A 110,842-nucleotide genomic window follows, 5' to 3' on the forward strand; every position below is an offset into this window, starting at 1 on the left:
AAATCGAGCTCGCGCAGCAGCACCGGCGGCTGGCCGCGACGCTCATCCGTCCAGCGCACCGTGCCGCCGCGGATCGCGAACTCGGTCTGGTCGAAGAACCACTCGGCGCCGCGGCCGTCGCCCGAGCCGCTGTCGGTGAAGGCCATGCCCGCGACCTCGATGCGGCCATCGGCCAGGCGTCGCACGTCGAGCACCGGCCGCTCGATGAGAATCTGCTCGAAGCCGCCGCGCCACAGCGAGGCCACCGACACCGCCCCGCGCACCACGGGCAGCTCCAGCGCGCTGCGGCCGCTGCTGTCGAGCAGGCGCACGTCGCGCAATTCGAACGAAGGCACCAGGGGCGGCAGGCCGCCATCGGGGTTGCCGACGGAGCGGATGGCGCCGATGCGGACCTCGACCCCGACCGCGTGGCTCGCCCACCTTTCCAGGTCGGGGCGCCAGTTTTCGATCCGCGGCACAATCCACGCCTGCAAAACGATCCAGGTCAGCAGGAAGATGCCCCAGGCGCCCGCCACCAGCCACAACAACAGGCGCGTGGCCATGGCCCAAAGCCGCAGCAGACGGCCGGCCGTGACGGCGCCGTCGTCGCGCGCGGTGTTGGCCTGTTGGGATCGCATCATGTCCATCGCGAATTATGACGGGGCACCCCTGCCCGGGTTCCGACATCGGTGAGCGCTTCTTGTCAACGAATGTGAACTCCGCTTCCCCGTTCGGCGCCGCCGAACGCCGTGCCGACCATTCCCGCTTCGTGCAGCGTGTGCGGCGGCGCTACGCCGACGAACTCGCCTGCCTCGCACCCGGCGCACCCGACAAGGCTTCCATGCGCGCCTGCCTCGAGCGACTGGCCGGCGAACGCGGCCTGGCCCGGCCCGCGGCGCTGCGCGTGCTGCGTCAGCTGGTGCTCGAACGCCTGGCCGTGATCGACGCCGAGCAGGGCGCGCCGCTGCAGGCCGTCACACGCGCGGTCACCGAGCTCGCCGAGCTCGCGCTCGACGAGGCCTGCCGCCTGGCCTTCGCCGAACTCGACGCGCTGCACGGCGCGCCCCTGGCCGCCAGCGGCGCGCGCGCCGAGCTCTGGGTGATCGGCATGGGCAAGCTCGGGGCGCGCGAGCTCAACGTCTCGAGCGACATCGACCTGATCTACGTCTACGACCACGACGGCGAGACCGCGGGCAACGCCGAGGGGCGCAACCGCCTGAGCAACCACGAGTACTTCGCCAAGGCGGTCAAGCACATCTACCAGACGGTGGGCGAAACCACCGAACACGGCTGCGTGTTCCGCGTCGATCTCGCGCTGCGGCCCAACGGCAACTCGGGGCCCAGCGTGGTTTCGCTCGGCGCGCTCGAGGAGTACTTCCTCGTGCAGGGGCGCGAGTGGGAACGCTTCGCCTGGCTCAAGAGCCGCGTGATCGCGCCCGACGCGGTGCTGCGGACCGCGGGCATGCAGGCGCTGCGCGCCACCGTGCTGCCCTTCGTGTTCCGCCGCTACCTCGACTACGGTGTGTTCGAGTCGCTGCGCGTGCTGCACCGCCAGATCCGCGACCACGCGGCCAAGCGCGCCGCGGGCAACCCGGGCCGCGCCAACGACGTGAAGCTCTCGCGCGGCGGCATCCGCGAGATCGAGTTCACCGTGCAGCTGCTGCAGGTGGTGCGCGGCGGCCAGTTTCCCGAGCTGCGCACCCGGCCCACGCTGGACGCGCTGCAGCGCGTGGCCAAGGCCGGCCTCATGCCGGCCGACAAGGCCGAGGCGCTGGCGCGCGCCTACGAATTCCTGCGCCAGGTCGAGCACCGCATCCAGTACCTCGACGACCAGCAGACCCACGTCATGCCCGAGCGCGACGAGGACCTGAACTGGCTCGCCGCGAGCATGGGCTTCGCCAACACCTGCGCGTTCCTGCACGCACTCGATGCGCACCGCGAGGTGGTGGCCGAGGAGTTCGACATCCTGCTCGGCGGTGGCACGCAAGGCAGCTGCAAGGGCAAGGGCTGCAACGGCGCCGCACGCAGCGCCGACGAAGATCTGGCCAGCGCGCTCGCCAGCCTGCCCCAGGCCTTCGCCGCGCGCGTGCAACAGTGGCGCGAGCACCCGCGCGTGCAGGCCCTGCGCGAAGACACACGCCAGCGCCTGGTGCGGCTGGTGCAGCGCACCGGCGCCTGGATCGACGAGGGCCGCGTGAGCGAACTCGCCGCGCTGCGCATGACCGACTGGATCGAGCCGCTGCTGCGCCGCGAGAGCTACCTCGCGCTGCTGCAGGAGCGGCCCTCGGTGCACGAGCGGCTGCTGCGCCTGCTGGGCGCGGCCAAGTGGCCCGCGCGCTACCTCATGCAGCACCCGGGCGTGATCGACGAGCTCGCGAGCCAGCAACTGCTGGCCGAACGCTTCGACGCCGAGGCCTTCGAGGCCGATTGCGAATCGCGCCGCGCCTCGCTGCGCACCACGGGCGAAGACGATGAAGAGGCCCTGCTCAACCTGCTGCGCCGCGCGCACCACGCCGAAACCTTCCGCACGCTGGCGCGCGACGTCGAGGGCACGCTCACCGTGGAGCAGGTGGCCGACGACCTCTCGGCGCTGGCCGATGCCGTGCTGCGCCTGACCGCGCGCTGGTGCTGGTCGCGGCTGAAGAACCGCCACCGTGAGACACCGGCCTTCGGCATCGTGGGCTACGGCAAGCTCGGCGGCAAGGAGCTCGGTTACGGCAGCGACCTCGACATCGTGTTCGTCTACGAGGACGAGCACGAGAACGCGGGCGAGATCTACGCCGCCTTCGTGCGCAAGATGATCAACTGGCTCACGGTGAAGACCGGCGAGGGCGACCTGTTCGAGATCGACACCGCGCTGCGGCCCAATGGCAACTCGGGCCTGCTGGTGACGCGCTTCGAGGCCTACGAGAAGTACCAGACCCAGCGCGGCAGCAACACCGCCTGGACCTGGGAGCACCAGGCCATGACGCGCGCGCGCTTCGTGCTCGGCAGCGCCAGCCTCACCGGCCGTTTCGACGCCGTGCGCGAGGCCGTGATCACCGCGCCGCGCGACCCCGCGGCGCTGGCGCAGGAGATCGTGGCCATGCGCGCCAAGGTGCGCGCGGCGCACCCGGTGCGCGGCGAGCGCTTCGACGTCAAGCACAGCGCGGGCGGCATGGTCGACGTGGAGTTCGTGGTGCAGTACCTGGTGCTGCTGCACTCGCAGGCGCACCCCGAGCTGCGCGCCAACAGCGGCAACATCACCCTGCTGCGGCGCGCGGAGGCGGCGGGCCTGCTGAGCCCGGGCCTGGGCGAGGCCAGCGGCCGCGCCTACCGCCGGCTGCGCCAGGTGCAGCACCGCGCGCGCCTGGACGAAGCACCGACGCAGGTGGACCCCGCCGAGCTGCAGGAAGAGGCCGCCACCGTGCGGCGGCTGTGGCAGGAGGTGCTGGGCCACGCGAGCGCCGCGTGACCCGGGGCGCCCGGGCTCAGGCCGCGGCGGGGGCCGGGCCGGCGCCGGTCGCCAGCGATTTGCGGAAGCGGTTGAGCTCCTGCACCGACTTGAAACTGCTGTCCATCAGCAGGCTCATGTTGTGCAGGATGCGTTCGACCACCTTGTTCTCCCACACCGCGTCGAACGCGATCTGCTTGTCCAGCCAGTGCTCGAGCCACTCGGGGTTGGGCAGGCGGCTCTGGATGGTGTCGTTGGGGAACAGCGCCTTGTTCACGTGCAGGTTGGTCGGGTGCAGCGCCTGCGCGGTGCGGCGCGCGCTGGCCATGAGCACGCCGACCTTGGCGAAGGCCGAACGCGCCTCGTCGCCGAACTTGGCGATGGCGCGCTTCATGTAGCGCAGGTAGGCGCCGCCGTGGCGGGCCTCGTCCTGGCTCAGCGTGGTGTAGATGTGCTTGATGACCGGCTCGGTATGCCACTCGGCGGCGCGGCGGTACCAGTGGTTCAGGCGGATCTCGCCGCAGAAGTGCAGCATCAGGGTTTCGAGCGCGGGCGCGGGGTCGAACTCGAAGCGGATGTCGTGCAGCTCCTGCTCGGTCGGCGCGAGGTCGGGCCGGAAACGCTTGAGGTACTCCATGAGCACCAGCGAGTGCTTCTGCTCCTCGAAGAACCAGATCGACATGAAGGCCGAGAAATCGGAGTCGTCGCGGTTGTCGCGCAGGAACATCTCCGTGGCAGGCAGCGCCGCCCACTCGGTGATGGCGTTCATCTTGATGGTCTGCGCCTGCTCGTCACTGAGTTGCGTGCCATCGAATTGCGCCCACGGGATGTCCTTCTCCATGTCCCAGCGGACGGACTCGAGTTGCTTGAAGAGTTCGGGATAGAGCATGGCGGTCTCGCGGTACGGGCGCCGGGGGGGCGCAAAAGGGACGCAAAAAACGGGCGACATTGTAGGCGTGGGGGTATCCCGCCGGGCGAGAAGCCCGACGGCCGCGTGGCCGATTAAGGATTACGCGGTGCGGGCCGCGCCGGATGCGCGCTGCGCGGCCTCGGCGCGCCAGCGCGCGACCGCCACCGCAATGTCCTGCAGCCGCGGCAAGGGCCAGTGCGCGCGCGGGGCCAGGCGCGGCCGGCGGCCCGCCACCCCCCGCCCGCCGGCCCACAGCGCCACCTCGGGCGGCAACGCTGCGCGTAGGCGCGCGAGCTGGGTCTGCACCTCGCGCGCCGACTGCATGGCCGAAAAGCCCAGGGCCACCACGTCGGCGCGCGCGGCCACCGCCGCACGCGAGATGTCGACCAGCGGCGTCTGCACCCCCAGCGGCACCGTCTCGCAGCCTTCGAGCACCAGCAGGCATTCGGCCATCAGCAGGCCCAGGCTGTGCGGCTCGCCCGGCACGGTGGTGAGCAGCACACGCGGCGGCTGCGACGGGCGCGCCGCCATGGCCTGCGCCAGCGCCGGCCGCAGCACCTGCTGCACGGCCTCGGAAAACAGGTGCTCCTCGGGCACGGCAAGGCGGCCGTCGAGCCAGGCCAGGCCCACCTGCACGGACAGCGGGGCCACGGTGTCGGTCACGGTGCGCGCCAGGCCGCGCTCGGCCAGGGAACGCTGCAGCGCGTCGCGCAGGCCGGCGGCGTCCATGCGCTGCATGAGCGCGAGCCAGTCGGCGCCCTCGGGCCAGCCGTTTTCCGCCGGCGCGTGCATCCGGCCGGCAGACGGCTGCGTATCCAGGGCCAGCAGTTGTGCCAGGGGCAAAGCCACCACGCGACCGGGCCGGTGCCCGGCGTCGAGCAGGCGGCGCACGTGGCGCAGCCGGGCCAGGTCGTCGTCGCTGTAGCGCCGTTCACCCTGGGGGTCGCGCGCCGGGCTCGGAAAGCCGTAGCGGCGCTCCCAGACGCGCAAGGTGTCTTTGGCCAGACCGGTGTCGCGCTCGACGTCGGCAATGCTGTGCCCGTGCGAGCCTGGCGGGGATGGATCGGTCATGTACTCGTGTTTCAGGAGCCTGGATTCTGCGCAAGACCGTGGCCAACGGCATACCCGAGCCGCTTGTCAGGGCAAAAATGACTTGACGGTTGCCGATTTATACCGAATAGTCACGTTTCAACCGATGAGTTCAAATCAAAGCCAACCGCTCCCATGCGCCCACCGTTTTCACCGCGATCTCCAGGGAACTTCCCCATGAAAGCCCTGCTCTCATCCTGCGGTTGCGCGAGGGAGTCGATCTGCAACCACCGTTTTTCGCTGCGAAGCCTTCCGGCCCGACAGGGTCCGGATGCAATCCCGGGGCGCTTCTCCTCCTCCTCCCTCCCTCCCTTGTTCGTTTCGGGGCGCTTCGCAGCATCTTGTCCAGCCCGCCGCCGGCCCGCGCCGGCCGGCCGCGGTTGAGGGGACCGGCATGTACCTGTCCCCCAACCCTTCCGCCGCCACCCTCCAGCGCCGCATCGCCGTGGTCGGCTCCGGCATTGCCGGCCTGGCCGCCGCCCACACGCTGCAGGGCCTGGCCGAGGTGACCCTGTTCGAAGCCGGCGAGTGGTTCGGCGGCCACACCCACACGGTGGACGTGACGCTGCCCGATGCGCGCGGCGAGCCCACCACCTTCGGCGTGGACACCGGCTTCCTGGTGCTCAACGAGCGCACCTACCCCAACCTGCTCGCGCTGTTCGCGCAGCTCGGCGTGCCGCTGGCCAAGTCCGACATGTCGTTCTCGGTGCAGGTGCCGGGCCACGGGCCGCGCGGACAGTCGCTCGAATGGAGCGGCTCGGACCTGTCCACCGTGTTCGCGCAGCGCAGCAACCTCGTGAACCCGCGCTTCTGGCGCATGCTGCGCGACATCGTGCGCTTCAATGGCGTGTGCACCGCGCTCGCCGAACGCGGCGACGACCTGCGCCCCGACAGCCCGCTGCTGCAGCCGCTGGGCGACTTCCTGCGCGAGCAGGGGTTCAGCGACGAATTCCGCGACTGGTACTTCCTGCCCATGCTGGGCTGCATCTGGAGTTGCCCGACCGACCAGATGCTGCAGTTCCCGGTGGCCACCATGGTGCGCTTCTGCCACAACCACGGCCTGCTGCAGGTGGCCAACCGGCCCCAGTGGTTCACCGTGGCCGGCGGTGCGCGCCAGTACGTGCAGAAGATCGTGGCCGGCGTACACGACGCGCGCCTGTCCACGCCGGTGCGCCACCTGGTGCGCGAGCCCGACGGCGTGCGCATCGCCACCGACCGCAGCGTGGAGCGCTTCGACGCGGTGGTGCTGGCCTGCCACTCCGACCAGGCGCTGCGCCTGCTCGGCGACGGCGCCAGCGCGCTCGAACGCGAGCTGCTCGGCGCGATCCGCTACCAGGCCAACCGCGCGGTGCTGCACACCGACACCTCGGTGCTGCCCACGGCCACGCGCGCCTGGGCCGCCTGGAACTACGAGCGCGCGCCGCAGCGCGAGCAGGAGTCGGCGCGCGTGTGCCTGCACTACCTGCTCAACCGCCTGCAGCCGCTGCCGGTGCGCCAGCCGGTGGTGGTGTCGCTCAACCCGCAGCGCAAGATCGCGCCGCAGCACGTGCTCGGCGCCTGGGACTACGACCACCCGGTGTTCGACCTCGGCGCCATCCGCGCCCAGGCGCGCGTGCCGCTGATGCAGGGCCAGCAACGCACCTGGTTCGCGGGCGCCTGGTGCGGCTACGGCTTCCACGAAGACGGCCTCAAGGCCGGCCTGCACGCGGCGCGCGGCCTCATGGACCACTTCGGCCTGGTGCCCAAGGCCGGCGCCGGCGAAGCGCGCCGCGCGGCGCTGCCCGGGGTGCTGGCATGAACGAGCAGGCCCAGCTCGGCTTCGGGCAGGTGCGGCACACGCGCACCCGCCCGCGCCGCAACGCCTTCGCCTACCCCACGGCCTTTCTCATGCTGCCGCTGCGCAGCCTGCAGCGCAGCGGCCCGGGCGCGCTGGCGCGCAACCGCGCGGCGCTGCTGAGCTTTCACGACCGCGACCACGGCGACGGCCGCGCCGACTGCCTGGCCTGGTTCGACGAGCTGCTGCGCGAGCAGGGCATCGGCGACGCCGACGGCGAGGTCTGGCTGCACACCTACCCGCGCGTCTGGGGCCATGCCTTCAAGCCCGTGAGCTTCTGGTACGGCCACCGCCGCGATGGCAGCCTGCGCGTGGTGCTGGCCGAGGTCAACAACACCTTCGGCGAGCGCCACGTGTACCTGCTCGACGCCCCACGCTACGGCGTGCCCTGCGAGGCCGACAAGGTCTTTCACGTCTCGCCCTTCTGCCCGGTGCGCGGGCGCTACCGCTTCACCTTCATGCGCACCGCCGGCGAACGCGCGCGCACCGTGGTGCGCATCGACTACTTCGACGAGGCGCAGGCCGGCGCGCTGCTGCAGACCAGCGTGAGCGGCGAGCTGCAGGCGCTGACCGGCGCGAGCGTGCGCCGCGCGCTCTGGTCGCACCCGCTGCTGGGCCTGGCCATCGTCGCGCGCATCCACTGGCAGGCGCTGCGGCTGTGGCTGTTCAAGCGCGCGCCCTTTTTCCGGCAGCCCCCGGCGCCGGCCCGATTCGTCACCCCCGCGGTCCAGCGGACCACCCCCGATGCCCACCTGATGCCCATCGAGCGATGAACAGCACCACCGCCTCCCACCCCGCCACCGGTTTCGTGTTGCCGCGCAACGCCCCTGCCGCCGCGCGCACCGTGCTGCAACTGCTGCAGCGCCTGGCGCACGGCAGCCTCACCGTGACCCTGCCCGACGGCAGCGTGCAGCGCTTCGGCCGCGTCGACGGCCCGCACGCGAGCATCCGCCTGAACAACTGGAACGTGTGCGGCGCGGTGCTCAAGTCGGGCGACATCGGCTTCGCCGAAACCTACATGGCCGGCGACTGGCACACGCCGCACCTGGTCGCGCTCATGGAGCTCATGCTGCTCAACCGCCGCGCGCTGGAAGACGTGATCCACGGCAGCTGGCTGGGCCGGCTGGCCTACCGCGTGCAGCACCTGCTCAACCACAACAGCAAGGCCAACAGCCGCAAGAACATCCACGCCCACTACGACCTGGGCAACGCCTTCTACGAGCGCTGGCTCGACCGCACGATGAACTACTCGTCGGCCTGGTTCCAGACGCCCGAGCTGTCGGAAGAAGAAGCCCAACACGCCAAGGTGCGCCGCGCGCTGCAGCTGGCCGGTGTGCGCCCGGGCGACCGCGTGCTCGAGATCGGCTGCGGCTGGGGCGCGCTGGCCGAGAAGGCCACCACCGAATTCGGCGCCTCGGTGGTGGGCGTGACGCTTTCGACCGAGCAACTCGAATTCGCGCGCGAGCGCATGCAGCGCATCGGCAGCGCCGAGCGCGCCGACCTGCGACTGCAGGACTACCGCGACATCGGCGATGCGCCCTTCGACGCGATCTGCTCGATCGAGATGGTCGAGGCCGTGGGCCGCGCCTACTGGCCGACCTACTTCCGCACCGTCTCGCGCCTGCTCAAGCCGGGCGGCAAGGCCTGCATCCAGAGCATCGTGATCGCCGACCAGCACTTCGAGCGTTACATCCGCGGCACCGACTTCATCCAGCAATACATCTTCCCGGGCGGCTGCCTGCCTTGCCCGAGCGCCTTCCGCGAGCAGGCCGCGCAAGCCGGCCTCGAGGTGGTGGACGAGTTCGCCTTCGGCCGCGACTACGCGCGCACGCTGCGCGGCTGGCGCGAGCGCTTCATGCACGAGCAGGAGGCGGTGCTGCAGCTCGGCTTCGACGAGCGCTTCATCCGCACCTGGGAGTTCTACCTCGCCTACTGCGAGGCCGCCTTCGCCGAGGGCAGCACCGACGTCGTGCAGTACACGCTGCGCAAACCCGGCTGACCCCGCCGCGCCCGCCATGCACCGCGCCACCCTGTTGCTCGCCCTCGCGCTGTGCGCCGCCCCGGCGGTGCACGCCCAGCCCGCGCCCGCGCTCGCCGACGCGCTGCAGGGCAAGAGCGTGCTGGGCCAGACGCGGCTGCGCGTGTGGGGCTTCAGCGTCTACGACGCCACGCTCTACGCGCGGCCCGGCTTCGACGCCCAGCGTTTCGGCGAGCAGCGTTTCGCGCTCGAGCTCGCCTACCTGCGCGACTTCGACGGCGCCGACATCGCCCAGCGCTCGCTCGACGAGATGCGCGGCCTGGGCCCGGTCGACGAGGCCAGCGCCCAGCGCTGGCTTGCGGCCATGAAGGCCCTGTTCCCCAACGTGAAAGCGGGCGACCGCATCACCGGCGTGCACGTGCCCGAGGCTGGCGCGCGCTTCTACCTCAACGGCCGATGGCTCGGCGCGGTGGACGACCCCGCGTTCTCGCGCCAGTTCTTCGGCATCTGGCTGTCGCCGCGCACCTCGCAGCCCGCCATGCGCGCGGCCCTGCTGCAGGCCGCGGCCGCCCGCACGCCATGAACCAGCCCGCCGCCCTGCCCGACCCCGCGGCCGCGTTCACCGCACCCGGCGGCTGGCGCCATGGCCTGGGCTATGGCCTGCTGGGCCTGCCGCTGGCCTTCGTGGCGCTGCCGCTCTACGTGCTCCTGCCCAACCACTACGCACGCGAGTTCGCCGCGCCGCTGGCCGCGCTCGGCGGCGTGCTGCTCGCGGCGCGCGCCGTCGACGCCGTGCTCGACCCCCTGATCGGCCGCTGGTGCGACCGCCTCGCCGCGCGCTCGCAGCGCCGCCTGCTGCTGGCGGCGGCGCTGGCGGCCGTGCTGCTGGCGCTGGGCCTGTGGGCCCTGCTCTTCCCGCCCGCGGCCGTGCGCGCGCAAGGCGCCACGGCGCTGCTGGCCTGGGCCGGCGTGGGCATGGCGTTCACCTGCACCGCGTTCAGCGTGGTGTCGGTGGCGCACCAGGCCTGGGGCGCTCGACTGGGCGGCAACGAGGCGCAGCGCGGGCGCGTGGTGGCCTGGCGCGAAGCGCTGTCGCTGGTGGGCGTGCTGCTGGCCTCGGTGCTGCCCACGGTGGCCGGGCTGGGCGCCACCGTTTCGGCCTTCGCTGTGCTGCTGGCCCTGGGCTGGTGGGCCTGGGCGCGCAGCCTCGCGCCGCTGAACCCGGGCATCGCCATGCCGCACGCGGGCCGCTCGCCACTGCGCCAGGGCGCGTTCCTGCGCCTGCTCGCGGTGTTCGTGGTGAACGGCACCGCCAGCGCGGTGCCCGCCACGCTGGTGCTGTTCTTCGTGCAGGACCGGCTGCAGGCCCCCGCGGCCTGGGAGCCGCTCTTTCTGCTCACCTACTTCCTGAGCGCGGCGCTGGCGATCCCGCTGTGGATGCGACTGGTGCCGCGCCTGGGCCTGGCGCGCACCTGGCTCGTGGGCATGCTGCTCGCGGTGCTGGGCTTCGTCTGGGCCGCCACGCTGGGCGCGGGCGACACCGTGCCCTTCCTGCTCGTGTGCGCGATCACCGGCATCGCGGTGGGCACCGACCTCACGCTGCCCGGCGCGCTGCTCGCGGGCCTGATCGGCCAGCTCGGCGAACGCGGCCACCGCGAAGGCGCGTACTTCGGCTGGTGGAACTTCGCCACCAAGTTCAACCTGGCGCTCGCCGCGGGCCTGGCGCTGCCGCTGCTCGGCTGGTTCGGCTACCAGCCCGGCGCGCGCGATCCGCAGGCCTTGCAGACCCTGAGCGCCGCGTATTGCCTGCTGCCCTGCGCGCTCAAGCTGATCGCGGCCGCCGCGCTGCACGGCCTGGTCATCCGCGGCCCGCAGCCCGCTGCGCTGCGCACCGCATCCCTCTGAGGTAACCCCATGCAAAGACGACTGCTGCTCACCGCCACCGTGGCCACCGGCGCCACCGCCCTCGCGGGCTGCGCCGGCCCGCAGGTCAAGGACTACGCCGGCCAGCAACCGGTGCTCGACCTGCGCGAATACTTCAACGGCGTGCTCGACGCCTACGGCGTGTTCACCGACCGCTCGGGCAAGGTGGTGCGCCGCTTCACCGTGGTGATGCGCTGCAGCTGGAACGGCGAGCAGGGCGTGCTCGACGAGGACTTCGTCTACTCCGACGGCGAGAAGCAAAAGCGCATCTGGCGCCTGCGGCACCTGGGCGACGGCGCCTACGTGGGCACGGCCGACGACGTCAAGGGCGAGGCGCGCGGCCAGACCTCGGGCAACGCCTTCCGCTGGAACTACACGCTGCTGCTGCCCGTGGACGGCAAGACCTACGAGGTGCAGTTCGACGACTGGATGTACCTGATGGACCGCCACGTGATGCTCAACAAGGCCACCATGAGCAAGTTCGGTATCCGGCTCGGCGAGGTCACGCTGAGCTTCGTGAGGCGCGCAGCATGAGCACACCGCCCCTCACGCTCCGCGACGGCGGCGCCGCGCTCGAACCGGTGCGCCGCCCCGGCCTGTTCGGCCCCATGAACCCGCCCATGACGGACTGGCGCGGCCGCCGCGTGTGGCTGGTGGGCGCGTCCAGCGGCATCGGCGCGGCCGTAGCCCACGCGCTGCACGCGCAGGGCGCGCAGGTGCTGGTGTCGGCGCGCAGCGCCGAGGCGCTGGAACGCTTCGTGCTCGACCACCCAGGCGCCCAGGCCTGGCCGCTCGACGTGACCGACGAGGCCGCCGTGGCGCGCAGCGCGCGCGCCCTGCTGGGCCAGGGGCCGATCGATCTGGTGGTGTACTGCGCGGGCCACTACCACGGCATGCGCGCCACCGCGCTGGACCTGCCCGACCTCAAGCGCCACCTCGACATCAACTACCTGGGCGCCTTGCACGTGGTGCATGCGCTCCTGCCCGCGCTGCTCGCGCGCGGCAGCGGCCACATCAGCCTGATCAGCAGCGTGGCGGGCTTTCGCGGCCTGCCCAAGAGCCTGGCCTACGGCCCGACCAAGGCCGCGCTCACGCACCTGGCCGAAACGCTCTACCTCGACCTCGCGCCGCGCGGCCTGGGCGTGAGCGTGGTACACCCGGGCTTCGTGCAGACCCCGCTGACCGCGCAGAACGACTTCACCATGCCCGCCCTCATCACGCCCGAGCGGGCCGCCGCCGACATGCTCGACGGCTGGGCGCGGGGCCGCTTCGACATCCACTTCCCCAAGCGCTTCACGCGCGCCATGAAGCTGCTGCGCCTGCTGCCCTACCGGCCCTTCTTCGCGCTGGTCCGCCGCGCCACCGGCCTGTGAGCGCGCCGGCCGATCCGCGCGCGGCGGTGCAGCGCATCGCCGATTTCTACGAAGCGCTCTCGCCCGCGTCGCTGGCGGACCTGGGCGCGTTCTACACCGACGACGCGCGCTTCAAGGACCCGTTCAACGAGGTGCAGGGCGTGCCCGCGATCCGCGGCATCTTCGAGCACATGTACGCGAACCTGCACGCGCCGCGCTTCGTGGTCACGCAGCGCATGGTCGACGGCGACCAGTGCTTTCTGGTGTGGGAGTTCCGTTTCCGCTTCCGCCGTTTCGACACCGCCACCGAGCAGGTGGCGCGCGGCGGCTCGCACCTGCGGCTGGCGGCCGATGGCCGCATCAGCGAGCACCGCGACTACTGGGACGCGGCCGAGGAGCTGTACGAAAAGCTGCCGCTGGTGGGCGCCCTGATGCGCTGGCTCAAGCGCCGCGCGAACGGCTGAGACCCGGGCGCAGCGCGCCGGTCAGGCCGGCTTCGAATCGATGAAGCTCTGGCGCTGCGAGAGCTTGTCGCTCAGGCGGGCGAGGTTGGGGTAGTCGTCGCGCCAGTTGATCACCGGGAAGCGGAAATCGAGGTAACCGAGCGCGCAGCCCACGGCCACGTCGGACAGGCTGAAGTGGATGCCCGAGCAGAAGGCCTTGTCGCCCAGGCCCTGGCTCATGGACTTGAGCGCGCCGTGGATCTTGCCCATCTGGCGGTCGATCCAGGCCTGGCTGCGCTGCTCGGCGCTGCGGTGCGGCCAGGTGGCTTCGAGGCGCGCGAGGATGGCGGCGTCGAGCAGGCCGTCGGCCAGCGCCTCCCAGGTCTTCACCTCGGCGCGTTCGCGCCCGCTCGGGGGAATGAGCTTGCCCACGGGCGACAGGCCGTCGAGGTATTCGACGATCACGCGCGAGTCGAACACCGCCTCGCCGCCTTCCATCACCAGGCAGGGCACCTTGCCCAGCGGGTTGGAAGAGCCGATGGTGGTGTCGGCCGACCAGACGTCTTCCAGAATGAACTGGTAATCCAGTTTCTTCTCGGCCATGACGATGCGCACTTTGCGAACGTAGGGGCTGGTGATGGCACCGATGAGTTTCATGGTCTGTGGGCTTGGCGGATCGGCCGGCGATTTTAGCCAGCGCCCCCGGGTCTTCGCCGGGCGCGCCCGCGATGGGGCGGGCCCGGCGCGGGCCACTCCTACAATCGCGGGATGCGCCCGACCCCTGCCTCCCCCGCGCCCGCCGGCGCCGACCTCTCCCCCATCTCCGCCCTGTCGCCGCTCGACGGCCGCTACGCGGGCCGCCTCGCACCGCTGCGCCCCTACATGAGCGAACTGGGCTACATGCACCGCCGCGTGCAGGTCGAGATCGCCTGGTTCATCGCGCTGTCCGACGCCGGCTTCGAAGAGTTCAAGCCGCTGTCGCCCGGCGCGCGCACCTACCTGCTGGGCCTGGTGAAGAACTTCAGCGAGGCCGATGGCGAAGCCATCAAGGCGATCGAGAAGACCACCAACCACGACGTGAAGGCGGTCGAGTACTGGATCAAGTCGAAGTTCGAGGCCCGCCCCGAGCTCGAGCGCGCGGCCGAGTTCGTGCACTTCGCCTGTACCAGCGAAGACATCAACAACACCAGCCACGCGCTGCAGCTCAAGGGCGCACGCGAGCAGGTGCTGCTGCCCGCGCTCGACGCCGTGATCACCAAGCTGCGCGACATGGCGCACGCCATGGCCGAGGTGCCCATGCTCAGCCGCACCCATGGCCAGACCGCCAGCCCCACCACCGTGGGCAAGGAGATCGCCAACGTGGTGGTGCGCCTGGTGGCCGCGCGCGAACGCATCGCGGCCGTGAAGCTCATGGGCAAGATGAACGGCGCCGTGGGCAACTACAACGCGCACCTCGCGGCCTGGCCCGACTTCGACTGGGAAGGCTTCAGCCGCAAGGTGGTGGAAACCGCCGAACCGCTGGGCCTGGGCCTGAGCTTCCAGCCCTACAGCATCCAGATCGAGCCGCACGACTACATGGCCGAGCTGTTCGACGCGGTGGCGCGCACCAACACCATCCTGATCGACCTCGCGCGCGACATCTGGGGCTACGTGAGCCTGGGCTACTTCAAGCAAAAGCTCAAGGCCGGCGAGATCGGCTCGTCGACCATGCCGCACAAGGTCAACCCGATCGACTTCGAGAACGCCGAAGGCAACCTGGGCCTGGCCAACGCGCTGCTGCGCCACCTGAGCGAGAAGCTGCCCGTGAGCCGCTGGCAGCGCGACCTCACCGACTCCACCGTGCTGCGCAACATGGGCGTGGCCCTGGGCTACGCGGTGCTGGCCTACCACGCGCTGGGCGTGGGCCTGAACAAGCTCGAGCTCAACGAGGAAGCCACCGCGGCCGACCTCGACGCCTCGTGGGAAGTGCTGGCCGAGCCGATCCAGACCGTGATGCGCCGCTACGGCGTGCAGGGCGCCTACGAGAAGCTCAAGGAGGTCACGCGCGGCAAGACGGTGCGCGCCGAAGACCTGCACGGCCTGGTGCGCTCGCTCGACATTCCCGAGGCGGAGAAACAGCGCCTGCTGGCCATGACGCCGGCCAGCTACACCGGCAAGGCCGCCGAACTCGCGCGCCGGTCCTGAGGCAGACCGGCCCGGGCGCTAGAGGGCGCGTTCCTTGTAGCGGTTGAAGCGCCAGGCGTCGCCTTCGAGCGTGATGCGGCGCCAGCTGGCGCGCTTTTCGCCGGGCGACATCTCGGTCCAGCGCTGCACTTCGTCGAAGGTGCGGCCGCAGCCCTTGCACAGGGGGTCGCCCTGGCTGGTGGAGCAGATCGCGATGCAGGGCGTGTCGGGCGTGGTCGCGTACCAGGCCAGCCAGGCCTCGCGCGCCTGGTCGGGCAGGCTGTTCTCGTCGGCCTCGGTCTCGTGGAAATAGACCATCAGCGCGTACACCTCGGCCAGCGCGCGCGTGGCCGCGGGCAGCGAAACGCCGTCGGGCGAGGGCGATCGATCGCGCCACCAGTTGATGGCCGCCTCGATGTCGGTGATGTGGATGCCAGCCATGGGGAGGGCGATGATAAGCGCCCCCTCCAGGCCCCGCAGGCGGGGCCGGCCCATGCCCCGCCGGGGCGCCGGGTCGCTCAGTCGGCGCTGGCCGGCGCGTTGCGGCGCTGCAGGTATTTGCCGGTGAGCACCACCAGCACGGCGCCCAGGGCGGCCGCGGCGTAGAAGCCCACCGAGTGGTGCGGCACCAGGGGCTCGATCATCTTGTCGGACACGATGGTTTCCGCGCCCACCCAGCCGATCAGGGCCGCGCCGAGCGTGACGATGGCCGGGAAGCGGCCCATGAGCTTGATCATCAGCGTGCTGCCGAAGACCACGATGGGGATGGCGATCAGCAGACCGATCACCAGCAGCGTGAGATTGCCGTTGGCCGCGGCGGCCACGCCGATCACGTTGTCCAGGCTCATCACGAGGTCGGCCACGAGGATGGTGCGGATCGCGGCGAGCAGGCCGCCCTTGGCCTCGCCCTTGTCGCTCTCGTCGTCGTCGCCGCCGTTGAGCAGCTGCACGCCGATCCACAACAGCAGCAAGCCACCGATGAGCTGCAGCCAGGGCAGCTGCATGAGCTTGACCGCCACGACGGTGAGCACCACGCGCAGCACCACGGCGGCCGCCGTGCCCCAGAAGATCGCCTGCTTCTGGCGCTTGGGATCGAGGCCGCGCGCGGCCAGCGCGATCACGACCGCGTTGTCGCCCGAGAGGATGATGTTGATCCAGATGATCTGGCCCAGGCCCAGCCAGAACTGGGGACTCGAGAGCATTTCCATGGTGGTGCGGTGTGGGTGGGAGGGGGCGGATGGCCGAGCCGCGCAGTGTAGGCAGGGGCCGTCGCCGGGTCGTGCGTGGTAGTGCGTAGAAGGCCCGGCCGCGCGTCGCCTCGGCGACTTGCGGGAACCACGCATGTGGAACTTTTGTCCGCGCGCATACAATCCCGGCCTTCGCGGAAGGGGAGTAGCTCCCAGGCGCGGCGGCTGCTCCTTCCCCCCGGAGGGCCTGCTGCGCCCGTCAATGTGTCGTCAGGACGGCGTCGCCCAGCGGCGCCCGGCATGTTGGACCACGGCAACGTGGGGCCGGGCAAGACCTTCGGAGAACCATTCCCTTCTTTGGAGCCATTTCATGGAATTCATGTCCGCGGCGTGGTGGTCGGCCCTGCTCGCCATCATCCTCATCGACCTCGTGCTCGCCGGCGACAACGCGATCGTGATCGCGCTGGCCGCGCGCAACCTGCCCAAGGAGCACCAGAAAAAGGCGATCGTCTGGGGCACGGTCGGCGCCATCATCGTGCGCTCGGCCATGACGCTGGTCGTGGTGTGGCTGCTGAAGATCCCCGGCCTCATGGCCATCGGCGGCATTGCGCTGATGTGGATCGCCTACAAGCTGATCGCCGAAGACGAGGGTGACGGCGACGAGCACGGCCCGGCCGCCACCACCTTCTGGGGCGCGATGAAGACCATCATCATCGCGGACGCGGTGATGGGCATCGACAACGTGCTCGGCGTGGCCGGCGCGGCCCAGGGCTCGTTCGACCTCGTGGTCATCGGCCTGCTGATCAGCATCCCCATCGTGGTGTTCGGCAGCACGCTGATCCTCAAGCTGGTCGAGAAGTACCCCGCGATCATGTACATCGGCGCGGGTGTGCTGGCCTTCACCGCCGGCAAGATGGTCGTCAACGAGAAGCTGCTCGCGCCCTGGTTCAAGGGCCCCGAGTTCGCCCAGCAGGCCGCCTACTGGGGCTTCGTGGGCCTGACCATCGTCGCCATCCTGACGCTGGGCTACCTGCACAACCGCCGCGTGGCCCAGCGCACGGGCGGCGCCGGCAAGGCCTGAGGACCGCCCCATGAAGCTGCTCCTGCGCTGGTTGCTCGCGGCCTGTGCGCTGCTGCTGGTGGCCTACCTGTACGACGGGGTGCAGGTGCGCAGCTTCCCGTCCGCGCTCATCGCCGCCGCGGTGATCGGCCTGTTCTACCTGATCCTGCGGCCGGTGCTGGTGCTGCTCACGCTGCCGGTCACGCTGGTCACGCTCGGGCTGTTCCTGTTCGTGATCAACGCGCTGCTGTTCTGGGCCGCGGCCTCGGTGCTCGACGGCTTTCACGTGCGCGGCTTCGGGGCGGCCCTGCTGGGCTCGCTCATCTACTCGGCCCTCATGATCGTGGTCGATGCGGCGCTGAGCCGCGTGCGCTGAACGACCGCGGCGTTCAGCGCTCCTTCTCTTCGCGCATCAGGTCCTTCAGGCGCTGCTCCACGTCGCGCCGGCGGCTGTCCACGATGGCCAGCTCGATCGGATCGGCGTTGCGCTGCGCCGGCGGCAGGGCCTGCGCGGCCTTGAAGCGCTCGAGCGCGCCGTCCCAGTCGTACTGCGCGGCACGCGCCTCGGCATCGGCGCGCACCGCGCGCAGCGTCTGGCCCTGGGCCTGCTGCACCCGCGACAGCAGCTGCCAGGCCAGGGCGTCGCGCGGGTGATCCACCACCCAGGTCTGCAGCCGGGAAGCCGCGCGCGGCGCCTGGCCGGTGGCCAGGGCCGCCTGCGCGCCGAGCAGGACCATGGCACGCGCGTCCGCGGCCAGCGCGGCGTCGCGCAGCTCGGCGAGCAGCGCGGGATTGGGTGTGGCGCCGGGTGACAGCAGGATCTCCAGCGCCAGCGCGTCGGCAAAGCCGCGCGCATCGCTGCCCGCCGTGGCCTGGCGCAGCCGACCCACGAGTTCGGCGGCGCGCGCCGACTGGCCCAGGCGCTGCGCCGCCAAGGCCCCGGCGTACAGCGCGGGGGCGCTGGCGATGGCGGGCTGGGCCTGCTCGACCCAGGCGTTCCAGCGCGTGCTGTTGCGCTCGGCGAGCACGCGTGCGCGCGCGGCGGCCAGGGCGTGCAGGGCCGCCGACGGCAGCCCCGCGGCGGCGCGCTGCGGGGCGTCCGCACGCGGGCCCATGGCCGCCGGCCCGGCACTGGGCAGCCGGGCCTGCATGTCCGCGATGCGCTCGCTCGTGAGCGGGTGGCTGCGCAGGTAGGGAAACGCGCCGTCGTCGTTGAGGCGCGAGGCCTGCTGGAGCTTGTCGAACATGCCGACGAAACCCTGCCCGTCGAAGCCCGCGCCCGTGAGCACGCCGAAGCCGATGCGGTCGGCCTCGCGCTCCATGTCGCGCGAGAAATTGAGCGACTGCTGGGCGGCCGCGGCCGTGCTGCCCGCGATCGCGGCGCCGGCCGCATTGGGGTTGGAGCCCATGGCCAGCGCGCCCAGGATCATGCCGGCGATCATCCACGGCGCCATGCGCTGCTCGTTGGACATCATGCGGGCGATGTGGCGCTGCGAGACGTGGCTCAGTTCATGGGCGAGCACCGACGCGAGCTCTTCGGGCCGCTCGGTCACGGCCAGCAGGCCCAGGTTCACGCCCAGGTAACCGCCGGGCAGGGCAAAGGCGTTCACGCGCCGGTCGCGCGAGATCATCAGCTCCCAGGCCAGGCGCTCGAACAGCTCGGCGGGCACCTCGCCGCGCTGGCGCGCCGCGCCCAGCAGCGGCTGCCAGATCTGCTGCAGGTAGTCGCCCAGGGCCGGATCGTCGAGGTAGTCGGGGTCGCGGTAGATGCTGCGCGCGATGCGGTCGCCGAGCCGGCGCTCGGCCGAGACCGTGAGGCTTTCGCCATCGCCGAGGCTGGGCAGGTTGTGCGCATGGCCTGCGGCGTGTGGCGCGTTGTTTTGCGCCCGGGCCGCATCGGGCGCGGGCGCCCAGAGCGCCAGGGCGAGCGCCCCGACGGCCAGCCAGACCGCCCGCGGCGGCGAGGGAGGGAGGAAATCCATGCCCGTATGATGCCGCCAACCCCCACCAGTTCAGCCCACCGGCGCGTCAACCGCCGGTGAACCGCGGTTACACCATGTCAACTCCCGCCGCCCCCACGGGCTCCCCGCTCACCCATTTCGACGCCCAGGGCCAGGCCCACATGGTCGATGTCGGCGCCAAGGCCAGTACGGACCGCATCGCGGTGGCCGAGGGCCGCATCACCATGCAACCCGCCACCCTGGCGCTGATCGAGTCGGGCACGGCCAAGAAGGGCGACGTGCTTGGTGTGGCGCGCCTGGCCGGCATCATGGCCGCCAAGAAGACCAGCGACCTGATCCCCCTGTGCCACCCGATCGCGCTCACGCGCGTGGCGGTGGATTTCGAGATCGACCGCGGCACGAACAGCGTGCTGTGTCGGGCCACCACGGCCTGCACCGGTCAGACCGGCGTGGAAATGGAAGCCCTGACCGCCGCCTCGGTGGCCTTGCTCACGGTGTACGACATGTGCAAGGCGGTGGATCGGGGGATGGTGGTGGACGGGGTGCGGCTGGTGGAGAAACGGGGCGGCAAAAGCGGCCACTTCAGCGCCGACCCGCTCACTCCGCCCGCCAGGTGACGGCCCGGTAAGCCGGGTTCTGGCTCGCCAGGTAATGCCAGCGGCGCGCCAGGTTCAAGCGGACATCCGGCCTCGACAGCAACCAGGCCAGATCCGCGGTTTGCTGGGCCGCCTGGATCTCACCACCGCGCACCTGGAGCTCCGCGAGCTGCTGCAAGGCGGCCGCCGAGGGATTGAGCAAGACCGCGTTGCGAAACGCCTCCAGCGGCTCGGGCTCCAGGGTCTCGTCGGCCCTGAGCCCGGTGAGCAAGGCCTCGAGTTGATCGAGCACCTGCGTGCGAGGAATGTCCTTGGGGTGGTACGTCCCGATGTTGCTTTGCTTGAACCGCCAGATGTTGAAGGCCTCTTCGATCCGCAGGTAGTCGTGCCACAGCATCGCCAGGTACACGCCCATCGCCAACAAGGCCCCCACCAACGCCTTCTCGGGGGCCCGCCAACCAGGCAGCCGCGCGCCCGCCTGTGCGGCACCGGCCAGCAATGCCAGGGGGAACAGGAAGTAGGCGTAGGCGAGCGGCAACTCCACCATGCCGTGCAGGAAGATCACCCACATCGCCGCGAGGTAGATCCAGCGACCGGCGCTGCGCGGCGCCCAAAGAAGCCGCCACAAGGTGAAGCCCACGGCCACCACCGCCAGCATCGACAGCGGCAAACCGAACCACAGCGCGAGGTCGAGAAAGGCGTTGTGCGCCCAGGTGAACAGGCCGGGCAGCTCCACACCGATCGAACCCAGGTACGCCTGGGCCAGCACCGTCTGGGCGAAACCATAGCCCAGCCAGGGGCGCTGCCACACGGCCTCGAGATAACCCAGGTACACCTGCTGCCGCACCGAAGTCAGGTCCCGATGGAACGCGCCGCCCGGCGTCAGCGAGGCCACCGTCCCGGTCGGCCCCCAGTCTTTGTTGAAGTAATAAACCGCCAGCCACAACAACAGCATCTGGACCAGCAGGAGCACGATCCAGCGGGCGGGCTGGCGAGCGCGCAGCAGCAGGATCAGGGCGATCGCCTCCACCGTGACCAGCGCCAGCAGGGCCACCCGCGAGCCGCTCATGGCCACGAACATGCCGAAGTAGCCCGCCCCCAGCAGCGCCACGGATGGCCGCGCCTTGCCCCGGTACACCCACCACAGCATGGACACCATGGCCAAGGCCAGCAAGGTCGCCGCGTGGTTGGGCTGGATGAGGTTGCCAAAGGGCCGGCTGGTCAGCGGCACCGGCTGGATCCACACCTCCCAATCCGACATCCGCAGGGACTGGGTGAGCATGAGCGCTGAGGTGACCAGCGCGGCCACCAGAACCGCCGAGAACAGGAAATCGCCCACGGCATGGGGCTTCACCTGCTCCCAGCGCTGGGCCAGCACCACACACAGTGCGGCACCGAGGAAGTAGGCCGCGCCCAGCAGCGCATGGCCGATCGAATAGACCTCACCCGTCGCCCACTGCAGCACGCAGCCGCCCGCCAGCAACAACAGCACCGCCGGGAGCGGCGTGATGGCCGTCGGCGACAGGGGGTGGCGGCGGGTCTTGAAGACCATCACGGCAAACACCACCAGCAGCACCGAGGCCATCCAGGCGTCCTTGTGGAACGCCAGCCAGGGTGGGCTGGCATTCGGCAGCAACCAGGCGAAGGCCAGGGCCACGGATGCCAGCGGTGTCCAGATGGGAAGGTGCTTCATGCGGGGCGGGGTGAAAAAGAAAAGGCCCCATCGGGGCCTTTCCATGCGATCGCGTTACCGTGATGGCGCTCAGGGGCGGCAGGAAGCGGGGCGGTGCTTGGCGAGGATGGTGCCCGAGCACACCCAGGTCACTTGACCGTTGGCACCCATGGTGCCGGTCAGCGTGATGGTTTTCGTGTCGATGGCCGGGTCGCCTTTGGCCGTCGCGGTGATGACACCGATCGACGACGAGGTCTGCGCGTAGGTCACCGATTGCACGTAGGTCGAGGTCTGGCTGTCGAACAGGTCGCCGGCGCTGGCCGAGGGCGGCATCGAGCCGGCAGTTTGCGTGGCTTCGCTGATGGCGGTGCGGGCGGCCGACGCCGCGAGCATCACTTCCGAGACGCGGGCACGCGTCGTGTAGTCCTGGTACGCCGGCAGCGCCACGGCGGCCAGGATACCGATGATGGCCACCACGATCATCAGTTCGATCAGGGTGAAACCTTTTTGGATTGCGCGCTTCATCTTCATGGAAACTCCTCAGCAGGGGTTGGGTTGGTACGCAGTGCGTAGTGCAGACAGCGTGCCAACCTGAGCGAGAGGATGAATGCGCGGTTTGCCGGGACAGCCGGTCGAGCGGCGACGAAATGTGGCCTTTCGGTCCCCCATCAAGCGACAAAAAACGTCGCCCCCCGCTCAGAAGACAAAATTTGTCACAGCTGAAAGACCTGCCCGGCGCTCAGCCAGCGGATGTCGCGGCGCGGCTGGGTGTCCATGCGGTGGATCTCTTCGATGATCAGCGCCGTTTCTGCGGGCTTGGTGTGCGTGATGTGGATCAGCGGGCGCCGACTGGGCGCGAGCTGCGCGAGCTCCCCGGCCAGCAGCGAAGGCGCCAGGTGCTGGCTGCGCAGCGCGAGGTCGGTCTCCCGGTCGCTGAAGGCGGTTTCGATCACCAGGTGGGCCACGTCGAGCTGGTTCACGCGGGCCCAGAAGGCCGGGTTGCGGCCGGTGTCGCCGCTGAACACCCAGTGCGGGGCCGTTTCATCCGCGGCCACCGCAAAGCCGGCGGCCGGCACCGTGTGCACCGCGGGCAGCACCTCGATGCGGCGGTGGCCGATCGCCAGAACGTCGCCGATCTCGAAGGGCACGAAGCGCATCAGCGGCGAACCCGCGCTGGGTATCGCGGTGAAATCGGGCCAGATGGTGTCGTTGAACAGGTGAGCGCGCAGGGCCTCGATGGTGCCCGGCAGGGCATGCACCTGCAGCGGCGGCACCCCGGCGGCGAGCCGGCCTGAGGCCACCGCGTCGATCATGAGCGGCAGGGCCGCGACGTGATCGAGGTGGGCGTGTGTGAGCAGCACATGGTCGATGCACAGCATCTCTTCCAGGCTGAGGTCGCCCACGCCGGTGCCGGCGTCGATCAGGGCGTTGTCGTCGAGCAGGAAGGCGGTGGTGCGGCAGCCCTGGGCGATGGCGCCGGAGCAGCCGAGAACTCGGACGCGCAGGTGGTGGGAGGGCGGCATGGACACAGGCCGCAGGGTACCCGGGGGCCGCGCCCCGGGCTGTGACTTTTTTCGCGCGCCGGCCCGCCGTATCGGGGCGTTACCAACGGCGGGCGGCAGGGATCAGTCCTGGACGAACTGCATCTGGGTGCCGGCGAGCTCGAGCACGTCGCCGTGGCGCAGGTCCTTGCCGTCGGTGCCCAGCGGCGCCCCGTTGATGGTGGGCTTGACCGTGCCCTCGACCATGGCGACCACGTAACCGTGCGGGCGGCGCGTGATGGCGGCCACGGCCACGCCGGGCTTGCCGATGGTGGTCACGACCTTGGTCAGGGCGACCTCGCGGCCGGCGGCCGAGCCGCTGATGACCTTGATGGCCGCGGGTGCCAGCGGCGCCGCGTCGGCCGCGCCGACGACTGCGCCGGCGTTGATGACCATGGTCTTTTCGTAGGGATCGCTGCCGCCGGCGGCACCGCCGCCTTCGTGCACGAACTTGATCTTGTACTTGCCGATCTCGATCGAATCGCCACCCTGCAGCTGCTGCTTCTTGATCGCCTTGCCGTTGACGTAGGTGCCGTTGGTGCTGTTGAGGTCTTCCAGGAACACGTCGGAGCCCGACATCTGCAAGACGGCGTGCTCACCGCTGACGGCCAGGTTGTCGATCACGACATCGTTGTAAGGACGGCGGCCCAGCGTGGTGCGGTCCTTGGTGAGCTGGACTTCCTTGATGACGACGCCATCGATGGAAACGATCATTTTCGGCATGGCCGACTCCTCTTGGGGTTCCTTGTGCGCGGATACGGGTGCTGGGCGGAACGGGATTATTGACCGAGCATTCGCGATAACAAGCCACGCCGCGTGGCTTTGGCGCGAGCAAATGCCAGTATCACCGAAATATTGTCACGGCCGCCGGCCGCGTTGGCGGCTTCCACCAGGGCCATGGCCTTTTCCTCGAGCGTGCCGGCGGTGACGAGCAGCGCTGCGATGCGCTCGTCGCTGAGCATGTCGTTGAGGCCGTCGGAGCAGAACAGGTAGAGATCCCCGTCCTCGACGCGGTACTCGTTGACTTCCAGCAACACCGCATCTTCCACGCCCAGCGCCCGCGTCACGAGGTTGCGGTGCGTGGCGTACTGGGCCTGCTCGAGCGAGATCAGTCCGGCGTCGATCTGCTCCTGCAACAGCGAGTGGTCGCGCGTCATCTGCACGAACTCGCCACGGCGCAGCCGGTAGCAGCGTGAATCGCCCACGTGACCGATCATCACGCGCCCGTCCAGGAACACCCCCATCACCAGGGTGGTGCCCATGCCCGCGTACTGCGGGTTGGCGTTGGCCGCGTTGAAGATCGATCGGTTGGCGTTGTCGATGCAGATCTCCATCGCCCGCTTGAGCTCGCGCGAGCTCGACTCGTGGCCGCCTTCGGCCAGCCAGCGTCCCAGCTCCGTCTTGATGAAGGTGGTGGCCATCGCGCTGGCCACCTCGCCCGCGTTGTAGCCGCCCATGCCGTCGGCCAGCACGGCGATGCCGTTGTCGGTGTCCAGCGACACCGAGTCTTCGTTGTTGTCCCTGACCAGACCCGGATCGGTCAGGGCATGCAGCTCGAAATTCATGGGAGTGGATTTAAACCGGGATGGAGGGGTTGGTTCGCACGCCGGCGGACGATTGAAGCACTTGCGTGGCCTCGAAGGCGACATCGGTCACGCTTCGGCCGAGCCGCTGCAGAACCGCGGCCACCTCGGCGCCGCTGGCGGGCCGGTCTTCGGCGCGTTTGGCCAGCAGCGCCTGCAACAGATCGGCCAGGTCGTCGGGGACATCCGGGCGCAGCGTGCGCACGTCGGGCGGCGCCACGTTGGCGATCTGGTACATCAGGGCCGAGAGCGATTCGCCCTTGAGCGGCAGCGCGCCCGTGAGCATCTGGAACAGCATCGCGCCGAGCGCGTACAGATCGGCCCGGCCGTCCACACGCTGGCCGGCGAGCTGCTCGGGCGCCATGAAACTGGGCGTGCCCAGCACCACACCGGTCTTGGTGCGGCTGCTGTCGGTGATGCGGGCGATGCCGAAATCGGTCACTTTCACCTGGCCGGAGCCAGGGTCGAACATGACGTTGGCGGGCTTGATGTCCCGGTGCACCACGTTCTGGCGGTGCGCATGGTCCAGCGCCAGCGCCACCTGCTCACCCACGCTCAGCACCTGCGCCAGCGTCAGCAGGCTGCCCGGGCGGGTGTGTGCCTGCAGATCGTGGCCCGGCAGGAATTCCATCGCGATGTAGGCCAGGTCGTGTTCCTCGCCGGCGTCGAAGATGGTGACGATGCCCGGGTGCTGCAGGCGGCCGGCGGTTTCGGCCTCGCGGAAGAAGCGCTGGCGCACTTCTTCGAGCTCGTCGCCCTCGAACTCGGCGGCCAGCGCCAGGGTCTTGATGGCGACCGTGCGGCCGATCTTCGGATCGCGGCCCTGGTAGACCACGCCCATGGCGCCCTTGCCCAGTTCCTTTTCCACCCGGTAGCGGCCCAGCATGGGCTGCTCCACGCCGGGCCGGTCGAGCACCAGCGTGCCGCCCGGGTGCGCGGCCGCGCCGCCCCCGAGCACCACCGTTTTCGCCAACGACTGCGCGCGCAGGCGCTGGGTCTGCAGAGCGGGATCGGTGCGATCGAGCTGCATCATGTGCTCGTAGACCGCCTCGGCCTTGTTGAACTGCCGCTTGCGCTCGAAGTCGAGCGCCAGGTGCTTGAGGTTGTCCATCAGGGCCATGCTGTACGGGACGCGGCGGTAGCGGTCGAACGCCATGTCGAGTTGCCCCTGGCCCTGCAGCGCCAGGCCCATCATGCGATTGGTCTCGGCCGACTCCTGATCGGACGCGCGCTTGCGCGCCTCGGTGATGAGGAAGCGCCGCGTCGTGAGGGCGAGGTGCCCGGCGAGCAGCAGCACCGCGGGCAGCACCAGCGGCACCCAGAGGGCGGCACGCGAGAGCAGCAGGTATTCGGTGCTCAGCATGGCGAGCAGCACCACGCCGGTGACCCCCGCGCCCCAGGCCGCCGACAGCCGACCGAGCCCGAACGCCAGATACAGGCCGATCAGCAGGGCCATGCCCACCACCGCCAGGCCACCCCAGGCCGGCTGCACGATGAAGTGCCCGTTGAGCAGGCTCGCGGTGTTGTTCGCCACCAGATCGGCGGGCGACATCGCGGGCGAAACCGGCGTGGTGAACAGCGTGCCCACGCCGGCGGCGGTGGCCCCGATGACCACGATGCGGTCGCGGAAGGTGTCGGGCGATACCCGGCCGGCCAGCACGTCGTGAAAGGACACGGTCGCAAACGCGCTCTGGCCGTTGTGCGCGCGGTAGAACTGCGGCAGCAGCCGCGCCGCCGCGTCCGTGGGCACGAAGGCCGGACCGAGCCGCAGGCCGGCGCCCGGCAGCAGTTCGATATCGCCGGGGCCGAGGTTCAGGCTGTGGGCGGCAATGGCCAGCGAGAGCGAGGGCACGGCCCAGCCATCAAAGCGCACCAGCAGGGGTTCGCGGCGCACCGAGCCGTCGGGGTCGAGCCACTGGTTGAGGTGGCCCACGGCCGCGGCGGCCTCACCCAGTTCGGCCAAGGGCTGCAGCGAGCGCTGGGCCGGCAGGCCGAAGCCCGCTTCGTCAGGCACCGCGAGCCGGCGCGCAAAGGCCGGCAGCGGCGCGTCCGGCCGCCCGCGGGCTTCACCGAGTTCGAACACCGAGGGCAGCACCACCCGCCGTGAGGCCATGACGCTGTTGGTGAGCTGGGCATCGCCATCGTGCTTGGCCTGCAGTTCCTGCAGGGCATCGACCAGCCGGTCGCGGGTGTCGGGGCTGAGGCCGATCGTGGCCAGATCGCCCCCTTCGAGGCGGCTGCGAAGTTCGCGCAGCGGCTGCAGCGCATGGTCGGACTCGGGCTCGAAGAAGAAGGCGGTGTGCGCGATGGTGCGCGCGCCGGCCGCTCGCAGGCGGTCGATCAGTTGGGCGTGCACCTCGCGATCCCAGGGCCAACGGCCGATCGCGCTGACGCTCGCATCGTCGATCGCGACGATGGCGATGCGGTCGCCCGGCTGGCGTTCCGAGGCGGTGCTGGCGTGGTCGTAGAAGTGCCGCTCGAGCGAAGCCACGATGTCGGTGCCCGCGTGCAGCAATCCCACCACCACGAAGACGCCGGCGGCGGTCAATGCGTCGGCAAGGAAGCGCCAACGCGATCGGCGCCGCGCGGGAAGGGAGGGGACGTCAGGGGTCACAGGGGCTTTCCAGGGCTCGCAAGAAGGCGCGGGCCGACCCTTGGTCATCGGCTTCGCGGGAGCGCGATTGAGGACAACGGCGGTTGCCCAGCCGGAGTTGCATTTTGTTTCAACATCCGCGCGGCCCGCAAGCGCCGCGGGTGACGGGCGTCACGGCGGACGCGACGGGCGCAATCGGCCATAAAAAAAGGCAACGCATGCGTTGCCTTTTTCACACCCGAGCCCGAGGCTCAGAGCAGCGATTTGAGCAGCTTGCCCATCTCGGACGGGTTGCGCGTGACCTTGAAGCCGCACTCCTCCATGATGGCGAGCTTGGCATCGGCGGTGTCGGCGCCGCCCGAGATCAGCGCGCCGGCATGGCCCATGCGCTTGCCGGGAGGCGCGGTGACGCCAGCGATGAAGCCCACCACGGGCTTCTTCATGTTGGCCTTGCACCACATCGCGGCTTCGGCTTCGTCCGGGCCGCCGATCTCGCCGATCATGATGACGGCGTCGGTGTCGGGATCGTCGTTGAAGGCCTTCATGACGTCGATGTGCTTGAGGCCGTTGATGGGGTCGCCGCCGATGCCCACGGCGCTGGACTGGCCCAGGCCGATTTCGGTCAGTTGCGCCACGGCTTCATAGGTCAGCGTGCCCGAGCGCGACACCACGCCGATGCGGCCCTTGCGGTGGATGTGGCCGGGCATGATGCCGATCTTGATCTCGTCGGGCGTGATCAGACCGGGGCAGTTGGGGCCGAGCAGCAGGGTCTTCTTGCCGCCAGCGGCTTCCTTGGCCTTCATCTTGTTGCGCACCTCGAGCATGTCGCGCACGGGAATGCCCTCGGTGATGCAGATCGCCAGGTCGAGGTCGGCCTCGACGGCTTCCCAGATCGCGGCGGCAGCGCCCGCGGGCGGCACGTAGATCACCGACACGGTGGCGCCGGTCTGCTGGGCGGCTTCCTTCACCGACGCGTAGATCGGGATGTTGAAGATCGACTCACCGGCCTTCTTGGGGTTCACGCCGGCGGCGAAGCAGTGCTTGCCGTTCGCGTATTCCTGGCATTTTTCGGTGTGGAACTGACCGGTCTTGCCCGTGATGCCCTGGGTGATGACCTTGGTGTCCTTGTTGATGTAGATCGACATGTGGTTTCTCCGGGGCTCAGGCTTTGACGGCGGCGACGACCTTCTGGGCCGCTTCGGCCATGGAGTCGGCGCTGATGATGGGCAGGCCCGATTCGGCCAGCATCTTCTTGCCCAGTTCCTCGTTGGTGCCCTTCATGCGCACCACGAGCGGCACGCTCAGGTTCACGGCGCGGCAGGCGGTGATCACGCCGGTGGCGATGGTGTCGCACTTCATGATGCCGCCGAAGATGTTCACCAGGATGGCCTTGACCTTGTCGTTCTTGAGCATGATCTTGAACGCTTCGGTGACCTTCTCGGGGGTGGCGCCGCCGCCCACGTCGAGGAAGTTGGCCGGCTCGGCGCCGAACAGCTTGATGGTGTCCATGGTGGCCATGGCCAGGCCGGCACCGTTCACCAGGCAGCCGATGTTGCCGTCGAGGCTGATGTAGGCGAGGTCGAACTTGGAGGCCTCGATTTCGGCCGGGTCTTCTTCATCGAGGTCGCGCAGGGCCACGATCTCGGGATGGCGGAAGAGCGCGTTCGAGTCGAAGTTGAACTTGGCGTCCAGGGCGATGATGTTGCCCTTGCTGTCGCGGTTGAGCGGGTTGATCTCGACCAGCGAAGCGTCGGTGTCCATGTAGCACTTGTAGAGCTTCTTGCACACGTCGGTGAACTGCGCTTCGGAATCGGCCGGCAGGTTGATGCCCTGGGCGAGTTCCTTGGCCTGCGCGTCGGTCAGGCCGGTGAGCGGATCGACAAAGACCTTGATGATCTTCTCGGGCGTGGCGTGCGCCACTTCCTCGATGTCCATGCCGCCTTCGCTCGAGGCGATGAAGGCCACCTTCTGCGTGCCGCGGTCGGTCACGACGGACAGGTAGTACTCCTTCTGGATGTCGGCGCCGTCTTCGATGTAGAGGCGGCGGACCTTCTGGCCCTCGGGGCCGGTCTGGTGCGTCTTGAGCTGCATGCCCAGGATCTGGCCGGCGAGTTCCTTGACCTGATCGATGCTCTTGGCCACCTTCACGCCACCGCCCTTGCCACGGCCACCGGCATGGATCTGCGCCTTGACGACCCACACGGGTCCGCCCAGCTTCTGCGCGGCTTCCACCGCTTCTTGCACCGTGAACGCGGGAATGCCGCGCGGCACGGGCACACCAAACTGGCGCAGGATTTCCTTGCCTTGGTATTCGTGAATCTTCATGAGGTCTCTCTCAGGGATGGGTCGTGTGTCCGGCGCGGCTGCGGTCGGTCGCCGGGAGACGTGCGTGCTCTGGGAACGAGCAACCGGGGACTGTATCATGGTGCAACGCACCAATTTGAAACGCGGCGGCGCACGCCCCTGGCGGCCCCGCACCACGAGACCCGAGGACCGCGCATGGCCCACCAGATCTTCATCGACGGCGAAGCCGGCACCACCGGCCTGCAGATCCGCGAGCGGCTGCTGCAGGAGCCCGGCGTGCAGCTGCTCAGCATCGCGCCCGAGCGCCGCAAAGATCCCGAAGCCAAACGCGAGCTCATGGCGCAGGCCGATCTCGTGGTGCTGTGCCTGCACGACGATGCCGCGCGCGAATCGGTCGCCATGGTCGACGCCCTGCCCGGCCGCAAGCCGCGCATCATCGACGCCTCCACCGCGCACCGCACCGCTGCGGGCTGGGTCTACGGTTTTCCCGAACTCACGGCCACGCAGGCCCAGGCCGTGAAACAGGCCGACCGGGTGGCCAACCCGGGTTGTTACGCCACCGGAGCCATCGCGCTGCTGCGCCCCCTGGTCGACGCCGGCCTGATCCCCGCCGACTTCCCGCTCGCGCTGCCCTCGGTGAGCGGCTACTCGGGCGGCGGCCGCTCGATGATCGAGGCCTACGAGGCCGGCACCGCGCCGCTGTTCGAGGCCTACGCGCTGGGCCTGTCGCACAAGCACCTGCCTGAGATCATGGCGCTCACGGGCCTCAAGCGCCGGCCCATCTTCATTCCCGCCGTGGGCAATTTCCGCCAGGGCATGCTGGTGCAACTGCCGCTGCACCTCGACAGCCTGCCCGGCCAGCCCAAGGCCGCCGACCTGCACGACGCGCTCCTGAAGCACTACGCCGCGAGCGCGGCCGCGGGCGGTTTCGTGAAGGTGCTGCCGCCCACCGAGGACGGCAAGCTCGACGCCACCGCGCTCAACGACACCAACCTGATCGAGCTGCGCGTGTTCGCCAACGAGGCGCACCGCCACGCGGTGCTGATGGCGCGCCTGGACAACCTGGGCAAGGGCGCCAGCGGCGCCGCGGTGCAGAACCTCAAGCTGATGCTGGGGCTTTAAAGCCCGTCGGCCTCGTCGTCGGCCCCGGCCACCACGCGCCGGATGGCCTCGCCCCCGAAACCGCGCGCGGCCAGGAAACGCATCTGTTTCGCGCGTTCGGCGGCGTCGGCCGGGGCCCGTCCGAACTTCTTGCGCCACACCGCGCGCGCGCGCTCGGTCTCGCTGCCGCGCAAGGCCTCCACCGCCTGCGCGACCGCCTCGGCCGGCAAGCCCTTGGCCTGCAGTTCCTGGCGCACGCGCGAGGCGCCCAGGCGGGCCGCGCGGCGGTACACCACCGACTCGATCACGCGCTGCTCGTCGATGAAACCCTTGGCCTGGAGCTCGTCGAGCGCCTGCTTCAGTTCACCGGGGTTTTCCTCGTGCGGCGCGAGCTTGCGCTGCAGCTCGGCGCGCGAATGTTCGCGCTGCGCCAGCAGGCGCAGCGCGCGGCCCTTGAGGGAGGGCTTCTCGAAGCCCACGGCGCTCAGGCGTCCGTGGCGTCTTCGGCGTCGGCCTTGGCCTTGGTCTTGCGACCCTTGGCGGGCGCGGCCGCGGCCTCTTCGCCGTCGGCGAAGTCCGAGGGCAGCAGCGGCACACCCAGGGCTTCGCGCACCTTGTTCTCGATCTCGAAGCGCAGTTCGATGTTCTCCTTGAGGAACTCGCGCGCGTTGTCGCGGCCCTGGCCGATCTTCTCGCCGTTGTAGGCGTACCAGGCGCCCGACTTCTCGACCACGCGGTGCAGCACGCCGAGGTCGAGGATCTCGCCCTCGCGGCTGATGCCTTCGCCGAACAGGATGTCGAACTCGGCCGTCTTGAACGGGGGCGAGACCTTGTTCTTGACCACCTTGACCTTGGTTTCGTTGCCGATCGCGTCGTCGCCCTTCTTGATGGTGCCGGTGCGGCGGATGTCCAGGCGCACCGAGGCGTAGAACTTGAGCGCGTTGCCGCCGGTGGTGGTTTCGGGGCTGCCGAACATCACGCCGATCTTCATGCGGATCTGGTTGATGAAGATCACCGTGCAGTTGGTCTTCTTGATGGTGGCGGTGAGCTTGCGCAGCGCCTGGCTCATCAGGCGCGCCTGCAGGCCGGGCAGCTGGTCGCCCATTTCGCCTTCGATCTCGGCCTTGGGCGTGAGCGCCGCCACCGAGTCGATCACCACCAGATCGACCGCGCCCGAGCGCACCAGCGAATCGACGATCTCAAGCGCCTGTTCACCGGTGTCGGGCTGGCTGATGAGCAGCTCGGGCAGGTTCACGCCGAGCTTCTGTGCGTACTGCACGTCGAGCGCGTGCTCGGCGTCGACGAAGGCGCAGGTGCCGTTGAGGCGCTGCATCTCGGCGATGACCTGCAGCGTGAGCGTGGTCTTGCCCGACGATTCCGGGCCGTAGATCTCGATCACCCGGCCTCGCGGCAGGCCGCCGACGCCCAGCGCGATGTCCAGGCCCAGCGAACCGGTGGACACCACCTGGATGTCCTCGATCTGCTCGCCTTCGCCGAGCTTCATGATCGTGCCCTTGCCGAACTGCTTTTCGATCTGGGCAAGCGCGGCCTGCAGGGCCTTGGCCTTTTCGCTGTTGAGGGCGGCGTTTTTGACGGGTGCGTCCATAGGGTGGCTCCTGAGCGGTGAGTGGGTGTTGACTTCACGGCAGGTCTTCCGACCTGTTTCGGCATCCAGCACTGGATGCATGCCCAGAAGTGTAGCGGCGCATTGCCGCGTCAAAAGCCGATTTTTGGTCAGTTTGCCTTACGATCTGACGCCATGGACACGACCCCCGACGACCGCTGGCGCGGCGGCCACCTGGGCCGCTGGCTGGGCGAATCGCTGCGCCGTTTCGACGCGCGCGTGCTGCACCTGATGGCCCACGACCCCGAGGTCCCGCTGGCGCTGTCCAACCTCGCCGCGCGCCAGCAGGTGGGCGCGGCGCACGTACACATCACGCGCCACCTCTCGCTGCGCGGCTCGCGGCTGACCGAGCTCGCGCACAACGCGGGCATGAGCAAGCAGGCCATGGGCGATCTCGTGGCGCAGTGCGAGGCCTGGGGCCTGGTGCGGCGCGAGCCCGACCCGCGCGACGCGCGGGCCCGGCGCATCGCCTTCACACCCGACGGCCTGCTCTGGCTCGACGCCTTCCGGCGCGCCGTGGCGCAGGCCGAGGCCGAGTTCGCGACCCAGGTGGGCCCCGAGGTGGCCACCGTCGTCGTGCTCGGTCTGGAGGCGTATGCACAGACCTGAGCAGACGGCCTGTTCTGTCAGCCTGGTCGAAGGGGGCAAACCTACAATGAACCCACACTTCGAGGAGACCTGCCATGCGCATCCTGATCGCCGAAGATGACCAGGTCCTGGCCGACGGCCTGCTGCGCAGCCTGCGATCGGCCGGCGCCGCCGTGGACCACGTGGCCAGCGGCACCGAAGCCGACGCGGCCCTGCTCACGAACAACGAGTTCGACCTGCTGATCCTGGACCTGGGCCTGCCCAAGCTGCACGGCCTGGAAGTGCTCAAACGGCTGCGGTCGCGCGGCTCGGCGATGCCGGTGCTCATCCTCACGGCCGCCGACGGCGTGGAGGAGCGCGTCAAGGGCCTGGACCTCGGCGCCGACGACTACATGGCCAAGCCCTTTTCGCTGCAGGAGCTCGAGGCCCGCGTGCGCGCCCTCACGCGCCGCGGCATGGGCGGCAGCACCAACGTCATCCGCCACGGCCCGCTCGAATACGACCAGGCCGGCCGCGTGGCCACCATCGACGGCAAGATGGTCGAGCTCTCGGCGCGCGAACTCGGCCTGCTCGAGGTGCTGCTGCAGCGCGCGGGCCGCCTGGTGAGCAAGGACCAGCTCGTCGAGCGCCTGTGCGAATGGGGCGAAGAGGTGAGCAACAACGCCATCGAGGTCTACATCCACCGCCTGCGCAAGAAGATCGAAAAGGGCCCGGTGCGCATTGCCACCGTGCGCGGCCTGGGCTACTGCCTGGAGAAGGTGTGACCCTTCCGGCGGCGCAGCCACGCAGCGGCGAGAGCGGCTCCGTGGCGCCGGCCGAGGCCGCACCGCCCGCCGAACGCCGCGGCGGCGGCCCGGGCGGCTTCGGGCTGTTCCAGCGCGAGCAGCGCAGCCTGTTCGGCGAAATCCTCGACTGGATGCTGACGCCGCTGCTGCTGCTGTGGCCGCTGTCGCTCGCGCTCACCTGGATCGTGGCGCAGGGCATCGCCAACAAGCCCTTCGACCGCGCGCTCGAGTTCAACCTGCAGGCCTTGTCGCAGCTCGTGAACGTGCACGAGGGCCGGCCGCGCTTCGAGCTCAACCGCCAGGCGCGCGAGCTGCTGCGCGCCGACGACAGCGATTTCGTGTTCTACCAGGTGGTCGATGCGCGGGGCACGGTGCTCAGCGGCGAGGCCGACCTGCCCCGCCCGCCCACCGACGAAACCCCGGAGGTCGGCCGCGTGCGCCAGCGCGACGACGTGATGCGCGGCGACGCGGTGCGCGTGGCCTACACCTGGCTCGCGCGGCCCGACCCGGCACGCCCGGTGCTGCTGCAGGTGGCCGAAACCACAGGCCGGCGCTCGACGCTGGCCAACGAGATCATCAAGGGCGTGATGGTCCCGCAGTTCGTGATCCTGCCGCTCGCGGTGCTGCTGGTGTGGATGGCGCTGGTGCGTGGCATCCGGCCGCTGTCCGATCTGGAACAGCGCATCCGTGCCCGCCGGCCCGACGACCTGAGCCCGATCGAGGAGATGGACGTGCCGCAGGAGGTGGCGCCGCTGGTGTCCTCGATCAACGACCTGCTCGCGCGCCTGAAGACCTCGCTCAACACGCAGCGGCGCTTCCTGGCCGACGCGGCCCACCAGCTCAAGACGCCGCTCGCGGGCCTGCGCATGCAGGCCGAGCTCGCGCAGCGCGAGGCCGACCCCGCGGGCCTGCGCGCCTCGCTGCAGCAGATCGCGCGCTCGACCGTGCGCGCCAACCACACCGTCAGCCAGCTGCTCGCGCTCGCGCGCGCCGAAACCACGGGCCGCGCGCTGCCCAACGCCCAGGTCGACCTCGCGCGCCTGCTCGCGGGCGTGGTGCAGGACTCGGTGCCGCGCGCGCTGGAGCACGGCGTGGACATCGGTCTCGAAGGCGTGAGCGAGGTCCCGCCCGAGATGCTCATCACCGGCAATCCGACACTGCTGCAGGAGATGGTGCGCAACCTGCTCGACAACGCGATCGCCTACAGCGGCCAGGGCGGCGTGGTGACGGCGCGCGTGCTCGTCGACCGCTTCAGTGGCGTGCAGCTGGTGCAGGTGGAAGACAACGGGCCGGGCATTCCGGTGAACGAACGCGCGCTGGTGTTGCAGCCGTTCTACCGCGCGCTGGGCACCAACGTCGACGGCTCGGGCCTGGGGCTGGCCATCGTGCAGGAGATCGCGCAGCAGCATGGCGCGACCCTGTTGATGGAAGACGCGCACCCCGAGCGCTCACGGCCCGGGCTGCGGATCTCGGTGCGCTTCACGCGCCCCGAGTGAAGCGCGGCGCGTGGGGGCTCAGGCCCCGCTGCCGGGCCGCCCCAGGGCGAGGCCGCGCCCCCTCGGGGGGCAGCGACCCGCGCAGCGGGGAGCCTGGGGGCTCAAGGCTTGTAGACGTTGAGTTCGAGGCGCTCGCGCTCGATCACCTTGGCCACCGCTGGCAGCGCCGCGAAGCGCTGCACCAGGGCCCAGGTCTGGGGCAGGGTCTGCGGATCGATGCCTGCGAAACCGCCCCAGCGCAGCAGCGTGAGCGCGTAGGCATCGAGCACACCCGGGTGCTCGCCGCCGAGCCAGGGCGAGGCCTTGGCGGCCAGGGCTTCGATCTCCTGCAGCAGGCCCCGGTAGGTCTCCACCGCATGCGCCTTCACGGCCTTTTGCGCCGCTTCGTCGCTGGTGAACTTGTTGGGCATGAACACGTGCGTGAAGGTCGGATGCACGGTGTTGTTCATCCACGCCAGCACCTGCAGCGCGCGCGTGCGCGCCACGCCGCCCGCGGGCAGCAGATGGGCCTGGGGAAACATCGCGTCCAGGTGCAGCGCGATGGCGGTGATCTGCGTGATCACCTCGTCGCCATCGACCAGCACGGGCACCTGGCCGCGCGGGTTGATCGCCAGGTACTCGGGCGAGCGCTGCTCGCCACGGTGCAGCTTGATCGGGGCGGGTTCGAACGCGGCGCCCGCGAGTTCCAGGGCCGCGTGCGGCACGAAAGAACAGGCGCCCGAGGCGTAGTACAGCTTGAGGCTCATCGAACAGTCTCCTTGAAGGTTCTGGAAGGGTAATCAGCTCAGGTGGTCGCCCACCAGGCCTGCGATCTCGAACATGGTCACCGAGTCCTTGCCGAACACGGGGCGCAGCTTGGCATCGGCGTTGATGCGGCGCTTGTCCTTGGCGTCCTGCAGGCCGTTGGCCTTGATGTAGTCCCACAGCTTTTTGACCACCTCGGGGCGCGACACCACGCCCTCGCCGATCACCGCGGCCAGCGCCGCGCTGGGCTGCTTGCCGGTGGCGGCGGTGGTCTTGCGTGGGGCCTTCTTCTCGGCCGGCGCTTTCTTGGCGGCCGGGGCCTTCTTGGCCGCCGCCGCCTTCTTCGCGGGCGCCGCCTTGGCCGCGGGCCGCGCCGCGGTCTTGCGCGGCGGGTATTTGCTGTCGCGCGGCTCGAACTCGAAGTTCACCTTGCCGGCGGCGGCATCCCAGGCCAGGAAGGCCTTGAACGCGCGGCGCGTGCGCATGGACACGAACTTGTCGAGCAGGTCGGTCTTGCCGGTGGCGAGCAGCTTGGCCATCTGCTCACGCGCCACCGGCTGCTGCAGGATGATCTTGCCGCTCTTGAAATCGCAGCTCGGCGTGGGCTGCTGCGCCGTGGGCACCGAGCGCTCGCACACGTAGTTGGCACCGTGCTCGTGCACCGCGCCGCCGCACTTGGGGCAGGCGCCCAGGCTCTCGCTGCCCGTGAAGTCCACGAGCTCGCCGGTCTCTTCGTCCTTGCGGTCGTCGCCGAAGTCGAATTCGAGCTTCCAGTTGCGGTCTTCCTCGCTGTGCTTGAGCACCAGTTCGGCCACGAAGGGCCAGCCGGCCTTGGAGCGGAAGCCCTCGAGCGGGCCGATGTGCTTGTCGCGCAGGAAGACCTCGGCCTCTGCGGTTTCGAAGGTGCGGCCGCCGGGCGATTTGGTGAACGAGAAGCCGCAGCCTTCGCTGTTGCCGTCGACACCGGTGCAGGCGAAGCGGCGGTAGTTCTCTTTCACCACGCCGCCGCAGTTGGGGCAGGGCGAAGACAGCGTGGCGTAGTCGCCGGGCACGGTGTCGCGGTCGTATTCCTTGGCCTTCTTCACGAGGCGCTCGGTCATGGCCGCGATCTCGGCCATGAAGGCATCGCGCGAGAGCTTGCCGTGCTCCATCTGCGAGAGCTTGTATTCCCACTCGCCGGTGAGCTCGGGCTTGGAGAGTTCCTCCACCTCGAGGCCGCGCAGCAGCGTCATGAGCTGGAAGGCCTTGGCCGTGGGAATGAGCTCGCGGCCCTCGCGCAGCATGTACTTCTCGGCCAGCAGGCCTTCGATGATGGCCGCGCGCGTGGCCGGCGTGCCCAGGCCCTTCTCGCTCATGGCCTCGCGCAGCTCGTCGTCTTCCACCAGCTTGCCCGCGCCTTCCATGGCCGCGAGCAGCGTGGCTTCGCTGTAGCGCGCTGGCGGGCGGGTTTTCAGGCCCTTGTGCTCGACCGACTCGGTGCGCACGGTTTCGCCCTCGCGCACGGGCACCAGGTTCTGGCCCTTGTCGCCCGGCTGCGCGCCCTCGACCTCTTCGGCGGCCTCCTTGCCGTACACGGCCATCCAGCCCGGCTTCACCAGCACCTTGCCTTCGGTCTTGAAGTGGTGGTTGAGCACGGTGCTGATGCGCGTGGTGACCATGAACTCGGCGCTGGGGAAGAACACCGCGAGGAAGCGGCGCACCACCAGGTCGTAGAGCTTCTGCTCGGCCTCGCTCAGGCCGCTGGGCGCCTGCAGCGTGGGGATGATGGCGAAGTGGTCCGAGACCTTGCTGTTGTCGAAGACGCGCTTGGTGGGCTTGATGTAGCCGTTGTTGAGCGCGGTGAGCGCGTGCGGCGCGAGGTGCTTCATGCCGCTGTCGGCGAGCATCTCGAAGGTCTGCTTCACGGTGCCCAGGTAGTCCTCGGGCAGCGCGCGCGAATCGGTTCGCGGGTAGGTGAGCGCCTTGTGGCGTTCGTACAGGCTTTGCGCGAGCTGCAGCGTGGTCTTGGCCGAGAAGCCGAAGCGGCCGTTGGCCTCGCGCTGCAGGCTGGTCAGGTCGTAGAGCAGGCCGCTGGCCTGGGTGGTGGGCTTGCTTTCTTCGGTGACGCTGGCCGCCTTGCCGCGCACGGCCTCGACGATGGCCTGCGCCTGCTTCAGATCCCACACGCGGTCGGCGCGCAGGTCGGCGTCGGCGTCTTCGCCCGTGGGCTTCTTGAAATGGGGGTCGAACCACTTGCCCGGGTATTCGCCGGCCTCGGCGAGGAAGCTCGCGTGGATCTCCCAGTAGTCGCGCGGGCGGTGCGCGCGGATCTTCTCTTCGCGCTCGACCACGATGGACAGCGTGGGCGTCTGCACGCGGCCCACGGTGGTGAGGAAGAAGCCGCCGTCGCGCGAGTTGAACGCGGTCATGGCGCGCGTGCCATTGATGCCCACGAGCCAGTCGGCCTCGGAGCGGCTGCGCGCCGCGTCGGCCAGGCCGCGCATCTGCGCGTCGCTGCGCAGGCGCTCGAAGCCTTCACGGATGGCGGCCGGCGTCATGGACTGCAGCCACAGCCGCTGCACCGGCTTGCCCAGGCCCTGGTACTGACCGTTCTTGAGGCCGCCCGCGTACTGCTCGATCAGCCGGAAGATCAGCTCGCCCTCGCGGCCCGCGTCGCAGGCGTTGATGAGCTGGCCCACGTCCTTGCGCTTGGCCAGCTTCACCACCGCGTTCAGGCGCGACTTGGCCTTGTCGATGGGCTTGAGCTCGAAGTACGGCGGCAGCACCGGCAGGTGCGCGAAGCTCCACTTGCCGCGCTTGACGTCGAACTGCTCGGGCGCCGCGATCTCCACCAGGTGGCCCACGGCGGACGTGACCACGTAGCGCTCGTTTTCGTAGTGGTCCTCGTGCTTGTCGAACTTGCCCGCCACGGGCGTGAGCGCGCGCACGATGTCCTGCGCCACGGAAGGCTTCTCGGCAATGACCAGTGTTTTGGAAGAACCGTCGGTTTTCATCTCTACAATCCGCTCCCACGCGCGGGCGCGCCCATGCATACGTGCGCGCGCTTGTCGTGCGCGCACCCACGCGCGCACCCGCACAAAACAACCTTACCAAAGAAATCCGACGTGACGAAAACCGCCCGGACGACGTCCACGCGCCCCGCCAAAGCCGTGAAAGCCCCCAAGGCCGGCGACGCGCGCCGCATCCAGACCCGGCGCTCCGGCGTGCACGGCAAAGGCGTCTACGCGCTGGTGGACATCCCCGCGGGCGAGACGCTCATCGAGTACACGGGCGAGATCATCACCTGGGCCGAGGCGCTCGAGCGCCACCCGCACGACCCGAACGACCCCAACCACACCTTCTACTTCCACATCGACGAAGACCACGTGATCGATGCCAAGTACGGGGGCAACTCGTCGCGCTGGATCAACCACAGCTGCAAGCCCAACTGCGAGGCCGACGTGGAAGACGGCCGCGTGTTCATCCGCAGCAAGCGCGACATCCAGGCCGGCGAAGAACTGTTCTACGACTACGGCCTGGTCATCGACGAACCCCTGACGCCGAAACTCAAGGCCCAGTACCCGTGCTGGTGCGGCGCCAAGAAGTGCCGCGGCACGCTGCTGGCGCCGGCCAAGGGCGGGCGCGCCACCAAGCTGGGCTGAACATGCAGTCCGGCGGCAGGCCCGAAGGGGTGGCGGCCGCGGCCACGCTGGCCGCCAGCGCCGAAACCATCTGGCTCGCGGTCGCCCCCACGCTGCCGGGCTTCACGGTCGAGGTCGTGCCCGAGATCGACTCGACCAACTCCGAACTCATGCGGCGCGCGCGCGCCGCGCCGCTCGACCCCGTGCTGCTGGTGGCCGAGCAGCAGACCGCGGGCCGGGGCCGCCTGGGCCGCGGCTGGCACAGCCAGCCGGGCCACTCGCTCACCTTCTCGCTGGGCCTCACGCTGCGCCCGCGCAGCTGGTCGGGCCTGTCGCTGGTGGTGGGCGTGAGCCTGGCCGAACGGCTGCATGCCGATGTGCGCCTGAAGTGGCCGAACGACCTCTGGCTGATGGAACGCAAGCTCGGCGGCATTCTGGTGGAAACCGCGGGCCTGGTCGACGGGCCCGATGCCGCGCGCGCGGTGGTCATCGGCGTGGGCCTGAACGTGGCCCGGCCTGCCGAGGCCGCGGTGCAGCAGGTGCCGGGCGGGGCGCTGCCGCCCATGCCCCCGGCGGGCCTGGCCGAGGTGGAAATGGGCGTGACCGCGCCCGAGTGGCTGGCGCGCCTGGTGCCAGCGCTGGTGGCCGACGTGAAGCACTTCGAAGCCGAGGGCTTCGCCCCCTTCGTGTCGCGCTTCGCGGCGCGCGACGCGCTGCGCGAGCGCGCCGTCACGCTCAGCGACGGTACCCGCGGCCGGGCCGCCGGCGTGGCCGACGACGGCGCCCTGATGGTGCGCGTGGACGGGCGGCTGCGGCGCGTGGACAGCGCCGAGGTGAGCGTGCGCCCATGCTGAGGTGGCTGGTGGTCGCCCTGCTCGCGGCCAACGCGGTGTATTACGCGGGCGTGCATGGACACCTCGCCCCGCTGGGGTGGCCGTCGGCGCACGAGCAGCGCGAGCCCCAGCGGCTTGAGCGCCAGGTGGAGCCGCAGCGCCTGCGGCTGCTAAACGGCGCGCGCGGCGCCGATCCCCTGACGCCCGCCACCGGCCAGAACCCGCCAGCGCCGGTCGCCGCTGCGCCGGCCGTTGCGGCGGCTGTGCCCGCCGCCGTGCCTGCCCCGGCAGCGGCGCCGGCGCCCGAGCCCGCTGCGGCCGCCGCCACCGCGTGCTGGCAGGCCGCGGGCTTCAGCACCGAGCAGGCCGAGCTGCTGCGCGCCGAGCTGCGCCTGCTGGGCCTGGCCGACAACGCCTGGCAGCTCGGCGAGGTGCGCAGCGCGGGCCGCTGGATCGTCTACATGGGCCGCTACGACAATGCCGAGCAGGCGGCGCGCAAGAAGGCCGAATTGCGCGGCATGGGCCTGGACACGCGCGACGTGAACACACCGGGCCTGGCGCCCGGCATCGCGCTCGGCACTTTTTCGAGCGCGGCGGCGGCGCAGGAAGCGCTTCAACAGGCCGAGCGCCGGGGCGTGCGGACCGCGCGCGTGGTGCAGGAGCGCGCCGAGAGCCTGAGCTACACCCTGCGGCTGCCGGCCATCACCGACGCGCTGCGCCAGCGCATCGACGGACTCGGCCCGGCCACCGCCGGCCGCCCGCTGCAGCGCTGCGGCTGAGGCGCGATCGGTTCAGGCGCGCCTGCGCGCGCGGCGCAGGCCCATGCCGGCGGCGAGCAGCACCAGACCGGTCATCCAGCCCACGGGGCCGCCGCCACCGCCGGTGGGTGCGGGCGCGGGCGGCGCAACGCCGCGCACGATGATGGCGTCGCTGCCGCTCACGCCGTTGTTGTCCGTCACGGTGAGGCGGAACACCCAGCGGCCTTCCACGCCAGGCAGCGTCAGGCTGGTGAGCGACGCGGTGTCGGCCGGAATCGCCACCGCGGGGCCGCTGTCCTGCGTCCAGCGGTAGGCCACCAGGTTGGAGCCGGGCAGCGCCACGCTGCCGCGGCCGTCCAGCGTGATGCTGGCGCCCGGCACGACCGTTCCCACGGGACGGATGACCGCCGCGGGGCGCGTGGCCAGCTGCAGCGACACCTGCGCGTCGAGCAGGCCCGCCCCGCAGGTGGTGGTGGTGCAGTTGCACACGCCGGCGCTGGTGCCGGCGCAGGTGGTGCCCACGGGGCTGAGGTGCGGGCGCGCGCCGGCCTGCATGCGTTCGATGAGCGCGCGGGGGGTGAGCGAGGGGTTGAGCGCGAGCATGAGGCTGGCCACCCCCGCCGCCTGCGGCGCCGCGAAGCTGGTGCCCTCTTCGTAGCCGTAGTTGTCTGCCGCCGGGGTGGTGGTCCCGCTGTTGGACGTGCTGAGCAGCAGCCGGTCACCGCCGTTGAGGCCGGTGTACATGAAGCGCCGGTCGCAGGTGGGCGCGTCGCACGAGCCGCCGGGCGCCGAGAGGGCCACGTTGGGGCCGAAGCTCGAGTAGTCGGTCTTGGCGCCGTCGCGGCGCACCGAGGCCACGGCCATCACGCCATCGCAATCCGCCGGACGCGTGAGGCTGCGCGCGCGGTTGCCCGCGGCGACCACGAGCAGGGCGCCCGCGGCGTTCACGTCATCGACCATGCTCTGGTAGGCCGGGCTGCAGGCGGCGCTGCCGCCGAAGCTCAGGTTGATGACCCGCGCGGGGTTGAGGTTGACCGGCGCGCCCGCCACCGGCAGGCCCGCGGCCCAGCGCACGCCGTCGATCAGATCGGACACCAGCGCGCCGCACTTGCCCGAGACCCGCACCGGCACGATCTGCGCGCGCCAGTTCAGGCCGGCCACGCCCTGGCCGTTGTCGGTTTCCGCCGCGATCTGGCCGGCGATGAAGGTGCCGTGCCAGGAGCTGTCGTCGACATAACAGGACGCGAACAGCGGCTGGTTCGCGACGTCGCTGAACGAGACCCAGTCGCCGGGGTCGCTCGGGTCGGCATCGCGGCCGTCGCCGTCGTTGGCGACCAGCAGTTCGCTCACGAAGTCGTATCCCGGCAGGACCCGGCCCGCGAGATCGGGGTGCGGTCGGATGCCGCTGTCGACCACGGCCACCACGGTGCTGGGCGAGCCCACGCTCAGGTCCCAGGCGTTCTCCATGTTCAGGCCCGCGGGCTCGCCGAAAGCGCCCGGGGCCTTGAGGTGCCACTGGCTGGCATAGAGAGCGTCGTTGGGAACGGCCTGCCGCTGCACCAGCACGTTGGGCTCGACCCAGGCCACGTCGGGGTGCAAGCGCAGGCGGCGCATGGCGTCATCGAGCGCACGGCCCTGGAGCGGCCGCTGGAAGCGCAGCAGTGCGGCGCGGCCGGCTTCGCCCGCGGCCTCGCCGCGGACCCCGGCCTCGCGTGCGACGCGCGCCGTGAGTTCGCGCGAGCGCAGCGCGGCGCGCATCCAGGCGGCCTGGGCACGGGCGCGCCCGTCGGCCCAGGGACCGCGGTCGGTCTCCTCGCGCGACAGCGGGTTCACCGCGTCGCGGTAGCCCACGATCACGCCAAAGGCGGGCGCGTCGGGCGCAGCCGCAAAAAGGGGAAGGGCGACGATCAGGCTGGAGGCCAGCAGGCACAGCCGCAGCAGGGCTCGATACATGGGAGGGGTTTTTAGCACGCACCCCTTAATGGCGATCCCCGCAACAGCACCAACGCGTGGGATTTGCCCGCGGACGGAACGCCGTCCGACGCGCGCATCAGGCCGGCGACCGGACGGGCAGGGCGTCGAACCAGGCCAGGGCCTCGTTCCACAGCGGCTGGGCGCGCGGCCGGAAATACCCCATGTGCCCGATCGGCCCCAGACCGCTGCGCCGCGAATCGAGCGTGACGGCGCGCACCGGGGCGTTGCGGTAACCGGCCATGAAGGCGTCGCGCGATGCCGGCGGCGCCCAGGCGTCGTCGATCGCGTTGACCGCCACGATGGGAAAGCGCACGGCATCGAAGCGCGAGGTCACCTCGCGCATCTGCGGGTCGTCGAAGAAGTAGCGCGGGAAACGGCACCAGTGGCGCCACTGGCGGTACACGTCGATCGGCAGGTCTTCGCCCATGCCGAGCCGGCTCCAGGGCAGGTAACCGGCCACGCGCGTCATCACCGGGCCGAGCACGTTCCACATGAACTGCACGCGCAGGCGCTCGAGCGGCGGCATCCAGCCGTGCCAGCCTGCGCCGGTGGCGAAGGTGTAGGCGGCGTCCACCTGCTCGGGGTGGGGCAGCAAGCCCAGCGCATGGCCGCCGTACGAATGGCCCACCAGCCACAGCGGCACGCCCGGCGCGCGCATGGCCGCCACGCCTGCGGCCAGGTCGAGCCGGCCCCAGTCGAGGTAGTTCATGCGAAAGCCCTTGAGTGTCTTGGGCGCCGAGCTGCCGATGCCGCGGTAGTCGAGCGTGAGCACGTCCACGCCCTGGGCCGCCACGTGCTGGGCGAAGCGCTTGTAGAAGCCCTGCGGCACGGCCGTGGCGCCGCCCACCACCAGGTGGGCGCGCGGCGGCATGGGGCTGCGGTAGCGCAGCGCGGCCAGCGGGTAGCCGTCGGCGGCGTGCAGGGTGAGGGGTTCGGCGCGAATGGCGTCGGCGGCGGAGGCGGTCATGGCAGGGGCTCCTTCGAAGGGGCGGGGGACTCGGGCACGGCCAGCAGGCTCAGCAGGGTGTCGGCGATGCGGTCGAGCGGTTCGGTGCTGTGCGCCACGCGCGCCTGCAGCAGGCCACCCTCGTAGGCCGCGACCACCAGGGCCGCGATGCCTTCTGCGCGGGGCGCGGGCATGCCCGCGGCCCGCAGGCCCTGGGCGATGCGCTCGCGGATGCGCGCGAAAGCCCGGGCGAGCGCGTCGCGCAGGGCCTGGTCGGCCGGGGTGGATTCGAGCGCCACGGTGGCCAGCGGGCAGCCGACCTCGAAGCCGCTCTCGCTGAGCCGGCCGGTGGCGCGCGACATCCACAGACGCAGGGCGTCGAGCGGGTCGGGCGTGGCCTGGAGCAGCCGGTCGAGGCCGTCGCTCATGCGCTCGACCACGGCGTCGATCGCGGCCACCGCGAGCGCGGTCTTGCCGCCCGGGAAGTGGTGGTACAGCACGCCCTTGGGCGCTTGCGCGGCCTGCAGCAGCTCGGTCAGGCCGATGCCGTGCAGGCCACGCCGGCGCAGGGCGTCGGTCATGGCGGCGATCAGGCGTTCGCGCGCGGGCTCGAAGGGCGGGGGAGCGGGCATGCGCGGCATTCTCTAGACCGATCGGTCTAGCGTCAAGTCGCAATCCGGGGTGCGCTGTCGTGCCCGCGACGCGGGACGGCGCAGAATCGGCGGCCCGGGGGCCCACGCCTTGCCCGCCACCCCAACGCCTGCCCATGTCCGCCACCACCTACCTCTACCTCGGCATCGCCATCGTTGCCGAGGTGGCCGCCACCACCGCACTCAAGGCCTCCGACGGCTTCACCCGCCTGCTGCCCAGCATCGGCGTGGTGATCGGCTACGCGATCGCCTTCTATTGCCTGGCGCTCACGCTGCGCACCCTGCCCGTGGGCGTGGCGTACGCGATCTGGTCGGGCGTGGGCATCGTGCTGGTGTCGCTGCTGGGCTGGCTGGTGTACCGGCAGACGCTGGACGCGGCCGCGCTGCTGGGCATGGGTCTGATCATCGCGGGCGTGCTCGTGATCAACCTGTTCTCGAAAACCGCTGGCCACTGAGACCCGCCCACGAAAAAGGCGCCCGAAGGCGCCTCCCGTGCGGACCGGTGAAGCGGCTTATTTCGCCACCACGCGCGCCATTTCCAGGCACTTGTTGGAGTAGCCCCACTCGTTGTCGTACCAGCTCACCACCTTGATGAAGGTGCCGTCGAGCGCGATGCCGGCGTCGGCGTCGAAGATCGAGGTGCGCGCGTCGCCGCGGAAGTCGGTCGCCACCACCTTGTCTTCGGTGTAGCCCAGCACGCCCTTGAGCGCGCCTTCGCTCTGGGCCTTCATCTCGGCACAGATCTCGGCGTAGGTCGCGGGGTTGTTGAGCTCCACGGTCAGGTCGACCACCGACACGTCGCTGGTGGGCACGCGAAAGCTCATGCCGGTGAGTTTCTTGTTGAGCTGGGGAATCACCACGCCCACCGCCTTGGCCGCGCCGGTGCTGCTGGGGATGATGTTCTCGAGGATGCCGCGGCCGCCGCGCCAATCCTTGTTGCTCGGGCCGTCCACGGTCTTTTGCGTGGCGGTGGCGGCGTGCACCGTGGTCATGAGGCCGCGCTTGATGCCCCATTTGTCGTTGAGCACCTTGGCCACCGGGGCCAGGCAGTTGGTGGTGCAGCTGGCGTTGCTGATGATGGCCTGGCCGGCGTAGGTGTCGTGGTTGACGCCATAGACAAACATGGGCGTGTCGTCCTTGCTCGGCGCGGACATGATGACCTTCTTGGCGCCCGCGGCCAGGTGCTTCTCGGCGCCAGCCTTGTCCAGGAAGATGCCGGTGGCTTCGATCACCACGTCGGCGCCGACCTCGCCCCACTTGAGCTCGGCCGGGTCCTTCACCGCGGTCAGGCGGATTTTGTTGCCATTGACGATCAGGTGGTTGCCCTCGACCTTCACGTCGCCGTCGAAGCGGCCGTGCACGCTGTCGTACTTGAGCATGTAGGCGAGGTAGTCGGGCTCGAGCAGGTCGTTGATCGCCACGACCTGGATGTCCTTGAAGTTCGCCACCGCGGCGCGGAAGACCATGCGCCCGATGCGCCCGAAACCGTTGATACCGACCTTGATCGTCATGCTGTCATCTCCAGGGTTTGAATCGAAAGGGAATCACTGCTGCGTGAGCACGGCGCGCACCGTGTCCGCCACGTTCTCGGGGGTGAAGCCGAAGTGCTTGAACAGCACCGGCGCCGGGGCCGACTCGCCGTAGGTGTCGATGCCCACGACGGCGGACACGCCGTACTTCCACCAGAAATCGCTCACGCCCATTTCCACCGCCACGCGGGGCAGGCCGGCGGGCAGCACGGCCTTCTTGTAGGCCGCGCTCTGGCGGTCGAAGCGGTTGGTGCCGGGCATGGAGACCACACGCACCGCAATGCCGTGCGCCTTGGCGAGCAGCTCCTGCGCCTTGAGCGCGAGCTGCACCTCGGAGCCGGTGGCGATGATCACGGCCTGGGCCTTCTTCTTCAGGCCCACCTCGGCGGGCTCGGCCAGCACGTAGGCGCCCTTGGCGATGTCGCTCAGGTCTTTCTTCGGCGCGTAGGGCAGGTTCTGGCGCGACAGCAGCAGCGCGGTGGGCTTGTCGCGGTTCTCCAGCGCCACGGCCCAGGCCACCGCGGTCTCGGCGGTGTCGGCAGGGCGCCAGACGTCGAGGTTGGGGATCAGGCGCAGGCTCGCGGCGTGCTCGATCGACTGGTGCGTGGGGCCGTCTTCGCCCAGGCCGATGGAGTCGTGCGTGAACACGTGGATCACGCGCTGCTTCATCAGCGCGGCCATGCGGATGGCGTTGCGCGAGTAGTCGCTGAAGGTGAGGAAGGTGCCGCCGTAGGGGATGTAGCCGCCATGCAGCGCCACCCCGTTCATGATGGCGGCCATGCCGAACTCGCGCACGCCGTAGTTGATGTGGCGGCCCAGGCGGCCTTGCTCGTCGCGCACCACCTCGCCCGCGAGGTCCACGCGCAGCGCAGGCGTGGCCTTGGTGTTGGTGAGGTTGGAGCCGGTGAGGTCGGCGCTGCCGCCCAGCAGCTCGGGCAGCGCGGCGGTGAAGAGTTCGAGTGCGAGCTGGCTGGCCTTGCGGCTGGCCACGGTCTCGGCCTTGCTGTGGGCCTGCACCGCCGCGTCCACCGCCACCTGGGCGAAGTTCTTGGGCAGCTCGCCCTTCATGCGGCGCAGGAACTCGGCGGCGAGTTCGGGGTGCGCGGCACGGTAGGCATCGAAGCGCGTGTTCCAGTCGGCCTCGGCGCTCAGGCCGGCGGCCTTGGCGTCCCAGCCGGCGTACACCTCGTCGGGGATCACGAAGGGCTCGTGCGACCAGCCCAGCGCTTCACGCGTGAGCTTGATCTCGTCGGGGCCCAGCGGCTCGCCGTGCGCCTTGGCGGTGTTGGCGCGGTTCGGGCTGCCCTTGCCGATGTGGGTCTTGCAGATCACCAGGCTGGGCGCGTCGGCGTGGCGCTTGGCGTCGGCGATGGCGCGGTCCACCGCGTCCACGTCGTGGCCGTCGATGGGGCCGATGACGTTCCAGCCGCAGGCCGCGAAGCGCAGCGCGGTGTTGTCGATGAACCAGGGCGTGACCTTGCCATCGATCGAGATGCCGTTGTCGTCGTACAGCGCCACCAGCTTGTTGAGCTTCCAGGCGCCGGCCAGGGCCACGGCTTCGTGGCTGATGCCTTCCATCAGGCAGCCGTCGCCCAGGAATACATAGGTGTGGTGGTCGACGATGGTGTGGCCGGGGCGGTTGAATTCGGCGGCCAGCAGCTTCTCGGCCAGCGCCATGCCCACCGCGTTGGTGATGCCCTGGCCCAGCGGGCCGGTGGTGGTTTCCACGCCGGGGGTGATGCCGACCTCGGGGTGGCCCGCGGTCTTGCTGTGCAGCTGGCGGAAGTTCTTGAGCTCCTCGATCGGCAGCGCATAGCCCGTGAGGTGCAGCAGCGCGTAGATCAGCATCGAGCCGTGGCCGTTGGACAGCACGAAGCGGTCGCGGTCGGCCCAGTGCGGGTTCACCGGGTTGTGCTTGAGGTGGCGGCCCCACAGCGCGACGGCCATGTCGGCCATGCCCATGGGCGCACCCGGGTGGCCGGAGTTGGCGGCCTGAACGGCGTCCATCGCGAGGGCGCGGATGGCGTTGGCCAGAACCAGGGGAGAAGCGGTGACGACGGCAGAGTCGCTCATGGAGACCTCAGGTGGGGACGCGGGCGCGGCGCAGACCGTCGTGCACGGCCCGGCCTGGGTAGAAACCCAGAATTTTAGCGGCTGGGCTCCGGTCCCCCGGTCTCGCGATACCCAACGGGGTGGGGGCCACTGCGTGCAGCCGGGGCGCAACGCCGGCTACAGTGGGGGCTTCAACCATGGTCTCCACCGCCCAAGCCATCGTCCTTGCCGCCGGCCGCGGCAACCGCATGCGCCCGCTCACCGACCGCGTGCCCAAGCCCTTGCTCGCGGTGCAGGGCCGCTCCTTGCTGCGCTGGCACGTGGACGCGCTGGCCGACGCGGGCGTGGACCGGCTTGTGATCAACACCGCCTGGCTCGGCGAGCAGATTCCCGCGCATTTCGGGCCCCGACCGCACAGCAGCGCGGGCCGGCCCGTGACCATCGCCTACTCGGCCGAGGGCGAGGACTTCGGCTACGCGCTCGAAACGGCGGGCGGCATCGCGCGCGCGCTGCCGCTGCTGGATGCGCGGTTCTGGGTGGTGGCGGGCGACGTGTACGCGCCGGGCTTTCCCTTCGATCCCGCAGCACTCGAGCGCTTCGCGCGCAGCGACCGCCTCGCGCACCTGTGGCTGGTGCCCAACCCGGCGCACAACCCGCGGGGCGATTTCGGACTCGGCCCCGGCGGGCTGGCCCTCAACGGCGGGGCCGAGCGCTTCACGTACAGCACCATCGGGCTGTACCGGCGCGAGCTGTTCGAGCCGCCCTGGTGCGAGATCCACCCGGGCAACCCGCAGGGCACGGCCGAGCCGCTGGCGCCGCTGCTGCGCCGCGCCATGGACGCGGGCCGCGTGAGCGCCGAGCTCTACACCGGCCCCTGGACCGACGTGGGCACGCCCGAACGCCTGGCCGAACTGAATGCATAAACGGGAGAATGCCGCGATGGACGCCTCGACCCATTTCCGCCTTTATGCCGAGCGCCGCGCGCGCCTGGCCTCGCAACTCGGCCCCGGGGGCATTGCCATCGTGCCGACCGCGCTGGAACGCCCGCGCAACCGCGACACCGACTTCCTTTACCGCCACGACAGTTATTTCTATTACCTGAGCGGCTTCACCGAACCCCAGGCCTGGCTGCTGATCACGGCCGAAGGGCGCACCACGCTGTTCTGCCAGCCCAAGGACCTCGAGCGCGAAATCTGGGACGGCATCCGCCTCGGACCCGAGGCCGCGCCCGCCGCGCTCGGCGTGGACGAGGCCTTCGCGGTCACCGAGCTCGACCAGCGCCTGCCGCGCCTGCTCGAGAACCGCGCGGTGGTCTGGTTCCCCTTCGCCACCCACACGGGCCTCGAAGGCCGCATCGACGGCTGGCTGCAGAAGGTGCGTGCGCGTGTGCGCTACGGCGCGCTGTGCCCCGAGACCCAGCGCGACCTGTGCACGCTGCTCGATGAAATGCGGCTCGTGAAGGACGCGCACGAACTCGACATCATGCGGCGCGCCTCGAAGATCAGCGCGCGCGCCCACATCCGCGCCATGCAGCGCAGCGCGGCCATGCTGCGCGCGGGCCAGGACGTGCGCGAGTACCACCTCGACGCCGAGCTGCTGCACGAGTTCCGCCAGGGCGGCTCGCAGTACCCGGCCTACGGCAGCATCGTCGCCGCGGGGGCGAACGCCTGCATCCTGCATTACCGCGCCGACGCCGCGCCGATCCGCGACGGCGAGCTGGTGCTGATCGACGCCGGCTGTGAGCTCGACGGCTACGCGAGCGACATCACGCGCACGTTTCCGGCCAACGGCCGCTTCACGGGGCCGCAGCGCGCCGTGTACGAGCTCGTGCTCGCGAGCCAGGACGCGGCGGTGGCGGCCACGCGGGCCGGCGCGCGCTTCGTCGACCCGCACGAAGCCACGGTCAGGGTGCTGTCGCAGGGCCTGCTCGACCTGGGTCTGCTCGACAAGGCCAAGGTGGGCACGGTCGACGACGTGATCGCCAACCGCCATTACTTCCAGTTCTACATGCACCGCACCGGCCACTGGCTGGGCATGGACGTGCACGACTGCGGCAGTTACGTGGAGCCTTCCGAAGTGGGCAAGGTGAGCGAGCGCAAGGACCCGCTGTCGGGCGAGACCATCAAGGACCGGCCCAGCCGCGTGCTGCGGCCGGGCATGGTGCTCACGATCGAGCCCGGGCTCTACATCCGCCCCGCCGACGGCGTGCCCGAGCGCTTCTGGAACATCGGCATCCGCATCGAGGACGACGCGGTGGTCACGGAAAGTGGCTGCGAACTGATCACGCGCGACGTGCCGGTGGACCCCGACGCGATTGAATCGCTCATGCGCGGCTGAGGCTCACTGCAGCGTGCGGTGCTCGGGCATGGGCGTGAGGCCCGGCGACGGCGCCGCCGCGCTGCCGAGTTCGAGCAGCCAGCGCGCACTCAGGCGACCGAGCAGCAGCCGCATCGGTGCCGACAAGGCCGGGTGCTGCGACAGCTCGGTGAGGTTGCTCACGACCTTGCCCACCATCAGTTCGCGCTGCCGCACCGGCCCGGTGTGCTGCGCGCAACCCGTCATGAGCGCGAGCGTGCCGGCGAGCAGGGCCTCGGTCGGCGGCAGCGTGTACTCCTCATCGGACGGGCGCATCGGATCGGTTTTCATGGGTGCTCCAGCAGTGACTGGGGACCATCATATGAGAACAATTCTTATTTGCAAGCAAGCCACCCCGCGGCGGCCGTGGGCTTCGGCCCACAATGCCGCCTCCCCTCACCGCGAAAGGAGCAGCCATGAAAGGCGATGAAAAAGTCATTGCACACCTGCAAGCCCAGCTCAAGAACGAGCTGACGGCCATCAACCAGTACTTCCTGCACTACCGCATGCTCAAGCATTGGGGCCTGGACAAGCTGGCCAAGAAGGAATACGACGAGTCGATCGGCGAGATGAAGCACGCCGACCAGCTCATGGACCGCATCTTCATGCTCGACGGCCTGCCCAACCTGCAGGACCTGGGCAAGCTGCACATCGGCGAAGACGTGCCCGAATTGCTCAACTGCGACCTGCAGCTCGAGCGCGGCGCCCAGGCCACCATCAAGGACGGCATCGCCCACTGCGAATCCGTGCGCGACTACGTCTCGCGCGACATCCTGCAGGGCATCCTCGACGACACCGAGGAGCACATCGACTTCCTCGAAACCCAGATCGATCTGATCGGCAAGGTCGGCCTGCAGAACTACCTGCAGAGCCAGATGGGTTCCGTGAGCTGATCGCGATCGGACGCGGCACCGCCCGTCGGGCGGTGCCCTGGGGGCATTGCGCAATGAATACGAGCCATTATCATTTGCAGGCGTTTCATTCCGCTCAAGCCCATGATCGTCTGCGTCTGCCGCCGCGTCAGTGACAAAACCATCGCCCAATGCGCGCGCTCGGGCATGGCGTTCGACGACATCCAGCTCGAGCTGGGTGTGGCCACGCAGTGCGGTCGCTGCGAGGGCTGCGCGCGCCAGGTGTTCACCGAGTGCGCCCCGGGCCACGCCGTCGCCCACCTGCAGTTGCAAACGCCCGAGCAGGCACGCCTGGCCGCCACGGCCTGAGCCCCGGCCGCCGCGCGCGGCCCCCGATTCCCCCTGTTTTTCTCACAAGGCCTACACCCATCGGCCCGCTGGGCCATGGGCCGTCCGGGCGCAGGGCCACATTTAGAATGCGAATTCGCCTTTCGCATGGCAGAAAGCAACACGGCCGGAGACACGCATGACCGCATCCCACAGCCCCGAGAACAAGCGCGCCGAACTGCGCCAGGCCGCCCTGGACTACCACGAGCGCCCGGTGCCCGGCAAAGTGGCCATTGCCGCCACCAAGCCCTTGTCGAACCAGCGCGACCTGGCGCTGGCCTATTCGCCCGGCGTGGCCGCGCCCTGTGAAGAGATCGTGGCCGATCCGGCCAACGCCTTCCGCTACACCGCGCGCGGCAACCTCGTGGCCGTGATCACCAACGGCACCGCCGTGCTCGGGCTCGGCGACATCGGCCCGCTGGCCGCCAAGCCGGTGATGGAAGGCAAGGGCGTGCTGTTCAAGAAGTTCTCCGGCATCGACGTCTTCGACATCGAAATCGCCGAGAAAGACCCGGACAAGCTGGTCGACATCATCGCCGCGCTCGAACCCACGTTCGGCGGCATCAACCTTGAAGACATCAAGGCCCCCGACTGCTTCTATGTCGAGCGCAAGCTGCGCGAGCGCATGAAGATCCCGGTCTTCCACGACGACCAGCACGGCACCGCGATCGTGGTCGGTGCGGCCATCCTCAACGGCCTGAAGGTGGTCGGCAAGGACATCAAGCAGGTCAAGCTCGTCACGTCGGGCGCGGGCGCCGCGGCGCTGGCCTGCCTGGGCCTGCTCGTGAAGCTGGGCCTGCCGCGCGAGAACATCTGGGTGACCGACCTCGCGGGCGTGGTCTACCAGGGCCGCACCGAACTCATGGACGAGGACAAGGTGCAGTTTGCGCAGAAGACCGACGCGCGCAAGCTCGCCGAGGTCATCGCGGGTGCCGACATCTTCCTGGGCCTGTCGGCCGGCGGCGTGCTCAAGCCCGAGATGGTCAGGTCCATGGCCAAGCAGCCGCTGATCATGGCGCTGGCCAACCCCACGCCCGAGATCCTGCCCGAAGAGGTCAGGGCCGTGCGCGACGACGCCATCATGGCCACCGGCCGCACCGACTACCCGAACCAGGTCAACAACGTCCTGTGCTTCCCCTACATCTTCCGCGGCGCGCTCGACTCGGGCGCCACCACCATCACCGACGAGATGGAGATCGCCGCGGTGCACGCCATCGCCGAACTCGCGCAGGCCGAGCAGAGCGAGGTGGTGGCCGCCGCCTACGCGGGTGAGAAGCTCGCCTTCGGCCCCGAGTACCTGATCCCCAAGCCTTTCGACCCTCGGCTGATGATGAAGATCGCGCCCGCGGTGGCCCAGGCCGCGGCCGACAGCGGCGTGGCCCTGCGTCCGATCGCCGACATGGCCGCCTACCGCGAAAAGCTGCAAGGCTTCGTGTTCGCCTCGGGCACCGTGATGAAGCCCATCTTCACGGCCGCCAAGCTGGCCACGCGCAAGCGCGTGGCCTATTCGGAAGGCGAAGAGGAACGCGTGCTGCGCGCCTGCCAGATCGTGGTCGACGAGGGCCTGGCGCGCCCCACCCTGATCGGCCGCCCGGCCATCATCGCCCAGCGCATTGAGAAGTTCGGTCTGCGCCTCAAGCAGGACCTCGACTACGACGTGGTCAACGTCGAACAGGACGACCGCTACCGCGACTTCTGGCAGACCTACCACCGCATGACCGAGCGCAAAGGCGTCACGCAGCAGCTCGCCAAGATCGAGATGCGCCGCCGCCTGACCCTCATCGGCGCCATGCTGCTGCACAAGAACGAGGTCGACGGCCTCATCTGCGGCACCTGGGGCAGCACCCAGGGCCACCTGCAGTACATCGACCAGGTCATCGGCAAGCGCGCCGGCGGCAGCCCCAGCACCGCCCAGGACGTGCGCATCTACGCGTGCATGAATGGCCTGATGCTGCCCAACCGCCAGGTCTTCCTGGTCGACACGCACGTCAACGTCGACCCGACGGCCGAGGAGCTGTGTGAGATCACCGTGATGGCCGCCGAGGAAATGCTGCGCTTCGGCATCCAGCCCAAGGCCGCGCTGCTGTCGCACTCCAACTTCGGCTCCTCCAACGAAGGCTCGGCCGTCAAGATGCGCCGCACCCTGGAGCTGCTGCGGGAGCAGGCGCCCTGGCTGGAGGTCGACGGCGAGATGCACGGCGACGTGGCGCTGGACGCCGAGGCCCGCCACCGCCTCATGCCCAATTCGACCCTCAAGGGCGCGGCCAACCTGCTGGTGCTGCCCAACATCGACGCCGCCAACATCGCCTACAACCTGCTCAAGACGGCGGCGGGCGGCAACATCGCGATCGGCCCCGTGCTCCTGGGCGCCGCCCAGCCGGTGCACATCCTCACGCCCAGCGCCACGGTGCGCCGCATCGTCAACATGACGGCCCTCACCGTCGCCGACGCAAACGTCGGTCGCTGAAGCTTTGCACCATAGCGGGCGCTAACTTATCAGCTTCTGTAGTGCCCCTTGCCAGTGCCCATTTTTTGGGCATTGGCTTGCTTTTTGACCCGGGTTAGGGCACACTCCCGCGCTTGTATTTGAGGGTTAACCCCAGCGTCACGGACATGGGTTAACCCGCATCAGGAGCCATCCAAGCTCATGGATTTGCGGCGGATTCGCCAGCGTTGGGGCAAAGGGAAAGCCGGGTTGCTGGCGGCAGTGGTTGCCGCCGCGGTCAGCGCAACAGGCACCATTCTGGTGCAAGCGCGCGGGCCCGACCCATCGGCCCTTCCTGCCACCACGGCGGCCGTGTCGGTCACCGCCCTGCCTGTTCAGGGTCAGCAAGTCATGGGCCAGATCTCGGCAGGAGGCCCCTTCCGCTACGAAAAGGACGGCACCGTCTTTTTCAACCGCGAAGGCCTGCTGCCCCGTCAAAAGCGTGGCTACTACCGTGAATACACCGTGCCCACCCCAGGCCTGGGCCACCGGGGGGCCAGGCGGATCGTGTGCGGTGGTGAGCAACCCAGGGTGCCTGATGCCTGTTACTACACCGAGGACCACTACGCGAGCTTTCGCCGCATCGTGCAGTGAGCCTCACAAGAGCGTTCGGTTATTCAACTTTGACTGTGGAAAGAGACGCGGAGATGGACACGCCACTTCGTAATGTGCGACCCAACATCGTTCAGTCGATTCGCGCCTTCGGCGTGAAAGACCTGCAAGCGGCCGCGGAGCAACTGGGTCACCACTTCCTCTATGCCAACCTGGCCAAGGCCCAGAGCAAGCAGGACGTGCTCGAGCTGATCGCCGCCCAGTACACGCTGCCGCCGCACTTCGGCAAGAACTTCGACGCGCTCTACGACTGCATGACCGACATGGTCCACAAGTCGGGCCCGCAAACCGGCTTCATCGTCGTGCTCGAGCACATCCCGGCGCACAGCAAGTTCGACAAGGAAGCGCGCGAGCAACTGCTCGACATCTTCCGCGACACCGCCGAGTACTGGAGCGACCGCAAGGTGCCGTTCCGCTGCTTCTATTCGTTCTCGGTGGCCCGCACGCCCAAGGGCGAAGAGCCGATCGAGGTGCAGAGCGAAGAGCCCATGCCCACCGACAAGATCCTCGACGTGAGCCCGCAGGCGCTGCGCATGAGCAGCCCCTTCAACGCCGGCTACTGGCTCGCGGCAGCCTGAGCGGCCCCGCGCCGCGCCACCGGATGAGCCCCGACACCCGTCGGGGCTTTTTCATGCCTGCGTTCGCAGCGCCAGGCCGACGTACTCGCTCACAGCGACCTCTTCCGCACGGCGCTGCAAATCGAAGTCGCCCGAAGCCTTGCGCGCCTCCAGCCACTGGCCCAGCGTGTGGCGCAGGATCTTGCGGCGCTGGCTGAACGCGGTCTGCACCAGCGCGCTGAAGTGGGCCACGTCGATCCGCGGCGGATCGGCCAGCGGGACCATGCGCACCACCGCGCTGTCGACGCGCGGCGGCGGATCGAAGGACCCGGGCGGCACGAACAGCACGTTCTCCATCGCGTAGCGCCATTGCAGCATCACCGACAGGCGCCCGTAGTCGGCCGTGGCCGGCGCGGCCACCATGCGGTCGATCACCTCTTTCTGCAGCATGAAGTGCTGGTCCTGCACCACGGCCACGTGGGCGAGCAGGTGAAAAAGAATGGGCGTGGAGATGTTGTAGGGCAGGTTGCCCACCACGCGCAGCGCGCCCGGCGCCGCGCCCGGCAGGGCCGAGAAATCCACCGTGAGCACGTCGGCCTCGGTGACGTCGAGCTGGCCGTGGCCGCGCAGGCGCGCGGCCAGGTCGCGGTCGAGTTCGATCACGCGCAGGCGGCCCAAGCGCTCCACCAGCGGCTGCGTGAGCGCGGCCAGGCCCGGGCCGATTTCGACCATGACCTGGCCGGGCCGCGGATCGATGGCGCGCACGATGGCGTCGATGACGCCGGTGTCGGTCAGGAAGTGCTGTCCGAAGCGCTTGCGCGCGATGTGCTTCACAGCTGCGGTTCTTCGCGGATCTCGACGTAGGCGCGCGCGCGCACGTCGCGGGCCCACAGGGCCAGGGCTTCCTCGAGCTTTTGCTCGCGCACCACGCCACGCACCCGCTCGCGGCGCTCGCGCTCGTCGAGCGGCACGGTGCGGCGCTCGTCCACGCGGATCAGGTGCACGCCGAAGCGCGACACCACCGGCTCGGACACCTGACCCGGCTGCAGGCCGTTCATGGCCTGCTCGAACTCGGGCACGAACATGCCTGGTGAGGCCCAGCCGAGCGCGCCGCCGCCCGCGGCCGAGCCGTCCTGGCTGTTCTCGCGCGCCAACGCCTCGAAGCTGGCCTGCCCCGACGCGATGCGCTGGCGGAATTCGTTCAGGCGCGCCTGGGCGGCCTGCTGCGTGAGCTGCGGCCCGGGCCGCAGCAGGATGTGGCTCACGCGGGTCTGCGTGACCGCCATCTCCGGCAGGCCGCCGCCGCGCTTGTCGTTGACCTTGAGCACGTGAAAGCCCGCGAGGCTGCGCACCGGCCCGGCGATCGCGCCGGGCGCGAGCGCGCGCGTGGAATTCACGAACAGGTCGGGCAGGCGCGTGGCCTGGCGCCAGCCGAACTGGCCGCCGTTCACGCGCTCCGGCGCGTCGGAGAACTCGCGCGCCAGGGTGGCGAAGTCCTCGCCCGCGCGGGCGCGATCGGCCACGCGCTGGGCCCGCGCCTGGCGCTCGGCCACCTGGGCTTCGCTGGCGTTCTCGGGCACGCTCACGAGCACATGGCTGAGGTTGAGCTCGAGGCTGGTGATGTCGTTGCCGTTCTGCTGCTCGCGGATGTAGTCGTCGACGTCGGCGTCGCTCACGCGCAGCCGCGAATCGACCTCGCGTTCCCGCACGCGCTGCAGCAGCAGCTGCTGGCGCAGCTCGGCGCGGAAGCGGTTGATCTCGATGCCCTCGCTGGCCAGGCGGCGGCGGAACTCCTCGCGGCCGAGCTGGTTCTGCGCCGCGATGTTCTGCTCGGTCTGGTCGATATCGCTCTCGCTCACGCGCACGCCGGATTCGGTGGCGAACTGGATCTGCGCGCGTTCGTTGATGAGCTGCTCGAGCACTTGCCGCGCGAGCTCGGCGCGCGGCGGCGCGTTGGCGATGTTGCGCTGCGCAATGTTCTGCTCGACCTGGCGCAGGCGCTGGCGCACGTCGTGGTTGGTGATGGGCTCGGAATTGACCAGCGCAACGATGAAGTCGGCCGTGCGGTTGCTGCTGGCGCTGCCCGTGCCCGCGGGCAGGCTCAGGCTGGGCGGTCGCGGCGTGGGGAAGGCGTTTTGCGCCGAGGCGGGCAGGGCCGACAGCGCGACCGCCAGGGCCAGGGAGGAGAGCAGGAAGCGGTCAGTCATGGCGTTCGAAGCGGCTCGGCGGGGTGATTTCTTCGCGCAGGTACTGGTAGCGCGGCACGTTGTCCCTGAGGGTCTGCAACGGGTTGGAGCCGATGCGCGAGAAGCCCGTGAATTCGAGCTGGAACAGGATGCGCTGGTTCGCGGAAGCCGCGCTGCGCTGCAGCCGCTCGAGCACGATGCGCCCGATCCAGCAGCCGGCATCGTACTCAAAGCCGGCCACCAGATCGACGATCTTGCGGTCGGGCACGCTGTAGTTGATGCGGCCCACGCTGTACCACTGGCCTTCGCCCAGCGCGCGGCCGGGCACGGCAGCGGGCGCGGTGCCGAACAGGCCGCTGAGCGGCCATTGCCAGCCGAGGTCGAGCTGCTCGGAGTTGCCACGCTGGAAACGCCACGCGGCGCTCAGCGTGCGGAAGGGGCCGGGCATGTAGCGCGCGCTCAGCGTGGTGCGCACCGACTCCTGGCTCGTGGGGTTGTACTGGAAGTTCGTGTCGAACAGCCAGCGCGGGCTCCACTGCACGCGCGCGCCGATCAGCACGTCGCTGAAGCGCTCGGTGACCGGGTCGCCGCCGGGCAGGCCGGCCGCGTTGGGCAGGGTCACGTCCTGGTCGCGCAGCAGGTAGCGCTGCGCGATGCCCAGGCGCACGATCTCGGCGCCGGTGCGCGGGTCGAGCAGGCGCGAACTCACGCCCAGCGTGAGCGCGCGCGTGTCGGAGATGCGGTCGTTGCCCGTGAAGACGTTGTCCGAGTAGATGGTCGCGAAGTTGAAGTCGGTCGCGGCCGAGTCGTAGTTGGGCAGCAGGCTCTGGTCGCGGTAGGGCGTCCAGGTGAAGTAGGCGCGCGGCTCCAGCGTCTGCGTGAAGGCGCGGCCGAAGTAGCTCGCGTCGCGCTCGAACACCAGGCCGCTGTCCAGGCTCAGGGTCGGCAGGGCACGTGACGCGCTGGTCTGGCCATTGGCCAGTGCGCTGTCGTAGCGGTACTGCGTGGCGTGCAGGCGCGCACGCGGCTCCACGAACCAGCCCGGCGCCTGCCAGCGGTGGCTGAACTGGGCGATGGCGAGCGCGCGTTCGCCATTGGGCTGGCCTGTGAGCAAGGGGTTCGACTCGAAGCGCGTGTAGCCGCCCGACAGCAGCAGCTGCGTGTCGCCCGGAATGCCCCAGCCCAGGTCGCCCCGCTGGTAGGAAAGCGACAGCGCGGGCACGCGGTCGTAGGGCGGGATGATGGGCGCGTCGATGTCCTGCAGGGTCTGCCAGGTGTAGGCCCCGGCGACCAGCGACCAGGGCCCCTGTGTCCAGCTCACTTGCGCGTCGGCGGGCAGCAGGCGCTGCGTGAGCGTGGCGCCCGAGCGCGGGAAGTCGCGCCAGTAGTTGTCGTCGCTGACGCGGTTGATGTTGAGATTGAGTGCCGTGCTGCCGCCGCCGCCGAGGCGGTTGATCGCGTCGGTGAGCGTCTGGTTGTGCTGGAAGGTGTAGCCCCAGCGGTCGTCGTTGCGCAGCCGGTCCGAGGGCATGAAGGAGCCGCGCAGCCGGCCGCTGTAGTCGGGCCGCAGGTAGCGGAACTCGCCTCCGAAGTCGATCCCGCGCTTGGTCATCACCGTGGGGTACAGGGTGAGGTCGTAGTTCGGCGCGAGGTTCAGGTAGTAGGGCTGCGTGTACTCGAAGCCGCTCAGGCTGTCGAGGTTGATGGATGGCGGCAGCAGGCCCGACTTGCGTTCGTCCGTGAGCGGAAAGGTGAAGTAGGGCGCGCCCAGGATGGGCACGCCCTTGAACTCGAGCACGCCGTTGGTGGCGGCGCCGGTCTGCTCCACGTTGTCGAAGTCGATGCGTTTGGCCCGCACCAGCCAGTCGGGCATCCAGTCGGCGCCGGGCACGCGCGGGCAGGTGCTGTAGCGGGCCTGGTGGGCGCTGGCCTTGTCTTCGCCCAGGAAGTCCAGCCGCGCCGCGTCGCCGCGGCCGCCCGAGCGCAGGATCTCGAACTGCGGCTGCTCGAAGCTGCCGATGAAGGTGTCGGCGTTGAGCCGCAGCGAGGGGCCGCTGTAGCGGTCGCCGTTGCGGTTGATGAGCACGTTGCCCTGCGCCGTGGCCTCGCCCGTGTTCTCGTCGTAGGTCAGGCGGTCGGCGCGGATCACCATGTCGTGGCGGCGCACCTCGGCCTCGCCCTCGATGGTGGTGACACCGCCGGTCTTGCCCTCGATGCGCTGGCCCGACACGAAGGCCGACGCGCCCTTCTGCGCCTCGGCAGGCAGGTTCTCCTGCAGCCGCAGGCTGGGCCGCAGCGCCAGGCCTTCGGACTGGGCCTGCGCCGCCAGTGCCGTGAGACCGCCCACCACGGCCGCGGCCAGGGGGGCGAGCGCAAGGCGGGGCGCGGGGCGGGAAGGGGTCGGTCGGCGTTTCAAGGTCGGGCCCGGCGGCGGGCGGGCCGCGCACTGCGTCGAAGGGGCGGTTGTAGAATGCGCCGGATTATTCCATGGCCCCCCTGCGCCAAGGCCCCGGCGGCCCGCACGCGCATTCCCAGCCCACCCCCACCATGACCCCGTCACCGACGACCGTCGCGTGGGCCGACCCGCAGCGCGAGGCGGCTTTCCACGCCTGGCTGGCTCCGCTGGCCACGCAGCACCGCCTGCGCCCCGGCAGCCTGCGCCCGGCCTCGGCCGACGCGAGCTTTCGCCGCTACCTGCGCCTGGACACACACGACGGCGGCAGCGCGATCGTGATGGACGCGCCGCCCGACAAGGAAAACAGCGAGCCCTTCGTGCGCATCGCCGGCCTCATGCGCGACGCCGGCCTGCGCGTGCCGCAGGTGCTGGCCTGGGACGCGCCGCTGGGCTTCATGCTGCTCGACGACCTCGGCACGCAGACCCTGCTCGACGTGATCGACCCCGAGCGCCCGCAGGCCAACGCCGACCTGTACCGCGACGCGCTCGCCGCGCTGCTGCCCTGGCAGCAGGCCAGCCGCCCGGGCGTGCTGCCGCCCTACGACGAGGCGGTGCTGCGCCGCGAGCTGCAGCTCTTTCCCGACTGGTACCTCACGCAGCACAAGGGCCTGGCGCTGAGCAACAGCCAGCAACAGACCTTGCAGAAAACCTTCGACCTGATCGTGCAGCGCGTGCTCGCCATGCCCACGGTCTACGTGCACCGCGATTTCATGCCGCGCAACCTCATGGTGCTGCGCGAGCGCGGCGACACGCCGGCCACCCAGGTCGGCGTGCTCGACTTCCAGGACGCGCTCATGGGCCCGGTCACCTACGACATCGCCAGCCTCATGCGCGACGCCTTCCTGAGCTGGGAGGAAGACTTCGTGATCGACGTGACCGTGCGCTACTGGGAGCAGGCGCGCAAGCTCGGCCTGATGGACTTCGAAGACTGGCACGCCGACTTCGGCGCCTTCTACCGCGCGGTCGAGTGGATGGGCCTGCAGCGCCACCTCAAGGTCGCGGGCATCTTCGCGCGGCTCACGCTGCGCGACGGCAAGCCCAAGTACCTGGCCGACGCGCCGCGCTTCATCGCCTACATCCGCGCCACCGCGCACCGCTACCGCGAGCTCGCGCCGCTGCTGCGCCTGGTCGACGAGGTCGAGGGCCTGCAGGCGGCCAGCGGCTGGTCCTTCGGACGCGCCTGATGCCGCGCTTCTTCTGCGACGCCGCCCTCGGCCCCGGGGCCGAGCTCGCGCTGCCGCCCGGCGCGGCACGCCACGTGCAGGTGCTGCGCGCGCAGCCGGGCGACACCATCACGCTGTTCAACGGCCAGGGTGGCCAGTGGCAGGCCACGGTGCGGCGCATGGGCCGCAGCGAGGTGGTGGTGCAGGTGCAGTCGCACGAGGCCGTCGAGCGCGAGGCCGCGCGCGCGGTCACGCTGGCCATCGGCATGCCCGCCAACGAGCGCATGGACTGGCTGGTGGAGAAGGCCACCGAGCTCGGCGCAGTCCGCCTGGCGCCGCTGCACACCCAGCACGGCGTGCTGCGCCTGAGCGGCGAGCGCGCGCAGAAAAAGCAGGCGCACTGGCAGGCCATCGCGCAGGCCGCTTGCGAGCAGTGCGGCCGCAACCGCGTGCCGGTGGTGGACGCGGTGCGCGACCTGGGCACATTCCTGCGCGAGGCCACGGGCCGGCGCGCCGTGCTCTCGCTGGCCGAGGGCGCCGTGCCCGCGCGCGAGGCCCTGGCCGGCGACGAGGCCCTGACGGTGCTGATCGGCCCCGAAGGCGGGCTGTCGGCGGCCGAAGACGCGCAGGCGCGCGCGGCGGGCTTCGCGCCCGTGGCCCTGGGCGCGCGCGTGCTGCGCGCCGAGACCGCGGCGATCGCGGCCCTCACGCTCGCGCTGGGCTGAGCGGGCCCGCTCAGGCGGGCTGCGCTGCGAGCTGGAACACCGCCACGGTCTCGCGCAGCCGGCCCGCCTGGTCCTTGAGGCTTTGCGCGGCGGCCGCGCTCTCTTCCACCAGCGCCGCGTTCTGCTGCGTCATCTGGTCGAGCTGGCTCACCGCCACGTTGACCTGGCCGATGCCGTCGCTCTGCTCGCCGGCCGCGGCCGTGATCTCGCCGATGATGTCCGTCACCCGCTGCACCGAGGCCACGATCTCGCCCATGGTCTGGCCCGCGTCGGCCACCAGCTGGCTGCCGGTCTCCACCTTCTCCACGCTCGCACCGATCAGGCCCTTGATCTCCTTGGCCGCCTCCGCGCTGCGCTGCGCGAGGTTGCGCACCTCGCCGGCCACCACCGCGAAGCCACGGCCCTGTTCACCGGCGCGCGCCGCTTCCACCGCCGCGTTGAGCGCGAGGATGTTGGTCTGGAACGCGATGCCATCGATCACGCCGATGATGTCGTTGATCTTCTTGGACGCGCTGTTGATCTCGTCCATGGTCGTGACCACCTGCGAGACCACCGAGCCGCCGCGCTGGGCGATCTCCGCGGCCGAGGCCGCGAGCTGGTTGGCTTGCCGCGCCGCATCGGCGCTGTTGCGCACCGTGCTCGTGAGCTGCTCCATGCTGGCCGCGGTTTCCTGCAGGTTCGAGGCCGTCTGCTCGGTGCGCGCGCTCAGGTCCTGGTTGCCGCTGGCGATCTCGCTGCTCGCGGTGCCGATGCTGTCCACCCCGAGGCGGATGTCGCCCACGATGCGCGCCAGGCCGTCCTGCATGCGCTGGATGCCCGCGAGCACACGCGCGGTCTCGTCGCGCCCCACGCTGTGCACGCGCGCGCTCAGGTCGCCCGAGGCCACGCGCTCGATCGCCCGTGCGGCCTCGTCCAGCGGCCGCGTGATGCGCCCGCTCACCACCACGCCCAGGCCCAGGGCCAGCACCAGCACGGCCAGCGCGGCCACGCCCGTGACCCACATGGCGCGGCGCTGCAGCGCCCCGAGCCCGTCCACCATGGCGTCCACGCGCGCGCCCACGGCGTCGCTGATCTCGTTGAAGGCCGCGTCGGCGGCGCGCACGTCCGCCTTGGCCGGCTCCATGGCCTGGTTGGCGCGCCAGGGGTCGTTGATCTCGCCGCGGCCAATCGCCTGGTGGATGGCGTTGACCGCGTCGCGGTACTTCGCGAGCCCGGCGGCCATGCGGTCGAGCGCGGCCTGCTCCGGCGCCTGCAGGGCGGGGCGCAGGGCCTGCAGGCGCTCGAGGCCCGTGGCCACCTGTTTCGACCAGGTGCCGTGGTAGCGCTGCAGGTCGTCTTCGTTGGCCATGTTGAGGAAGAGGTCCTTCTCGAAGCGGCGCATGTTGCCGACGTCGGCGCGCACCTCGCCGAGCGCGCGCAGGGCGGCCACCTCGACCCGCACCAGCCGCTGGCTCGCGTCCACGGCGCGGTCCAGGCTGATCTGGGCCGACACGGCCACGGTGACGATACCCAGCGCGCACAGCGCCAGCAGCAGCGCGAGCTTGGCGCGCACGGAAATGCGGGAAAGCCAGTTCATCGAATCTCCAGAGCGGTGGGCAGCGGCGTGCTGCGATGCGTCAATTTCGGATGATCCCCGGCCGTCTTGAGGGCGGACTTGTTCTGTATAAACGCCCACTTATGAACAAAAACCTCTGGCTGCTTGCCGCCGCGCAAGGCCTGTTCCTGACCAACAACGTGGTCTTCATCACCATCAACGGCCTGGTCGGGCTGTCGCTGGCGCCGCTGGGCTGGATGGCCACGCTGCCGGTGATGGGCTACGTGGTGGGCGGGGCGCTGAGCACGCCGCTGGTGGCGCGCGCGCAGCAGCGGCTGGGGCGCCAGGGCTCGTTCCAGCTCGGCCTGCTGGTGGCCCTGCTGTCCTCGCTGGTCTGCGCCGCGGCGGTGTTCGTCGGCAGCTTCTGGCTGCTGGTGGCGGGCACGCTGGTGGCGGGCTACTACAGCGCCAACGGCCAGCTCTACCGCTTCGCGGCGGCCGAGCTCGCCGCGCCGCCCGACCGCGAAAAGGCGGTGTCGCTGGTGCTCGCGGGGGGCCTGGTCGGCGCGGTGCTGGGGCCCAACCTCGCGGTGCACACGCGCGCGCTCACCGCGGCGCCGTTCGCGGGCGCCTACCTCGCGCTCGCGGTGCTGGCCGTGCTGTCCATGGGCGTGATGGCCTTGCTGCGCTTTCCCCCGCCGCCGCCGCGCGGCGGCGCGGGCGACAGCGGCCGGCCCCTGTCGGTGATCGCGCGGCAGCCGGTGTTCATCGTGGCCGCGCTGGGTGCCGCGCTGGGCTACGGCGTGATGAACCTGCTCATGGCCGCCACGCCGCTGGCCATGCAGGTCTGCGGCCTGCCCTTCGAAGACGTGGCCCTGGTGCTCGAATGGCACGTGATCGGCATGTTCGCGCCGGGCTTCTTCACCGGCCACCTGATCCGCCGCTTCGGCGCGCTCCCGGTGATGGGCGTGGGCGTGGCGCTCAACCTCGCGTGCGTGGGCATCGCGCTCTCGGGCGTGAACCTGCACCAGTTCCTGGCGGCGCTGTTCCTGCTCGGCGTGGGCTGGAATTTCCTGTTCACCGGCAGCACCACGCTGGCGCTGAAGGCCTGGCGGCCCGAGGAGAAAGACCGCGCACAGGCCGCGATCAACTTCGGCGTGTTCGCCACCATGGCCTTCACGTCCTTCGCCTCGGGGGCGCTCGTGACCACCCGGGGCTGGACCTGGCTCAACCTGGGGTCGCTGCTGCCCCTGGCGCTGCTGGGCGCGGCGCTGTGGTGGCTGGCGCGTGCACCTGAAGCCAGGCCCGCAGCGTAGACAGCACCGGGGCCTTGCCCACCTCGTTGAAGATCTCGTGGTACAGGCCGTCGAAGCGGCGCGCGTGCACCACCTGGGCGGGGGCGGCCGCCGCGAAGGCCTCGCTGCCCGCGGGGCTCACCAGGCGGTCGTCGCCCGCGTACATGAGCAGCGTGGGCACGGTCCAGCGCGGTGCGGCGCGCACCACGAGCGGCCCGTTCTCGTCGATGAAGCGCGCCAGCCGCGCACTGATGCGGTCGTGCACGCGGCGGTCGCGGCGGTAGGCCTCGACCACCTTGGGGTCGTGCGAGATCTTGTCCGGGTCCAGGCCGTTGCCCAGCGGCTTGTCGGGCGCGATGCGCATCATCAGCCCGATCAGGCCGCGCTTGAGGCCCGAGAGTCCGGTGTCGAGCGCGGGTGAAGACAGCACCAGCAGGTCGATCGGCGCCAGCGCGCGCTGCACGAAGGCCGAGGCCACGAGCCCGCCCATGCTGTGGCCGAGCAGGATCAGCGGGCAGTTCCAGCGCTCGGCCAGCCGCCGCCGCGTGTCGTCCACCACCTCGAACAGGTCGTCGAGCAGCGTGTCGTCCTCGGGCAGCACGCCGGGCTCGCCGCCCGAGTCGCCGTGGCCGCGCTGGTCGTAGGCGCGCACGAAGAAGCCCCAGTCGTTGAGCTGCTGCGCGAGCTCGTTGTAGCGCCAGGCGTGTTCACCCAGACCGTGCACGATCAGCACCACGCCGCGCGGCTGCGCGCGCGAAGACAGGGGCCAGTCGTAGAGCGCGAGGTTGTAGCCGTCGCGCGCGGTGAAGGGGGCCTGGGTGGTGTCGGTCATGGAGGCCCGGGTTCAGGGCATGCGCGCGATCACCTGCGCCACGCTCGCGGTGAGGCGGCGCGCGTAGTCGAGGTGCAGGAACTCGTTGGGGCCGTGCGCGTTGCTCTTGGGGCCGAGCACGCCGCAGACCATCATCTGCGCGCTCGGGAAGCCCTGGCTCAGCATGTTCATGAGCGGAATGGTGCCGCCCTGGCCGATGGTGCCGCAGGCCGCACCGAAGTGCGCCTGCGAGGCGTCCTGCAGCGCCTGCTCGAACCAGGGCGTGGTGGCGGGCGCGTTCCAGCCGCTGGCCGCGCCTTCGCCCGCGAAAGTGACCTTGGCCTGGTAAGGCGCGTTGTCTTCGAGCAGGGCCTTGAGCTGCTGCACCGCGGCCGCCGCGTCCACCAGCGGCGGCAAGCGCAGGCTGAGCTTGAAGGCGGTGTAGGGGCGCAGCACGTTGCCCGCGTCCTTGAGCGCCGGGAAGCCCTCGGCGCCGGTCACGCTCAGCGTGGGGCGCCAGGTGCGGTTGAGCAGGGCCTCGACCGGGTCGGTGGTGGTGGGCAGCGCGAACAGCGTGCTGCCGCCGCAATCGTGGTGGGCCCAGGGGAAGCGCTTGTAGATCTCTTCGCCCAGGATGGCCGCGGTGGCGCGCGCCTGCTCGATGCGCTCGGCCGGCACCTCGCAGTGGAAGCTCGCGGGCAGCAGGCGGCCGGTGGCGCTGTCTTCGAGCCGGTCGAGCACCTGGCGCATGATGCGAAAGCTCGAAGGCACCAGGCCCGAGGCGTCGCCCGAGTGGATGCCTTCGGTGAGGATCTCGACCTTGAGCACGCCACTGGCCATGCCGCGCAGGCTGGTGGTGAGCCAGAGCTGGTCGTAGTTGCCGGCGCCGCTGTCGAGGCAGATCACCAGGCCCACGTCGCCCAGGCGCGGGCGCAGCGCGTCCACGTAAGGCAGCAGATCGCCCGAGCCGCTTTCTTCGCAGGTCTCGATCAGGCCCACGATGCGCGGGTGCGCCACGCCCTGGGCCTGCAGCGCCTGGATGGCCGCGATGCTCGCGTACACCGCGTAGCCGTCGTCGGCGCCGCCGCGGCCGTAGAGCTTGCCGTCGTCGATCTTGGGCGTCCAGGGACCCAGGTCGCTGCGCCAGCCGGTGAACTCCGGTTGTTTGTCGAGGTGGCCATACATCAGCACGGTCTGGCCCGAGGCCGGGGCCGGCGTGCCGTCGCGGCCGGCGCTGGCGGGCAATTCGAAGAACAGCACCGGCGTGCGCGGCTTGCCCCGTGCGTCGTTCAGGCGGATCACCTCGAGCGACAGGCCCGGCACCTTCTGCGCCGCCACCCAGTCGGCGGCCGATTGCAGCACGCGCTCGAGCAGGCCGTGGGCGGCCCAGTCGGCATCGAACGCGGGGGATTTGGCCGGCACGGCGATGTAGTCGACCAGCGCCGGCACGATGCGCTCGCGCCAGGCGGTGTCCACGTGCGCCTGCAGCGCGCCGGGCTCGAGGGGAAGGGGCTGGGGGAGGCGAGCGTTCATGGCGATCTCCTGAGCGGGAGGCCGGCAAGCGCTGGTTGCACTCCCCCGGGTACCCGACCGGAGAAGTATAGGCAGACCGTGACAGGGCCGTGATGGCCGCGCCGCGGCGGCGCAGGGTGGCGCGCCCTCAGGCCACGCGGAACACCCGCACCACCTCGGCCAGCCGGCCGGCCTGCTCGCGCAGGCTTTCGGCCGCGGCCGCGCTCTGTTCCACCAGCGCCGCGTTCTGCTGCGTCATCTGGTCGAGCTGGCCCACGGCCGCGTTCACCTGACCGATGCCCTGCGACTGTTCCTGGGCCGCGGTGGTGATGTCGGCGATGAAGCTCGAGATCTTCTGGGCGTTGTCCACGATCTCGGTGATGGTGCTGCCGGCCTGGGCCACGAGTTCGGTGCCCGCGTGCACCTTCTCCACGCTCGCGCCGATCAGGCCCTTGATCTCCTTGGCCGCTTCGGCGCTGCGCTGCGCCAGGCTGCGCACCTCGCCAGCCACCACCGCGAAGCCGCGCCCCTGCTCGCCGGCACGCGCGGCTTCCACCGCGGCGTTGAGGGCGAGGATGTTGGTCTGGAAGGCGATGCCATCGATCACACCGATGATGTCGCCGATCTTCTGGCTGCTGTGCTGGATGTCCTGCATGGTCTGCACCACCTGGCCCACCACCTGGCCGCCGCGCGTGGCCACGTCGGCGTTGGCCGCGGCCATCTGGCTCGCCTGGCGCGCCGAGTCGGCGCTGTGGCGCACGGTGCTGCTGAGCTGGTCCATGCTGGCCGCCGTCTGCTGCAGGCTGCTCGCGGCCTGCTCGGTGCGGCCCGAGAGGTCCTGGTTGCCGCTGGCGATCTCGCTGCTCGCGGTGCCGATGCTGTCGGTGCTGCTGCGCACCTCGTGCACGATGCGGCTCAGCGAACCCTGCATGGCGCCGAGCGCGCGCATGAGCTGCGCCACCTCGTCGCGGCCCTGGTCGTCCACACGCTGCGTGAGGTCGCTCGCGGCGATGGCGTCGGCCAGGCGGCGCGCGCGGTCGAGCGGGCCGCAGATGCTGCTCATGTTGGCCAGCGTGGTGGGCACCACGATCACCATGGCCAGCACCAGCGCCACGCCGAACACCCAGGCGGTCATGCGGTTGGCCGACGCGCTTTCGTCTTCGAGCGCCTTCACCTCTTCGGCCAACGCAGACTCGAGGCGTTCGAGCGTGAGCAGCGCGGTGTTGTAGCGCTCGTGCGCGCGGCCGAGCATGCGGTTGGCGATGGTGGCGGTCTCGTAGCCGCCGTCGGCGAGCTGGCGCGACACCGGCTCCACCGCGGCCATGTAGGCCTCGAGTTCCTTCTGCAGTTCGCGCACCAGCGGGTTGTCGGCGTCTTCTTCGCCCGCGAGCATGCCCTGGGCCTGCACCGCGGCGTCGTCGTAGGCGGCCTGCCACTTGGCCTTGGCCGCGGCCACCTGCTCGGGCTTTTCATAGGCGATGACCATGTCCTTCTCGTGCCGGACGATCTCGCCCATGGCGGCCTTGAGGTGCGACAGCGTGGTGGTCTCGCGGAAGGCGTGTTGCGAGAACTCGTCGGCCACGGCCGACAGGCGCGACATGCCCCACAGGCCCGCGCCGCCCACCGAGGCGAGCAGGGCCAGCACCACGGCGATGGCACCGATCATGCGGAAGCGGATGGTGAACTGGCGCATGAAGTTCTGCATGCGAATCTCCCCTGATCGTTGTGTAGGACGCGCGCGGTCAGAAGCTTTCCCATTCGCCGTCATCGGCGGCGCGGGCGGGGCTGCTGACGGGTTCGGCGCGGGTGGCCGAGGCAAGGGCGGGTTTGCGCAGCGGTGCCGCCGCCGGTGCCGCCACAGCCACCGGCTTGGCCGCCGGCGCCTTGGCCGGGCCTGCGGGCGCCTTCTTCGGCGCGCTCGCGACGGGTGCCGAACGCACCACCGGGGCCGGGCTCGCGGCCGACGCGAAGGCATGGCCGTCGAGCTTGAAGACCTGCACCACCTGGGCCAGGCGGTTCGCCTGTTCCTTGAGGCTTTGCGCGGCGGCCGCGCTCTCTTCCACCAGCGCCGCGTTCTGCTGCGTCATCTGGTCGAGCTGGCTCACCGCCACGTTGACCTGGCCGATGCCGTCGCTCTGCTCGCCGGCCGCGGCCGTGATCTCGCCGATGATGTCCGTCACCCGCTGCACCGAGGCCACGATCTCGCCCATGGTCTGGCCCGCGTCGGCCACCAGCTGGCTGCCGGTCTCCACCTTCTCCACGCTCGCACCGATCAGGCCCTTGATCTCCTTGGCCGCCTCCGCGCTGCGCTGCGCGAGGTTGCGCACCTCGCCGGCCACCACCGCGAAGCCACGGCCCTGTTCACCGGCGCGCGCCGCTTCCACCGCCGCGTTGAGCGCGAGGATGTTGGTCTGGAACGCGATGCCATCGATCACGCCGATGATGTCGTTGATCTTCTTGGACGCGCTGTTGATCTCGTCCATGGTCGTGACCACCTGCGAGACCACCGAGCCGCCGCGCTGGGCGATCTCCGCGGCCGAGGCCGCGAGCTGGTTGGCTTGCCGCGCCGCATCGGCGCTGTTGCGCACCGTGCTCGTGAGCTGCTCCATGCTGGCCGCGGTCTCCTGCAGGTTCGAGGCCGTCTGCTCGGTGCGCGCGCTCAGGTCCTGGTTGCCGCTGGCGATCTCGCTGCTCGCGGTGCCGATGCTGTCGGCGGCGCTGCGCAGGTTGCGCATCATGTCGAGGAAGCGCTGGCGCATGGCCTCGACCTCGCGCACCAGGGTGCCCACCTCGTCGCGGCGATCGCTGTGGAAGGCGCGCGTGAGGTCGCCCTGCGACACGCTGGTGACCGCGCCGGTGAGCTCGCGCAGCGGCAGGCTCACGTTGCGGCGGATCAGCACGAACAGGCCCAGGCCCAGCAGGCCCGCGGCCGCGGCCAGCAAGCCCCAGAACACGTACATGGTGCGCCAGTGGCGGGCCATGGCCTCGCCCTCGGACACCTCGGCCAGCACCCACCAGCCGCCCGCGCGGGTGGTGCGCTTGACGTGCCAGGGGTCGCTCATGCCGTCGTTGAACAGGGGCACGGCGTCGTGCACGGACATGCTGTCGTCGCCGCGCAGCGCGTCCAGCGTGGGGCCGGCCTGCGGGTAGACCTCGAGCACCTTCTTGCCCGCGGCGCGCGGGTGCGAAATGAACACGGCTTCGTCGTTGGACTTGCGCGGGTCGATGATGACCGTGCCGCCGCTCTCGAAGTAGGTCGACTCGGCCACCAGCTTGTCGAGCGAGGCCTGGAAGTCGGTGATGTCGAAACCGATGAAGAGGATGCCGACGACCTTGCCGGCGGCGTCTTTCACCGGCTCGTAGTGCGTCATGTAGGCCTTGCCGAACAGCACGGCACGGCCGGTGTACGACTCGCCTTTGACCATCAGCGGGTAGGCCGGGCTGGTGCGCGCGAGCAGGGTGCCCACGGCGCGCGAGCCGTCTTCCTTCTTGAGCGAGGTGGCGATGCGCTCGAAGTCGTCGCCCTTGCGCATGAAGATGGTGGCCACGCCACCGTTGCTCTTGTTGAAGCTGTCGACCTCGCTGTGGTCGCCATTGAGCAGCATGCCCCAGTGCTTGAGCATGTTGTTGGCCGAGTCGAGTTCGAAGACGTCGGCAAACTTCTGACGGAACGGGCGGTAGGCGCGCTCGGCCATCAGGCGCGCGGTCGCGTCGAAGGCGTCGACCGAATTGGCCACGGCCGCAGCCTTGTCGCCGGCGGCCTGCATCGCGGCCTCGCGCGAGCGGCCTTCGGCCACCAGCGCCATGCCGACGCTGATCACGCCCAGCGTGACGGCCAGCAGGGCCACGGCCTGAAGGGACAGTCGCCGTGCGATCGACACGGTGTTCTTGGCAAGGGTCATGGGGAAAGCCTCCTCCGCAGGGCCGCCGGGAATGGGTTTATTGCAGGACCTGGGCGCTGTCCATCAGGCCCATGTCGGCGCTGGACATCAGCGCTTCGATATCCATGAGGATCAGCATGCGTTCACCCACGCTGCCGATGCCGGTGATGAAGCTGGTGTCGACCGAGGTGTTCATCTCGGGCGCGGGCTTGATGTGTTCGCCCGACAGCTCGAGCACGTCGGACACCGAGTCGACCACGGCGCCGACCACGCGGCCGCGCACGTTGAGCACGATCACGACCGTGAAGCCGTTGTATTCCACCTTCTCGCAGCCCAGCTTGACGCGCAGGTCCACGACCGGAACGATGACGCCGCGCAGGTTGACCACGCCTTTGATGAAGCTCGGCGCATTGGCGATGCGGGTGGGCTCTTCGTACGAGCGGATTTCCTGCACCCGCAGGATGTCGATGCCGTACTCCTCGGCGCCCAGGCGGAAGGTCAGGAATTCGGCACTGCCCTGCTGGGCGCTGGCGGCGCGGGCGCCGTCCTGGCGGGCGATGTGGGTGGCTTCGTTGCGCATGTCCATGGTCGGTCCTCGAAATGGGGGTGGTCTCAGCACTATCGGCGCGCAGCGCCTGGGCTGAAGTCCGGAAAAGGCCGGCATTTCGACCGTTGACGCGGTCCGAACGCTGTTCAGGCGGCCCTTCGCGGGCGGCTGGAATACCAAAGCATGCACAGCGCGGGGCGGCCGCTCTGCTACCGTGCGCCCATGACCGAGCACCTGAACCCCACCCCGGCGATCGACAGCGACCACCCCGCGGTGCGCGATTTCGCGCGCGCGCACGATCCGGGCGGCAGCGTGCGCGAGCGCGCCGTGGCCCTGAACCTGGCCGTGCGCGACCGGATCCGCTACGACCCCTACCGCATCGACCTATCACCCCAGGGCATGTGCGCGAGCACCGCCCTGCTGCAGGGCCACGGCTGGTGCGTGCCCAAGGCGGTGCTGCTGGCCGCGGTGGCACGCGCCGCGGGCATTCCCGCCCGGCTGGGCTTCGCCGACGTGAAGAACCACATGTCCACCGAAAAGCTGCGCCGGGCCATGGGCGGCAGCGATCTGTTCGTCTGGCACGGCTACACCGAGCTCTGGATCGACGGCGCCTGGCGCAAGGCGACGCCCGCCTTCAACCTTTCGCTGTGCGAGAAGTTCGGCCTGCTGCCGCTGGACTTCGACGGCGTGCACGATTCGCTGTACCACCCCTACGACCGCGCGGGGCAGCGCCACATGGAGTACGTGAACCAGCGCGGCAGCTTCGACGACCTGCCGCTGGAGGCGATCGTGCGCAGCTTCGCCGAGGTCTACGGCGACTTCGGCCGCCACACGCCCGACGGCGATTTCGCGGCCGACGCGGCGCGCGAGAACGCCACGGGCTGAGGCGCGCGCCGCGCTCAGTTGGAGAAGCGGAACACCGCCGTGCTGGCCAGCAGGTTGGGCAGGAAACGCACCTCGCGCCCGGCCTGCAGGCCGAAGCTGTCCTCGATGGTGAGCCCGTTGCGGCGCGCCAGCACCTCGAAGTCGGCGTGTGTGCCGACGCGGATGTTGGGCGTGTCGTACCACTGGTAGGGCAGGCGCCGCGTCACCGGCATGCGGCCCTGCAGCACCGCGAGCCGGTTGGGCCAGTGGGCGAAATTGGGGAAGGCCACGATGCCGATGCGGCCCACGCGCGCGGTCTCGCGCAGCATGGTCTCCGCATTGCGCAGGTGCTGCAGGGTGTCGATCTGCAGCACCACGTCGAAGGCGTTGTCGCCGAACATGGTCAGGCCGTCTTCGAGGTTGAGCTGCAGCACGTTCACACCGCGGCGCAGGCAGGCCTGCACCTCGGCGTCGTCGATCTCGACGCCGTAGCCGGTGCAGCCGCGCGTGGCCTGCAGGTGGGCCAGCAGGGCGCCATCGCCGCAGCCGAGGTCGAGCACGCGCGAGCCCGGGGGCACCAGGCGCGCGATGGATTCGAGCACGTCGCGTTCGCTCATCACAGCCCCTTGCCGATGGTGTGGTCGAAGTAGCTGCGCACGGCCGCGTGGTAGCGCGCGTCGTCGAGCAGGAAGGCGTCGTGCCCGTGGGGCGCGTCGATCTCGCAGTAGCTCACCTCGCGCCGGTTCTCCAGCAGCGCCTTCACGATTTCGCGGCTGCGCGCGGGCGAGAAGCGCCAGTCGGTGCTGAAGCTCACGAGCAGGAACTTCGCCTGCGCGCGCGCGAGCGCCGCGCTGAGGTTGCCGTCGAAGTCGCGCGCGGGGTCGAAGTAGTCGAGCGCGCGCGTGATCAGCAGGTAGGTGTTGGCGTCGAAGTACTCGCTGAACTTGTCGCCCTGGTAGCGCAGGTAGCTCTCGATCTGGAACTCGACATCGGTGGTGGAGTAGCGGTAGGCGAGCTCGGCCACGGCCGCGGGGTCGGCGCCGTCGGCCGCGCGCAGGGTGCGGCCGAACTTCTCGTTCATCACGTCATCGCTGAGGTAGGTGATGTGGCCGATCATGCGCGCGATGCGCAGGCCGCGCCGCGGCAGCGTGCCTTCGCGCAGGTAGTGGCCGCCGTGGAAGTCGGGGTCGGTCACGATGGCGCGGCGCGCCACCTCGTTGAAGGCGATGTTCTCGGCGGTGAGGTTGGGTGCGCTGGCCACCACCACGGCGTGGCGCACGCGCTCGGGGTACTGCAGGGTCCACGACAGCGTCTGCATGCCGCCCAGGCTGCCGCCCATGACCGCGGCCAGCGTTTCGATGCCCAGGGCGTCGAGCAGCCGGGCCTGGGCATCGACCCAGTCCTCCACCGTCACCACGGGGAAGTCGGCGCCCCAGGCCTGGCCCGTGGCCGGGTTGGTGTGCGTGGGCCCGGTCGAGCCGAAGCACGAACCCAGGTTGTTGACGCCGATCACGAAGAAGCGGTTGGTGTCCACCGGCTTGCCCGGGCCGATCATGTTGTGCCACCAGCCCTCGCTGCGCGCCAGCGGCTGGCCGTTGGCGTCGGCGTGGAAGCCGGCCACGTGGTGCGAGGCGTTGAGCGCGTGGCACACCAGCACGGCGTTGGATTTGTCGGCGTTGAGGCTGCCGTAGGTTTCGACCACCAGTTCGTAGGCCGGCAGCACAGCCCCGCTGCGCAGGCGCAGCGGCTGGTCGAAGCGGTGGGTGACGGGGGTGACGATCAAGCGCGTTTGCCTGCCAGGCAGGCCCAGAAAACAAAAAACCCGGTGCCGCCAAAAGGCAGACCGGGCATCTCCGAGCTCCCCTTTAGCGGCATTTGTTGAGCGCCCGCAATCCGGAATCAAATCGGCGCTGAGGCGGCAGTATAGCGGCGGCGCTTGTTGTAACGGCGCATCGCGGCCGGCAGCGCAAGGCGCCGCCGGGAAATTTGTCACCCCCTTTTAGACAAACGGCGCATAATGCCCCGGCTGCCGTTGGAGCGGCGGCATGTCAAGTGATCGGTTGGTTTCGCGCGCTGCATTCGTGTGCCGGACGACGGGGCTCCATCGCTTCTTATCAGTGTTTTGAGGAGTCCCTTTTCATGGGCAACAAGCTTTACGTCGGCAATCTGCCTTATCAAGTGCGCGACGAAGACCTGCAACAAGCCTTCGAGGCCTTCGGCTCGGTGAACAGCGCCAAAGTCATGATGGAGCGCGAGACCGGCCGCTCCAAGGGCTTCGGCTTCGTCGAGATGGGCAGCGATGCCGAGGCGCAGGCCGCCATCCAGGGCATGAACGGCCAGTCGCTCGGCGGCCGCAGCCTGGTGGTCAACGAAGCCCGTCCGATGGAAGCCCGTCCCCCGCGCAGCGGTGGCGGCGGCTTCGGTGGCGGCCGTCGCGAAGGCGGCGGTGGCGGCTACGGCGGCGGCCAGGACGGCGGCTTCCGCAGCCCCTACGGCAACGGCGGCCGTCGCGATGGCGGCGGTGGCCGCGGCGGTTACTGATCGCCCCACCCCCCGGGTTCGAAAGCCCCGAGGCAGCCCGCCCCGGGGCTTTTTCGTGGGCGCTTCACAACGCCACGGGTAAACCCCTAGGCCGCGTCAGGCGCGGCCTTCGCCCTGGCGGTGCTTGCGCGGCCGTCCGGCCAGCACGCGGTCGAACCAGGCGTTTGGCAGCGCGCGCAGCAGCTTGGCCACCACACCCATCTGCCACGGGATGACGCGGTAGCTCGCACGCGCCTCGATGGCCGAAAACGCCTGGTCCGCAAAGGCCGCAGGCGTCATGAGAAAGGGCATGCGGTAGCGGTTCTCGCGCGTGAGCGGCGTGTCCACGTAACCGGGCAGCAGCGTCACCACGGCCACACCGCTGGCGCGCAGCTCGCCACGCAGGCTTTCGCAGTAGCTCACCACCGCGGCCTTGCTCGCGCAGTACGCGCCGTGGCCCGGCAGGCCGCGGATCGCGGCCACGCTCGCAATGCCCACGAGGGCCCCGCGACCCCGCTCGCGCATGGGCGCCACGAAGGGGTGGAAGGTGGCGGCCATGCCAAGGTTGTTGGTGGCGAAGGTGCGCGCCATCACATCGAGGTCGTCGCGCTCGGCCGTGTCCATGCCGACGCTGATGCCCGCGTTGGCGATCACGACATCGGGCACACCCTGGCGTGCCAGGCAGGCCCGACCCGCGGCGACGATGCTCTCGGTGTCGGCCACGTCGGCGCGGTAGACGCAGCAGCGGTCCTCGCCCCATCCCTGGGCCTGCGCCCAGGCCTGCAGCTCTTCGCTGCGGCGCGCCACCAGCGCGAGGCGGTGGCCGGCGCGGGCGAAGCGAGCGGCCAGCGCCTGGCCGATGCCGCTGGACGCACCGGTGATGAAGGCCAGCGGGGTGGCGGTGTCGGTGGGCGGGTTCATGGGGCGGGCCTGGGCAGGAGTTGCACGCGTACACGGCCTTTGAAATCGGCCTGGCCGGTTTCGCCGTTGTAGACCATGTTCTGCGCGTTGAGGCGGTCGCCGTCGCGGATCAACTCGACCGGCTGGTCGGAGCTCACGCGCTCCTGGGGCTCGGTTTCGATCAGCAGGTATTCGCCTCGGAACTCCAGGCGCGGCAGCGGCTGGCCCTGGGCGTCGCGCCCGCCTTCGCGGATCACCACGGCATTGCCTTCGAGCACGAAGCGCGTGTTGTCGGCGTTGGTGGTGAGGCGCTGGGCCGTGGCCACGGTGGTGGAGCCGTTGTCGCCGAAGTTGCGCACGCGCGCGCGGTCGATCTCGACGCGGTCGTCGTCGGGGTGGTGGCGCGCCTCGTCGCCCTGCACTTCGGCCCTGAGCTGGCCGTTGGCGTCGAAGTTGCGTACCGAGAAACGGCGCATGAAGTAGTCGGGCTCGCCGCTCGCGGGCTTGGCGGGCTCGGGCTCCGGGGCCTTGGGCGTGGCGCGCAGCAGCCAGTACGAGCCCAGCGCTAGCACGCCCATGAGGATCAGCGGCAGGTAGATCGAAAGCCGGTCCCACCAGGGCGCGCGGCGGCGGCGCGCGGGTGGCGCCGGGGTGCGGTCCAGCCCCGGGATCAGGTCGAAGTCGTCTTCGGCGTTCACCGCGCGCCTTCAGCCGACCCGGGCCAGCTCGGCCGCGTAGGCGCCGCGCGCCATCAGCAGCAGATCGCAGAACTCGCGCGCGGCGCCCTCGCCGCCGGCGCGCGCGGTGACGTGATGGGCGATGGCCCGCACCTCGTCGTGCGCGGCGGGCGGGGCGCAGGCAATGGCGGCGCGTCGCATCACCGGCAGGTCGGGCCAGTCGTCGCCCATGGCGGCGACCTGGCTCCAGTCCAGGCCCAGCGCTTCGAGCATGGCCTGGGCCGCGGGCAGCTTGTCTTCGGTGCCCAGGCGCCGCTGGGTGATGCCCAGCGCGTCCAGGCGCAGCCGCAGCGGCTGGCTGTCGCGGCCGCTGATCACCGCGGGCACGATGCCGTGGCGCTGCAGCAGCTTGAGGCCGTGGCCGTCGAGCGTGTGAAAACGCTTGAGGGTCTCGCCGGTGTCGGAGAAGAAGAGGCTGCCATCGGTGAGCACGCCGTCGACGTCGAAGATGGCCAGGCGCACCGGTTGGGCGCGCAGCAGCAGTTCGGGCGCGAAACGCAGCGCGGGCGGCAGGGCGGCGCTCATGCTCAGATCACCTTGGCCCGCATGAGGTCGTTGCTGTTGAGCGCACCCACCAGCCGCCCCTGGGCGTCCACCACCAGCACGCTGGTGATGCGGCGGGCCTCCATGAGCTCGGCCGCTTCCACGGCCAGCGCGTCGGCGGTCACGGTGCTGGGCCGGGCGTGCATCACCTCGCGCGCGGTGAGCGTGCGCAGGTCGCCGCCGCTGCCGTGGCGCTCGATCAGGCGGCGCAGGTCGCCGTCGGTGAAGATGCCGATGGCGCGTTCGCCCTCGACCACCGCGGCCATGCCCAGGCCCTTGGCGCTGATCTCGCGCATGAGGTCCATGAGGCCGGTGTCGGGCGACACGCGCGGCACGTCGGCACCGCTGCGCATCACGTCGCTCACGTGCGTGAGCAGCTTGCGGCCGAGTGCGCCGCCCGGGTGCGAGCGCGCAAAGTCGTCGGCCTTGAAGCCGCGCGCGTCGAGCACGGCCACCGCGAGCGCGTCGCCCATGGCGAGCTGCGCCGTGGTGCTGGTGGTGGGCGCGAGGTTGTGCGGGCAGGCTTCGCGCGCCACCGAGGTGTCGAGCACCACGTCGGCGTGGCGGCCCAGGGTGGAATCGGCCCGACCCGTGAAGGCGATCAGGGGCACGCCCAGGCGCTTGATGAAGGGCAGGATGGCGGTGAGCTCCTGGCTTTCGCCCGAGTTGCTGAGGGCGAGCACGGCGTCGGCCGCGGTGATCATGCCCAGGTCGCCGTGGCTGGCTTCGGCCGGGTGCACGAACATGGCGGGGGTGCCGGTGGACGCCAGCGTGGCCGCGAGCTTGCGACCGATGTGGCCGCTCTTGCCCATGCCCATCACCACCGCGCGGCCGCGGCAGGCCAGCAGCAGGCGCACGGCCTCGACGAAGCCGCCGTCCACGCGCTGCGCCAGCGCCGCGACGGCCTCGGCCTCGATCTGCAGGGTGTCGACGGCGAGTTGCCGCACGCGCGCGGCATCGATCGGGGGCGTGACAGACATGCGCGGGATTATCGCCGCGGGCCTGCAAACCCCGAGGCCGCACGGGCCGTGCGCCCTTACCATCGCCGCATGACCTCGCTCGACCTGGCACTGCTGTACCTGTTGGCCGCCGTGCTGGCGGTGGTGGCCTGCCGCAGCGTCAAGCTGCCGCCGATGCTGGGTTACCTGGCGGTGGGCGTGCTGATCGGGCCGAACGCGCTGGCGCTGGCCCAGAACTCCAGCGGCCTGCGCTACCTCGCCGAGTTCGGCGTGGTGTTCCTGATGTTCGTGATCGGGCTGGAGTTCAGTCTGCCCAAGCTGCGCGCCATGCGGCGCCACGTGTTCGGGCTCGGGCTGTCGCAGGTGGCGGCCACCATGCTGCTCACGCTGGGGGCCACGCTGGCCCTGGGCTGGCTGCTGCCGCGCTGGTGGAACCTGTCGTGGCAGGCCGGCGTGGCGCTCGGTGGCGTGATGGCCATGAGCAGCACGGCGATCGTGATCAAGCTCATGGCCGAGCGGCTCGAGCTCGAGTCCGAACACGGCAAGCGCGTGATGGGCGTGCTGCTGTTCCAGGACCTCGCCGTGGTGCCGCTGCTGGTGCTGATCCCGGCGCTGTCGGCGCCGCCCGAGGTGCTCATGACCGCGCTCGGCCTGGCCCTGCTCAAGGCCGCGGTGCTGCTGGGCCTGCTGCTCACGGGCGGGCGCAGGCTCATGCGCTGGTGGCTCACGCTGGTGGCGCGGCGCAAGAGCGACGAGCTTTTCATGCTCAATCTGCTGCTGATCACGCTGGGCCTGGCCTGGCTCACCGAGCACGCCGGGCTGTCGCTCGCGCTGGGGGCCTTCGTGGCGGGCATGCTGATCGCCGAGACCGAATACAAGCACCAGGTGGAGACCGATATCCGGCCCTTCCACGACGTGCTGCTGGGCCTGTTCTTCATCACCATCGGCATGCTGCTCGACTGGGAGCCGGTGATCGAGCGCTGGGCGCTGGTGCTGTTCCTGCTGGTGGTCTCGCTGGGCATCAAGCTGGTGTTGATCACCGCGCTCACGCGCCTGTTCGGCGCGCCCATGGGCACCGCGCTGCGCACCGGCCTGTACCTGGCGCAGGCGGGCGAGTTCGGGCTGGTGCTGCTGTCGCTGGCGGCGCAGAACCGGCTGGTGCCGCCCGAGCTGTTCAACCCCATCCTGGCGAGCATGGTGATCTCCATGCTGCTCACACCCTTCGTCATCCTCTACAGCAACCGCATCGTCACGCGGCTGGTGGGCAGCGACTGGCTGATGCAGTCGGTGCAGATGACCGCGATCGCACGCAAGGCGATCAACGCGGACAAGCACGTGATCATCTGCGGCTACGGCCGCTGCGGGCAGAACCTGGCGCGCCTGCTCGAGGCCGAGAACATCCCTTACATGGCGCTCGACCTCGACCCCGACCGCGTGCGCCAGGCCGCGGCGGCCGGCCATTCGGTGGTGTTCGGCGACGCGGCGCGCCTGCAGGCCCTGATCGCCGCCGGCCTGCACCGCGCAAGCGCGGTGGTGGTCACCTACCTCGACACCGCCAGCGCGCTCAAGGTGCTGCACCACGCGCGCGAGCACGCGGCCCGGGTGCCGGTGGTGGTGCGCACGCTCGACGACGTGGACATCGAACGCCTGCGCGCGGGCGGCGCCACCGAGGTGGTGCCCGAGGCCATCGAGGCCAGCCTGATGCTCGCCAGCCATGCGCTGGCCCTGGTGGGCGTGCCCATGCGGCGCGTGATCCGCGTGGTGCAGGAGCAGCGCGACGCACGCTACGAACTGCTGCGCGGCTACTTCCACGGCGCCGACGACGAAACCGCCGACGACCTGCAGCACGAGCGCCTGAACAGCCTGACGCTGCCCGGCGCGGGCCGCTGGGTGGGCAAGCCCCTGGGCAGCCTCGCGCTGCCGGCCATGGGCGTGCGCGTGGTGAGCCTGCGCCGCGCCTCGGGCCACACCGCCCCGGCCGACGACGCCACCGTGCTCGCCGGCGGCGACACCCTGGTGCTCAGCGGCCAGGCACCGGCGCTGGCCCTGGCCGAGGACAAGCTGCTGGGCGGCTGAGGCCGGGCCCGACCGGCATTTCCGAGAACGCTCAGGGGGGATTGCGACCACTTGGTCGCATCTTCAACGCATTCGTTCGTATGCTGCGGGCCCCTACCGACCCAGGAGACCCTGCCCATGGACCGCCGACATTTCCTCGGCGCCGGCATTGCCGGCGCCAGCGTGCTGACCTTCTCCTCCGTGCTCTCGCAGAGCGCGCCCAACGTGGGCACCCCCACGCCGCCCGCGCCCGGCTTTCGCCGCATGAAGGTGGGCGCGATGGAGGTCATCGCGGTCAACGACGGCGTGCTGCGCCGCCCGCTGGGCGACGAGTTCGTGCGCAATGCGCCGCTGGAGCAGGTGAAGTCGCTGCTGGCCTCGCAGAACCTGCCCACCGACCACGTGGACATTCCGTTCACGCCCTACCTCGTGGTGGCTGGCAACACCAAGTTCCTGATCGACACCGGCTTCGCCGACAACGGCCCGCCCACGGCCGGTCGCCTCAAGGCCAACCTTGCGGCCGCGGGCCACGACATCGCGAGCATCGACCACGTCATCATCAGCCACTTCCACGGCGACCACATCAACGGCCTGCTCAACAAGGACGGCTCGCAGGTGTTCCCCAAGGCGCGCATCCACGTGCCCGCGCCCGAGATGGCCTTCTGGAGCGACGACGCGCGCATCGCCACCCTGCCGCAGGGCGTGCAGGGCGCGGCCGCCAACGCCAAGCGCATCTTCGGCGCCTATGGTGACCGCGTGGTGCGCTTCGAGCCTGGCGCCGAGCTCGCGCCCGGTATCCGCTCGGCCGCGGCCTTCGGCCACACGCCGGGCATGAGCGTGTTCACCGTGAGCTCCGAAGGCCAGTCGTTCATGTACGTGGCCGACGTGACCAACGTGCCCTCGCTGTTCGCGCGCAGCCCCGACTGGGCCGTCACCTTCGACATGGACGCCGAGATGGCCCGCCAGACGCGCCGCCGCATCTTCGACCAGCTGGTGAAGGACAAGATGGCCATGGGCGGCTTCCACTTCCCGTTCCCCGCCATCGGCACGCTCGAGGCCGCGGGCAGCGGCTACCAGTTCAAGCCCATCGCCTGAGCCGGAGCGGACGGCGGTGTCCCCATAATCCCGGGGATGGACACCGCCGCTTACCTCCGCTCGCACATCCGCACCGTTCCCGACTGGCCCGCACCGGGCGTGATGTTCCGCGACATCACCCCGCTGCTGCAGGACCCCAAGGTGTTCCGCGTGCTGATCGACACCTTCGTGCACCGCTACATGACGCCCGAGCTGCGGCCCAGCGTCATCGCGGGCCTGGACGCACGCGGCTTCATCATCGGCTCGGTGCTGGCCTACGAGCTCGGCGTGGGCTTCGTGCCGATCCGCAAGAAGGGCAAGCTGCCTTTCACCACGGTCGAAGAAACCTATGAGCTCGAATACGGCAGCGCCACGGTGGAGCTGCACACCGACGCCGTGAAACCGGGCGACCGCGTGGTGCTGATCGACGACCTGATCGCCACCGGCGGCACCATGATGGCCGGCCGGCGCCTGCTCGAAAAGCTCGGCGCCACCGTGACCGAGGGCGCCGCCATCGTCGACCTGCCGGAACTCGGCGGTTCATCGAAACTGCGCGAGAGCGGGCTCGAGCTGTTCACGCTGCTGGACTTCGCGGGCCACTGAACCCGCCCCCCCGCTCAGAGCTTGCCGTGCTGCGTTTCGCTGAGCGCGGCGAAGTCGCTCATGGCCTCGGGCATGGGCAGTTGCGGTTCGTGCGGATGGCGGAAGGCCGGCTCGGGCGGCGCCGTCATGGCCGCGCGGAAGGCGCGCACCTCGTCTTCGCTCACGCGCTGTGCCGGGCCTGCGCTGCGCGAGACGGGCGGCCGCGGGATCGAGGTGTCCATGGGCTCGGGCCGCAGCGCCGACTCGCGCCGCGTCTGCGCCGCCACCGAAGCGCGCAAGGCCTGGCCGACCTGCTCGGGTGAGGGCTTGCGGCGCCAGTAGATTGCGCGCACATCCATGGTGTGGCGCGCCTTGGCACTTTGCTGGATCCAGCGCTCGATCTCGAGCAGGAACTCGTCGGGCAGCGACTGCGCGGGCAGCGCAAGGTCGACCAGCACGATGAAGCTGTCGCCGTTGCTGTCGAGGTTGAGCACCTTGAAGCTGTAGCTGGTGGACAGCACCCCGCCGCGGATCAGCGATTCGCGCACAACACCGAACAGCTGTTCGCGCCGCAGCAGCCGGCGCCCGCGGCGCGGCGAGATCAGCGGCATGGTGGTGGTGCGGAACGCGTTGCGCGCGCGGTCGAACGCGTTCTTGCTCTTGGCGTTGCCGGGTTTCCTGGCCTGCAGCCAGCTCATGAAGGACATGGTCGGTGTGTGCACGTGACGGCGGCGGTGCTCAGCGCACGGCGCTCAGGTGACCGCCACCCGCTTGGGCTTGTTGTACATGCGGCGCGCGAGCACCGCGGACATGGCGATGGCGACCTCGAGCGCGATGGGAGGGTGGCGCACACCGAGCTCGCGAAAACGCAGCGGGGTCATGCACCAGATGCGGCAGTCGCTGCCCGCGTTGACGGTGGCGCTGCGCGGCAGGTGGCTGAAGAAGGCGCCTTCGCCGAGCAGCGAGCCCGCGCCGACGACGGCGATGCGCACGCGTTCCTTGGAGTCTTCGTAGTGCACCGTGAGCGTGCCGCTTTCGACGAAGTACACGGTGCGGTCCTTCACGCCCTGCTCGATCAGCACCTGCCCCTGCTGCAGGGCCACGGGCTGCATGTAATTGGCCAGCGTGACCCAATGCGCCTCGCTGAGATTCAGGGGCACGGCATCCAGCGCACTGCTGTGGCGCATCGCCTGCGCCAGGTGCTGGATGTCGAACTTGGTGGACGTGGCCGCGGCACTCATGCGGCAAGTGAACCGCACTCACCCGCCGGGCGCAAGGCGTGCGTAACTGCTGATTACAGTTGCACTCCCAGCGGCGAGCCACAGCCCCTGGGCGGTGGAACCGGGCTCATTTGCCGATGCAAAAACGCGAAAAGATGACCCCGAGCAGGTCGTCGGCGGTGAACTCGCCGGTGATTTCGCCGAGCGCGTGCTGCGCGAGGCGCAGTTCCTCGGCGAGCAGGTCGAGCTGGTCGGCCGCGCGCGTGAGCAGGCCCTGGGCCTGCTCGAGGTGTTCGCCCACGCGCGCCAGCGCGCGCAGGTGGCGCTCGCGCGCCATGAACAGGCCCTCGCTGCCGCTCTGCCAGCCCGCGAGCTGCAGCAGGCGCTGGCGCAGTGCGTCGAGGCCGGTGCCGTGCTTGGCCGAGAGCACGATGTCGCTGTCGCCGCGCGGCAGGTCGTCGTCGGCCTGATCGACCTTGTTCCACACGTGCAGCACCGGCACGCCCTCGGGCAGGCCGCGCAGGATGTTGGCATCGCCCACGCGGTAGCGCGGCTCGCGCCAGCGCGTGAGGTCGTGCAGGAACAGCACCGCATCGGCGCCGTGGATGCGCTGCCAGGCGCGCTCGATGCCGATGCGCTCGACCTCGTCGACCTCGGGGCTGTCGCGCAGGCCCGCGGTGTCGGTCACGTGCAGCGGCACGCCTTCGATCTGGATGGTCTGCTGCACCACGTCGCGCGTGGTGCCCGCGATGGGCGTGACGATGGCGAGCTCGGCGCCCGCGAGCGCGTTGAGCAGCGAGCTCTTGCCCGCGTTGGGCTGCCCCGCGATCACCACCTGCAGCCCGTCGCGCAGCAGCGCGCCCTGGCGCGCCTCGGCCTGCAGCTGCGCGAGCGCGCTGCGCAGCCGCTGCAGCTGGCCCTCGGCGTCGGCCTTCTCGAGGAAATCGATCTCTTCCTCGGGAAAGTCGAGCGTGGCCTCGACCAGCATGCGCAGGTGGATGAGCGCGTCGCGCAGCGCATGCACACGCTGCGAGAACGCTCCCGCGAGCGAGCGCGCGGCGCTGCGCGCGGCGGCCTCCGTGCTGGCGTCGATCAGGTCGGCCACGGCCTCGGCCTGCGCGAGGTCGAGCTTGTCGTTGAGGAAGGCGCGCTCGGTGAATTCGCCCGCGCGCGCCAGGCGCAGGCCCGGCAGCGCGGTCTGCGCCACTTCGAGGCAGCGCGCCAGCAGCAACTGCAGCACCACCGGGCCGCCGTGGCCTTGCAGCTCCAGCACGTCTTCACCGGTGTACGAATGCGGCGCCGGAAACCACAGCGACAGACCGTGGTCGATGGCCTGGCCGTCGGCAGCGCGCCAGGGACCGTAGGTGGCTTCGCGGGGCCTGGGCTCGCGCCCGATCAGCGCGCGCACGAAAGGCGCCAAGCCCTTGCCCGAGACCCGCACGATGCCCACCGCGCCCCGGCCCGGGGCGGTGGCAATCGCGACGATGGGGTCAGCGTGTTGCGGGAGCAAGTGGCGCGCGGCTTACTTGAACTTCGGCAGGTTGAACTTGAGCGGCACACCCATGCGGTGGTTGATGTGCGCCTGCTGCAGGATGGTCAGCACGTTGTTCGTGATCCAGTAGAGCACCAGGCCCGACGGGAAGAAGAAGAACATGACCGAGAAGATCAGCGGCATGAACCACATCAGCTTGGCCTGCAACGGATCGGGCGGCAGCGGGTTCAGCGCGGTCTGGATCATGGTCGTGACGGCCATCACCAGCGGCAGGATGTAGAACGGGTCGGGCGTGGAGAGGTCGGTGATCCAGCCCAGCCAGGGCGCGTTGCGCATTTCCACGCTGGACAGCAGCACCCAGTAGAGCGCGATGAACACGGGGATCTGGATCAGGATCGGGAAGCAGCCACCGAGCGGGTTGACCTTCTCTTCCCGGTAGATCTTCATCATCTCCTGCTGCATCTGCTGCGGGTTGTCCTTGAGGCGCTCGCGCATTTCCATGATGCGCGGGTTGATCGCCTTCATCTTGGCCATGCTGCGGTACGCGCTGGCGTTGAGCCAGTAGAACGCGGCCTTGATCAGCACCACCAGCAACACGATGGCCCAGCCCCAGTTGCTCACGAAGCCGTGGATCTTCTCGAGCAGCCAGTACAGGGGTTTGGCCAGGATGGTGAGCCAGCCATAGTCCTTCACGAGCTCCAGGCCCGGGGCCACGCGCTCGAGCATCTTCTCGTCCTGCGGGCCCACGAACAGGCGCGCCTGCGCGGTGTGGGTCTGGCCCGGCGCGATCTCGGGCAGGGTGGTGAGCGTGCCCACCGAGTACAGGTCGTCGGCCACCTTGCGCACGAAGTTCTCGCGCGCCTCGCCGTTCTCGCCCAGCCAGGCGCTCGCGAAGTAGTGCTGCACCATGGCCACGTAGCCGTCGCTGGTGTTGCGCACGTAGCTGGCCTTGTCGCCGCCGATGTTCTTGAACTCGATCTTCTGGTACTTCTGCTCGGACGTGTAGACCGCGGGGCCCGTGAAGGTCGAATAGAACGGCGTCTGGCTTTCGGTGGTGTTGCCGTCGCGCACGAGCTGGCGATAGAGCTGCGGCTTGACCGGCGCGCTGCCGCGGTTGACGACCTCGTGCGTCACCGCGATGTCGTAGGCGCCGCGGCGCAGCGTGTAGGTGGTGACCAGCTGCACGCCGCCCACCTCGGCCGACTCGTAGCGCACCTTGAGCTCGTCCTGGCCATCGGCGAGGTTGCCCGGGTTGCCCACCAGGGTCATGGGGGTCTTGTGCGTGGGAAAGCTGCCGCCCACCAGGCCGCTCTGGGCCACGTAGGTGCGGTTGCCCTCCTGCGTGAGCAGCGTGAAGGGCGTCTGCACGTCGCGGTCCTTGCCGCCCGTGGCCTGTGCGTGGCGCAGCAGCTGCGCGCCCACCAGGGCGCCGCCTTCGCTCTGGAAGCTCAGACGCAGCACGTCGGTGCGCACCTCGTGGCGGACATTGGCCGCGCCCGGGGCCACGGCATCAGCGCCGGGCACGGCGGTCGAGCCGGCCGCGCCCGCGGCCTGCGGCAGGCTGGCGGCCGGCGGGGTGCCGGCGCCGTTCGCGGCGGCCGGGGCCATGGCGGCCGGCGGCGTGGCGCTGGGGAAGAAGGTGGCGGGTTTGCCGTTGTGGATCTGCCATTTGTCCCAGATCAGGACCATGGAGAAACCGAACACCACCCACAGGATGGAGCGACGGATGTCATTCATGAAGCGTTCTTCTTGGCAGGGTGGCGGGGAATCAGGCGGGTGAACAGCCCGGCGGGGCGCTCGGGGGGCACGGGATCGTGGCCGCCTTCGCACCAGGGATGGCAGCGCGCCAGGCGCTGCAGCATGAGGCGCCCGCCCGAGGCCGCGCCATGGCGCCGCAAGGCGTCGAGCGCGTAGGCCGAGCAGGTGGGTTCAAAACGGCAACCGTTGCCCAGCCAGGGGCTGAGCAGCAGGCGGTAACCCTGCACCAGGGCAATCAAGGCACGCTGCGGCCATTCACGCCACATGGCCGGGGGCCGCGGGAGCAGGGCGCGGCAATGCACGGGCCCAGAGCTGCAGCAGCTCTTCGCGCACCGCGCGCTTGAGCGCGGGAGAGCTGGCGCTCACGAAACGGGCCTTGTCAAAACCCAGGCGCAGGCGCACCACATGCGCGGCATCGGGCAGGGCATGGGCCGCCGGGGCGGTGGCGTAGATCTGGCGGCGGATGGCGTTGCGCGTGACGGCGCGGCGCGCCCAGCGTTTGGGCACGAGCACGCCCAGCCAGGGGCCGGGTTCGGGGAACAGCGGGCTGCCTCCCTCGGCATTGCCGAGGGCCAGACGGTGCAAGGCGAAGTGGGGCGTCTTGGCCACGGGGGCGTTGGCCAGCACGGCCTGAAACTGCTGCCGGGACCGCAGGCGTTGGATCACCGGCGGGCTGTGGCGAGCGGGATCAGACGGCCAGGCGCTTGCGGCCCTTGGCGCGGCGGGCGTTGATCACCGCGCGGCCGCCGCGCGTCTTCATGCGCACGAGGAAACCGTGGGTGCGGGCGCGGCGGATCTTGGAGGGCTGGTAGGTGCGTTTCATGTTGGACCTGTCCGGAATCGGGGAAACCCGCGATTATCGTCAGAAACCCCTTGTGCCGGCAAGCTTTGTCCCCGAAAGGCCCGCGCCGATGCCGCGACGCCGGCGCGGACCCGGCGGTGGGACGAACGGCGGGCACCCCGCTTGTGGATAACTCGGCTGCATGCCTACAATGCCCGCCCGGGGTGCCGCCCCTTGTCCACAACGATAAAACGCCTCCCTCCCGCTTCATGTCAGAAGGCACCCTCATGTCCGCCGCGCCGCGCGACGACCGCACCGACCGCTCCCTGTGGGCGGCCTGCGTCGACCGCCTCGCGCAGGAAATCCCCGAACAGCAGATCAACACCTGGATCCGTCCCCTGACCGCCACGGTGTCGCCCGACGGCTCCAAGGTGGTGCTCGCGGTCGGCAACCGCTTCAAACTCGACTGGATCCGGGCCCAGTACGCGGCCCGCATCAGCGCCTTGCTCGAGGCCGAACAAGGCCATCCCGTCACGCTTGAGTTAGCGCTCGCTCCCCGTGAAGCGCCCGTGCGTACGACGCCCGTGAGCCGCCCGATCTTCGACGCCGAGGCCGAGCAGGCGCTGGGCGAGCTGCCCGAAGTGGCGCCCGCCGAACCCGCCGCCGGCAGCGCACCCAAGACCCGTCTGAACCCCGCGCTCACCTTCGCCACCCTGGTCGAAGGCTCGGCCAACCGCATGGGGCGTGCCGCCGCCATGCACGTGGCCGGCAGCCTGGGCCAGCTCTACAACCCGCTGTTCATCTATGGCGGCGTGGGCCTGGGCAAGACCCATCTGGTGCACGCGATCGGCAACCATTTGCTCACGGAACGGCCGGCGGCCAAAGTTCTCTACATCCACGCCGAGCAGTTCGTCTCGGATGTGGTCAAGTCCTACCAGCGCAAAACCTTCGACGAGTTCAAGGCGCGCTACCACTCGCTCGATCTGCTGCTGATCGACGATGTGCAGTTCTTCGCCAACAAGGACCGGACCCAGGAAGAGTTCTTCAACGCCTTCGAGGCGCTGCTGGCCAAGAAGAGCCACATCGTGCTCACCAGCGATACCTACCCCAAGGGCCTGGCCGACATCCACGAGCGCCTGGTATCGCGCTTCGACTCCGGCCTCACGGTGGCGATCGAGCCGCCCGAGCTGGAGATGCGCGTGGCCATCCTGATCAACAAGGCCGCCGCCGAGGGCGCGGTGATGCCCGAAGAAGTGGCGTTCTTCGTGGCCAAGAACGTGCGTTCGAACGTGCGCGAGCTCGAAGGCGCGCTGCGCAAGATCCTGGCTTACAGCCGCTTCAACCAGAAAGACATCTCGATCCAGCTCGCGCGCGAGGCGCTGAAAGACCTGCTGTCGATCCAGAACCGCCAGATCGGGGTCGAGAACATCCAGAAGACGGTGGCCGACTTCTACAAGATCAAGGTCGCCGACATGTATTCCAAGAAGCGCCCCGCCAGCATCGCGCGGCCGCGGCAGATCGCCATGTTCCTGGCCAAGGAGCTGACCCAGAAGAGCCTGCCCGAGATCGGCGAACTCTTCGGCGGCCGCGACCACACCACGGTGCTGCACGCGGTGCGCAAGATCGCGGGCGAGCGCCAGCAGAACACCGAACTGAACCAGCAGCTGCACGTGCTGGAACAAACCCTCAAGGGCTGACGCGGTCGGCCCCGAAACACCAAGAAAACACCGTTCAAAAAGGTGAAAATACGGCGGTTTACGCCGCCCGGGGAGCCCAGGGGCCCCCTTCACCAGGAAAGAGCCGCCGATGATCGTTTTCAAATCCACCCAGGACAAGGTGCTGGCTGCGCTGCAGTCGGTCTCGGGCATCGTGGAGCGGCGCCACACGCTGCCGATCCTGGCCAACGTGCTGTTCCGCAAATCGGGCGGCGAGTTGCAGCTCACCACGAGCGACCTCGAGATCCAGATCCGCACCACCGCCGACCTGGGCGGTGACAGCGGCGCCTTCGCCACCACGCTGGGCGCGCGCAAGCTCATCGACATCCTGCGCACCATGCCCGGCGACCAGACCGTGAGCCTGGAGCACACCGGCGGCAAGCTGGTGCTCAAGGGCGGCAAGAGCCGCTTCACCTTGCAAAGCCTGCCGGCCGAAGACTTTCCGCTGGTGCAGGAAGCCGCGAGCTTCGGCCCGGTGTTCAGCGTGCCCCAGAAGACGCTCAAAAGCCTGCTCGGCCAGGTCTCGTTCGCGATGGCGGTGCACGACATCCGTTACTACCTCAACGGCATCCTGTTCGTGGCCGAGGGCAAGCAGCTCAGCCTGGTCGCCACCGACGGCCACCGCCTCGCGTTCGCGTCGGCCACGCTCGACGTGGAAGTGCCCAAACAGGAGGTGATCCTGCCGCGCAAGACCGTGCTCGAACTGCAGCGCCTGCTGTCCGACAAGGAGGGCGCGATCGAGATGCAGTTCGCGGCCAACCAGGCCAAGTTCAGCTTCGACGGCATGGAGTTCGTCACCAAGCTGGTCGAGGGCAAGTTCCCCGACTACAACCGCGTCATCCCCAAGAACCACAAGAACATCGTCACGCTGGGCCGCGCGCCGCTGCTGGCCTGCCTGCAGCGCACCGCCATCATGACGAGCGAGAAGTTCAAGGGCGTGCGCCTGAACCTCGAGCCCGGCACGCTGCGCGTGGCCTCGAGCAACGCCGAGCAGGAAGAGGCCGTGGACGAACTCGACATCGACTACGGCGGCGACGCCATCGAGATCGGCTTCAACGTGACCTACCTGATCGACGCCCTGCAGAACATGGGCCAGGACATGGTGCGTGTGGAGCTGGCCGACGGCAACAGCTCGGCGCTCGTCACCAACCCCGACGACAACGCCTTCAAATACGTCGTGATGCCCATGCGCATCTGAACGCGACGCCCCAGCTTGCAGCAAGCCCGACCCGCTCCACAGCGGGTTTGGCGTTTTTAGCGATAGAGAAAGTTCCTATGTCCGACGCCGCACAGAGCCCCGAAAGCTCCAATTTCCAGCCCAAGATCGACCCCAACCAGGCCGGTGCGAGCGAGGGCTACGGCGAGGGTTCGATCCAGATCCTCGAAGGCCTGGAGGCCGTGCGCAAGCGCCCGGGCATGTACATCGGCGACACCTCCGACGGCACCGGCCTGCACCACCTGGTGTTCGAGGTGGTCGACAACTCCATCGACGAAGCGCTGGCCGGCCACTGCGACGACATCGTCGTCACCATCCACACCGACAACTCCATCAGCGTGGTCGACAACGGCCGCGGCATCCCCACCGGGATCAAGATGGACGACAAGCACGAGCCCAAGCGCAGCGCGGCCGAGATCGCGCTGACCGAACTGCACGCGGGCGGCAAGTTCAACCAGAACAGCTACAAGGTCTCGGGCGGCCTGCACGGCGTGGGCGTGAGCTGCGTGAACGCGCTCAGCAAGTGGCTGCGCCTGACGGTGCGCCGCGAAGGCAAGGTGCACCAGATCGAGTTCGCGCGCGGCTTCGTGCAGAACCGCATCGTCGAGGCCACGGCCGACGGCATCGAGGTTTCGCCCATGAAGGTCACGGGCGCCACCGAGAAGCGCGGCACCGAGGTGCACTTCCTGCCCGACACCGAGATCTTCAAAGAGAACAACGACTTCCACTACGAGATCCTGAGCAAGCGCCTGCGCGAGCTCAGCTTCCTCAACAACGGCGTGCGCATCCGCCTGCACGACGAGCGCAGCGGCAAGGAAGACGACTTCTCGGGTGCCGGCGGCGTCAAGGGCTTCGTCGAGTTCATCAACAAGGGCAAGACCGTCCTGCACCCCAACATCTTCCACGCCATCGGCGACCGCCAGAGCGACCAGGGCACCAACATCGGTGTCGAAGTGGCCATGCAGTGGAACAGCGGCTACAACGAACAGGTCCTCTGCTTCACCAACAACATCCCGCAGCGCGACGGTGGCACCCACCTCACCGGCCTTCGCGCGGCGATGACGCGGGTGATCAACAAGTACATCGAAGAAAACGAGCTGGCCAAGAAGGCCAAGGTCGAGGTCACGGGCGACGACATGCGCGAAGGCCTATGCTGCGTGCTCAGCGTGAAGGTGCCCGAGCCCAAGTTCTCGAGCCAGACCAAGGACAAGCTGGTGTCGAGCGAGGTGCGCGGCCCGGTGGAAGACGTGGTGGCGCGCCTGCTCACCGACTACCTGCAGGAGCGCCCCAACGACGCCAAGATCATCTGCGGCAAGATCGTGGAAGCCGCCAAGGCGCGCGAGGCCGCGCGCAAGGCGCGCGAGATGACGCGCCGCAAGGGCGTGCTCGACGGCATGGGTCTGCCCGGCAAGCTCGCCGACTGCCAGGAGAAAGACCCGGCGCTGTGCGAGATCTACATCGTCGAGGGCGACTCCGCCGGCGGCTCGGCCAAGCAGGGCCGCGACCGCAAGTTCCAGGCGATCCTGCCGCTGCGCGGCAAGATCCTCAACGTGGAGAAGGCGCGCTACGAGAAGCTGCTCACCTCCAACGAGATCCTCACGCTCATCACCGCGCTGGGCACGGGCATCGGCAAGGCCGGCAGCGCGGGCGACGGCAAGAGCGGCGCCGATGATTTCGACGTGTCCAAGCTGCGCTACCACCGCATCATCATCATGACCGACGCCGACGTGGACGGCGCCCACATCCGCACGCTGCTGCTCACCTTCTTCTACCGCCAGATGCCCGAGCTCGTGGAGCGCGGCCACATCTACATCGCGCAGCCGCCGCTCTACAAGGTCAAGAGCGGCAAGGAAGAGCTCTACCTGAAAGACGCCGCCGCGCTCGACGGCTTCCTGCTGCGCATCGCGCTCAAAGACGCCAGGGTGCTCACGGGCGGCACGACCCACAGCGTCCTCGAGGGCGAGACGCTCGAAGCGCTCGCGCGCAAACACCAGGTGGCCGAACAGGTCATCGCGCGCCTGTCGGCCTTCATGGACGCCGAGGCGCTGCGCGCCGTGGCCGACGGCGTGGCCCTGGGCCTGGACGACATGGAGGCCGCGTCGGCCAGCGCGCAAGAGCTGCAGACCAAGCTGCGTGAGCTCAGCACCACCGGCGTGCCCGCCACGGTCACGGCCGAATTCGACCAGCGCACCGACAAGCCCGTGCTGCGCATCAGCCGCCGCCACCACGGCAACATCAAGAGCAGCGTGATCACCCAGGACTTCGTGCACGGCGCCGATTACGCCGCGCTCGCCGAAGCCGCCAACACCTTCCGCGGCCTGCTCGGCGAAGGCGCCAAGGTGCAGCGCGGTGAAGGCGACAAGCAGAAAGAAGAGCGCGTGAGCGACTTCCGCCAGGCCATGCAGTGGCTGATCAGCGAAGCCGAGCGCACCACCGCGCGCCAGCGCTACAAGGGCCTGGGCGAGATGAACCCTGAGCAGCTCTGGGAAACCACCATGGACCCGGCCGTGCGCCGCCTGCTGCGCGTGCAGATCGACGACGCGATCGAGGCCGACCGCGTGTTCACCATGCTGATGGGCGACGAGGTGGAGCCGCGGCGCGACTTCATCGAGACGAACGCGCTGCGGGCGGGGAACATCGACGTTTGAGGACGGGGGCAGCCGGGCGCTTGGGGGAAGCAACGCACCCTAAGACCCGAGCATGCGGGCTGCAGCCAAACCAACATGGGTGAACGCGTGAGCCAACATGGCGCACTCGAGGCCCTTGCGCCAGAACAGCCACCCATAGGCCATCCCCGCCATCGCATTCAAGAACACCGTCCTGACGACCAGCGGACCGGTGAGCGTGACACTTTGCGCCAAGGCCGGCAGATGACCCGCGGCGAAGACCAGTGCAGCCAGGGCCATCGCGGCCCACATGGTGGCTGCCGATGGTTGCGCCGCCGCGGCTGAGCGTCGCCCCTGAATGGCCAGGAGCAGCCATGCAACGAGCGCCATCAAACCCCAGCGCATCATCACCTCTTCAGCAAGGCCTCCGTACAGGATGCCAATGGCCAGTGCGTGCAGTGGTGGTGTGGCCTTGGCCTCGGCAAGCACTTTTCGCCATTCATCGCCCAGGGCGTTGGCCAATGCGGCATCGGTCATCGCGAGAGCCGCTGCAAGACACAACCCAACGACCAGCGCCAGGCCAGGTGCCACCCGAGCACCGACATCCCCAGCCAGCCGGCTGTGCAGCCGCAGCCGAGGCGTGACGGCCGCTCCCACCAGGGCCGCCACGGTCACCAGCAGCAACGGGTTCACAAGAAGCAGCGCCCTGAGCGCCGCTGGAGGCAATTCCCGCAATGGGGGGGCTTGCTCAAACAAAGTGGCTGGTGGGGTCTGGACCAGCAGCCCAAGGACGCCGACCAGCCCGAGCGCCCAAACAGGCAGAAAGCGCCGGGCAAAGCCTGCAGGCGCAGCGGGCGGTTTCATGACCGTCCTTTCCACCGGGCGTCGTGGGTGGGGTCGTTCCAAACGCGAGAGCGCATGCAGCGCTGCGTATCCGCCGCCGCCTTGCGTTCGGGCGTCGTGGGCGTGTCAACGTGGGCACAGCCGGCCAATGCCAGGGTGAGGGGGCCGTGGCTGCGCGAGAAGGCAAGGCTCATGGCAGGCTCATGGCAGGTTCATGGAGTAAGTGCAGAACCGCGTGTCCCGAACGAAGCCAAAGGACGTGTAGAGCGATTGTGCGTTGCTGTTGTCGAGTGCGGTTTCAAGGGTGAGATGGGCCGCGCCACAAGCGGCCGCGTGGTCGCGCGCTGCCGTCAGCAGGGCACGCCCCACGCCCTTGCCGCGAGCGGCCTCGAGCGTGTAAAGGTCGTTGAGGGTGAACGCTCTCCGACAGGCTATCGAGGAAAACGTGGGATACAGCTGTGTGAAGCCAACCGCCTGCCCCAGGTCGTCGCGAGCGATAAAGACCGTCGAATCGGCCCGCGTCAGTCGGTCCTGAAGGAAGCGCCTGGCCAGCTGAGGGTTGGAGATCTGGCCGTAGAAGACACGGTACGCGTTAAAGAGACCGGCGAGGTCTTCGATGTCGGCCGCCTCAGCCTGACGAACGTTGATGGTCGAGTTCATGCGATGTTGGGTTCTGGCGCATCCCGTGGGTGCCATGCGCCCGTGGTCGCTCGGGGCGCGCGGCAAGAGCGGGGCGAAAGAGATGATTGACCGTCCTGGCCGCGGCCCGGCACCGAGCCGCAGAAGCAAAAGTGGGCGGGTTCGTGGCCTGCGGGGTCATGCTCACTTCTTCAAGGGCGAGCAGGCGCTGGGCGTCGCCGGCGCGCAGCCTCCGGTGCAGACCGCCTTGGCGTAGCGGTCCAGCGCCGCGCTGCCCCTGGACTGGGTGGAGCACCACACCTCTCCATGGATATCTGCCACGCAGCGGCCCGCGCCGCACACCGGATTCCCGTATCGGTCCAATGCGGCGTCCCCGCCTTCCGACGAACACAGCCAGTTCCCGTACCGGTCAGCGACACAGCGGCTGTCTGGTGCAGGGCAAAGGGTGTTGCCGTAGCGGTCCTGAACGCAGCGCGCCTCGGCGGACCCCAGGAACAGCAAGGTGAACGCCAGGGAAAGGACAGGGAGAGGTTGGAACGGCATGGTCATGAACGTGTTGAGGAACGGGATTCGAGCTGCTGCCTGGTCGCAGGGTTTCGTGCGGGGCCTATTCGGGGCGATTCGCACCGCCTGTGGTCAGTCGTCTGGTGAAGAACTGGATGACTTCGGCATTGAAATGGCGGTGGAACGACTCGCGGTCGAAAGAGGGCGCATCTGCACAGATGGCGGGCAGGGCCTTGGCCAGGTGCTCGGGACATGGCGCGAGAAACGCGTAGTGGCCCGCAGCGTTCACAAGTCGAACGTCGGCTGCTGCGCCAAGGCCATTGGCGACCGCCTGGGCATGGAAGCGGTGAAGAAGCACTTCGTCCTGCTCGGCCTGCCACAGCTGTATGTCAGGAGCACGCTTGCGCAGTGACGCCGCATCGAAGAGGAAGCCCAGGCCAGGTGCGGCCACCACGGCGGCCTTGATGCGCCTGTCGGGCATGGGCGCCTGCACCTGCAGCATGGAGTTCCAGCGCTTCATCATGGGTTCACACACAGCATCCAGCGCATGGTCGCGACAGTGGGTGGGCAATCGCGCGTAACCCGGGCGGCCCCCCATGGCGGTCAGCACGGTGTAACCACCGGCGGAGAAGCCGAACGCGCCGATGCGTTCCTGGTCGACTTGACCTGCGCCCCTCCACGATGACGTCATGTGGTCGATGAGACGCGACAGGTCGTGTACGCGGTCGACGAGCTGCGCCGGCGTGCCGAAACCCGAGGTGTCGTCGGCGTTGTCCGCGGGGTGCGAGATGGCCGCCACGACATAGCCCGCGTCGGCCAACGCCACGGCGGTGTCGATGTGCGCTGCGAAGGTGCCCCCCGTTCCATGGGACAAGACGATGAGCGGCAGGCGGCCCGAGGCCAGCTAACCGCGCAGCGCCAGCGACACCGAAAACGGCCCCAGTCTCGCTGGTGAAGGGGTCGAGGGCGATGGATACCAAACGCCCCCGGTGGCTTCGCGACCTCGGTCCAGTTCGACCCGCAGCGGCTCGAATCCGGCGGCGTGCGCGGCCCCGAGGATGTCGGCGGCTTTGAACAGGTGGCGTTCGAGTTGGGGAAGCGTGAGGGGCATGAACGGGGCTGTCGGCCTTGGGCTTTTCGTGGTCGGGGATGATACGGGCGTACCTTGCCAAACAAGGGCACGGCAGGCAGGCCCCATCGACCCCTGCTCTTCACGGCCAGCGGTCCCAAGGGCCGCAAAAAGCCGAGCCCCAGCCGCTGTTTGGCGACTGGGGCTCTTGTATTGACATGCCAGGAGCAGGCCCGGCTTACAGCACCGGGATCAGCACCTTGTCGATCACGTGGATCACGCCGTTGCTGGCGTTGACATCGGTCGCCACGATGTTGGCCGGGGTCGCGGTGGTGTCGGTGATGGTCAGGCCGCCCGCGTTGTTGATGGTGATGTCCTGGGCGGCCAGCGTGGTCACGGGCGTGCCGAAGGGAATGGCGCTGGACGGCACGGGCGTGCCGAGCACGTGGTACTGCAGCACCGTGGCCAGTTGCGTGTTGCTCAGCGTGGCGACCGTGGACGCGATGGCCTGGAACGCGGTGTCGACCGGCGCGAACACGGTGAGCGTGGCCGAAGCGTCGCTCAGCGGGGCCACGAGGTTGGCCTGCACCACGGCGGCCACCAGCTGACTGAAGTTCGGGTTGAGCTGCGCCATCTGCACCACGTTGAGCACGCCCGGCGGCACCAGCAGCTTGTCGATCACGTGGATGATGCCGTTGGAGGCGCGCAGGTCGGCCGTGGTCACGTTCGCCACGGTCAGCACTTCGTCGGTGATGCGCACGCCGGTGCTGGTGTCGATCGCCAGCGTGGCCGCCGCGCCGCCGAAGCTGTAAAGGCTGTCGAGCGGGCCCGTGCTCAGCGCGCTCGCGGGCTGGCTGCCCGCCACCACGTGGTACTGCAGCACCTTGGCCAGCTCGGCGGCCGGCAGCGCGGCCACCAGGGCCGGGCCATTGCCCAGGCCCAGGGCCGCTGCGGCGGCGTCGAAGGCGGCATTGGTCGGAGCGAACACGGTCAGCGGCGACGCGCCCGACAGCGCGGTGTCCAGGCCCGCCTTCACCACGGCCGACACCAGCGTTGTGAAGTTGGCGTCCGATTGCGCCAGCCCGACGAGGTTGGGCGTGGGCGCGGCGGGGGCGGGCGCGACAGGGTCGTCGTCGCCACCACCACAGCCGGCCAGGGCCAGCGCCGAGGCGCCGGCGAGCGCGGAAAGCATCAGCTTGCGTCGTTGAATCGTCATGGGAGTCCTGCCTGAGTGAGGGTTGTGGGAGCGCCGCACGGCCCATGCCGGCGCGGCGGGCGCGATACTAGCCTCAACAGGACAAATCGTGACTAAATAGTCATAAACACGACTATTTAGTTAGGAGACGGCCTATGCAGTTCATTTCTTAAGGTTTATCGGGCGATCCGTGCGGCGTGAACCGGCGGCTGCCGGGTGGGGGGCCCCCCTTAATTCCAACGGCGTAAGGAGTTCCGGAGCGCTCGCGAGGGGTGATCCCACCCGCGCGGTTTCCGGCCTTTTCCCGGCACACCGCCGGCCGATCATGTCCGAAAGCGCGGCGCGGCCATCCAGTCGAGCCAAGCCGGGCCCGCCAGCGGGTCTCTGCCAAACCCCGACACCAAGGACAACCCATGGGCCTCCTCAAACGCCTTTCCATCTCGCAGCGCCTCACGGCGGGCTTCGCCGTGCAGGTGCTGCTCATGGCAGCCATGGGCGGCATGGCCATCTGGCAGACGCGCGCGATCGACGCCGAGGTGCAGACCGTCACCGACGACCTGATGCCCAAGCAGCGGCACCTCCAATCGGTGAAGGACGAGGTCAACCAGATCGCGCGCGCCATGCGCAACATGATGATCATGGACGCGCCCGACGACATCCAGAAGCAGCGTGCCCTCATCAACGACAGCCGCAAGCGCATCGCGGACGACATCCGCTGGCTGCAGGAGCGCATCGCCACGGCCGAAGGCAAGGCCTTGCTGGCGCGGCTGATGTCGGCGCGCGAGGCCTTCATCGCAAGCCAGAACCGCTTCTTCGACATCCTGGGGCGCGGCCAGCGCGAGGACGCGCGGCGCGTGCTGCTCGACGAAACGCGGGCCCTGCAAATGACCTACATGGAACAGATCGACGCACTGATCGGCTTCCAGGAACAGCTCACCGACCAGGGCTCCCAGCGCATCGACCACACGGTGGCACAGGTGCAGCAGGCCATGCTGGGCCTGCTCGCTGCCGGGGCGCTGGTGGGCGCGGGCCTGGCCCTGTCCATCGTGCGCAGCGTCACGCGGCCGATCGCGCACGCGGTCACGATCGCTGACCACATCGCGGCCGGCGACCTGACGCAGCCCATCGTGATCGACAGCCGCGACGAGACCGGCCGCCTGCTCGGGGCGATGCAGAAGATGCAGGCCGCGCTCAGCGCCCTGGTGCATTCGGTGCGCCTGAACGCCGAGGGTGTGGCCAGCGCCAGCGCGCAGATCGCCCAGGGCAACCTCGATCTCTCGTCGCGCACCGAACAGCAGGCGAGTGCGCTCGAGCAGACCTCGGCCTCGATGGAAGAAATGGGGTCGACCGCGCAGCAGAACGCCGACAACGCGCGTGCCGCCAGCCAGCTCGCCGCCAAGGCCAGCGGCGTCGCGGTGCAGGGCGGCGAGGTGGTCGATCAGGTCGTGCAGACCATGCGCGACATCAACGACAGCAGCCACCGCATCAATCACATCATCGGCGTGATCGACGGCATCGCCTTCCAGACCAACATCCTCGCGCTCAACGCGGCGGTGGAAGCCGCGCGCGCCGGTGAACAGGGCCGCGGCTTCGCGGTGGTGGCCGGCGAGGTGCGCAGCCTCGCGCAGCGCAGCGCAGAGGCGGCCAAGGAAATCAAGGGCCTGATCAACGCCAGCGTGGCCCGGGTGGCGCAGGGCACGGCCCTGGTGGACCGTGCGGGCAACACCATGCAGGACGTGGTGCGGTCCATCCAGCGCGTGACCCACCTCGTGGGCGAGATCAGCAGCGCGAGCCAGGAACAGAACGCCGGGGTCAACCAGGTCGCCGAGGCGGTCAGCAGCATGGACCAGACCACGCAGCAGAACGCCGCGCTGGTCGAAGAAAGCGCCTCGGCCGCGGCCAGCCTGCGCCAGCAGGCCGATCAGCTGGTAAGCGCGGTCAGCCAGTTCCGCACGCCGGACCCGGCTCTGGATGGCCTCAGCGCGTGCCGCCCAACCGGTGCGTGAAGGCCACCACCAGCGCCGAGACCAGGAAGAAGGCCTGAAGCTCCAGACGCCAGCCGCCGGTGTTGGTGATCTGCAGGAAGTGGCCCATGTGGGCGAGGAACAGCGCGAAGCCCATGTTGATGGCGATGACCAGCGCGGCCGGTACCACCCAGAAACCCGCGAGCAGCATCAGCGGTGCGATGAGCTCGCCCAGGTAGGCGCCGTAGGCGAACCAGCCGGGCAGGCCGCGGGCCACGAGCATGGCTTCGATGCCGCCCACGCCGCCCGTGACCTTGGCCCAACCGTGGAAGAGCATCAGCAGGGCCAGGGTCCAGCGCAGCAGCAGGGCACCCGCGCGCGGGTGGTCGAACAAGGCATTGAGTGCATTCATGGCGCGCGAGTCTATGCGCTGGCCATGACCACTTCTCCCTCGCGCGAAATCGCCAGGCTCTTGTACGCGCCGGCGTAGTGGCGGCGCATCTCGAGCAGGTCCTTGAGGTAGCGCTTGCCGAGCTGGACCTTGGCGGAGTCGCTCAGGATCTTGCCGGCCACCTGGAAGAACTTGTGCTCTTCTTCGCGCAGGTGGTGGTGCACTTTCTCGCTGAGCGTGCGCGCCGTCTCGAGCCATTCGGCCGTGCTCTTGTCCGGCACGCTCAGGTCTTCGCAGAGCTCCTCGATGCGGTGGTGCTCGGCGAGCGCGTGGCGCGACGAACTCAGGCCCGGGTTGGTCATGAGCATGGGCACGTAGAGGAAGCGCTCCTCGGCGGCCGCGTGGGCCTCGAGTTCGACCTTCAGGCGCAGGAAGAGCGCGTCGCGCTCGGCCGGCTTGACGCGGGTGAGCGAGCGGCACAGCTTTCGCTGCAGTTCATGGCTTTCGCGCAAGGCTTCGAAGATGTTCATGGGGGTCGGAGGCGATGCTTGATGGAATCGTCATGCTGCACGGGCCCACCGCTCGCGCCTATCGGCGCGGACCGCCCACGGCCGTGCGCGTTGTCCTACAAGGCGGACGAGCCGCGGGACCGCGGCGTCCCGCCGCGGTGGGATGATGCGGGGTCCGCCCGGCCCCATCCCATCACCATGGACGATTCGCAGATTCACATCCCCGACAGCTTCGTGCGGCTGTTCGTGCGGCCCGACCGCCCCGTGCCGCGGCACCGCGCCGCAGAGATCGCGCAGCGCTTCGAGATCTGCGACGACATGGCCGCCGCGCTGGTACCGCGCGCCCAGGAACTGCAGTTCGGGCTCGGCATCACCGAGGCGGACGTGCTCGACAAGCTGCTCGAGAGCCTGCTGGTCCTTGCGGCGCCGGGCGCGGACGGCGCGCCCGGCGCGCTCAGCGGACCCGAGGCGCGCTGGGTGGTCTGCCACCTGGCCGAGCAGCTCGGCTGGCTCGATCACCTGAGCCCCACGCTGCTCGCGGCGGTGGCGGAACCGCCCCCATGAGCTTGTGGCGCACGGCCTCACCCCACCAGGTTGCAGCGGGCCGTGCAGCGGCGCAGCGAGAGCAGGTCGTCGTTCCATTCGCCACCCGCGTGCGCGCGCAGATAGGGGCGCTGCCCCGGCTCGTGCACCACGGCGATGTTCGAACGCCGGCCCGTGACCCGGTTGACCAGGTAGTAGGTCTCGGTGTTGAGCTCGATGCGCCGGATGATCAGGGCGCTGGGCAGCCGCCAGCGGTGGTTCAGATTGCCCACGTGGGTGATCTGGTGGTGCCACAGACCGTTGCGGGGTTTGGAAATGCAGCTGATCTCGAACTCGTGCACGCCGGGACTCCCTTGGTTTTCGTGCATCATTTGCATTGATGCGTGTAAGTCAAAAGCATACTTGTGGTCGCTTGGTCCGAGCAACCAGAATCCGCCCTCATTTCCCTCGATACAACATGCTTTACGCCGTGAAGGAACTCGCCGAGGTACGGGCTGGTCATGCCTTCCGCGGCGGCGTGCCGGTGGCCGAGCGCGGTAACGCCAGGGTGGTACAGATGCGCGACATCTGCCTCGACAGCGGCGTGAACTGGGCCGGCGTCGCCGCCACCCGCCTGCCGGCCACCGCGCGCGCGCCCGAGTGGCTGCAGAACGGCGACGTGCTGTTCGCCGCCCGGGGCGGCCGCAACTACGCGCTGTGCCTGTCCGACGTGCCCGAGCGCACGCTGTGCGCGCAGTATTTCTTCGTACTCCGGCGCAAATCGCCGGCCGTGGTGCCCGAGTACCTGGCCTGGCACATCAACCGGGCCCCGGGCCAGCGCTACCTCATGGGCAAAGCCGAGGGCACGGACCAGCTCAGCATCCGCCGCGCCGTGCTCGAAGACATGCCGGTGGCGCTGCCCGACACCGAGCAGCAATGGCTGCTCGTGAACCTGGCCCGCGCGGCCGCCTGCGAGCGGCGCCGGCTCGAATCCCTGATCCGCCTGCGCGAGCAGGAACTCGATGCGCTCGCGCACCAGCTGCAGGCCGTGGCCCAATGCCCTGAACCCCATCCATGAACGACACCGCCATCAGCCAGAACGCGATCAACGCCGCGGTCTGGTCCGCCTGCGACACCTTCCGCGGTACCGTCGATCCCAGCATCTACAAGGACTACGTCCTCACGATGCTGTTCCTCAAGTACATCTCCGACGTCTGGCACGACCACTACACGCGTTACCAGGCCGAGCACGGCGACCACCCGGAACTGATCGAGGAACTGCTCAAGAACGAGCGCTTCGTGCTGCCGCCCCAGGCCAGCTTCCCCGCGCTGCACGCCGCGCGCCACCTGCCCGGCAACGGCGAGCGCATCGACAAGGCGTTGCACGCGATCGAAGAGGCCAACCTCGGCAAGCTGCGTGACGTGTTCCAGGACATCAGCTTCAACTCCAACAAGCTCGGCGACGAGGCCCAGAAGAACGACATTCTTCGCCACCTGCTCGAGGACTTCGCCGGCCCCGAGCTGAACCTGCGCGAGAGCCGGGTGGGCTCGCTCGACGTGATCGGCAACGCCTACGAATTCCTCATCAAGAACTTCGCCACCACCGCGGGCAAGAAGGCCGGCGAGTTCTACACGCCGCCCGAGGTGTCCATGCTGATGGCCAGGCTCATGGACCCGCAGCCCGGCGAGGAAATCTGCGACCCCACCTGCGGCTCGGGCTCGCTGCTCATGAAATGCAGCCAGCTCATCCGCGCGCGCAGCGGCGGCCGGCGCTACGCGCTGTACGGCCAGGAGGCCATCGGCAGCACCTGGGCGCTGGCCAAGATGAACATGTTCCTGCACGCCGAAGACAACCACCGCATCGAATGGGGCGACACGCTGCGCAACCCGCGGCTGCTCGACAGCGAAGGGCGGCTCAAGCGCTTCGACATCGTGGTCGCCAACCCGCCGTTCTCGCTCGAGAAATGGGGCCACGAAGGCGCGGCCCACGACCCGCACCAGCGCTTTCGCCGCGGCATTCCGCCGCGCACCAAGGCCGACTACGCCTTCATCCTGCACATGGTCGAAACCATGAAACCCGATCGCGGCCGCATGGCGGTGGTGGTACCGCACGGGGTGCTGTTCCGCGGCGCGGCCGAAGGCAAGATCCGCCGCCGGCTGATCGAGGAGAACCTGCTCGACGCCGTCATCGGCCTGCCCGAAAAGCTGTTCTACGGCACGGGCATTCCCGCGGCCATCCTGGTGCTGCGCCAGCGCAAGCCCGACGACACCGTGCTGTTCATCGACGCCAGCCGCAGCTACCAGGACGGCAAGAACCAGAACCTGCTGCGAGCCCAGGACCTCGACACCATCGTCGACACGGTGCAGGCGCGCCGCAGCGTCGACAAGTACGCCCACCTGGCCACCGCGGCCGAGATCGCGGGCCACGACTTCAACCTGAACATCCCGCGCTACGTGAACACCTTCGAAGCGGCCGAGCGCATCGACCTCTCGGCCGTGCGCGCCGAGCGCCTGAAGCTGCAGGCCGAGCTCGCGGTGCTCGAACAGAAGATGGCCGGCTTCCTCAAGGAGCTCGGCTATGAATGAGGCGAGACATGCTGCCTGAGGGCTGGAGCCGTTGCCGGCTCGGCGACCTGATGGCGTTCCGCAACGGCTTGAACTACTCGCGCAACGAGAGCGGCGAGTGCATCAAGGTGGTGGGCGTGAGCGACTTCCGCGCGCGCACCGTGCTCGACGGCGCCGCCGGTCTCGACACCGTGGCCCTGCGCGATCGCGTGGGCCCCCAAGACCTGCTGCAGGCCGGCGACCTGCTGTTCGTGCGCTCCAACGGCAACAAGGCGCTGGTGGGCCGCTGCCTGTTCGTCGCGCGGCTCGACGAGCCCGTGACCTTTTCGGGCTTCACCATCCGCGGCCGCGTCACCTCGCCGCGGCTGGACCCGGCCTTCGCCTCCGAGCTGATGCGCGCGGCGCGCACCGTGGCGCAGATGCACCTGGGCGGCAGCGGCACCAACATCAGCAACCTGAGCCAGGACATCCTGCAAAACATCGAGGTCTGCCTGCCCGGGGTGGGCGAGCAGCGCCGCATCGTGCGCGTGCTGGCCACCTGGCGCGAAGCCATCGCCGCCACCGACAGCCTGCTCGAGAACGCGCGGCGCGAAAAGCACGACCTGATGCAGGCCCTGCTGTCGGGCCGCGTCGCCACGCTGCAGCAGCGTGGCGCCTGGGAGCAGGTGGAGTTCGAAGACGTGTTCGAGCGCGTGGCGCGCAAGAACGACGAAGGCAGCAGCAACGTGCTCACCATCTCGGCCCAGCACGGCCTGGTAAGCCAGCGCGACTTCTTCCACAAGAACGTGGCGAGCGAAGACCTGAGCCACTACACCTACCTGAGCACGGGCGACTTCGCCTACAACAAGAGCGCCTCCGCGGGCTACCCGGTGGGCGCCATCAAGCCGCTCGTGGCGCACGACTCGGGTGTGGTCTCGAGCCTGTACATCTGCTTCCGTCAGCGGTCCGACGCGCAGGTCGACGCCGACTTCTACCGCCACTACTTCGAGGCCGGCATGCTCAACGAGCCCATCGGCTTCATCGCCCAGGAGGGGGCGCGCAACCACGGCCTGCTCAACGTGAGCGTGAAAGACTTCTTCAAGCTGCCGCTGCACCTGCCGCCGCTGCCGGTGCAGCGGCGCATCGCCGAGGTGCTGGGCGTGGCCGAGGATTACGAGCATTCGGTCGCTGCGCAGGCGCGGGCGCTGCGCGACGAACTCGGCGCGCTGCGCGAAGACCTGCTGAGCGGCCGGCGGCGACTGCGTCCGGTTGAGGAACCCGGCGAGCCATGCCCCCGCTGAGGCTGGCGTGAGCGCGACCCACGTCCCCGGGCGGCGCGGCCCCGTGGCCGCCTCGCTGGCCCTGCTCACGGCCATGGGTTGGCGCCCGATGAGCACGGCCGACGCGCGCCGGCTGCGTGGCGGCGTGCGCGACGCCGTCCTCAAGCCGCGCCTGATCGAAGCGCTTCAGGCGCACCGCTTCGAGTACAAGGGCGAATACCACCCGCTGTCGCCCGGCGGCATCGACCAGGTGGTGCGCCAGGTGATGTCGCTGAACCTGCACGAGGGCCTGCTCGCGGCCAATGAGCGCTTCTACCGGCTGCTCACGCTGGGTGTGACCGTCACCGAGTTCATGCCCGACAGCAAGAAGCACCAGCCCACGGTGCCCTTGCTCGACTGGCAGCGCCCCGAGGCCAATCTCTGGGACGTCTGCGAAGGCTTCGAGCTGCTGCCCGCGCGCGGCACCGAGCCGCTGCGCTGCGACCTGGTGGCCTGCGTGAACGGCCTGCCGCTGGCGGTGATCGAGTGCGCCGACACGGTAGAGGCCGCGGTGCAGCGCCAGCGGCGCCGCCAGCGGCTCGACGCGCTGCCCCAGCTGCATGCCTGCGCCCAGCTGCTGCTGGCGCTCGGATCGTCCGCCGCGGCGGGCGCGGGCGACGCGCGCTACGGCACCACGGGCACGCCGCCGCGCTGCTGGGCCCGCTGGCACGAAGGCCCGCCCGATCCGCTGGCGCCGGTGCACGCGCTGCTGTCGCCCGACCGCCTGCTCGAGCTGCTGCGCCACTTCGTGCTGTTCGACCGCCGCCTCGGCAAGGTCGTGGCGCGGCCGCACCAGGTGTTAGGCGTGCGCGCGGTGCTGGCACGCATCGCCCAGCGCCGGCCCGACGGCGCGCGCGAAGGCGGTGTGCTCTGGCACACCACGGGCTCGGGCAAGAGCTTCACCATGGTCTTCCTGACCAAGGCGCTGCTGCTGCACCCGGGCACCCAGGCCTGCCGCGTGATCGTGGTGACCGACCGGCTCGACCTCGAGAGCCAGCTCGCGCGCAACTTCCTCGACAGCGGCGCCTTCGGATCGGCGCTGGCCGACCGCGAGGGCGAGCGCGCGCGCGTGGCCTCGGGGCGCGAGCTGGCGCGGCGCATCGGCCAGGGCCGCGAGCGCATCATCTTCACGCTGGTGCAGAAGTTCGCCACGGCCTCGCGCCTGCCCGAATGCCGCAACCCCTCGGCCGACCTGATCGTGCTGGTGGACGAAGGCCACCGCAGCCAGGGCGGCGAGTGGCACGACCGCATGCGCAGGGCGCTGCCGCGGGCGGCCTACCTCGCCTTCACCGGCACACCGCTGCTCAAGCGCGAGAAAACCGCCAACCGCTTCGGCCCCATCCTGCACGCCTATACGCAGCAGCGCGCGGTGCGCGACGGCACCGTGGCGCCGCTGCTCTACGAAGAGCGCAAGCCGCGGCTGGCCAGCGGCGACGAGGCCGCGCGCCGCGTCGAGCGCATCGCGCGCGACATCGCGCAGCACTTCCACGACACCATCAAGACGCGCAGCCAGGGCCTCAAGGGCCAGGTCGCCACCGGCAGCAAGCTCGACGCCATCCGCTACCAGCGCTGCCTCGACGACACCGGCCTGGTGAGCAGCGCGGTGCTGATCTCGCCGCCCGAGCGCCGCGAGGGCGTCAGCGAGGTCGACGAAAGCCAGCTGCTCGAGGTGCGGCACTGGTGGAACACCCACGTGGGCCGCGACGCCGAACGCTACGAGCAGAACCTGCTGCGCGACTTCGGCAGCGACGGCGCGCCCGACCTGCTCATCGTGGTCGACCGCCTGCTCACCGGCTTCGACGAGCCGCGCAACACGGTGCTCTACATCGACAAGCCGCTCAAGGAGCACCGCCTGATCCAGGCGGTGGCGCGCGTGAACCGGCTGCACGAGGCCAAGCGCCACGGCCTGCTGGTGGACTACCGCGACATCCTGCGCGCGCTGGACACCGCCGTGCGCGACTACCAGGACCTCGCCACGCGCACCCAGAGCGGCTACGACATCGACGACATCGCCGGCCTGTACCGCGCGGTCGACCCGCGGTCGCCCGAGGACACACCGGTGCGCGAGCCCAAGCGCATCTATGCCGTGCTGCCCGCCGACACGGTGCCCGACGACAGCGCCCGCGCGCGGCTGAAGCAGGCGATCGAGGCCGAGCTCGCGCTCGCGCCCGAGGCCGGGCGCGGCTTCGAGGGCCGGCCGCTGGCGCGCGCCTGTTACGGCATCGTGCGCCTGGCCGCGGCGCGGCCCGGCGGCCCGCCGCTGCCCGCCACGGCCACGCTGATCGAACAGGCCCGCGCCATGGACACCGAGGTGCGCAACATCGTGGCCGAGCATTCGCTCAACCCGCAGGACCTCGACGCCGCGGTGCGCCAGGCCCTGCTGCCGCGGCTGTTCGCGCTGCTGGGGCTCGAGCGGGCCCGGTTCGCGGTCGCGCAGGTGATCGAGCTCGCGCGCGAAGGCCTGGCGCGCGAGAGCGACTGAGCGCGCCTACAGCGCCCGCGCCTGCACCGTGCCCCCGGCGCGCACGAACACGCCCGCGCCCAGGTGGTGAATGGTCTGCAGATCGGCGTTGTGCGGGTCGAAGACCCAGCGGCCGTTGGCGAACACGCGCGGGTCGGCCGCGGCGGCCACCACCTCGGCGAAGCAGGTGTCGTAGGCGTCTTCGGTGTGGCGCTCGGGGATCTGCCGGCATTCGAGCCAGGCCGCGCAGCCGGCCTCGATCAGCGGCATGCCCAGTACCGGCCCGGCCGTGGCGCTCAGGCCGTAGCGCGCGAACTTGTCGCCGTCGCGGCCGCTGTGCTGGCCCACGCTCCAGGTGAGGTCGGCGAGCGCCAGGCCCGGCAGGCACAGGCCGAAGGCGCCGCTGGCGCTCACGAGTTCGCGCGTGAAGGTGTGCTTGTCGATCACCACCGCGATGCGCGGCGGCGTGAACTCCACCGGCATGGACCAGGCCGCGGCCATCAGGTTGCGCCGGCCGCCGTGCGCGCTCGTCACGAGCACGGTGGGGCCGTGGTTGATGAGGCGGCTTGCGTGTTCCAGCCGCACCGGCGCGAAGCCGCTCACTTCGCGAACAACCGGTTGATGTCGCCGAAGGCCTTGACCTCGATCGCGTTGCCCGAGGGGTCGAGGAAGAACATGGTCGCCTGCTCGCCGGGCTGGCCCTGGAAGCGGATGTAGGGCTCGATCACGAAGGCCGTGCCCAGCGCCTTCAGGCGCTCGGCCATGGCCTCCCAGTCGGCCATGGGCAGCACGATGCCGAAGTGGCGCACCGGCACGCCATGGCCATCGACCGCGTTGGTGGCGGCGTTGCCGCAGGCCTCGGGTGCGAGGTGGGCCACGATCTGGTGGCCGTAGAAATTGAAGTCGATCCACTCGGGCGAGCTGCGGCCTTCGGGGCAGCCGAGCAGCTCGCCGTAGAAACGGCGCGCGGCCTCGAGGTCGTGCACCGGGAACGCGAGATGGAAGGGCGACAGCGGCGCCGGGTTGGTGGTGGGCGCGGTCATGGTGGGGCGGGTGGCGGTGGCGGTGCTCATTGGGGCGGGGGCAAAAGGGCAATGAAGGAAAGGGCGATGCTAGTCGGGTGGCGGCGAAATGCCCACCCTCGGGCGGTTCGTGCGCTCAGGCCGCGTCTCGCACCCCGAACACCTGGCGCAGGTAGGCCAGGAAGGTCGCGTCGTCGCACAGCGCCTTGCCCGGCGTGTCCGAGATCTTGGCCACGGGCTGGCCGTTGGCCTCGCGCAGCTTCATCACGATGTTGAGCGGCTGCAGGCCCATGTCGTTGGTGAGGTGGGTGCCGATGCCGAAACCGAGCTGCGCGCGGTCGCCGAAGTGGCGGTGGATGCGCAGCGCGGTGGCGATGTCCAGGCCGTCGGAGAACACCAGGCGTTTGGTGTGGGGGTCGATGCGCAGCCGCGCGTAGTGCGCCAGCGCCTTCTCGCCCCAGGCGATCGGGTCGCCCGAGTCGTGGCGCAGGCCGTCGAAGAGCTTGGCGAAGTAGAGGTCGAAGTCGGCCAGGAAGGCGTCCATGCCGATCACGTCGGTGAGCGCGATGCCGAGGTCGCCGCGGTACTCCTGCACCCAGTCCTCGAGCGCGGCCTTCTGGAAGTCGCGCAGGCGCACGCCCAGGGTCTGGTAGGTCTGCAGGTACTCGTGCGCCATGGTGCCGATGGGCACCAGCCCGAGCTCGCGCGCCAGCATCACGTTGGACGTGCCCTTGAACACCTGCGGCACCTCCACCGCCAGCGTGGCCACCACCTCGCGCTGCCAGTCGCCGCTGAAACGGCGGCGCACGCCGAAGTCGGTGATCTCGAAGGGGTGGCGCAGCGGCGGCTCGCGGCCCACCGCCTGCAGCCGCGCCACCTTGTCGCGCAGGCGGCGGCGGCCTTCGGCGAGCGCCGCAGCGGTGTCGAAACGACGGAAGTAGAGCTCGTTGACGATCGCGAGCACGAAGATCTCGAAGGCCATCACGTGCACCTGCGGGCCGCGCGCCTCGATCGTGAGCTGCCCGTCCGCCACGCTGGCGCGGATGAACTCGCGCTGGAACTGGAAGATGCGCAGGAAGTCGACGAAGTCGGACTTGATGTAGCGCAGCCCGCCCAGCCAGGCCAGTTCGTCGGCGCGAAAGCGCAGCGTGCACAGGTGGTCGAGCTCGCGGTTCAGTTCGTCGAGCAGCGCGGCCAGCGGGTAGGCGCTGCGGTTGCGGCAGACGAAGGTGTAGCGCGCCTGCGTGGTGGGGTGCCGGTGCAGCATGGCCTGCCACATCGAGAACTTGTAGAGGTCGGTGTCGAGCAGGCTGTGGATGACGGGGTTCATGCGGCGATCTTCGCTCAGGCCGCCGGGCACCGTCCGGGGGATGCCGCCGCCCCGGCAGTCGTGCTAACGTCACGCCTTGCCCACCGCCCGGCCCGCCTCGCGCCATGACCACCAGCCCGCCCCTCACCCCGCCGCCGCGCGTTGCGCTGGGCACCGGCCTGGCCGCCTTGCCGGCCGGGGCGATGAACGTGGTGTTCACGCTGGAGCCCGGTGACGCCGAACCGGCCCGCCTGAAGCTGTGCGCGCGCGACCTGCAGCAGCTCTCCGACAGCGCGCTGCGCACCACGCAGCTCACGGGCCATGTGTTCTTCGCCTTCAACGGCCTCGAACGCGACCCGCGGCAGGTGCACACCATCCCCGAATGCCGCGACGTGCTGCGCGCGCTGCACGAACGCTGGCCCTACTGGATGCACTTCCTGGCGCCCGAGCCCGACCTGTGGACCGTGCTGCTGCTGTGCCTGTTGCCGCTGGGCCCGGGCGTGCGGCTGCCCAATGGCCGCATCGGCCACGAGCTCGACCGCAAGGCGCTCAAGAACCTCGTGCTCGACCTCACCATCGCCATGCACGAGCTGCACGACCACCACAAGCTCGCGCTGGCCGAGCGCCAGCGCATCTTCAAGGCCTCCATGCAGGCCATGGAACGCGCCACCGGCGCCCGGCTCTGAGGGGCACGCGGCTTGCCAGCACAGCGCGTGAGCCAGACCCCCTCTCTCCCCATCGTCATCGTCGGCGGCGGCGCCGGCGGCCTCGAACTGGCCTGCAAGCTGGGCCGCCGGCTCGGCCCGCAGCGCGTGACCCTGGTCGACCGCCAGCTCTTTCACGTCTGGAAACCCTCGCTGCACGAGGTGGCCGCGGGCACGCTCGACATCCACCAGGAAGGCCTGTCGTACGAGATGCTCGCGCACGACAACGGCTTCGCGTTCTGCTACGGCGCGCTCACCGGGCTCGACACCGCGCAGCGCCGCCTCACCGTGGCGGCGGTGCCCGACGAGCACGGCGACGAACTGATCCCCGAGCGCACGCTGGCCTATGGCGAACTGGTGCTCGCGCTGGGCAGCACGGCCAACCACTTCAACGTGCCGGGCGCGGCCGAGCACACGGTGGCGCTGAACCAGCCCGCCGACGCCGAGCGCTTCCGCCTGCGCCTGCTGCGCCTGCTCACCGTGGCCGAGCGGCGCAAGATCGACGGCGGCGAAGGGCGGGTGCAGGTGGTGATCATCGGCGGGGGCGCCACGGGCGTGGAGCTCGCGGCCGAGCTGCGCGAGGCGGGCCAGGTGCTCACGCGCTACGGCTTCCAGCACCTCGATGCGCGCCACGACCTGCGGCTCACGCTGCTCGAGGGCGCGGACCGCATCCTCGCGCCGCTGCCCGAGAAGGTGTCGGCCTCGGCCACCGCGCTGCTGCGCGAGCGCGGCGTCGAGGTGGTCACGCAATGCCGCGTCGCGCGCATCGGCCCCAGCGCGGTCGAAGACAGCGCGGGCCGTGTGTTCCCGGCCGACGTGGTGGTGTGGGCCGCGGGCATCCAGGCGCCGCCGCTGCTGGCCGCGCTGGGCCTGCCGGTGGCACGCGGCGGCCAGGTCGAGGTGGACGGCGCCCTGGCCGTCAAGGGCGTGCCGCACCTGCACGCGCTGGGCGACAACGCGGCCTGCGCCCAGGCCGACGGCCGTCCGGTGCCGCCGCGCGCGCAGGCCGCGCACCAGCAGGCCAGCTACCTCGCCGGGCGCCTGCTGCGCCTGGCGCGCGGGCAGGCGCCGCGTGCCAGGCCCTTCGTGTACCGCGACCACGGCTCGCTGGTCTCGCTGGGCACGCGCAGCTCGGTGGGCAACCTCATGGGCAACCTGTTCGGCGCGA

The 110,842-nt window shown here is 69.8% G+C and carries 104 protein-coding genes, 1 pseudogene and 1 riboswitch (2 of these 106 running past the window's edge); of the genes and pseudogenes, 47 read left to right on the forward strand and 58 right to left on the reverse strand.

The window, feature by feature from the left end; genetic code table 11:
* Positions 1-620 carry the 5' portion of a YhdP family protein gene (locus WDZ95_RS15155; RefSeq protein ID WP_425779574.1) on the reverse strand. The gene continues 3,535 nt to the left of window position 1, outside the view, so only the first 620 of its 4,155 coding nucleotides appear in the window; it begins with the start codon at positions 618-620; the stop codon falls past the left edge of the window.
* A 14-nt stretch (positions 621-634) separates the two neighbouring features.
* Between WDZ95_RS15155 and glnE the strand changes: the two genes are divergently transcribed.
* The gene (glnE, locus tag WDZ95_RS15160) at positions 635-3,433 is read left to right on the forward strand and encodes a bifunctional [glutamate--ammonia ligase]-adenylyl-L-tyrosine phosphorylase/[glutamate--ammonia-ligase] adenylyltransferase (RefSeq protein WP_425779576.1); all 2,799 of its coding nucleotides are present in this window, start codon (positions 635-637) and stop codon (positions 3,431-3,433) included.
* A 16-nt stretch (positions 3,434-3,449) separates the two neighbouring features.
* Here the strand turns inward: glnE and WDZ95_RS15165 are convergent, their stop codons facing one another.
* On the reverse strand, positions 3,450-4,301 hold the full coding sequence (locus tag WDZ95_RS15165; protein WP_166228934.1) for a ferritin-like domain-containing protein: 852 nt from the start codon (positions 4,299-4,301) through the stop codon (positions 3,450-3,452).
* Positions 4,302-4,421: 120 nt separating this feature from the next.
* The gene (locus WDZ95_RS15170; RefSeq protein WP_425779578.1) at positions 4,422-5,393 is read right to left on the reverse strand and encodes a MerR family transcriptional regulator; all 972 of its coding nucleotides are present in this window, start codon (positions 5,391-5,393) and stop codon (positions 4,422-4,424) included.
* 412 nt (positions 5,394-5,805) lie between these two features.
* Here WDZ95_RS15170 and WDZ95_RS15175 point away from each other — a divergent pair, with 412 nt between their 5' ends.
* The 8 genes from WDZ95_RS15175 (at position 5,806) to WDZ95_RS15210 (ending at position 12,962) form a co-directional block, all read left to right on the forward strand.
* Positions 5,806-7,209 (forward strand): NAD(P)/FAD-dependent oxidoreductase, encoded by a 1,404-nt coding sequence (locus WDZ95_RS15175; RefSeq protein ID WP_425779580.1) that lies wholly within the window; start codon positions 5,806-5,808, stop codon positions 7,207-7,209.
* Positions 7,206-8,018 (forward strand): DUF1365 domain-containing protein, encoded by an 813-nt coding sequence (locus WDZ95_RS15180; RefSeq protein WP_425779582.1) that lies wholly within the window; start codon positions 7,206-7,208, stop codon positions 8,016-8,018. The genes WDZ95_RS15175 and WDZ95_RS15180 overlap by 4 nt, the downstream gene beginning before the upstream one ends.
* Entirely contained in the window at positions 8,015-9,244 is a 1,230-nt protein-coding gene (locus tag WDZ95_RS15185) for a class I SAM-dependent methyltransferase (protein WP_425779584.1), read from the forward strand. The genes WDZ95_RS15180 and WDZ95_RS15185 overlap by 4 nt, the downstream gene beginning before the upstream one ends.
* A gap of 16 nt (positions 9,245-9,260) precedes the next feature.
* Positions 9,261-9,806 carry a chalcone isomerase family protein gene (locus tag WDZ95_RS15190; protein ID WP_425779586.1) on the forward strand — a complete coding sequence of 182 codons (546 nt, stop codon included), beginning with the start codon at positions 9,261-9,263 and terminating at the stop codon, positions 9,804-9,806.
* A complete protein-coding gene (locus WDZ95_RS15195) occupies positions 9,803-11,128 on the forward strand; it encodes an MFS transporter (protein ID WP_425779588.1) in 1,326 nt (441 codons plus the stop codon). Before WDZ95_RS15190 ends, WDZ95_RS15195 begins: the two co-directional genes overlap by 4 nt.
* 9 nt (positions 11,129-11,137) lie before the next feature.
* Positions 11,138-11,680, forward strand: coding sequence for a DUF3833 domain-containing protein (locus WDZ95_RS15200; protein WP_425779590.1), 543 nt, complete (start codon positions 11,138-11,140; stop codon positions 11,678-11,680).
* 74 nt (positions 11,681-11,754) lie between these two features.
* Positions 11,755-12,519 (forward strand): SDR family NAD(P)-dependent oxidoreductase, encoded by a 765-nt coding sequence (locus tag WDZ95_RS15205; protein WP_425779953.1) that lies wholly within the window; start codon positions 11,755-11,757, stop codon positions 12,517-12,519.
* Entirely contained in the window at positions 12,516-12,962 is a 447-nt protein-coding gene (locus WDZ95_RS15210; RefSeq protein WP_425779592.1) for a nuclear transport factor 2 family protein, read from the forward strand. Before WDZ95_RS15205 ends, WDZ95_RS15210 begins: the two co-directional genes overlap by 4 nt.
* Before the next feature lie 21 nt (positions 12,963-12,983).
* On the opposite strand, the gene WDZ95_RS15215 is transcribed toward WDZ95_RS15210, so the two are convergent.
* Entirely contained in the window at positions 12,984-13,598 is a 615-nt protein-coding gene (locus tag WDZ95_RS15215; protein ID WP_166228953.1) for a glutathione S-transferase N-terminal domain-containing protein, read from the reverse strand.
* A gap of 111 nt (positions 13,599-13,709) precedes the next feature.
* On the opposite strand from WDZ95_RS15215, the gene purB reads away from it, so the two are divergent.
* On the forward strand, positions 13,710-15,125 hold the full coding sequence (purB, locus tag WDZ95_RS15220; RefSeq protein WP_425779594.1) for an adenylosuccinate lyase: 1,416 nt from the start codon (positions 13,710-13,712) through the stop codon (positions 15,123-15,125).
* 18 nt (positions 15,126-15,143) lie between these two features.
* On the opposite strand, the gene WDZ95_RS15225 is transcribed toward purB, so the two are convergent.
* Positions 15,144-15,545 (reverse strand): DUF3717 domain-containing protein, encoded by a 402-nt coding sequence (locus WDZ95_RS15225; protein ID WP_425779596.1) that lies wholly within the window; start codon positions 15,543-15,545, stop codon positions 15,144-15,146.
* A gap of 77 nt (positions 15,546-15,622) precedes the next feature.
* Positions 15,623-16,312 carry a TerC family protein gene (locus WDZ95_RS15230; protein ID WP_166228959.1) on the reverse strand — a complete coding sequence of 230 codons (690 nt, stop codon included), beginning with the start codon at positions 16,310-16,312 and terminating at the stop codon, positions 15,623-15,625.
* A gap of 349 nt (positions 16,313-16,661) precedes the next feature.
* Here WDZ95_RS15230 and WDZ95_RS15235 point away from each other — a divergent pair, with 349 nt between their 5' ends.
* Both WDZ95_RS15235 and WDZ95_RS15240 read left to right on the forward strand, forming a co-directional pair.
* A complete protein-coding gene (locus WDZ95_RS15235; protein WP_166228961.1) occupies positions 16,662-17,372 on the forward strand; it encodes a TerC family protein in 711 nt (236 codons plus the stop codon).
* A gap of 10 nt (positions 17,373-17,382) precedes the next feature.
* Positions 17,383-17,727 (forward strand): phage holin family protein, encoded by a 345-nt coding sequence (locus WDZ95_RS15240; RefSeq protein WP_166228963.1) that lies wholly within the window; start codon positions 17,383-17,385, stop codon positions 17,725-17,727.
* 13 nt (positions 17,728-17,740) lie between these two features.
* Here WDZ95_RS15240 and WDZ95_RS15245 read toward each other — a convergent pair whose 3' ends face one another.
* Entirely contained in the window at positions 17,741-19,333 is a 1,593-nt protein-coding gene (locus WDZ95_RS15245; RefSeq protein WP_425779599.1) for a M48 family metalloprotease, read from the reverse strand.
* 74 nt (positions 19,334-19,407) lie between these two features.
* On the opposite strand from WDZ95_RS15245, the gene moaC reads away from it, so the two are divergent.
* Positions 19,408-19,929 carry a cyclic pyranopterin monophosphate synthase MoaC gene (moaC, locus tag WDZ95_RS15250; protein ID WP_425779601.1) on the forward strand — a complete coding sequence of 174 codons (522 nt, stop codon included), beginning with the start codon at positions 19,408-19,410 and terminating at the stop codon, positions 19,927-19,929.
* Here the strand turns inward: moaC and WDZ95_RS15255 are convergent.
* From WDZ95_RS15255 to sucC, 8 genes are all read right to left on the reverse strand, one after another.
* On the reverse strand, positions 19,910-21,601 hold the full coding sequence (locus tag WDZ95_RS15255) for a Wzy polymerase domain-containing protein (protein ID WP_425779603.1): 1,692 nt from the start codon (positions 21,599-21,601) through the stop codon (positions 19,910-19,912). The genes moaC and WDZ95_RS15255 overlap by 20 nt on opposite strands.
* Before the next feature lie 69 nt (positions 21,602-21,670).
* Positions 21,671-22,111, reverse strand: a complete 441-nt coding sequence (locus WDZ95_RS15260) for a pilin (RefSeq protein ID WP_425779605.1) — start codon at positions 22,109-22,111, stop codon at positions 21,671-21,673.
* A 182-nt stretch (positions 22,112-22,293) separates the two neighbouring features.
* A complete protein-coding gene (locus WDZ95_RS15265; protein WP_425779955.1) occupies positions 22,294-23,085 on the reverse strand; it encodes a 3',5'-cyclic-nucleotide phosphodiesterase in 792 nt (263 codons plus the stop codon).
* 120 nt (positions 23,086-23,205) lie between these two features.
* Complete coding sequence (locus tag WDZ95_RS15270) at positions 23,206-23,844, reverse strand: FHA domain-containing protein (protein WP_166228971.1); 639 nt, start codon at positions 23,842-23,844, stop codon at positions 23,206-23,208.
* 56 nt (positions 23,845-23,900) lie between these two features.
* Complete coding sequence (locus WDZ95_RS15275) at positions 23,901-24,686, reverse strand: Stp1/IreP family PP2C-type Ser/Thr phosphatase (protein WP_166228973.1); 786 nt, start codon at positions 24,684-24,686, stop codon at positions 23,901-23,903.
* A gap of 10 nt (positions 24,687-24,696) precedes the next feature.
* A complete protein-coding gene (locus tag WDZ95_RS15280; protein WP_425779608.1) occupies positions 24,697-27,252 on the reverse strand; it encodes a CHASE2 domain-containing serine/threonine-protein kinase in 2,556 nt (851 codons plus the stop codon).
* 296 nt (positions 27,253-27,548) lie between these two features.
* On the reverse strand, positions 27,549-28,442 hold the full coding sequence (gene sucD / locus WDZ95_RS15285; RefSeq protein WP_166228977.1) for a succinate--CoA ligase subunit alpha: 894 nt from the start codon (positions 28,440-28,442) through the stop codon (positions 27,549-27,551).
* Positions 28,443-28,458: 16 nt separating this feature from the next.
* Positions 28,459-29,622: an ADP-forming succinate--CoA ligase subunit beta gene (gene sucC / locus WDZ95_RS15290; protein ID WP_425779610.1), complete on the reverse strand. Its 1,164-nt coding sequence runs from the start codon at positions 29,620-29,622 to the stop codon at positions 28,459-28,461.
* A 174-nt stretch (positions 29,623-29,796) separates the two neighbouring features.
* Between sucC and argC the strand changes: the two genes are divergently transcribed.
* Positions 29,797-30,723, forward strand: a complete 927-nt coding sequence (gene argC / locus WDZ95_RS15295) for an N-acetyl-gamma-glutamyl-phosphate reductase (RefSeq protein ID WP_425779612.1) — start codon at positions 29,797-29,799, stop codon at positions 30,721-30,723.
* Here the strand turns inward: argC and recX are convergent.
* Positions 30,720-31,181 carry a recombination regulator RecX gene (gene recX, locus WDZ95_RS15300; RefSeq protein ID WP_425779614.1) on the reverse strand — a complete coding sequence of 154 codons (462 nt, stop codon included), beginning with the start codon at positions 31,179-31,181 and terminating at the stop codon, positions 30,720-30,722. The two genes, argC and recX, sit on opposite strands and share 4 nt — an antisense overlap.
* Before the next feature lie 5 nt (positions 31,182-31,186).
* Complete coding sequence (gene recA, locus WDZ95_RS15305) at positions 31,187-32,308, reverse strand: recombinase RecA (RefSeq protein ID WP_425779616.1); 1,122 nt, start codon at positions 32,306-32,308, stop codon at positions 31,187-31,189.
* Between the two features lie 153 nt (positions 32,309-32,461).
* Between recA and WDZ95_RS15310 the strand changes: the two genes are divergently transcribed.
* The 3 genes from WDZ95_RS15310 (at position 32,462) to WDZ95_RS15320 (ending at position 35,195) form a co-directional block, all read left to right on the forward strand.
* Positions 32,462-32,935 carry a MarR family winged helix-turn-helix transcriptional regulator gene (locus WDZ95_RS15310; RefSeq protein ID WP_425779618.1) on the forward strand — a complete coding sequence of 158 codons (474 nt, stop codon included), beginning with the start codon at positions 32,462-32,464 and terminating at the stop codon, positions 32,933-32,935.
* Positions 32,936-33,009: 74 nt separating this feature from the next.
* The gene (locus WDZ95_RS15315; protein ID WP_166228992.1) at positions 33,010-33,678 is read left to right on the forward strand and encodes a response regulator; all 669 of its coding nucleotides are present in this window, start codon (positions 33,010-33,012) and stop codon (positions 33,676-33,678) included.
* Positions 33,679-33,830: 152 nt separating this feature from the next.
* A complete protein-coding gene (locus WDZ95_RS15320; protein WP_425779957.1) occupies positions 33,831-35,195 on the forward strand; it encodes a sensor histidine kinase N-terminal domain-containing protein in 1,365 nt (454 codons plus the stop codon).
* A gap of 101 nt (positions 35,196-35,296) precedes the next feature.
* Here the strand turns inward: WDZ95_RS15320 and WDZ95_RS15325 are convergent, their stop codons facing one another.
* Positions 35,297-35,941 (reverse strand): glutathione S-transferase family protein, encoded by a 645-nt coding sequence (locus tag WDZ95_RS15325; RefSeq protein ID WP_425779620.1) that lies wholly within the window; start codon positions 35,939-35,941, stop codon positions 35,297-35,299.
* Between the two features lie 33 nt (positions 35,942-35,974).
* Complete coding sequence (locus tag WDZ95_RS15330) at positions 35,975-38,932, reverse strand: DNA topoisomerase III (protein WP_425779622.1); 2,958 nt, start codon at positions 38,930-38,932, stop codon at positions 35,975-35,977.
* A gap of 156 nt (positions 38,933-39,088) precedes the next feature.
* On the opposite strand from WDZ95_RS15330, the gene WDZ95_RS15335 reads away from it, so the two are divergent.
* The 3 genes from WDZ95_RS15335 to WDZ95_RS15345 are packed head-to-tail and all read left to right on the forward strand — an operon-like array spanning position 39,089 to position 41,171.
* Complete coding sequence (locus tag WDZ95_RS15335; RefSeq protein WP_425779624.1) at positions 39,089-39,580, forward strand: SET domain-containing protein; 492 nt, start codon at positions 39,089-39,091, stop codon at positions 39,578-39,580.
* 2 nt (positions 39,581-39,582) lie between these two features.
* The gene (locus WDZ95_RS15340; protein WP_425779626.1) at positions 39,583-40,413 is read left to right on the forward strand and encodes a biotin--[acetyl-CoA-carboxylase] ligase; all 831 of its coding nucleotides are present in this window, start codon (positions 39,583-39,585) and stop codon (positions 40,411-40,413) included.
* The gene (locus WDZ95_RS15345) at positions 40,407-41,171 is read left to right on the forward strand and encodes an SPOR domain-containing protein (RefSeq protein ID WP_425779628.1); all 765 of its coding nucleotides are present in this window, start codon (positions 40,407-40,409) and stop codon (positions 41,169-41,171) included. The genes WDZ95_RS15340 and WDZ95_RS15345 overlap by 7 nt, the downstream gene beginning before the upstream one ends.
* 12 nt (positions 41,172-41,183) lie before the next feature.
* Here WDZ95_RS15345 and WDZ95_RS15350 read toward each other — a convergent pair whose 3' ends face one another.
* The 3 genes from WDZ95_RS15350 to WDZ95_RS15360 form a co-directional block, all read right to left on the reverse strand.
* Positions 41,184-43,103 carry a S8 family serine peptidase gene (locus WDZ95_RS15350; protein ID WP_425779630.1) on the reverse strand — a complete coding sequence of 640 codons (1,920 nt, stop codon included), beginning with the start codon at positions 43,101-43,103 and terminating at the stop codon, positions 41,184-41,186.
* Between the two features lie 97 nt (positions 43,104-43,200).
* Positions 43,201-44,091 (reverse strand): alpha/beta fold hydrolase, encoded by an 891-nt coding sequence (locus WDZ95_RS15355; RefSeq protein WP_425779632.1) that lies wholly within the window; start codon positions 44,089-44,091, stop codon positions 43,201-43,203.
* Positions 44,088-44,702, reverse strand: a complete 615-nt coding sequence (locus tag WDZ95_RS15360; protein ID WP_425779634.1) for a TetR/AcrR family transcriptional regulator — start codon at positions 44,700-44,702, stop codon at positions 44,088-44,090. Before WDZ95_RS15360 ends, WDZ95_RS15355 begins: the two co-directional genes overlap by 4 nt.
* 134 nt (positions 44,703-44,836) lie before the next feature.
* On the opposite strand from WDZ95_RS15360, the gene WDZ95_RS15365 reads away from it, so the two are divergent.
* Positions 44,837-45,175: an SMR family transporter gene (locus WDZ95_RS15365; RefSeq protein ID WP_166229009.1), complete on the forward strand. Its 339-nt coding sequence runs from the start codon at positions 44,837-44,839 to the stop codon at positions 45,173-45,175.
* A 57-nt stretch (positions 45,176-45,232) separates the two neighbouring features.
* Here the strand turns inward: WDZ95_RS15365 and gap are convergent, their stop codons facing one another.
* Both gap and tkt read right to left on the reverse strand, forming a co-directional pair.
* Positions 45,233-46,231 (reverse strand): type I glyceraldehyde-3-phosphate dehydrogenase, encoded by a 999-nt coding sequence (gene gap, locus WDZ95_RS15370; RefSeq protein WP_166229011.1) that lies wholly within the window; start codon positions 46,229-46,231, stop codon positions 45,233-45,235.
* 33 nt (positions 46,232-46,264) lie between these two features.
* The gene (gene tkt, locus WDZ95_RS15375) at positions 46,265-48,322 is read right to left on the reverse strand and encodes a transketolase (RefSeq protein ID WP_425779637.1); all 2,058 of its coding nucleotides are present in this window, start codon (positions 48,320-48,322) and stop codon (positions 46,265-46,267) included.
* Between the two features lie 176 nt (positions 48,323-48,498).
* Here tkt and WDZ95_RS15380 point away from each other — a divergent pair, with 176 nt between their 5' ends.
* Both WDZ95_RS15380 and WDZ95_RS15385 read left to right on the forward strand, forming a co-directional pair.
* Positions 48,499-49,224: a nucleotidyltransferase family protein gene (locus WDZ95_RS15380; RefSeq protein ID WP_425779639.1), complete on the forward strand. Its 726-nt coding sequence runs from the start codon at positions 48,499-48,501 to the stop codon at positions 49,222-49,224.
* Between the two features lie 16 nt (positions 49,225-49,240).
* Positions 49,241-50,638 (forward strand): aminopeptidase P N-terminal domain-containing protein, encoded by a 1,398-nt coding sequence (locus WDZ95_RS15385; protein ID WP_425779641.1) that lies wholly within the window; start codon positions 49,241-49,243, stop codon positions 50,636-50,638.
* A gap of 3 nt (positions 50,639-50,641) precedes the next feature.
* Here WDZ95_RS15385 and WDZ95_RS15390 read toward each other — a convergent pair whose 3' ends face one another.
* Positions 50,642-50,947, reverse strand: coding sequence for a hypothetical protein (locus WDZ95_RS15390; RefSeq protein WP_166229019.1), 306 nt, complete (start codon positions 50,945-50,947; stop codon positions 50,642-50,644).
* A 125-nt stretch (positions 50,948-51,072) separates the two neighbouring features.
* On the opposite strand from WDZ95_RS15390, the gene bfr reads away from it, so the two are divergent.
* The 5 genes and pseudogenes from bfr to WDZ95_RS15415 form a co-directional block, all read left to right on the forward strand.
* Positions 51,073-51,549 (forward strand): bacterioferritin, encoded by a 477-nt coding sequence (gene bfr, locus WDZ95_RS15395; protein ID WP_287469931.1) that lies wholly within the window; start codon positions 51,073-51,075, stop codon positions 51,547-51,549.
* A gap of 102 nt (positions 51,550-51,651) precedes the next feature.
* Positions 51,652-51,876, forward strand: coding sequence for a (2Fe-2S)-binding protein (locus WDZ95_RS15400; RefSeq protein ID WP_166229022.1), 225 nt, complete (start codon positions 51,652-51,654; stop codon positions 51,874-51,876).
* Between the two features lie 157 nt (positions 51,877-52,033).
* The gene (locus tag WDZ95_RS15405; RefSeq protein ID WP_425779644.1) at positions 52,034-54,361 is read left to right on the forward strand and encodes an NADP-dependent malic enzyme; all 2,328 of its coding nucleotides are present in this window, start codon (positions 52,034-52,036) and stop codon (positions 54,359-54,361) included.
* 180 nt (positions 54,362-54,541) lie between these two features.
* Entirely contained in the window at positions 54,542-54,973 is a 432-nt protein-coding gene (locus WDZ95_RS15410) for a ribonuclease domain-containing protein (protein WP_166229026.1), read from the forward strand.
* Between the two features lie 53 nt (positions 54,974-55,026).
* Positions 55,027-55,422: pseudogene (locus WDZ95_RS15415) on the forward strand (barstar family protein); the annotation flags it as partial.
* Between the two features lie 198 nt (positions 55,423-55,620).
* Here WDZ95_RS15415 and rsmA read toward each other — a convergent pair.
* Genes rsmA through WDZ95_RS15430 form a run of 3 tightly spaced genes read right to left on the reverse strand, consistent with a single transcriptional unit; the run spans position 55,621 to position 60,150 of the window.
* Positions 55,621-56,382 carry a 16S rRNA (adenine(1518)-N(6)/adenine(1519)-N(6))-dimethyltransferase RsmA gene (rsmA, locus tag WDZ95_RS15420; protein WP_425779646.1) on the reverse strand — a complete coding sequence of 254 codons (762 nt, stop codon included), beginning with the start codon at positions 56,380-56,382 and terminating at the stop codon, positions 55,621-55,623.
* On the reverse strand, positions 56,379-57,755 hold the full coding sequence (locus tag WDZ95_RS15425) for a peptidylprolyl isomerase (RefSeq protein ID WP_425779648.1): 1,377 nt from the start codon (positions 57,753-57,755) through the stop codon (positions 56,379-56,381). Before WDZ95_RS15425 ends, rsmA begins: the two co-directional genes overlap by 4 nt.
* On the reverse strand, positions 57,748-60,150 hold the full coding sequence (locus WDZ95_RS15430) for an LPS-assembly protein LptD (protein ID WP_425779650.1): 2,403 nt from the start codon (positions 60,148-60,150) through the stop codon (positions 57,748-57,750). Before WDZ95_RS15430 ends, WDZ95_RS15425 begins: the two co-directional genes overlap by 8 nt.
* A gap of 71 nt (positions 60,151-60,221) precedes the next feature.
* On the opposite strand from WDZ95_RS15430, the gene WDZ95_RS15435 reads away from it, so the two are divergent.
* Both WDZ95_RS15435 and WDZ95_RS15440 read left to right on the forward strand, forming a co-directional pair.
* Positions 60,222-61,373: an aminoglycoside phosphotransferase family protein gene (locus tag WDZ95_RS15435; protein WP_425779652.1), complete on the forward strand. Its 1,152-nt coding sequence runs from the start codon at positions 60,222-60,224 to the stop codon at positions 61,371-61,373.
* Positions 61,373-62,077, forward strand: a complete 705-nt coding sequence (locus WDZ95_RS15440; RefSeq protein WP_425779654.1) for a 16S rRNA (uracil(1498)-N(3))-methyltransferase — start codon at positions 61,373-61,375, stop codon at positions 62,075-62,077. The genes WDZ95_RS15435 and WDZ95_RS15440 overlap by 1 nt, the downstream gene beginning before the upstream one ends.
* 10 nt (positions 62,078-62,087) lie before the next feature.
* Here the strand turns inward: WDZ95_RS15440 and WDZ95_RS15445 are convergent, their stop codons facing one another.
* Positions 62,088-63,653, reverse strand: a complete 1,566-nt coding sequence (locus WDZ95_RS15445; RefSeq protein ID WP_166229038.1) for a methyl-accepting chemotaxis protein — start codon at positions 63,651-63,653, stop codon at positions 62,088-62,090.
* A gap of 101 nt (positions 63,654-63,754) precedes the next feature.
* Between WDZ95_RS15445 and WDZ95_RS15450 the strand changes: the two genes are divergently transcribed.
* A complete protein-coding gene (locus WDZ95_RS15450; protein ID WP_425779657.1) occupies positions 63,755-64,927 on the forward strand; it encodes an MFS transporter in 1,173 nt (390 codons plus the stop codon).
* Here WDZ95_RS15450 and WDZ95_RS15455 read toward each other — a convergent pair.
* From WDZ95_RS15455 to WDZ95_RS15475, 5 genes are all read right to left on the reverse strand, one after another.
* Entirely contained in the window at positions 64,839-65,738 is a 900-nt protein-coding gene (locus WDZ95_RS15455; RefSeq protein ID WP_425779659.1) for a lysophospholipase, read from the reverse strand. The two genes, WDZ95_RS15450 and WDZ95_RS15455, sit on opposite strands and share 89 nt — an antisense overlap.
* Positions 65,739-65,750: 12 nt before the next feature.
* A complete protein-coding gene (locus tag WDZ95_RS15460) occupies positions 65,751-67,250 on the reverse strand; it encodes a M20 family metallopeptidase (protein WP_425779661.1) in 1,500 nt (499 codons plus the stop codon).
* A gap of 127 nt (positions 67,251-67,377) precedes the next feature.
* Positions 67,378-68,934, reverse strand: a complete 1,557-nt coding sequence (locus WDZ95_RS15465) for a methyl-accepting chemotaxis protein (RefSeq protein WP_425779663.1) — start codon at positions 68,932-68,934, stop codon at positions 67,378-67,380.
* Between the two features lie 37 nt (positions 68,935-68,971).
* A complete protein-coding gene (locus WDZ95_RS15470) occupies positions 68,972-71,131 on the reverse strand; it encodes a methyl-accepting chemotaxis protein (RefSeq protein ID WP_425779665.1) in 2,160 nt (719 codons plus the stop codon).
* A gap of 37 nt (positions 71,132-71,168) precedes the next feature.
* A complete protein-coding gene (locus tag WDZ95_RS15475) occupies positions 71,169-71,696 on the reverse strand; it encodes a chemotaxis protein CheW (RefSeq protein ID WP_166229050.1) in 528 nt (175 codons plus the stop codon).
* 183 nt (positions 71,697-71,879) lie between these two features.
* Between WDZ95_RS15475 and WDZ95_RS15480 the strand changes: the two genes are divergently transcribed.
* On the forward strand, positions 71,880-72,542 hold the full coding sequence (locus tag WDZ95_RS15480; protein WP_425779667.1) for a transglutaminase domain-containing protein: 663 nt from the start codon (positions 71,880-71,882) through the stop codon (positions 72,540-72,542).
* A gap of 14 nt (positions 72,543-72,556) precedes the next feature.
* Here WDZ95_RS15480 and metW read toward each other — a convergent pair whose 3' ends face one another.
* Both metW and metX read right to left on the reverse strand, forming a co-directional pair.
* Positions 72,557-73,138 carry a methionine biosynthesis protein MetW gene (metW, locus tag WDZ95_RS15485; protein ID WP_166229054.1) on the reverse strand — a complete coding sequence of 194 codons (582 nt, stop codon included), beginning with the start codon at positions 73,136-73,138 and terminating at the stop codon, positions 72,557-72,559.
* Complete coding sequence (metX, locus tag WDZ95_RS15490) at positions 73,138-74,304, reverse strand: homoserine O-succinyltransferase MetX (protein WP_166229056.1); 1,167 nt, start codon at positions 74,302-74,304, stop codon at positions 73,138-73,140. The genes metW and metX overlap by 1 nt, the downstream gene beginning before the upstream one ends.
* Positions 74,305-74,365: 61 nt before the next feature.
* A riboswitch (SAM riboswitch) is annotated at positions 74,366-74,442 on the reverse strand.
* A gap of 218 nt (positions 74,443-74,660) precedes the next feature.
* Between metX and WDZ95_RS15495 the strand changes: the two genes are divergently transcribed.
* Positions 74,661-75,062, forward strand: coding sequence for an RNA recognition motif domain-containing protein (locus WDZ95_RS15495; protein WP_166229058.1), 402 nt, complete (start codon positions 74,661-74,663; stop codon positions 75,060-75,062).
* Positions 75,063-75,158: 96 nt separating this feature from the next.
* Here WDZ95_RS15495 and WDZ95_RS15500 read toward each other — a convergent pair whose 3' ends face one another.
* The 4 genes from WDZ95_RS15500 to WDZ95_RS15515 are packed head-to-tail and all read right to left on the reverse strand — an operon-like array spanning position 75,159 to position 78,201.
* Positions 75,159-75,962 carry an SDR family oxidoreductase gene (locus WDZ95_RS15500; protein ID WP_425779670.1) on the reverse strand — a complete coding sequence of 268 codons (804 nt, stop codon included), beginning with the start codon at positions 75,960-75,962 and terminating at the stop codon, positions 75,159-75,161.
* Complete coding sequence (gene lptC, locus WDZ95_RS15505) at positions 75,959-76,639, reverse strand: LPS export ABC transporter periplasmic protein LptC (protein WP_166229062.1); 681 nt, start codon at positions 76,637-76,639, stop codon at positions 75,959-75,961. The genes WDZ95_RS15500 and lptC overlap by 4 nt, the downstream gene beginning before the upstream one ends.
* 9 nt (positions 76,640-76,648) lie before the next feature.
* A complete protein-coding gene (locus tag WDZ95_RS15510; RefSeq protein WP_425779672.1) occupies positions 76,649-77,203 on the reverse strand; it encodes a KdsC family phosphatase in 555 nt (184 codons plus the stop codon).
* 2 nt (positions 77,204-77,205) lie between these two features.
* Positions 77,206-78,201: a KpsF/GutQ family sugar-phosphate isomerase gene (locus tag WDZ95_RS15515; protein ID WP_425779674.1), complete on the reverse strand. Its 996-nt coding sequence runs from the start codon at positions 78,199-78,201 to the stop codon at positions 77,206-77,208.
* Between the two features lie 69 nt (positions 78,202-78,270).
* Here WDZ95_RS15515 and WDZ95_RS15520 point away from each other — a divergent pair, with 69 nt between their 5' ends.
* The 3 genes from WDZ95_RS15520 (at position 78,271) to WDZ95_RS15530 (ending at position 81,912) form a co-directional block, all read left to right on the forward strand.
* Positions 78,271-80,256, forward strand: coding sequence for a monovalent cation:proton antiporter-2 (CPA2) family protein (locus WDZ95_RS15520; protein WP_425779676.1), 1,986 nt, complete (start codon positions 78,271-78,273; stop codon positions 80,254-80,256).
* 117 nt (positions 80,257-80,373) lie between these two features.
* Positions 80,374-81,330, forward strand: coding sequence for an MBL fold metallo-hydrolase (locus WDZ95_RS15525; protein ID WP_425779678.1), 957 nt, complete (start codon positions 80,374-80,376; stop codon positions 81,328-81,330).
* A 36-nt stretch (positions 81,331-81,366) separates the two neighbouring features.
* Positions 81,367-81,912 carry an adenine phosphoribosyltransferase gene (locus WDZ95_RS15530; protein WP_166229072.1) on the forward strand — a complete coding sequence of 182 codons (546 nt, stop codon included), beginning with the start codon at positions 81,367-81,369 and terminating at the stop codon, positions 81,910-81,912.
* Positions 81,913-81,926: 14 nt separating this feature from the next.
* Here the strand turns inward: WDZ95_RS15530 and WDZ95_RS15535 are convergent, their stop codons facing one another.
* The 7 genes from WDZ95_RS15535 to rpmH form a co-directional block, all read right to left on the reverse strand.
* A complete protein-coding gene (locus tag WDZ95_RS15535; protein WP_425779680.1) occupies positions 81,927-82,598 on the reverse strand; it encodes a hypothetical protein in 672 nt (223 codons plus the stop codon).
* 45 nt (positions 82,599-82,643) lie between these two features.
* Positions 82,644-83,132, reverse strand: a complete 489-nt coding sequence (locus WDZ95_RS15540; RefSeq protein ID WP_166229076.1) for a Crp/Fnr family transcriptional regulator — start codon at positions 83,130-83,132, stop codon at positions 82,644-82,646.
* A 106-nt stretch (positions 83,133-83,238) separates the two neighbouring features.
* Positions 83,239-84,621 carry a tRNA uridine-5-carboxymethylaminomethyl(34) synthesis GTPase MnmE gene (mnmE, locus tag WDZ95_RS15545; protein WP_425779683.1) on the reverse strand — a complete coding sequence of 461 codons (1,383 nt, stop codon included), beginning with the start codon at positions 84,619-84,621 and terminating at the stop codon, positions 83,239-83,241.
* Between the two features lie 12 nt (positions 84,622-84,633).
* Positions 84,634-86,340 (reverse strand): membrane protein insertase YidC, encoded by a 1,707-nt coding sequence (yidC, locus tag WDZ95_RS15550; protein WP_425779685.1) that lies wholly within the window; start codon positions 86,338-86,340, stop codon positions 84,634-84,636.
* Positions 86,337-86,627 (reverse strand): membrane protein insertion efficiency factor YidD, encoded by a 291-nt coding sequence (gene yidD / locus WDZ95_RS15555; protein WP_425779687.1) that lies wholly within the window; start codon positions 86,625-86,627, stop codon positions 86,337-86,339. Before yidD ends, yidC begins: the two co-directional genes overlap by 4 nt.
* Entirely contained in the window at positions 86,617-87,024 is a 408-nt protein-coding gene (locus WDZ95_RS15560; RefSeq protein ID WP_425779959.1) for a ribonuclease P protein component, read from the reverse strand. The genes yidD and WDZ95_RS15560 overlap by 11 nt, the downstream gene beginning before the upstream one ends.
* A gap of 25 nt (positions 87,025-87,049) precedes the next feature.
* On the reverse strand, positions 87,050-87,184 hold the full coding sequence (rpmH, locus tag WDZ95_RS15565) for a 50S ribosomal protein L34 (RefSeq protein ID WP_006299042.1): 135 nt from the start codon (positions 87,182-87,184) through the stop codon (positions 87,050-87,052).
* A 227-nt stretch (positions 87,185-87,411) separates the two neighbouring features.
* On the opposite strand from rpmH, the gene dnaA reads away from it, so the two are divergent.
* From dnaA to gyrB, 3 genes are all read left to right on the forward strand, one after another.
* Entirely contained in the window at positions 87,412-88,839 is a 1,428-nt protein-coding gene (gene dnaA / locus WDZ95_RS15570) for a chromosomal replication initiator protein DnaA (protein ID WP_425779691.1), read from the forward strand.
* A gap of 109 nt (positions 88,840-88,948) precedes the next feature.
* The gene (gene dnaN / locus WDZ95_RS15575; protein ID WP_287469892.1) at positions 88,949-90,055 is read left to right on the forward strand and encodes a DNA polymerase III subunit beta; all 1,107 of its coding nucleotides are present in this window, start codon (positions 88,949-88,951) and stop codon (positions 90,053-90,055) included.
* A 77-nt stretch (positions 90,056-90,132) separates the two neighbouring features.
* Positions 90,133-92,721, forward strand: coding sequence for a DNA topoisomerase (ATP-hydrolyzing) subunit B (gene gyrB, locus WDZ95_RS15580; RefSeq protein WP_425779693.1), 2,589 nt, complete (start codon positions 90,133-90,135; stop codon positions 92,719-92,721).
* Between the two features lie 39 nt (positions 92,722-92,760).
* Here the strand turns inward: gyrB and WDZ95_RS15585 are convergent, their stop codons facing one another.
* The 5 genes from WDZ95_RS15585 to WDZ95_RS15605 form a co-directional block, all read right to left on the reverse strand.
* A complete protein-coding gene (locus WDZ95_RS15585) occupies positions 92,761-93,543 on the reverse strand; it encodes a CPBP family glutamic-type intramembrane protease (RefSeq protein ID WP_425779695.1) in 783 nt (260 codons plus the stop codon).
* A 180-nt stretch (positions 93,544-93,723) separates the two neighbouring features.
* Positions 93,724-94,182, reverse strand: a complete 459-nt coding sequence (locus WDZ95_RS15590) for a GNAT family N-acetyltransferase (RefSeq protein ID WP_425779697.1) — start codon at positions 94,180-94,182, stop codon at positions 93,724-93,726.
* Positions 94,183-94,344: 162 nt separating this feature from the next.
* Positions 94,345-94,710, reverse strand: a complete 366-nt coding sequence (locus WDZ95_RS15595; RefSeq protein WP_425779699.1) for a hypothetical protein — start codon at positions 94,708-94,710, stop codon at positions 94,345-94,347.
* A gap of 58 nt (positions 94,711-94,768) precedes the next feature.
* Positions 94,769-95,569 (reverse strand): alpha/beta hydrolase family protein, encoded by an 801-nt coding sequence (locus WDZ95_RS15600; RefSeq protein ID WP_425779961.1) that lies wholly within the window; start codon positions 95,567-95,569, stop codon positions 94,769-94,771.
* Between the two features lie 403 nt (positions 95,570-95,972).
* Entirely contained in the window at positions 95,973-96,950 is a 978-nt protein-coding gene (locus tag WDZ95_RS15605; protein WP_425779701.1) for a fasciclin domain-containing protein, read from the reverse strand.
* A 392-nt stretch (positions 96,951-97,342) separates the two neighbouring features.
* Here WDZ95_RS15605 and WDZ95_RS15610 point away from each other — a divergent pair, with 392 nt between their 5' ends.
* Positions 97,343-98,935, forward strand: a complete 1,593-nt coding sequence (locus WDZ95_RS15610; RefSeq protein ID WP_425779703.1) for a methyl-accepting chemotaxis protein — start codon at positions 97,343-97,345, stop codon at positions 98,933-98,935.
* Here the strand turns inward: WDZ95_RS15610 and WDZ95_RS15615 are convergent.
* Complete coding sequence (locus tag WDZ95_RS15615; RefSeq protein ID WP_166229126.1) at positions 98,907-99,305, reverse strand: DoxX family protein; 399 nt, start codon at positions 99,303-99,305, stop codon at positions 98,907-98,909. The two genes, WDZ95_RS15610 and WDZ95_RS15615, sit on opposite strands and share 29 nt — an antisense overlap.
* An 11-nt stretch (positions 99,306-99,316) precedes the next feature.
* Complete coding sequence (locus tag WDZ95_RS15620) at positions 99,317-99,814, reverse strand: hemerythrin domain-containing protein (RefSeq protein WP_425779706.1); 498 nt, start codon at positions 99,812-99,814, stop codon at positions 99,317-99,319.
* A gap of 177 nt (positions 99,815-99,991) precedes the next feature.
* On the opposite strand from WDZ95_RS15620, the gene WDZ95_RS15625 reads away from it, so the two are divergent.
* Positions 99,992-100,357 (forward strand): ATPase with chaperone activity, encoded by a 366-nt coding sequence (locus WDZ95_RS15625; protein WP_425779708.1) that lies wholly within the window; start codon positions 99,992-99,994, stop codon positions 100,355-100,357.
* Between the two features lie 17 nt (positions 100,358-100,374).
* Here WDZ95_RS15625 and WDZ95_RS15630 read toward each other — a convergent pair whose 3' ends face one another.
* Entirely contained in the window at positions 100,375-100,677 is a 303-nt protein-coding gene (locus tag WDZ95_RS15630; protein WP_425779710.1) for a DUF3892 domain-containing protein, read from the reverse strand.
* Between the two features lie 116 nt (positions 100,678-100,793).
* Between WDZ95_RS15630 and WDZ95_RS15635 the strand changes: the two genes are divergently transcribed.
* The 4 genes from WDZ95_RS15635 to WDZ95_RS15650 are packed head-to-tail and all read left to right on the forward strand — an operon-like array spanning position 100,794 to position 106,660.
* Positions 100,794-101,393 carry a restriction endonuclease subunit S gene (locus tag WDZ95_RS15635; protein WP_425779712.1) on the forward strand — a complete coding sequence of 200 codons (600 nt, stop codon included), beginning with the start codon at positions 100,794-100,796 and terminating at the stop codon, positions 101,391-101,393.
* A complete protein-coding gene (locus WDZ95_RS15640) occupies positions 101,390-102,901 on the forward strand; it encodes a type I restriction-modification system subunit M (RefSeq protein ID WP_425779714.1) in 1,512 nt (503 codons plus the stop codon). Before WDZ95_RS15635 ends, WDZ95_RS15640 begins: the two co-directional genes overlap by 4 nt.
* An 8-nt stretch (positions 102,902-102,909) precedes the next feature.
* Positions 102,910-104,160: a hypothetical protein gene (locus WDZ95_RS15645; protein ID WP_425779716.1), complete on the forward strand. Its 1,251-nt coding sequence runs from the start codon at positions 102,910-102,912 to the stop codon at positions 104,158-104,160.
* Positions 104,161-104,167: 7 nt separating this feature from the next.
* Positions 104,168-106,660 carry a type I restriction endonuclease subunit R gene (locus WDZ95_RS15650; RefSeq protein ID WP_425779718.1) on the forward strand — a complete coding sequence of 831 codons (2,493 nt, stop codon included), beginning with the start codon at positions 104,168-104,170 and terminating at the stop codon, positions 106,658-106,660.
* Positions 106,661-106,666: 6 nt separating this feature from the next.
* Here WDZ95_RS15650 and WDZ95_RS15655 read toward each other — a convergent pair whose 3' ends face one another.
* From WDZ95_RS15655 to pncB, 3 genes are all read right to left on the reverse strand, one after another.
* The gene (locus tag WDZ95_RS15655) at positions 106,667-107,242 is read right to left on the reverse strand and encodes a flavin reductase family protein (protein ID WP_425779720.1); all 576 of its coding nucleotides are present in this window, start codon (positions 107,240-107,242) and stop codon (positions 106,667-106,669) included.
* On the reverse strand, positions 107,239-107,682 hold the full coding sequence (locus WDZ95_RS15660; RefSeq protein WP_425779963.1) for a VOC family protein: 444 nt from the start codon (positions 107,680-107,682) through the stop codon (positions 107,239-107,241). The genes WDZ95_RS15655 and WDZ95_RS15660 overlap by 4 nt, the downstream gene beginning before the upstream one ends.
* A gap of 115 nt (positions 107,683-107,797) precedes the next feature.
* Positions 107,798-108,991: a nicotinate phosphoribosyltransferase gene (gene pncB / locus WDZ95_RS15665; protein ID WP_425779722.1), complete on the reverse strand. Its 1,194-nt coding sequence runs from the start codon at positions 108,989-108,991 to the stop codon at positions 107,798-107,800.
* A 104-nt stretch (positions 108,992-109,095) separates the two neighbouring features.
* Between pncB and WDZ95_RS15670 the strand changes: the two genes are divergently transcribed.
* A complete protein-coding gene (locus WDZ95_RS15670) occupies positions 109,096-109,656 on the forward strand; it encodes a hypothetical protein (protein WP_425779724.1) in 561 nt (186 codons plus the stop codon).
* Positions 109,657-109,683: 27 nt separating this feature from the next.
* Positions 109,684-110,842, forward strand: the 5' portion of a protein-coding gene (locus WDZ95_RS15675; protein ID WP_425779726.1) for an NAD(P)/FAD-dependent oxidoreductase. It continues 152 nt past the right edge of the window; only the first 1,159 of its 1,311 coding nucleotides appear in the window; it begins with the start codon at positions 109,684-109,686; the stop codon falls past the right edge of the window.

The organism is Hydrogenophaga sp. T2 (assembly GCF_049843535.1).
Classification (GTDB): Bacteria; Pseudomonadota; Gammaproteobacteria; order Burkholderiales; family Burkholderiaceae_C; genus Hydrogenophaga; species Hydrogenophaga crocea.

Excerpts from the sequence above, each read along its gene's own strand:
- recA (WP_425779616.1), bottom strand. The coding sequence starts at position 32,308 with ATGGACGCACCCGTCAAAAACGCCGCCCTCAACAGCGAAAAGGCCAAG.
- WDZ95_RS15405 (WP_425779644.1), top strand. The coding sequence starts at position 52,034 with ATGACCGCATCCCACAGCCCCGAGAACAAGCGCGCCGAACTGCGCCAG.
- WDZ95_RS15310 (WP_425779618.1), top strand. The coding sequence starts at position 32,462 with ATGGACACGACCCCCGACGACCGCTGGCGCGGCGGCCACCTGGGCCGC.
- WDZ95_RS15235 (WP_166228961.1), top strand. The coding sequence starts at position 16,662 with ATGGAATTCATGTCCGCGGCGTGGTGGTCGGCCCTGCTCGCCATCATC.
- WDZ95_RS15510 (WP_425779672.1), bottom strand. The coding sequence starts at position 77,203 with ATGAGCGCCGCCCTGCCGCCCGCGCTGCGTTTCGCGCCCGAACTGCTG.
- WDZ95_RS15535 (WP_425779680.1), bottom strand. The coding sequence starts at position 82,598 with ATGTCCTTCATGAGCTGGCTGCAGGCCAGGAAACCCGGCAACGCCAAG.
- WDZ95_RS15640 (WP_425779714.1), top strand. The coding sequence starts at position 101,390 with ATGAACGACACCGCCATCAGCCAGAACGCGATCAACGCCGCGGTCTGG.
- WDZ95_RS15170 (WP_425779578.1), bottom strand. The coding sequence starts at position 5,393 with ATGACCGATCCATCCCCGCCAGGCTCGCACGGGCACAGCATTGCCGAC.
- WDZ95_RS15360 (WP_425779634.1), bottom strand. The coding sequence starts at position 44,702 with ATGCCCGCTCCCCCGCCCTTCGAGCCCGCGCGCGAACGCCTGATCGCC.
- yidC (WP_425779685.1), bottom strand. The coding sequence starts at position 86,340 with ATGAATGACATCCGTCGCTCCATCCTGTGGGTGGTGTTCGGTTTCTCC.
- WDZ95_RS15325 (WP_425779620.1), bottom strand. The coding sequence starts at position 35,941 with ATGAGCCTCAAGCTGTACTACGCCTCGGGCGCCTGTTCTTTCGTGCCG.
- WDZ95_RS15255 (WP_425779603.1), bottom strand. The coding sequence starts at position 21,601 with ATGAAGCACCTTCCCATCTGGACACCGCTGGCATCCGTGGCCCTGGCC.
- WDZ95_RS15460 (WP_425779661.1), bottom strand. The coding sequence starts at position 67,250 with ATGAACGCTCGCCTCCCCCAGCCCCTTCCCCTCGAGCCCGGCGCGCTG.
- WDZ95_RS15345 (WP_425779628.1), top strand. The coding sequence starts at position 40,407 with ATGCTGAGGTGGCTGGTGGTCGCCCTGCTCGCGGCCAACGCGGTGTAT.
- WDZ95_RS15615 (WP_166229126.1), bottom strand. The coding sequence starts at position 99,305 with ATGAATGCACTCAATGCCTTGTTCGACCACCCGCGCGCGGGTGCCCTG.
- WDZ95_RS15230 (WP_166228959.1), bottom strand. The coding sequence starts at position 16,312 with ATGGAAATGCTCTCGAGTCCCCAGTTCTGGCTGGGCCTGGGCCAGATC.
- WDZ95_RS15190 (WP_425779586.1), top strand. The coding sequence starts at position 9,261 with ATGCACCGCGCCACCCTGTTGCTCGCCCTCGCGCTGTGCGCCGCCCCG.
- WDZ95_RS15530 (WP_166229072.1), top strand. The coding sequence starts at position 81,367 with ATGGACACCGCCGCTTACCTCCGCTCGCACATCCGCACCGTTCCCGAC.
- WDZ95_RS15240 (WP_166228963.1), top strand. The coding sequence starts at position 17,383 with ATGAAGCTGCTCCTGCGCTGGTTGCTCGCGGCCTGTGCGCTGCTGCTG.
- WDZ95_RS15515 (WP_425779674.1), bottom strand. The coding sequence starts at position 78,201 with ATGTCTGTCACGCCCCCGATCGATGCCGCGCGCGTGCGGCAACTCGCC.
- WDZ95_RS15585 (WP_425779695.1), bottom strand. The coding sequence starts at position 93,543 with ATGAAACCGCCCGCTGCGCCTGCAGGCTTTGCCCGGCGCTTTCTGCCT.
- WDZ95_RS15340 (WP_425779626.1), top strand. The coding sequence starts at position 39,583 with ATGCAGTCCGGCGGCAGGCCCGAAGGGGTGGCGGCCGCGGCCACGCTG.
- WDZ95_RS15380 (WP_425779639.1), top strand. The coding sequence starts at position 48,499 with ATGGTCTCCACCGCCCAAGCCATCGTCCTTGCCGCCGGCCGCGGCAAC.
- sucD (WP_166228977.1), bottom strand. The coding sequence starts at position 28,442 with ATGTCGATCTACATCAACAAGGACACCAAGGTCATCACCCAGGGCATC.
- WDZ95_RS15435 (WP_425779652.1), top strand. The coding sequence starts at position 60,222 with ATGGCCCCCCTGCGCCAAGGCCCCGGCGGCCCGCACGCGCATTCCCAG.
- WDZ95_RS15635 (WP_425779712.1), top strand. The coding sequence starts at position 100,794 with ATGCTTTACGCCGTGAAGGAACTCGCCGAGGTACGGGCTGGTCATGCC.
- WDZ95_RS15595 (WP_425779699.1), bottom strand. The coding sequence starts at position 94,710 with ATGACCATGCCGTTCCAACCTCTCCCTGTCCTTTCCCTGGCGTTCACC.
- WDZ95_RS15365 (WP_166229009.1), top strand. The coding sequence starts at position 44,837 with ATGTCCGCCACCACCTACCTCTACCTCGGCATCGCCATCGTTGCCGAG.
- WDZ95_RS15180 (WP_425779582.1), top strand. The coding sequence starts at position 7,206 with ATGAACGAGCAGGCCCAGCTCGGCTTCGGGCAGGTGCGGCACACGCGC.
- gyrB (WP_425779693.1), top strand. The coding sequence starts at position 90,133 with ATGTCCGACGCCGCACAGAGCCCCGAAAGCTCCAATTTCCAGCCCAAG.
- WDZ95_RS15385 (WP_425779641.1), top strand. The coding sequence starts at position 49,241 with ATGGACGCCTCGACCCATTTCCGCCTTTATGCCGAGCGCCGCGCGCGC.
- metW (WP_166229054.1), bottom strand. The coding sequence starts at position 73,138 with ATGAGCGAACGCGACGTGCTCGAATCCATCGCGCGCCTGGTGCCCCCG.
- WDZ95_RS15625 (WP_425779708.1), top strand. The coding sequence starts at position 99,992 with ATGGACGATTCGCAGATTCACATCCCCGACAGCTTCGTGCGGCTGTTC.
- WDZ95_RS15425 (WP_425779648.1), bottom strand. The coding sequence starts at position 57,755 with ATGACTGACCGCTTCCTGCTCTCCTCCCTGGCCCTGGCGGTCGCGCTG.
- WDZ95_RS15525 (WP_425779678.1), top strand. The coding sequence starts at position 80,374 with ATGGACCGCCGACATTTCCTCGGCGCCGGCATTGCCGGCGCCAGCGTG.
- WDZ95_RS15475 (WP_166229050.1), bottom strand. The coding sequence starts at position 71,696 with ATGGACATGCGCAACGAAGCCACCCACATCGCCCGCCAGGACGGCGCC.
- WDZ95_RS15610 (WP_425779703.1), top strand. The coding sequence starts at position 97,343 with ATGGGCCTCCTCAAACGCCTTTCCATCTCGCAGCGCCTCACGGCGGGC.
- WDZ95_RS15495 (WP_166229058.1), top strand. The coding sequence starts at position 74,661 with ATGGGCAACAAGCTTTACGTCGGCAATCTGCCTTATCAAGTGCGCGAC.
- WDZ95_RS15350 (WP_425779630.1), bottom strand. The coding sequence starts at position 43,103 with ATGTATCGAGCCCTGCTGCGGCTGTGCCTGCTGGCCTCCAGCCTGATC.
- WDZ95_RS15645 (WP_425779716.1), top strand. The coding sequence starts at position 102,910 with ATGCTGCCTGAGGGCTGGAGCCGTTGCCGGCTCGGCGACCTGATGGCG.
- WDZ95_RS15260 (WP_425779605.1), bottom strand. The coding sequence starts at position 22,111 with ATGAAGATGAAGCGCGCAATCCAAAAAGGTTTCACCCTGATCGAACTG.
- WDZ95_RS15275 (WP_166228973.1), bottom strand. The coding sequence starts at position 24,686 with ATGAATTTCGAGCTGCATGCCCTGACCGATCCGGGTCTGGTCAGGGAC.
- WDZ95_RS15400 (WP_166229022.1), top strand. The coding sequence starts at position 51,652 with ATGATCGTCTGCGTCTGCCGCCGCGTCAGTGACAAAACCATCGCCCAA.
- WDZ95_RS15200 (WP_425779590.1), top strand. The coding sequence starts at position 11,138 with ATGCAAAGACGACTGCTGCTCACCGCCACCGTGGCCACCGGCGCCACC.
- WDZ95_RS15175 (WP_425779580.1), top strand. The coding sequence starts at position 5,806 with ATGTACCTGTCCCCCAACCCTTCCGCCGCCACCCTCCAGCGCCGCATC.
- WDZ95_RS15450 (WP_425779657.1), top strand. The coding sequence starts at position 63,755 with ATGAACAAAAACCTCTGGCTGCTTGCCGCCGCGCAAGGCCTGTTCCTG.
- WDZ95_RS15520 (WP_425779676.1), top strand. The coding sequence starts at position 78,271 with ATGACCTCGCTCGACCTGGCACTGCTGTACCTGTTGGCCGCCGTGCTG.
- WDZ95_RS15245 (WP_425779599.1), bottom strand. The coding sequence starts at position 19,333 with ATGGATTTCCTCCCTCCCTCGCCGCCGCGGGCGGTCTGGCTGGCCGTC.
- WDZ95_RS15225 (WP_425779596.1), bottom strand. The coding sequence starts at position 15,545 with ATGGCTGGCATCCACATCACCGACATCGAGGCGGCCATCAACTGGTGG.
- bfr (WP_287469931.1), top strand. The coding sequence starts at position 51,073 with ATGAAAGGCGATGAAAAAGTCATTGCACACCTGCAAGCCCAGCTCAAG.
- WDZ95_RS15470 (WP_425779665.1), bottom strand. The coding sequence starts at position 71,131 with ATGACCCTTGCCAAGAACACCGTGTCGATCGCACGGCGACTGTCCCTT.
- WDZ95_RS15455 (WP_425779659.1), bottom strand. The coding sequence starts at position 65,738 with ATGACCGACACCACCCAGGCCCCCTTCACCGCGCGCGACGGCTACAAC.
- WDZ95_RS15590 (WP_425779697.1), bottom strand. The coding sequence starts at position 94,182 with ATGAACTCGACCATCAACGTTCGTCAGGCTGAGGCGGCCGACATCGAA.
- WDZ95_RS15605 (WP_425779701.1), bottom strand. The coding sequence starts at position 96,950 with ATGACGATTCAACGACGCAAGCTGATGCTTTCCGCGCTCGCCGGCGCC.
- WDZ95_RS15185 (WP_425779584.1), top strand. The coding sequence starts at position 8,015 with ATGAACAGCACCACCGCCTCCCACCCCGCCACCGGTTTCGTGTTGCCG.
- dnaA (WP_425779691.1), top strand. The coding sequence starts at position 87,412 with ATGTCAGAAGGCACCCTCATGTCCGCCGCGCCGCGCGACGACCGCACC.
- WDZ95_RS15330 (WP_425779622.1), bottom strand. The coding sequence starts at position 38,932 with ATGAAAACCGACGGTTCTTCCAAAACACTGGTCATTGCCGAGAAGCCT.
- WDZ95_RS15315 (WP_166228992.1), top strand. The coding sequence starts at position 33,010 with ATGCGCATCCTGATCGCCGAAGATGACCAGGTCCTGGCCGACGGCCTG.
- WDZ95_RS15390 (WP_166229019.1), bottom strand. The coding sequence starts at position 50,947 with ATGAAAACCGATCCGATGCGCCCGTCCGATGAGGAGTACACGCTGCCG.
- WDZ95_RS15500 (WP_425779670.1), bottom strand. The coding sequence starts at position 75,962 with ATGAACCCGCCCACCGACACCGCCACCCCGCTGGCCTTCATCACCGGT.
- WDZ95_RS15205 (WP_425779953.1), top strand. The coding sequence starts at position 11,755 with ATGAACCCGCCCATGACGGACTGGCGCGGCCGCCGCGTGTGGCTGGTG.
- WDZ95_RS15355 (WP_425779632.1), bottom strand. The coding sequence starts at position 44,091 with ATGACCGCCTCCGCCGCCGACGCCATTCGCGCCGAACCCCTCACCCTG.
- WDZ95_RS15270 (WP_166228971.1), bottom strand. The coding sequence starts at position 23,844 with ATGCCGAAAATGATCGTTTCCATCGATGGCGTCGTCATCAAGGAAGTC.
- dnaN (WP_287469892.1), top strand. The coding sequence starts at position 88,949 with ATGATCGTTTTCAAATCCACCCAGGACAAGGTGCTGGCTGCGCTGCAG.
- yidD (WP_425779687.1), bottom strand. The coding sequence starts at position 86,627 with ATGTGGCGTGAATGGCCGCAGCGTGCCTTGATTGCCCTGGTGCAGGGT.
- WDZ95_RS15445 (WP_166229038.1), bottom strand. The coding sequence starts at position 63,653 with ATGAACTGGCTTTCCCGCATTTCCGTGCGCGCCAAGCTCGCGCTGCTG.
- sucC (WP_425779610.1), bottom strand. The coding sequence starts at position 29,622 with ATGAAGATTCACGAATACCAAGGCAAGGAAATCCTGCGCCAGTTTGGT.
- WDZ95_RS15320 (WP_425779957.1), top strand. The coding sequence starts at position 33,831 with ATGCTGACGCCGCTGCTGCTGCTGTGGCCGCTGTCGCTCGCGCTCACC.
- gap (WP_166229011.1), bottom strand. The coding sequence starts at position 46,231 with ATGACGATCAAGGTCGGTATCAACGGTTTCGGGCGCATCGGGCGCATG.
- WDZ95_RS15215 (WP_166228953.1), bottom strand. The coding sequence starts at position 13,598 with ATGAAACTCATCGGTGCCATCACCAGCCCCTACGTTCGCAAAGTGCGC.
- WDZ95_RS15440 (WP_425779654.1), top strand. The coding sequence starts at position 61,373 with ATGCCGCGCTTCTTCTGCGACGCCGCCCTCGGCCCCGGGGCCGAGCTC.
- WDZ95_RS15540 (WP_166229076.1), bottom strand. The coding sequence starts at position 83,132 with ATGAGTGCCGCGGCCACGTCCACCAAGTTCGACATCCAGCACCTGGCG.
- moaC (WP_425779601.1), top strand. The coding sequence starts at position 19,408 with ATGTCAACTCCCGCCGCCCCCACGGGCTCCCCGCTCACCCATTTCGAC.
- pncB (WP_425779722.1), bottom strand. The coding sequence starts at position 108,991 with ATGAACCCCGTCATCCACAGCCTGCTCGACACCGACCTCTACAAGTTC.
- WDZ95_RS15465 (WP_425779663.1), bottom strand. The coding sequence starts at position 68,934 with ATGCAGAACTTCATGCGCCAGTTCACCATCCGCTTCCGCATGATCGGT.
- WDZ95_RS15660 (WP_425779963.1), bottom strand. The coding sequence starts at position 107,682 with ATGACCGCGCCCACCACCAACCCGGCGCCGCTGTCGCCCTTCCATCTC.
- tkt (WP_425779637.1), bottom strand. The coding sequence starts at position 48,322 with ATGAGCGACTCTGCCGTCGTCACCGCTTCTCCCCTGGTTCTGGCCAAC.
- rpmH (WP_006299042.1), bottom strand. The coding sequence starts at position 87,184 with ATGAAACGCACCTACCAGCCCTCCAAGATCCGCCGCGCCCGCACCCAC.
- WDZ95_RS15620 (WP_425779706.1), bottom strand. The coding sequence starts at position 99,814 with ATGAACATCTTCGAAGCCTTGCGCGAAAGCCATGAACTGCAGCGAAAG.
- purB (WP_425779594.1), top strand. The coding sequence starts at position 13,710 with ATGCGCCCGACCCCTGCCTCCCCCGCGCCCGCCGGCGCCGACCTCTCC.
- WDZ95_RS15165 (WP_166228934.1), bottom strand. The coding sequence starts at position 4,301 with ATGCTCTATCCCGAACTCTTCAAGCAACTCGAGTCCGTCCGCTGGGAC.
- WDZ95_RS15410 (WP_166229026.1), top strand. The coding sequence starts at position 54,542 with ATGGATTTGCGGCGGATTCGCCAGCGTTGGGGCAAAGGGAAAGCCGGG.
- WDZ95_RS15195 (WP_425779588.1), top strand. The coding sequence starts at position 9,803 with ATGAACCAGCCCGCCGCCCTGCCCGACCCCGCGGCCGCGTTCACCGCA.
- WDZ95_RS15480 (WP_425779667.1), top strand. The coding sequence starts at position 71,880 with ATGACCGAGCACCTGAACCCCACCCCGGCGATCGACAGCGACCACCCC.
- WDZ95_RS15670 (WP_425779724.1), top strand. The coding sequence starts at position 109,096 with ATGACCACCAGCCCGCCCCTCACCCCGCCGCCGCGCGTTGCGCTGGGC.
- glnE (WP_425779576.1), top strand. The coding sequence starts at position 635 with ATGACGGGGCACCCCTGCCCGGGTTCCGACATCGGTGAGCGCTTCTTG.
- argC (WP_425779612.1), top strand. The coding sequence starts at position 29,797 with ATGGCCCACCAGATCTTCATCGACGGCGAAGCCGGCACCACCGGCCTG.